The 114,453-nt window shown below is 47.8% G+C and carries 121 protein-coding genes, 1 other RNA gene and 3 other annotated features (1 of these 125 running past the window's edge); of the genes, 105 read left to right on the forward strand and 17 right to left on the reverse strand.

The window, feature by feature from the left end:
* Positions 1-202: 202 nt before the first annotated feature.
* From hemA to H615_RS0111300, 7 genes are all read left to right on the forward strand, one after another.
* Positions 203-1,576, forward strand: a complete 1,374-nt coding sequence (gene hemA / locus H615_RS0111270) for a glutamyl-tRNA reductase (protein WP_027955243.1) — start codon at positions 203-205, stop codon at positions 1,574-1,576.
* 13 nt (positions 1,577-1,589) lie between these two features.
* Complete coding sequence (locus H615_RS0111275) at positions 1,590-2,408, forward strand: cytochrome c biogenesis protein (protein ID WP_027955244.1); 819 nt, start codon at positions 1,590-1,592, stop codon at positions 2,406-2,408.
* Positions 2,409-2,423: 15 nt separating this feature from the next.
* A complete protein-coding gene (hemC, locus tag H615_RS0111280) occupies positions 2,424-3,353 on the forward strand; it encodes a hydroxymethylbilane synthase (RefSeq protein WP_027955245.1) in 930 nt (309 codons plus the stop codon).
* Positions 3,353-4,129 (forward strand): uroporphyrinogen-III synthase, encoded by a 777-nt coding sequence (locus H615_RS0111285; RefSeq protein ID WP_027955246.1) that lies wholly within the window; start codon positions 3,353-3,355, stop codon positions 4,127-4,129. The genes hemC and H615_RS0111285 overlap by 1 nt, the downstream gene beginning before the upstream one ends.
* A gap of 2 nt (positions 4,130-4,131) precedes the next feature.
* Entirely contained in the window at positions 4,132-5,118 is a 987-nt protein-coding gene (gene hemB, locus H615_RS0111290; protein ID WP_027955247.1) for a porphobilinogen synthase, read from the forward strand.
* Positions 5,119-5,135: 17 nt separating this feature from the next.
* The gene (gene hemL, locus H615_RS0111295; protein ID WP_027955248.1) at positions 5,136-6,422 is read left to right on the forward strand and encodes a glutamate-1-semialdehyde 2,1-aminomutase; all 1,287 of its coding nucleotides are present in this window, start codon (positions 5,136-5,138) and stop codon (positions 6,420-6,422) included.
* 173 nt (positions 6,423-6,595) lie between these two features.
* Positions 6,596-7,555, forward strand: a complete 960-nt coding sequence (locus H615_RS0111300) for a LysM peptidoglycan-binding domain-containing protein (RefSeq protein WP_027955249.1) — start codon at positions 6,596-6,598, stop codon at positions 7,553-7,555.
* Here the strand turns inward: H615_RS0111300 and H615_RS0111305 are convergent.
* Positions 7,552-7,740 (reverse strand): hypothetical protein, encoded by a 189-nt coding sequence (locus H615_RS0111305; RefSeq protein WP_027955250.1) that lies wholly within the window; start codon positions 7,738-7,740, stop codon positions 7,552-7,554. The genes H615_RS0111300 and H615_RS0111305 overlap by 4 nt on opposite strands.
* Before the next feature lie 126 nt (positions 7,741-7,866).
* Positions 7,867-8,088: a binding site (T-box leader), on the forward strand.
* 87 nt (positions 8,089-8,175) lie between these two features.
* Between H615_RS0111305 and H615_RS0111310 the strand changes: the two genes are divergently transcribed.
* From H615_RS0111310 to yajC, 34 genes are all read left to right on the forward strand, one after another.
* The gene (locus tag H615_RS0111310) at positions 8,176-10,818 is read left to right on the forward strand and encodes a valine--tRNA ligase (RefSeq protein ID WP_027955251.1); all 2,643 of its coding nucleotides are present in this window, start codon (positions 8,176-8,178) and stop codon (positions 10,816-10,818) included.
* 58 nt (positions 10,819-10,876) lie between these two features.
* Positions 10,877-12,157, forward strand: coding sequence for a bifunctional folylpolyglutamate synthase/dihydrofolate synthase (locus H615_RS0111315; protein WP_027955252.1), 1,281 nt, complete (start codon positions 10,877-10,879; stop codon positions 12,155-12,157).
* A 92-nt stretch (positions 12,158-12,249) separates the two neighbouring features.
* Complete coding sequence (locus H615_RS0111320; protein WP_027955253.1) at positions 12,250-13,980, forward strand: sensor domain-containing diguanylate cyclase; 1,731 nt, start codon at positions 12,250-12,252, stop codon at positions 13,978-13,980.
* A 154-nt stretch (positions 13,981-14,134) separates the two neighbouring features.
* The gene (locus tag H615_RS0111325; protein WP_027955254.1) at positions 14,135-14,890 is read left to right on the forward strand and encodes a prepilin peptidase; all 756 of its coding nucleotides are present in this window, start codon (positions 14,135-14,137) and stop codon (positions 14,888-14,890) included.
* Between the two features lie 137 nt (positions 14,891-15,027).
* Positions 15,028-15,828, forward strand: a complete 801-nt coding sequence (locus H615_RS0111330; protein WP_027955255.1) for an SPOR domain-containing protein — start codon at positions 15,028-15,030, stop codon at positions 15,826-15,828.
* Positions 15,829-15,991: 163 nt separating this feature from the next.
* Entirely contained in the window at positions 15,992-16,558 is a 567-nt protein-coding gene (locus H615_RS0111335) for a Maf family protein (RefSeq protein ID WP_027955256.1), read from the forward strand.
* Between the two features lie 59 nt (positions 16,559-16,617).
* A complete protein-coding gene (gene radC, locus H615_RS0111340) occupies positions 16,618-17,289 on the forward strand; it encodes a RadC family protein (protein WP_035532005.1) in 672 nt (223 codons plus the stop codon).
* A 239-nt stretch (positions 17,290-17,528) separates the two neighbouring features.
* Positions 17,529-18,569, forward strand: a complete 1,041-nt coding sequence (locus H615_RS0111345) for a rod shape-determining protein (RefSeq protein ID WP_027955258.1) — start codon at positions 17,529-17,531, stop codon at positions 18,567-18,569.
* An 11-nt stretch (positions 18,570-18,580) separates the two neighbouring features.
* Positions 18,581-19,462, forward strand: coding sequence for a rod shape-determining protein MreC (mreC, locus tag H615_RS0111350; RefSeq protein ID WP_027955259.1), 882 nt, complete (start codon positions 18,581-18,583; stop codon positions 19,460-19,462).
* Entirely contained in the window at positions 19,459-19,986 is a 528-nt protein-coding gene (mreD, locus tag H615_RS0111355; protein ID WP_027955260.1) for a rod shape-determining protein MreD, read from the forward strand. Before mreC ends, mreD begins: the two co-directional genes overlap by 4 nt.
* Positions 19,987-20,021: 35 nt before the next feature.
* Positions 20,022-20,708: a septum site-determining protein MinC gene (gene minC / locus H615_RS0111360; protein ID WP_027955261.1), complete on the forward strand. Its 687-nt coding sequence runs from the start codon at positions 20,022-20,024 to the stop codon at positions 20,706-20,708.
* The gene (gene minD / locus H615_RS0111365; protein ID WP_027955262.1) at positions 20,701-21,498 is read left to right on the forward strand and encodes a septum site-determining protein MinD; all 798 of its coding nucleotides are present in this window, start codon (positions 20,701-20,703) and stop codon (positions 21,496-21,498) included. The genes minC and minD overlap by 8 nt, the downstream gene beginning before the upstream one ends.
* A 194-nt stretch (positions 21,499-21,692) precedes the next feature.
* Positions 21,693-22,463 (forward strand): M23 family metallopeptidase, encoded by a 771-nt coding sequence (locus H615_RS0111370; RefSeq protein ID WP_027955263.1) that lies wholly within the window; start codon positions 21,693-21,695, stop codon positions 22,461-22,463.
* Positions 22,450-23,304, forward strand: coding sequence for a site-2 protease family protein (locus H615_RS0111375; RefSeq protein ID WP_027955264.1), 855 nt, complete (start codon positions 22,450-22,452; stop codon positions 23,302-23,304). The genes H615_RS0111370 and H615_RS0111375 overlap by 14 nt, the downstream gene beginning before the upstream one ends.
* A gap of 14 nt (positions 23,305-23,318) precedes the next feature.
* Positions 23,319-24,743, forward strand: a complete 1,425-nt coding sequence (locus H615_RS0111380; RefSeq protein ID WP_027955265.1) for a ribonuclease E/G — start codon at positions 23,319-23,321, stop codon at positions 24,741-24,743.
* Positions 24,744-24,778: 35 nt separating this feature from the next.
* Positions 24,779-24,849: a sequence feature (ribosomal protein L21 leader region), on the forward strand.
* A gap of 13 nt (positions 24,850-24,862) precedes the next feature.
* Positions 24,863-25,171, forward strand: coding sequence for a 50S ribosomal protein L21 (gene rplU, locus H615_RS0111385; RefSeq protein WP_027955266.1), 309 nt, complete (start codon positions 24,863-24,865; stop codon positions 25,169-25,171).
* Between the two features lie 12 nt (positions 25,172-25,183).
* Positions 25,184-25,513, forward strand: coding sequence for a ribosomal-processing cysteine protease Prp (locus H615_RS0111390; RefSeq protein ID WP_027955267.1), 330 nt, complete (start codon positions 25,184-25,186; stop codon positions 25,511-25,513).
* 14 nt (positions 25,514-25,527) lie between these two features.
* On the forward strand, positions 25,528-25,818 hold the full coding sequence (gene rpmA / locus H615_RS0111395) for a 50S ribosomal protein L27 (protein ID WP_027955268.1): 291 nt from the start codon (positions 25,528-25,530) through the stop codon (positions 25,816-25,818).
* Positions 25,819-26,005: 187 nt separating this feature from the next.
* Positions 26,006-26,521, forward strand: coding sequence for a Spo0B domain-containing protein (locus tag H615_RS0111400; protein ID WP_027955269.1), 516 nt, complete (start codon positions 26,006-26,008; stop codon positions 26,519-26,521).
* 14 nt (positions 26,522-26,535) lie between these two features.
* Entirely contained in the window at positions 26,536-27,819 is a 1,284-nt protein-coding gene (obgE, locus tag H615_RS0111405) for a GTPase ObgE (protein WP_027955270.1), read from the forward strand.
* Between the two features lie 17 nt (positions 27,820-27,836).
* Positions 27,837-28,286 carry an ACT domain-containing protein gene (locus tag H615_RS0111410; protein ID WP_027955271.1) on the forward strand — a complete coding sequence of 150 codons (450 nt, stop codon included), beginning with the start codon at positions 27,837-27,839 and terminating at the stop codon, positions 28,284-28,286.
* A gap of 14 nt (positions 28,287-28,300) precedes the next feature.
* Positions 28,301-29,176: a prephenate dehydratase gene (pheA, locus tag H615_RS0111415; RefSeq protein WP_027955272.1), complete on the forward strand. Its 876-nt coding sequence runs from the start codon at positions 28,301-28,303 to the stop codon at positions 29,174-29,176.
* A gap of 171 nt (positions 29,177-29,347) precedes the next feature.
* Complete coding sequence (gene safA, locus H615_RS22815) at positions 29,348-30,340, forward strand: SafA/ExsA family spore coat assembly protein (protein ID WP_084163109.1); 993 nt, start codon at positions 29,348-29,350, stop codon at positions 30,338-30,340.
* Positions 30,330-31,289 (forward strand): aminoglycoside phosphotransferase family protein, encoded by a 960-nt coding sequence (locus H615_RS0111425; protein WP_027955274.1) that lies wholly within the window; start codon positions 30,330-30,332, stop codon positions 31,287-31,289. Before safA ends, H615_RS0111425 begins: the two co-directional genes overlap by 11 nt.
* A 35-nt stretch (positions 31,290-31,324) precedes the next feature.
* Positions 31,325-32,062 (forward strand): NAD(+) synthase, encoded by a 738-nt coding sequence (nadE, locus tag H615_RS0111430; protein WP_027955275.1) that lies wholly within the window; start codon positions 31,325-31,327, stop codon positions 32,060-32,062.
* A 69-nt stretch (positions 32,063-32,131) separates the two neighbouring features.
* Entirely contained in the window at positions 32,132-32,683 is a 552-nt protein-coding gene (locus H615_RS0111435; protein ID WP_027955276.1) for a YhcN/YlaJ family sporulation lipoprotein, read from the forward strand.
* A gap of 76 nt (positions 32,684-32,759) precedes the next feature.
* Positions 32,760-33,512 (forward strand): YebC/PmpR family DNA-binding transcriptional regulator, encoded by a 753-nt coding sequence (locus tag H615_RS0111440; protein WP_027955277.1) that lies wholly within the window; start codon positions 32,760-32,762, stop codon positions 33,510-33,512.
* 71 nt (positions 33,513-33,583) lie between these two features.
* A complete protein-coding gene (locus tag H615_RS0111445; protein ID WP_244877749.1) occupies positions 33,584-34,162 on the forward strand; it encodes a BofC C-terminal domain-containing protein in 579 nt (192 codons plus the stop codon).
* A 162-nt stretch (positions 34,163-34,324) separates the two neighbouring features.
* Positions 34,325-34,942, forward strand: coding sequence for a Holliday junction branch migration protein RuvA (gene ruvA, locus H615_RS0111450; protein ID WP_027955279.1), 618 nt, complete (start codon positions 34,325-34,327; stop codon positions 34,940-34,942).
* Between the two features lie 18 nt (positions 34,943-34,960).
* Entirely contained in the window at positions 34,961-35,962 is a 1,002-nt protein-coding gene (gene ruvB, locus H615_RS0111455) for a Holliday junction branch migration DNA helicase RuvB (protein ID WP_027955280.1), read from the forward strand.
* On the forward strand, positions 35,959-36,156 hold the full coding sequence (locus H615_RS0111460; protein ID WP_027955281.1) for a DUF2905 domain-containing protein: 198 nt from the start codon (positions 35,959-35,961) through the stop codon (positions 36,154-36,156). The genes ruvB and H615_RS0111460 overlap by 4 nt, the downstream gene beginning before the upstream one ends.
* A gap of 63 nt (positions 36,157-36,219) precedes the next feature.
* Entirely contained in the window at positions 36,220-37,245 is a 1,026-nt protein-coding gene (queA, locus tag H615_RS0111465) for a tRNA preQ1(34) S-adenosylmethionine ribosyltransferase-isomerase QueA (RefSeq protein ID WP_027955282.1), read from the forward strand.
* A gap of 33 nt (positions 37,246-37,278) precedes the next feature.
* Positions 37,279-38,415 (forward strand): tRNA guanosine(34) transglycosylase Tgt, encoded by a 1,137-nt coding sequence (tgt, locus tag H615_RS0111470; RefSeq protein ID WP_035532109.1) that lies wholly within the window; start codon positions 37,279-37,281, stop codon positions 38,413-38,415.
* A 16-nt stretch (positions 38,416-38,431) separates the two neighbouring features.
* The gene (gene yajC, locus H615_RS0111475) at positions 38,432-38,692 is read left to right on the forward strand and encodes a preprotein translocase subunit YajC (protein WP_027955284.1); all 261 of its coding nucleotides are present in this window, start codon (positions 38,432-38,434) and stop codon (positions 38,690-38,692) included.
* Between the two features lie 37 nt (positions 38,693-38,729).
* On the opposite strand, the gene H615_RS0111480 is transcribed toward yajC, so the two are convergent.
* Positions 38,730-39,113 carry a TIGR04086 family membrane protein gene (locus H615_RS0111480; protein WP_027955285.1) on the reverse strand — a complete coding sequence of 128 codons (384 nt, stop codon included), beginning with the start codon at positions 39,111-39,113 and terminating at the stop codon, positions 38,730-38,732.
* A gap of 124 nt (positions 39,114-39,237) precedes the next feature.
* On the opposite strand from H615_RS0111480, the gene H615_RS0111485 reads away from it, so the two are divergent.
* Complete coding sequence (locus H615_RS0111485; RefSeq protein WP_027955286.1) at positions 39,238-40,527, forward strand: ArsB/NhaD family transporter; 1,290 nt, start codon at positions 39,238-39,240, stop codon at positions 40,525-40,527.
* A 55-nt stretch (positions 40,528-40,582) separates the two neighbouring features.
* Positions 40,583-41,239, forward strand: coding sequence for a DUF421 domain-containing protein (locus tag H615_RS0111490; RefSeq protein WP_027955287.1), 657 nt, complete (start codon positions 40,583-40,585; stop codon positions 41,237-41,239).
* Between the two features lie 234 nt (positions 41,240-41,473).
* Here the strand turns inward: H615_RS0111490 and spoVB are convergent, their stop codons facing one another.
* On the reverse strand, positions 41,474-43,030 hold the full coding sequence (gene spoVB / locus H615_RS0111495) for a stage V sporulation protein B (protein WP_027955288.1): 1,557 nt from the start codon (positions 43,028-43,030) through the stop codon (positions 41,474-41,476).
* A gap of 113 nt (positions 43,031-43,143) precedes the next feature.
* Between spoVB and H615_RS0111500 the strand changes: the two genes are divergently transcribed.
* The 7 genes from H615_RS0111500 to dtd all read left to right on the forward strand — a co-directional run bounded on the left by H615_RS0111500 (position 43,144) and on the right by dtd (position 52,000).
* Positions 43,144-43,437, forward strand: coding sequence for a post-transcriptional regulator (locus tag H615_RS0111500; RefSeq protein ID WP_035532011.1), 294 nt, complete (start codon positions 43,144-43,146; stop codon positions 43,435-43,437).
* Between the two features lie 138 nt (positions 43,438-43,575).
* Positions 43,576-45,858, forward strand: coding sequence for a protein translocase subunit SecDF (secDF, locus tag H615_RS0111505; protein WP_027955290.1), 2,283 nt, complete (start codon positions 43,576-43,578; stop codon positions 45,856-45,858).
* A gap of 126 nt (positions 45,859-45,984) precedes the next feature.
* Positions 45,985-46,305, forward strand: coding sequence for a LapA family protein (locus tag H615_RS0111510; RefSeq protein ID WP_027955291.1), 321 nt, complete (start codon positions 45,985-45,987; stop codon positions 46,303-46,305).
* 56 nt (positions 46,306-46,361) lie between these two features.
* Positions 46,362-48,695: a single-stranded-DNA-specific exonuclease RecJ gene (gene recJ, locus H615_RS0111515; protein WP_027955292.1), complete on the forward strand. Its 2,334-nt coding sequence runs from the start codon at positions 46,362-46,364 to the stop codon at positions 48,693-48,695.
* A complete protein-coding gene (locus tag H615_RS0111520) occupies positions 48,685-49,197 on the forward strand; it encodes an adenine phosphoribosyltransferase (protein WP_027955293.1) in 513 nt (170 codons plus the stop codon). Before recJ ends, H615_RS0111520 begins: the two co-directional genes overlap by 11 nt.
* A gap of 136 nt (positions 49,198-49,333) precedes the next feature.
* Positions 49,334-51,538, forward strand: coding sequence for a RelA/SpoT family protein (locus tag H615_RS0111525; protein ID WP_027955294.1), 2,205 nt, complete (start codon positions 49,334-49,336; stop codon positions 51,536-51,538).
* A 15-nt stretch (positions 51,539-51,553) separates the two neighbouring features.
* A complete protein-coding gene (dtd, locus tag H615_RS0111530; protein WP_027955295.1) occupies positions 51,554-52,000 on the forward strand; it encodes a D-aminoacyl-tRNA deacylase in 447 nt (148 codons plus the stop codon).
* Positions 52,001-52,055: 55 nt separating this feature from the next.
* Here dtd and H615_RS0111535 read toward each other — a convergent pair whose 3' ends face one another.
* Complete coding sequence (locus H615_RS0111535; protein WP_027955296.1) at positions 52,056-53,570, reverse strand: N-acetylmuramoyl-L-alanine amidase family protein; 1,515 nt, start codon at positions 53,568-53,570, stop codon at positions 52,056-52,058.
* 161 nt (positions 53,571-53,731) lie between these two features.
* Positions 53,732-53,952, forward strand: a binding site (T-box leader).
* A gap of 66 nt (positions 53,953-54,018) precedes the next feature.
* On the opposite strand from H615_RS0111535, the gene hisS reads away from it, so the two are divergent.
* The 3 genes from hisS to ssrS all read left to right on the forward strand — a co-directional run bounded on the left by hisS (position 54,019) and on the right by ssrS (position 57,341).
* Entirely contained in the window at positions 54,019-55,299 is a 1,281-nt protein-coding gene (gene hisS / locus H615_RS0111540; protein ID WP_027955297.1) for a histidine--tRNA ligase, read from the forward strand.
* A 1-nt stretch (position 55,300) separates the two neighbouring features.
* Positions 55,301-57,082 (forward strand): aspartate--tRNA ligase, encoded by a 1,782-nt coding sequence (gene aspS / locus H615_RS0111545; RefSeq protein ID WP_027955298.1) that lies wholly within the window; start codon positions 55,301-55,303, stop codon positions 57,080-57,082.
* A 66-nt stretch (positions 57,083-57,148) separates the two neighbouring features.
* Positions 57,149-57,341, forward strand: a non-coding RNA gene (ssrS, locus tag H615_RS22080) — 6S RNA.
* A gap of 51 nt (positions 57,342-57,392) precedes the next feature.
* Here the strand turns inward: ssrS and H615_RS0111550 are convergent.
* Together H615_RS0111550 and H615_RS0111555 are read right to left on the reverse strand one after the other, a co-directional pair.
* Positions 57,393-58,052: an RsfA family transcriptional regulator gene (locus H615_RS0111550; protein ID WP_027955299.1), complete on the reverse strand. Its 660-nt coding sequence runs from the start codon at positions 58,050-58,052 to the stop codon at positions 57,393-57,395.
* Positions 58,053-58,135: 83 nt separating this feature from the next.
* Positions 58,136-59,410 carry a replication-associated recombination protein A gene (locus H615_RS0111555; protein WP_027955300.1) on the reverse strand — a complete coding sequence of 425 codons (1,275 nt, stop codon included), beginning with the start codon at positions 59,408-59,410 and terminating at the stop codon, positions 58,136-58,138.
* 112 nt (positions 59,411-59,522) lie between these two features.
* On the opposite strand from H615_RS0111555, the gene H615_RS0111560 reads away from it, so the two are divergent.
* The 20 genes from H615_RS0111560 (at position 59,523) to H615_RS0111655 (ending at position 77,487) form a co-directional block, all read left to right on the forward strand.
* Positions 59,523-60,212 carry a YczE/YyaS/YitT family protein gene (locus H615_RS0111560; protein WP_035532016.1) on the forward strand — a complete coding sequence of 230 codons (690 nt, stop codon included), beginning with the start codon at positions 59,523-59,525 and terminating at the stop codon, positions 60,210-60,212.
* A complete protein-coding gene (cymR, locus tag H615_RS0111565; protein WP_027955302.1) occupies positions 60,166-60,585 on the forward strand; it encodes a cysteine metabolism transcriptional regulator CymR in 420 nt (139 codons plus the stop codon). Before H615_RS0111560 ends, cymR begins: the two co-directional genes overlap by 47 nt.
* Positions 60,586-60,603: 18 nt before the next feature.
* Entirely contained in the window at positions 60,604-61,743 is a 1,140-nt protein-coding gene (locus H615_RS0111570; RefSeq protein ID WP_027955303.1) for a cysteine desulfurase family protein, read from the forward strand.
* A gap of 20 nt (positions 61,744-61,763) precedes the next feature.
* A complete protein-coding gene (gene mnmA, locus H615_RS0111575; protein WP_027955304.1) occupies positions 61,764-62,876 on the forward strand; it encodes a tRNA 2-thiouridine(34) synthase MnmA in 1,113 nt (370 codons plus the stop codon).
* Between the two features lie 85 nt (positions 62,877-62,961).
* Positions 62,962-63,621, forward strand: a complete 660-nt coding sequence (locus H615_RS0111580) for a tetratricopeptide repeat protein (protein ID WP_027955305.1) — start codon at positions 62,962-62,964, stop codon at positions 63,619-63,621.
* A 21-nt stretch (positions 63,622-63,642) separates the two neighbouring features.
* The gene (recD2, locus tag H615_RS0111585; protein ID WP_035532020.1) at positions 63,643-65,973 is read left to right on the forward strand and encodes an SF1B family DNA helicase RecD2; all 2,331 of its coding nucleotides are present in this window, start codon (positions 63,643-63,645) and stop codon (positions 65,971-65,973) included.
* A 13-nt stretch (positions 65,974-65,986) separates the two neighbouring features.
* Positions 65,987-66,808 (forward strand): TIM barrel protein, encoded by an 822-nt coding sequence (locus H615_RS0111590; protein WP_027955307.1) that lies wholly within the window; start codon positions 65,987-65,989, stop codon positions 66,806-66,808.
* 48 nt (positions 66,809-66,856) lie between these two features.
* The gene (locus H615_RS22565; protein ID WP_169516199.1) at positions 66,857-67,033 is read left to right on the forward strand and encodes a hypothetical protein; all 177 of its coding nucleotides are present in this window, start codon (positions 66,857-66,859) and stop codon (positions 67,031-67,033) included.
* Between the two features lie 6 nt (positions 67,034-67,039).
* Positions 67,040-68,107 (forward strand): AI-2E family transporter, encoded by a 1,068-nt coding sequence (locus H615_RS0111600; RefSeq protein ID WP_027955308.1) that lies wholly within the window; start codon positions 67,040-67,042, stop codon positions 68,105-68,107.
* 333 nt (positions 68,108-68,440) lie between these two features.
* Positions 68,441-71,077 carry an alanine--tRNA ligase gene (gene alaS / locus H615_RS0111605; RefSeq protein WP_027955309.1) on the forward strand — a complete coding sequence of 879 codons (2,637 nt, stop codon included), beginning with the start codon at positions 68,441-68,443 and terminating at the stop codon, positions 71,075-71,077.
* A gap of 63 nt (positions 71,078-71,140) precedes the next feature.
* Positions 71,141-71,413 (forward strand): IreB family regulatory phosphoprotein, encoded by a 273-nt coding sequence (locus H615_RS0111610; protein ID WP_027955310.1) that lies wholly within the window; start codon positions 71,141-71,143, stop codon positions 71,411-71,413.
* Entirely contained in the window at positions 71,410-71,826 is a 417-nt protein-coding gene (gene ruvX / locus H615_RS0111615) for a Holliday junction resolvase RuvX (protein WP_027955311.1), read from the forward strand. The genes H615_RS0111610 and ruvX overlap by 4 nt, the downstream gene beginning before the upstream one ends.
* A gap of 13 nt (positions 71,827-71,839) precedes the next feature.
* Complete coding sequence (locus H615_RS0111620; RefSeq protein WP_027955312.1) at positions 71,840-72,124, forward strand: DUF1292 domain-containing protein; 285 nt, start codon at positions 71,840-71,842, stop codon at positions 72,122-72,124.
* Positions 72,125-72,312: 188 nt separating this feature from the next.
* Positions 72,313-73,437 carry an endolytic transglycosylase MltG gene (gene mltG, locus H615_RS0111625; protein ID WP_027955313.1) on the forward strand — a complete coding sequence of 375 codons (1,125 nt, stop codon included), beginning with the start codon at positions 72,313-72,315 and terminating at the stop codon, positions 73,435-73,437.
* A gap of 252 nt (positions 73,438-73,689) precedes the next feature.
* Complete coding sequence (locus H615_RS0111630; protein WP_027955314.1) at positions 73,690-74,331, forward strand: O-methyltransferase; 642 nt, start codon at positions 73,690-73,692, stop codon at positions 74,329-74,331.
* 34 nt (positions 74,332-74,365) lie between these two features.
* Positions 74,366-75,019, forward strand: a complete 654-nt coding sequence (gene udk, locus H615_RS0111635) for a uridine kinase (protein ID WP_027955315.1) — start codon at positions 74,366-74,368, stop codon at positions 75,017-75,019.
* A 162-nt stretch (positions 75,020-75,181) separates the two neighbouring features.
* Positions 75,182-75,658, forward strand: coding sequence for a transcription elongation factor GreA (gene greA, locus H615_RS0111640; RefSeq protein ID WP_027955316.1), 477 nt, complete (start codon positions 75,182-75,184; stop codon positions 75,656-75,658).
* A gap of 157 nt (positions 75,659-75,815) precedes the next feature.
* Positions 75,816-76,487: a YrrS family protein gene (locus H615_RS21835; RefSeq protein WP_051254689.1), complete on the forward strand. Its 672-nt coding sequence runs from the start codon at positions 75,816-75,818 to the stop codon at positions 76,485-76,487.
* Positions 76,488-76,503: 16 nt separating this feature from the next.
* Positions 76,504-77,193, forward strand: a complete 690-nt coding sequence (mtnN, locus tag H615_RS0111650; protein WP_027955317.1) for a 5'-methylthioadenosine/S-adenosylhomocysteine nucleosidase — start codon at positions 76,504-76,506, stop codon at positions 77,191-77,193.
* A 66-nt stretch (positions 77,194-77,259) separates the two neighbouring features.
* A complete protein-coding gene (locus H615_RS0111655) occupies positions 77,260-77,487 on the forward strand; it encodes a YrhC family protein (protein ID WP_027955318.1) in 228 nt (75 codons plus the stop codon).
* Between the two features lie 42 nt (positions 77,488-77,529).
* Here the strand turns inward: H615_RS0111655 and sigK are convergent, their stop codons facing one another.
* From sigK to sda, 8 genes are all read right to left on the reverse strand, one after another.
* Complete coding sequence (sigK, locus tag H615_RS0111660) at positions 77,530-78,243, reverse strand: RNA polymerase sporulation sigma factor SigK (protein ID WP_027955319.1); 714 nt, start codon at positions 78,241-78,243, stop codon at positions 77,530-77,532.
* Positions 78,244-78,457: 214 nt separating this feature from the next.
* Positions 78,458-78,844 (reverse strand): monovalent cation/H(+) antiporter subunit G, encoded by a 387-nt coding sequence (mnhG, locus tag H615_RS0111665; protein ID WP_027955320.1) that lies wholly within the window; start codon positions 78,842-78,844, stop codon positions 78,458-78,460.
* A complete protein-coding gene (locus H615_RS0111670; protein ID WP_027955321.1) occupies positions 78,825-79,136 on the reverse strand; it encodes a Na(+)/H(+) antiporter subunit F1 in 312 nt (103 codons plus the stop codon). Before H615_RS0111670 ends, mnhG begins: the two co-directional genes overlap by 20 nt.
* Positions 79,137-79,613, reverse strand: a complete 477-nt coding sequence (locus H615_RS0111675; protein WP_027955322.1) for a Na+/H+ antiporter subunit E — start codon at positions 79,611-79,613, stop codon at positions 79,137-79,139.
* 6 nt (positions 79,614-79,619) lie between these two features.
* Complete coding sequence (locus H615_RS0111680) at positions 79,620-81,104, reverse strand: Na+/H+ antiporter subunit D (RefSeq protein WP_027955323.1); 1,485 nt, start codon at positions 81,102-81,104, stop codon at positions 79,620-79,622.
* Entirely contained in the window at positions 81,097-81,435 is a 339-nt protein-coding gene (locus H615_RS0111685) for a Na(+)/H(+) antiporter subunit C (protein ID WP_027955324.1), read from the reverse strand. The genes H615_RS0111680 and H615_RS0111685 overlap by 8 nt, the downstream gene beginning before the upstream one ends.
* 2 nt (positions 81,436-81,437) lie before the next feature.
* Entirely contained in the window at positions 81,438-83,774 is a 2,337-nt protein-coding gene (locus H615_RS0111690; RefSeq protein ID WP_027955325.1) for a Na+/H+ antiporter subunit A, read from the reverse strand.
* 258 nt (positions 83,775-84,032) lie between these two features.
* Positions 84,033-84,185, reverse strand: a complete 153-nt coding sequence (gene sda, locus H615_RS22085; RefSeq protein WP_084163136.1) for a sporulation histidine kinase inhibitor Sda — start codon at positions 84,183-84,185, stop codon at positions 84,033-84,035.
* A gap of 250 nt (positions 84,186-84,435) precedes the next feature.
* On the opposite strand from sda, the gene H615_RS0111700 reads away from it, so the two are divergent.
* The 8 genes from H615_RS0111700 to H615_RS0111735 are packed head-to-tail and all read left to right on the forward strand — an operon-like array spanning position 84,436 to position 89,546.
* Positions 84,436-85,044 (forward strand): YqeG family HAD IIIA-type phosphatase, encoded by a 609-nt coding sequence (locus tag H615_RS0111700; RefSeq protein WP_280513304.1) that lies wholly within the window; start codon positions 84,436-84,438, stop codon positions 85,042-85,044.
* On the forward strand, positions 85,044-86,144 hold the full coding sequence (gene yqeH, locus H615_RS0111705; protein ID WP_027955327.1) for a ribosome biogenesis GTPase YqeH: 1,101 nt from the start codon (positions 85,044-85,046) through the stop codon (positions 86,142-86,144). The genes H615_RS0111700 and yqeH overlap by 1 nt, the downstream gene beginning before the upstream one ends.
* Positions 86,145-86,155: 11 nt before the next feature.
* Positions 86,156-86,992: a shikimate dehydrogenase gene (aroE, locus tag H615_RS0111710; RefSeq protein ID WP_027955328.1), complete on the forward strand. Its 837-nt coding sequence runs from the start codon at positions 86,156-86,158 to the stop codon at positions 86,990-86,992.
* 1 nt (position 86,993) lies between these two features.
* A complete protein-coding gene (yhbY, locus tag H615_RS0111715; protein WP_027955329.1) occupies positions 86,994-87,284 on the forward strand; it encodes a ribosome assembly RNA-binding protein YhbY in 291 nt (96 codons plus the stop codon).
* A gap of 14 nt (positions 87,285-87,298) precedes the next feature.
* Positions 87,299-87,871, forward strand: a complete 573-nt coding sequence (locus tag H615_RS0111720) for a nicotinate-nucleotide adenylyltransferase (protein ID WP_027955330.1) — start codon at positions 87,299-87,301, stop codon at positions 87,869-87,871.
* Entirely contained in the window at positions 87,855-88,415 is a 561-nt protein-coding gene (gene yqeK, locus H615_RS0111725; RefSeq protein WP_242520473.1) for a bis(5'-nucleosyl)-tetraphosphatase (symmetrical) YqeK, read from the forward strand. Before H615_RS0111720 ends, yqeK begins: the two co-directional genes overlap by 17 nt.
* Positions 88,416-88,462: 47 nt before the next feature.
* Positions 88,463-88,816 (forward strand): ribosome silencing factor, encoded by a 354-nt coding sequence (rsfS, locus tag H615_RS0111730; RefSeq protein ID WP_027955332.1) that lies wholly within the window; start codon positions 88,463-88,465, stop codon positions 88,814-88,816.
* A gap of 1 nt (position 88,817) precedes the next feature.
* Positions 88,818-89,546 carry a class I SAM-dependent DNA methyltransferase gene (locus H615_RS0111735; protein ID WP_027955333.1) on the forward strand — a complete coding sequence of 243 codons (729 nt, stop codon included), beginning with the start codon at positions 88,818-88,820 and terminating at the stop codon, positions 89,544-89,546.
* Between the two features lie 79 nt (positions 89,547-89,625).
* On the opposite strand, the gene comER is transcribed toward H615_RS0111735, so the two are convergent.
* On the reverse strand, positions 89,626-90,435 hold the full coding sequence (comER, locus tag H615_RS0111740; RefSeq protein WP_027955334.1) for a late competence protein ComER: 810 nt from the start codon (positions 90,433-90,435) through the stop codon (positions 89,626-89,628).
* Between the two features lie 77 nt (positions 90,436-90,512).
* Between comER and H615_RS0111745 the strand changes: the two genes are divergently transcribed.
* The 3 genes from H615_RS0111745 to H615_RS0111755 are packed head-to-tail and all read left to right on the forward strand — an operon-like array spanning position 90,513 to position 93,955.
* A complete protein-coding gene (locus H615_RS0111745) occupies positions 90,513-91,082 on the forward strand; it encodes a helix-hairpin-helix domain-containing protein (RefSeq protein ID WP_027955335.1) in 570 nt (189 codons plus the stop codon).
* 57 nt (positions 91,083-91,139) lie between these two features.
* Positions 91,140-91,697: a ComE operon protein 2 gene (locus H615_RS0111750; RefSeq protein WP_027955336.1), complete on the forward strand. Its 558-nt coding sequence runs from the start codon at positions 91,140-91,142 to the stop codon at positions 91,695-91,697.
* On the forward strand, positions 91,694-93,955 hold the full coding sequence (locus tag H615_RS0111755; protein WP_027955337.1) for a DNA internalization-related competence protein ComEC/Rec2: 2,262 nt from the start codon (positions 91,694-91,696) through the stop codon (positions 93,953-93,955). The genes H615_RS0111750 and H615_RS0111755 overlap by 4 nt, the downstream gene beginning before the upstream one ends.
* A gap of 41 nt (positions 93,956-93,996) precedes the next feature.
* Here H615_RS0111755 and H615_RS22090 read toward each other — a convergent pair whose 3' ends face one another.
* Complete coding sequence (locus H615_RS22090; protein ID WP_027955338.1) at positions 93,997-94,131, reverse strand: YqzM family protein; 135 nt, start codon at positions 94,129-94,131, stop codon at positions 93,997-93,999.
* 346 nt (positions 94,132-94,477) lie between these two features.
* Between H615_RS22090 and holA the strand changes: the two genes are divergently transcribed.
* Positions 94,478-95,506, forward strand: a complete 1,029-nt coding sequence (gene holA / locus H615_RS21285; RefSeq protein WP_035532025.1) for a DNA polymerase III subunit delta — start codon at positions 94,478-94,480, stop codon at positions 95,504-95,506.
* 99 nt (positions 95,507-95,605) lie between these two features.
* Here the strand turns inward: holA and rpsT are convergent, their stop codons facing one another.
* The gene (gene rpsT / locus H615_RS0111770; protein WP_027955339.1) at positions 95,606-95,866 is read right to left on the reverse strand and encodes a 30S ribosomal protein S20; all 261 of its coding nucleotides are present in this window, start codon (positions 95,864-95,866) and stop codon (positions 95,606-95,608) included.
* A 160-nt stretch (positions 95,867-96,026) separates the two neighbouring features.
* On the opposite strand from rpsT, the gene gpr reads away from it, so the two are divergent.
* The 20 genes from gpr to yqfD form a co-directional block, all read left to right on the forward strand.
* The gene (gene gpr, locus H615_RS0111775) at positions 96,027-97,112 is read left to right on the forward strand and encodes a GPR endopeptidase (RefSeq protein WP_027955340.1); all 1,086 of its coding nucleotides are present in this window, start codon (positions 96,027-96,029) and stop codon (positions 97,110-97,112) included.
* Between the two features lie 84 nt (positions 97,113-97,196).
* Positions 97,197-98,351 (forward strand): stage II sporulation protein P, encoded by a 1,155-nt coding sequence (gene spoIIP, locus H615_RS0111780; protein WP_027955341.1) that lies wholly within the window; start codon positions 97,197-97,199, stop codon positions 98,349-98,351.
* 12 nt (positions 98,352-98,363) lie between these two features.
* Positions 98,364-98,690, forward strand: coding sequence for a hypothetical protein (locus H615_RS0111785; RefSeq protein WP_027955342.1), 327 nt, complete (start codon positions 98,364-98,366; stop codon positions 98,688-98,690).
* 93 nt (positions 98,691-98,783) lie between these two features.
* Complete coding sequence (lepA, locus tag H615_RS0111790) at positions 98,784-100,598, forward strand: translation elongation factor 4 (RefSeq protein ID WP_027955343.1); 1,815 nt, start codon at positions 98,784-98,786, stop codon at positions 100,596-100,598.
* Between the two features lie 73 nt (positions 100,599-100,671).
* Positions 100,672-101,811 carry a radical SAM family heme chaperone HemW gene (gene hemW, locus H615_RS0111795; RefSeq protein ID WP_027955344.1) on the forward strand — a complete coding sequence of 380 codons (1,140 nt, stop codon included), beginning with the start codon at positions 100,672-100,674 and terminating at the stop codon, positions 101,809-101,811.
* Positions 101,812-101,910: 99 nt separating this feature from the next.
* Positions 101,911-102,933, forward strand: coding sequence for a heat-inducible transcriptional repressor HrcA (gene hrcA, locus H615_RS0111800; RefSeq protein ID WP_027955345.1), 1,023 nt, complete (start codon positions 101,911-101,913; stop codon positions 102,931-102,933).
* 125 nt (positions 102,934-103,058) lie between these two features.
* A complete protein-coding gene (grpE, locus tag H615_RS0111805) occupies positions 103,059-103,604 on the forward strand; it encodes a nucleotide exchange factor GrpE (protein ID WP_027955346.1) in 546 nt (181 codons plus the stop codon).
* A 40-nt stretch (positions 103,605-103,644) separates the two neighbouring features.
* Positions 103,645-105,474 (forward strand): molecular chaperone DnaK, encoded by a 1,830-nt coding sequence (gene dnaK / locus H615_RS0111810; RefSeq protein WP_027955347.1) that lies wholly within the window; start codon positions 103,645-103,647, stop codon positions 105,472-105,474.
* A 146-nt stretch (positions 105,475-105,620) separates the two neighbouring features.
* Positions 105,621-106,748 (forward strand): molecular chaperone DnaJ, encoded by a 1,128-nt coding sequence (gene dnaJ / locus H615_RS0111815; protein WP_027955348.1) that lies wholly within the window; start codon positions 105,621-105,623, stop codon positions 106,746-106,748.
* 138 nt (positions 106,749-106,886) lie between these two features.
* Positions 106,887-107,825, forward strand: coding sequence for a 50S ribosomal protein L11 methyltransferase (gene prmA, locus H615_RS0111820; RefSeq protein WP_027955349.1), 939 nt, complete (start codon positions 106,887-106,889; stop codon positions 107,823-107,825).
* 6 nt (positions 107,826-107,831) lie between these two features.
* Positions 107,832-108,578 carry a 16S rRNA (uracil(1498)-N(3))-methyltransferase gene (locus tag H615_RS0111825; RefSeq protein WP_027955350.1) on the forward strand — a complete coding sequence of 249 codons (747 nt, stop codon included), beginning with the start codon at positions 107,832-107,834 and terminating at the stop codon, positions 108,576-108,578.
* An 88-nt stretch (positions 108,579-108,666) separates the two neighbouring features.
* Positions 108,667-109,338, forward strand: coding sequence for a deoxyribose-phosphate aldolase (gene deoC / locus H615_RS0111830; protein ID WP_027955351.1), 672 nt, complete (start codon positions 108,667-108,669; stop codon positions 109,336-109,338).
* A 78-nt stretch (positions 109,339-109,416) separates the two neighbouring features.
* Positions 109,417-109,983 carry a flavin reductase family protein gene (locus H615_RS0111835; RefSeq protein ID WP_027955352.1) on the forward strand — a complete coding sequence of 189 codons (567 nt, stop codon included), beginning with the start codon at positions 109,417-109,419 and terminating at the stop codon, positions 109,981-109,983.
* A gap of 93 nt (positions 109,984-110,076) precedes the next feature.
* Positions 110,077-110,250, forward strand: coding sequence for a 30S ribosomal protein S21 (gene rpsU / locus H615_RS0111840; protein WP_027955353.1), 174 nt, complete (start codon positions 110,077-110,079; stop codon positions 110,248-110,250).
* 20 nt (positions 110,251-110,270) lie between these two features.
* Positions 110,271-110,717, forward strand: a complete 447-nt coding sequence (locus H615_RS0111845; RefSeq protein WP_027955354.1) for a GatB/YqeY domain-containing protein — start codon at positions 110,271-110,273, stop codon at positions 110,715-110,717.
* Between the two features lie 158 nt (positions 110,718-110,875).
* Positions 110,876-112,183: an NfeD family protein gene (locus H615_RS0111850; protein ID WP_244877751.1), complete on the forward strand. Its 1,308-nt coding sequence runs from the start codon at positions 110,876-110,878 to the stop codon at positions 112,181-112,183.
* Between the two features lie 14 nt (positions 112,184-112,197).
* A complete protein-coding gene (floA, locus tag H615_RS0111855; RefSeq protein WP_035532116.1) occupies positions 112,198-113,169 on the forward strand; it encodes a flotillin-like protein FloA in 972 nt (323 codons plus the stop codon).
* Positions 113,170-113,197: 28 nt separating this feature from the next.
* On the forward strand, positions 113,198-113,731 hold the full coding sequence (locus H615_RS0111860; RefSeq protein ID WP_027955357.1) for a hypothetical protein: 534 nt from the start codon (positions 113,198-113,200) through the stop codon (positions 113,729-113,731).
* Positions 113,732-113,801: 70 nt separating this feature from the next.
* Positions 113,802-114,095, forward strand: coding sequence for a sporulation protein YqfC (gene yqfC / locus H615_RS0111865; RefSeq protein ID WP_027955358.1), 294 nt, complete (start codon positions 113,802-113,804; stop codon positions 114,093-114,095).
* 5 nt (positions 114,096-114,100) lie between these two features.
* Positions 114,101-114,453: the start of a sporulation protein YqfD gene (gene yqfD / locus H615_RS0111870; RefSeq protein ID WP_027955359.1), read on the forward strand. Its footprint extends 829 nt past the window's final position; the window shows 353 of its 1,182 coding nt (coding positions 1-353); it begins with the start codon at positions 114,101-114,103; its stop codon lies off the right edge, out of view.

Here is a 114,453-nt window from a genome sequence, read left to right on the forward strand (position 1 = left end):
TGTAGATTTGGTATATTACAAACGAATTATAAATTAGATTCGTTCTAATCTAATAATTATAAGTATTTGATTGAATAACTCTATTTCATCCTATCATAACAGATTCAAGATCTGTTCATAATTGGGACAAAAAATCTTCCGTTATTTATGTTATAATCTACACTACAGGAGAAAATCTGCACGTGTAATGGGGGTATACGAAATGCACATTATAGCCGTCGGTCTTAATTACAAAACAGCCCCTGTGGAAATTCGAGAGAGGCTCACATTTTCTGAAGAGAAGCTTGAGGAAGCTATGGCTCAGTTGAACGGGCGTAAAAGTGTCCTGGAGAATGTGATTATTTCTACATGCAACCGTACGGAAATCTTCGCCGTTGTGGACCAGATCCATACAGGGCGGTATTATATTAAACAGTTTTTAGCTGACTGGTTTCAAGTGGATAAAGAGGCGTTCACCTCTTACCTTGCGATATATGAAACAGATGGAGCTGTCGAGCATCTGCTGCGCGTCACTTCCGGCCTTGATTCCATGGTCCTCGGAGAGACGCAGATCCTTGGACAGATGAAGCAGGCCTTCCTGCGTGCACAGAATGCAGGCACGACCGGAACCATTTTCAATCAGCTGTTCCGACAGGCCGTCACCATGGCGAAAAAAGCACATAGTGACACGGAAATCGGTGAAAACGCTGTCTCGGTCAGTTATGCAGCTGTTGAACTGGCTCGGAAAATATTCGGTGACCTCGTTCATAAGCACATTGTGATTCTGGGCGCCGGAAAAATGGGCGAACTGGCCGCCAAAAACCTTCACGGCTCCGGTGTCCGTAAAGTGACCGTCATCAACCGCACGCTGGAAAAAGCACGGACTGTTGCCGGTCAATTTAACGGGTATGCCAGGACGATGGATGAACTGGAAACGGTACTCGCTGATGCCGATATCGTCATCAGTTCTACAGGTGCGTCCGAATATGTGATTACGAAGGAAATGATGGAGCCTGTCCATAAGAAACGGAAGGGCAGGCCGCTGTTCTTCGTCGATATTGCTGTGCCTAGAGACCTGGATCCAGCGATGGAATCCTTGGAAAGTGTCTTCCTCTATGATATTGATGACCTTCAGGGAATCGTAGATGCCAACCTGGAAATGCGCAGGCAGGCCGCAGAGGAAATCGAGATTATGATGGAAGCGGAAATCGTGGAGTTCAAGCAGTGGCTCCAGACAATCGGTGTAGTTCCGGTGATTTCTGCGCTTCGTTCCAAAGCCCTCGACATCCAGTCGGAAACGATGAAAAGCATTGAACGGAAAATGCCTGACTTATCCGATCGTGAACGGAAAGTGTTGAACAAGCATACGAAGAGTATCGTCAACCAAATGTTAAAAGAACCGATTTCACAGGCCAAGGAACTGGCGGCCCAGCCGGATTCTGAAGAAACCCTGAAGCTGTTCACCCAGATCTTCGGTATTGAAGAGCAGGTGGAAAAAGAGGTCCAGCAGCAGGAAAAAAAGAACAGCTCAGCGAATGAGCGTCATATAGAGGCCGATCACTCTGTTTCCATCATCAGCCCTATGATTCATTCCTGAGGGGGGCGGCTCCATGTTTGAGTTGAAATGGGTGTACGAGCTGATCCTATTCCTATATGGACTCAGCCTGATCGGGTATTTTATTGATTTTGTCCAGACAAACCGGAAGGCCAACCGTGCGGCCTTCTGGTTGCTTAGTATGGTCTGGGTTCTGCAAAGCGTTTTTCTGTTGTCCCAGTTTTTTATGAACGACAACTTTCCAATCATGACGGTGTATGACGGCTTATATTTTTATACGTGGATTCTGGTCACGTTTTCCCTATTAATCAACCGGCTGTTCAAGATGGATTTTCTCGTATTCTTTACGAATGTTGTCGGTTTTTTGATTATGATTATTCATATTTTCACAAGGGCTCAAAATGTAATGGAGAAGGAAGGGGTGGCGCTGGTCAATGAGCTTCTCGTCATCCACATCAGCCTGGCGATTATCTCCTATGGCTTTTTCACGCTTTCCTTTATTTTCTCCATCATGTATTTACTGCAGTACCGGCTGTTAAAAAAGAAAAAATGGAATGCCAAATTGTTCCGGCTCGGGGATTTAACTAAGCTGGACCATTTTTCTTATGTTGCGGTCATTTTAGGCGTGCCCCTCCTCCTCATCGCTATCATTCTCGGGGTTGTCTGGGGCTATGTTTCAACAGATGTGTTCTACTGGTATGATTTTAAGACGCTCGGCTCTTTCCTCGTGTTAATCGGTTATATGATTTATCTCATTCTGCGGGTGGTTAAAGGGTATCAGGGACGGACCATTTCCATATTTAACGCCGCCGCCTTTTTATTTCTGCTTATCAATTTCTTTTTATTCAGCTCTCTATCCAACTTTCACTTTTAAAGAGGAGGAACAAGCATGAGGAAAATCATTATCGGCTCTAGAAAGAGTAATCTGGCCATCACTCAGACGGAATGGGTGATCGATCAGCTGAAACAGATTGATCCATCCTACGATTTCGAAATCAAGCGCATCACGACAAAAGGTGATCAGATTCTTGATGTGACGTTATCTAAAGTCGGAGGCAAAGGCTTGTTCATCAAAGAGATCGAACAGGCGATGTACGACGGTACCATTGATATGGCTGTCCATAGTATGAAGGATATGCCGGCTGTAGTGGCCGAAGGGTTGACAGTCGCTTCCGTGCCGATCCGTGAAGATCACCGCGATGCGTTCGTTTCCAATAATCACGTTGCCTTGAAGGATCTTCCGGAAGGCGCCATTGTAGGGACAAGCAGTCTCCGCCGTGGGTCTCAGATCAAAGCGGTCCGTCCGGATCTTGAAATTAAATGGATCCGCGGGAATATTGACACACGCCTTAGGAAATTGAAAGAGGAAGATTATGACGCTATCGTTCTGGCCGCTGCCGGTTTGAAGCGGATGGGCTGGGATGACAACCTCGTCACAGAGTATTTGGAGCCGGAGGTTTGTGTACCTGCTGTCGGTCAAGGAGCGCTCGCCATCCAGTGCCGTGAAGAGGATAAAGAACTGCGTGATTTTCTTATGAAACTGAATCATGAATACACGCAGACGACAGTGGCGGCCGAACGGAAATTCCTCCACGATTTGAATGGCGGCTGCCAGGTTCCTATTGGTGGATACGCGTACCGGAAAGGCGATGACATCGTCCTTACCGCTTTAGTGGGAACGCCGGATGGCAACACAATCCTTCATGAAACCGTAACCGGACAGGATCCAATTGAAGTCGGCAGACAAGCGGCTGATCTTTTAAGAGACCAGGGGGCACAGGAAATCGTTGATCGTGCCAAAGAGGAGTATGGTCAGTAATGGACGCGCCACTGCAGGGGAAGAACATCCTCATTACTAGAGGCAGATCCCAGGCGGCGCCGTTGAAAGAGCGGATCGAGGAAGCGGGCGGTGTTCCAAGACACACCCCGCTTCTCGCTTTTCAATTGAACGATCAACAGAAAAACGAACACATAGAAGATGAACTTCACGAATTTTCCTGGATTTTTTTAACCAGTTCCAATGCCGTGAAGTTTTTTTTCAAATGGCTGCATAGATATGGCTTGGTTCTTCCTGATCAGGTCCGTATGGCTGTCATCGGCACAAAAACAGATCGGGCGCTGCAGAGGTATGGAAGAAAAGCGGATTTTTTGCCTGCATCCTTTCAAGCGGCTAAAATGGAAGAGGAATTTTTTCAAATGTACCCGGATCCGGGAAAGCTTTTATACATACGGGGAAACCGTTCCCGGGACGTTCTTCCGGAAGCTTTTCGTAAACGTGGCGTGTTTTTCAAATCGCTGACCGTTTATGATACGCTGTTATTGACGAGTAATCAGAAAAATATTACCAGCTGGCTGGAGAACGGGGACCTGGATGCCTTAACGTTTACAAGCCCGTCCACCATACAGGCTTTTAGAGCGGTGACGAAGGGCAGCCGGGAAAGTGGGTTGTCCCTGCCCTGCTTCTGTATAGGACCGACGACGGCCCGGAAAGCGGAGGCGGAAGGGTTTACCTGCGTGTTTACTCCGCCGCAGTATACCATAGAACACATGGTGGAACAGATGGTTTTCTATTTTAAGAACGAAAGGAATCGATAGGAATGAAAGATCTGCAATTTAAACGGCACCGTCGACTGCGCCGTACGGAATCCATGAGGGCCCTCGTAAGAGAAACACATCTGCGCACAGATGATTTGATCTATCCGATTTTTGTCGTTGAAGGCCGGGATATTAAAAATCCAGTAGCTTCTATGCCGGGAGTCCATCAAGTGTCTCTTGACCACTTGACGTCCGAAATGGAGGAGCTTGTGACGCGAGGCATCCGTTCAGTGATCGTCTTCGGAGTTCCTGGACATAAGGATGACGTCGGGAGTGAAGCTTATAATGAAGAAGGCATCGTCCAGCGTGCGATCCGCCAGATTAAAGAAGAGGTGCCTTCCTTGACCGTCATTGCTGATACGTGCCTGTGCCAGTATACCGATCACGGCCACTGCGGCATCGTTCGTGACGGGGACATCGATAACGATGAATCCTTAACCTACATTACCCAGACAGCTGTCACCCAGGCACAGGCCGGTGCGGATATTATTGCTCCGTCCAATATGATGGACGGCTTTGTTGCAGCCATCCGCCGGGGACTTGATGAAGCCGGCTTCAGCCATATTCCAGTGATGTCCTATGCCGTGAAGTTTGCGTCCGCCTTTTACGGACCATTCCGCGATGCTGCTCACAGCTCTCCTCAGTTTGGAGACCGCCGTGCCTATCAAATGGATCCATCCAACCGACTGGAAGCTCTTAGAGAAGCAGAGTCTGACGTCGAGGAAGGCGCTGACTTCCTTATCGTCAAACCGGCACTGGCTTATCTCGATATTATGCGCGAAGTGAAAGACCGTTACAACCTGCCTGTCGTCGCCTACAACGTCAGCGGCGAATATTCCATGATCAAGGCTGCTGCCCAGAACGGCTGGGTCAATGAAAAAGAAATCGTCCTTGAAAAGCTGACCGCTATGAAGCGGGCCGGTGCGGATTTGATCATTACGTATTTTGCTAAAGATGCGGCAGACTGGCTGAAGGAAGACCAATCATAAGAAGGAAGGTGCTGACGATGAAAAACTTTGATCGTTCCAAACAAGCGTATCAGGAAGCTGTAGAATTGATGCCCGGGGGAGTCAACTCTCCAGTTCGTGCATTCAAATCCGTAGGCATGGATCCCATTTTTATGGAAAAAGGAGAAGGCTCCAGGCTCTTTGATGTCGACGGCAACGAGTATATCGATTATGTCCTGAGTTATGGCCCGTTGATCCTCGGCCATGCCGATGAAAGGGTGACCGATGCTTTAACAAAAGTGACGGCCCATGGAACAAGTTTCGGAGCGCCGACAGAGATTGAGAATCAACTGGCTGATCTCGTTCGCGAGCGCGTTCCTTCTATTGAAATGCTGCGTATGGTCAACTCCGGGACAGAAGCTACGATGAGTGCCTTGAGAGTGGCACGCGGCTATACCGGCCGGGATAAAATCCTTAAATTTGAAGGGAACTATCATGGTCATGGAGACTCTCTGCTGATTAAGGCTGGATCCGGGGTGGCGACACTCGGACTTCCTGATTCGCCTGGTGTTCCAGCTTCCATAGCCCAAAACACGATTACGGTCCCATACAACGATCTGAAAAGTGTCCAATATGTCTTTGAAGAGTACGGGGATGACCTGGCGGCGGTCATTATTGAGCCGGTTTCCGGAAACATGGGTGTAGTCCCTCCGAAGGAAAGCTTTCTCCAGGAGCTTCGCCAGCTGACAGAAGACAATGGCACGGTTCTGATCTTTGATGAAGTTATGACGGGCTTCCGTGTCGGCTATCACAGTGCTCAGGGCCATTACGGTGTCACACCGGATATGACCTGCCTCGGTAAGGTAATCGGCGGCGGACTTCCTGTCGGTGCCTATGGTGGGAAGCGTGAAATCATGGAACGTGTCGCGCCGGTTGGTGATATCTACCAGGCAGGGACGTTATCAGGAAATCCGCTTGCCATGACGGCCGGGTACCAGACGATATCGGCGATGACAGAGGAAGCCTATGCTTCCATCAGTGAACGTGTGGATCAGCTGATTGAAGGTTATAAAAAGGCGGCCGAAACCTACGACATTCCACTTACTGTTAACCGCGCAGGTTCCATGGTCGGTTTCTTCTTTACCAACGAACCTGTCTATAACTTTGAAACGGCCAATCAATCTGACCTGGACATGTTCAAGAGATACTATCAGGGCATGATTCAGGAAGGTGTCTATCTTCCACCTTCCCAATTTGAAGGGATGTTCCTTTCCGTGAAGCACACGGAAGCAGACATTGAACAAACGATTGAGGCGGTCAACAAAGTATTTTCAACACTTAAATAAACACCCCTTTTAGAAAACAGGCAGCCGTTATCATCGGCTGCCTGTTTTCTTTTGAAAGAAGACCGGTGGGCAGCAGGATGTTTTACGGCGATTCCTCCCATTCATGTATATAACGATATCTTCCGCATAAGGTGTTAGTAGAGAACAGGAATACCTTAGGGAGGGACTCTGGATTGCCGAATAAACAAAATGTATTTTCCTTTTATCTGGATGAATCGATATGGTTTCAGGAAGGACAGGGTGTAAGAGAGCTGATTGGTATTTCTTTGGAGCCGGATATTACGATTGAAGACCGCGGAGATGAAGTCTGCCTGAAGGGGACCGTTGATCTCGGCGGTGAATATATTCCGACGGGTCCTCAATCCGAAGCGGAGCCATCGGGAGCTTCGGGAGCAAGGGTGATGGACTGTGTCGAGGCGCAGGAGGATGGTGTCTACGTCTTTTCCCACGCTTTTCCAGTAGAAATACGGGTCCCGTTGGAGCGTGTTTCCAATTTGGATGATGTGCTGATTGATATTGAGACGTTTGATTATGAACTGCCGGCTGACCGTCAGCTCCGCCTTCACGCACAAATCACGATTAACGGAGTCGAGGAAGCCCGGAATGAAGCGGCCAATGATGATGCGTTCGATGAGCCTGTCCAGGCGGGACCTGTCAACTTCAAGGAGGAAACGCCGGAAGCAGAGCGGGCGGTCCCCGAAAAAGAAGCCCCTGTATTCCGGATGAACGGACAGGAACAGGAAGAACAGGAGCAAGAGGATGACGGACGCTGGTTTTACAAGAAATCACAAAGCTTTCCTGAATTTTTCGGAACAGAGCAGGAAGCTGTCCATGACATCCAGCCTTCCTCCGATAGTACGTCAGACTGGGGAGAGGTCAGTGTGGAGGAATCCTCAGAGTCCAGTGAATCTGAGGCGGCCCCTGGTGGGATGGATGGCATCAAACAAATTTTCAAGCACTTGTTCCCGAACCGTGAGGATACGTATACTCGGATGAAAATGTATATTGCCCAGGGGGAGGAGACCTTGACATCCATTGCTGAGAAGTATGATGTTCCGGTCAGACAGCTGGAGCGTGTGAACAGCTGTGATGAGGATGTAGCCCCTGGACAGATTGTGTATATTCCTGATTAAATCCATTTGTATTTAAAAGCCAGCCACAGACCGATGACGAGTCCGAGAAGGAAAATATCGAAGGTCGTCGGCCAGAAAATGGTACGTAAAGCCTGGAAAATCACAATCGGAAGCAGAGAGGTTTCAATGACAATCAACCACGTCTTACACCATGGAGGCAGCCGGTAGCGGTACATTCGGCTCATCTGTTCACCTCGTTTCTTAAATCCAGAAGCCCGCAGGCCCTGTCTGCGGGCTTCTGCATATTTTTTGTCAGACAGTTGACTAAAGACGTATGTTCTATATACAATATGTAATATAGTCTTTATACGTGAAATGCTTAGATAGGGAGTAGTACGTAATCATTTCTTTCAGAGAGGAAAACAAATGGTGGAAGTTTTCCATGAACCCTGATTATGAAAGTCGCCCTTGATGCAGCTTCTTTGAACATCAGTAGGAGAAGCCGGTTCGAAGCCGTTATGATTGTGAGTGTGCAGGAGTCTCTCCTGTGAAATAAGGTGGTACCACGGAAATCAAACCCTTTCGTCCTTTTACTGGATGAAAGGGTTTTTTTATTTTCTCGTCTGGTAAACCCCTTGCAGAGTGTAATGACTGATATCAATTAAAGGAGGAAGATCAGAATGAGTGAACAGGATCTTTCAATGCCAACCAAATATGATCCGGCCGCTGTCGAAAAGGACCGGTACCAGTACTGGGTGGATGGGAAATTTTTTGAAGCGGAAGGTGATACGGACAAAGAACCGTATACCATCGTTATTCCCCCGCCGAACGTTACAGGAAAGCTTCACCTCGGCCACGCATGGGATACGACCCTGCAGGATATTTTATCCCGTGTGAAGCGGATGCAGGGCTATGATGTCCTGTGGCTGCCCGGGATGGACCATGCCGGTATCGCTACACAGGCGAAGGTGGATGCCAAACTTCGTGAACAGGGGGTTTCCCGTCACGACCTCGGCCGTGAGAAATTCCTTGATAAAGCATGGGAATGGAAGCATGAATATGCGAAGTTCATCCGCGCGCAGTGGGAAAAGCTCGGCCTCGGCCTTGATTATTCCCGCGAACGGTTTACGCTTGATGAAGGTCTTTCAGATGCTGTTAAGGAAGTATTCGTTACTTTATATGAAAAAGGCTTGATTTACCGAGGGGAATACATCATCAACTGGGATCCGGCTACACAGACGGCTTTATCGGACATTGAAGTGGAGTACAAGGATGTCCAGGGAGCGTTTTATCATATGCGCTACCCGCTGAAGGATGAAGAAGGATCCATAGAAATTGCTACGACCCGTCCAGAGACGATGCTTGGGGATACCGCCATTGCGGTTCACCCGGAAGATGAGCGCTACAAGCATCTGATCGGTAAAAAAGCGGTTCTTCCTATTGTGGGAAGAGAAATTGAAATTGTTGCTGATGACTACGTCGACATGGAATTTGGTTCAGGTGCTGTGAAGATTACGCCGGCTCACGATCCGAATGACTTTGAAATCGGGAACCGCCACAGCCTTGAGCGTGTGCTCGTCATGAATGAAGACGGTACGATGAATGAAAATGCCGGGACGTACAAAGGTATGGATCGTTTTGAATGCCGCAAGCAGATTGTCAAAGATCTTCAGGAGCAGGGCGTCCTGTTTGAAATAGAAGATCATATGCATTCCGTCGGTCACTCCGAAAGAAGCGGCGCTGTAGTCGAGCCCTATCTTTCCACACAGTGGTTTGTTGATATGAAGCCGCTGGCGGATGCCTCCGTTGACCTTCAAAAAGGAGAGGAAGCCGTTCAGTTTGTTCCGGACCGTTTTGAAAAACCATATCTGCATTGGATGGAGAACACCCGTGACTGGTGTATTTCCAGACAGTTGTGGTGGGGCCATCGCATTCCGGCCTGGTACCATAAAGAGACCGGTGAAATCCATGTAGGCAAGGAAGCGCCGAAGGACCCGGAGAACTGGAAGCAGGATGATGATGTCCTGGATACGTGGTTCTCTTCCGCCCTCTGGCCGTTTTCAACGATGGGCTGGCCGGATGAAGACAGCAGTGACTACCAGCGCTACTTCCCGACCAACGTTCTCGTAACCGGCTATGACATCATCGGTTTCTGGGTGAGCCGAATGATTTTCCAATCGCTTGAATTCACTGGTGAACGTCCGTTTAACGACGTTCTCATCCACGGGCTTGTCCGTGATGCTGACGGCCGTAAAATGAGTAAATCCTTAGGAAACGGTGTCGATCCTATGGATGTCATAGAGAAATACGGCGCGGACTCACTCCGTTACTTCCTGTCCACCGGCTCATCACCAGGCCAGGACCTGCGATTCCACTGGGAAAAGGTGGAATCGACATGGAACTTCGCAAACAAGATCTGGAATGCCTCCCGTTTTGCTCTGATGAACATGGGCGGGTTGAAATTTGAGGATATCGATCTATCCGGAGAAAAATCCGTTGCGGATCAATGGATTCTCACACGACTCAACCAGACGATCGAGCAGGTGACGACCAACATTGATAAATACGAATTCGGGGAAGCCGGACGTCACTTGTATAACTTCATCTGGGATGATTTCTGTGACTGGTATATTGAAATGGCCAAACTTCCATTGTACGGAGAAGATGAGCAGCGCATTCATACTACGCGTTCGATTCTGGCTTATACACTGGATCAGACCATGAGAATGCTTCATCCATTCATGCCGTTCATTACAGAGGAAATCTGGCAGCACCTTCCTCATGAAGGGGAATCCATTACCCAGGCATCATGGCCTGTCGTAAGAGAAGATTTCCATAATGAACAGGCGGTTGCGGAAATGGATCGTCTTGTTTCCATCATCCGTTCCGTTCGTAACATCCGTGCGGAAGTGGATACACCAATGTCCAAGCAGATCCAGCTGCTCATTCAGGCGAAGGATGAGGATGTTGTTCAGGAGCTTGAGAAGAACCGCTCCTATGTAGAGAGGTTCTGCAACCCGAGTGAACTGACGATCGCCACCGATTTGCAGGCCCCTGAAAAAGCGATGTCCGCCGTTGTTACAGGCGCTGAACTTTATCTGCCGCTGGCAGGCCTGATCAATATCGAAGACGAAATCAAGCGTCTGGAGAACGAATGGAAGAAATGGGATCAGGAAGTGACTCGTGTGCAGAAGAAGCTTTCCAATGAAGGCTTTGTAAGTAAAGCCCCTGAGCACGTGGTTGAGGAAGAGCGGAAGAAAGAAACCGATTATCTCGATAAACGTACGAAAGTGGAAGCACGTATTAAAGAACTGAAAGCATAAGAGGAGAAGGAGGGTATTCTACGGAATACTCTCCTCTTTTTAAAGAGAGGGAAGACCTATGAATTACGAAGAAGCGGTTCAATGGATACACGCAAGGGAAAAATTCAAAATCAAACCGGGCTTGAAACGGATGGAATGGATGATGAAGCGTCTGGATCATCCAGAACAGAAGATAACCGCCGTTCATATAGCAGGCACGAACGGCAAGGGATCCACGGTTTCGTTTTTAAGGCATATCTTGCAGGGGCAGGGTCAATCGGTAGGTACTTTTACTTCTCCGTATATTGAAACGTTCAATGAGCGGATCAGTGTGAATGGCCGTCCGATTTCGGACCTCGAGCTTGCAGAGACTGTCGGGCAGATTCGTCCATTGTCGGAGGAACTGAAACAGACCTCGCTCGGAGAACCGACGGAATTTGAAGTGATTACGGCTGCGGCTCTTTTGCACTTTTCACAGTTGGACCTGGATTTTGTCCTGATGGAAACAGGGCTTGGCGGTACGTATGACTCTACAAATATCATTCATCCTGTGTTGAGTGTTATCACGAACGTCGGTCATGATCATATGAACATCCTCGGCTCTACAATCAGTGAGATCGCCGGCGAAAAAGCCGGGATCATCAAGCAGGGAGTCCCCCTTGTCACCGGTGCCTCCCAGCAGGCAGCGGTTGATGTCATTGCTGCAAAAGCGGAAGAGTGTGGAGCCCGTATGTACGGATACGGGAAGGAATTTCACGCGGATCATTTGGCAAGTGGAGAAGGCAGGGAAACCTTCCGTTTCATCAGTCCAACCTTCACCTCTCCTGTTTGGAAAAGCTCGCTGCTCGGGCCCCATCAGGTGACCAATGCTTCGCTTGCGATCCAGGCAGCGGAGGTGCTAAGAGAGCAGGGCGTGCCTTTGGAAACAGAACAGTATGGAAAAGCCATTGAGAAAACGTTCTGGCCGGCAAGATTTGAAACGCTCCGTCGCCGGCCGTTGACGATCGTGGACGGGGCGCATAATGAAGAAGGCACCGATGCTCTTGTGGAAACAGTGAAGCGCCACTACTCAGACCGTCGCATTCTGTTGGTTTATGCAGCTTTGGAAGATAAACCGGTGGAAAAAATGTTGGGGAAGCTGAAGGAAGTGTCAGATCACCTCTATGTCACCACCTTTGATTTTCCAAGAGCATTATCTTCAGAGGCTTTGAAGGAACTTTCCCCTGTGCCCCATACCGAAGCTTTTGCTGATTATAAGCAGGCGGTCCGTGAAGCAATGACAGAAGCGGGTGGGGAGGACGTTATTGTCGTCTCCGGTTCACTTTATTTTATCTCTATAGTCCGGTCATTTCTTAAGTAATGCTTGTAAAAGTGGGAATTTATAGAAAATTTTTCAATGTTTTATGGTAAAATATACTATAATGAACGGCGTTTACAGGCAGAGGTGATACGATGTCCAAAGAAAAAATTATTGGTGTCTGGCTGGTCTGGGCGGTCATCTGGCCCCTGGGTCTTGTACTGATTTACAACTTGGAAACGCCGGCGATTTCCGGAAGCTTGATCAACCTGGTGATATTTGCGCTGCTTACGGTCATTGTAGCCCTGTTTCCACTGCGGATCGGAGACCACCCGGTGTTTTTTTCACAGGGAGTGGCTTTCGCCGTATTTCTCCATTACGGGCTGTTTGCAGAAATAGTCATTTCTCAAATTGCCTTAGGTGCCCTGCTCATCAAAGTAAGGTTGAGCAGGCATACGATGTACAGAATCCCCATCAACCAGCTTATGTTTCTGATGATCTCTGTTTTTTCCGCGCTCCTTTATGAAGGACTCGGGGGCGGACATGGTCCTGAGGCTGTGGATGAATTTCGTGATCTTTTTCCTATCGTTTCCTATGCTGTCTCCCAGATTGTGTTGAACCAGCTTTTTCTATCGGCCATCTCCAAATGGCTGTATAAACGGCCGTTCAAATGGCTGGATCAAGGTTTGTTATGGGATGTGATGACAGCGGGGCTGGTGCTGCCGATCGGTTTTGTCCTGTTCGTCGTCTTTCTCCCATTTGGAATCAGTGGGATTTTCTTTGTTGGTATTCCTTTTGTGTTCATATCAGGCATGATGATGATGTACCATAACAGCAGTCAGGTGAATGAGTATTTGAAGCGGGCGAGCCGGATCGGCCATGAATTGACAGGCGAGCTAAGCGTGACAGAGGTGCTGAACATATTCGTCGATCACATGTCGGACCTTCTTCCGCTGGATCATTTGTATGTGTTTGATGTGAAGGAAAGCGGCCGTTTGAAACTGATCCGTTTTTTCGACCGGTCGGGAACGTTGGAGTTTCCGCCGATTACCTTGCAAAAAGGGGAGAGTGTGAGTGGTCATACGCTCCAGGCTGGAAAAGGGGCCTACTACAAAAAACGGACAGAATGGAGAACGTTGGAAAGTCCTTATATACCGGACGCTTCGGAAAGTGTCTTATCCGTCCCGGTCGTCCGGAATAACGAGACGGTTGGTGTGATTACGGTATACTCGAACCAAAAACGGGCGTTTTTGCAGTTTCAGCTCCTCATATTGTCCATTTTGGCCAACTATCTCGGTGTAGCCATTGAAAATGCGCGTCACTATGAGAAAACGAAAGAGGAAAGTGAGCGCTGTGCGCTGACAGGCGTTTACAATTACCGGTATTTCGATGATTTTATAAAGCAGTCGTTCCTAAAGCATGAGGAAGATGAACGGGAACCGGTTTCGCTGATCCTCCTGGATATTGATCACTTCAAAAAGGTGAACGACACGTATGGGCACGAAAGCGGAAACGAAATTTTGATTGAACTCGCCGGTCGTTTAAAGGAAGCAGCCGGGGAGGACATGACACTGGCCCGTTACGGAGGAGAAGAATTTGTTTTTCTTCTGCCGGGATTCGACGAACAAGCGGCTCTTGCTTTCGCCCTTCATATCCAGGGCGTCATTACGGAGGATCCGTTTACCGTAGTTGAACATATTCTGAAACAAGAGGGGCCTGTTTCCGTGCAAGTCACTGCAAGCATCGGTGCGGCCTCCTATCCTGACCCGTGTGAGGAACCCCTCGACTTGATTCGTCAGGCGGACAGGGCGATGTACGTCGGAGCGAAACAAAGAGGGAGAAACAGAGTTGCGGGATATAAAGATTTGATGCAGCCAGTCCAATAAATTTTTATTGGACTGGCTTTTTATTTTTTTTGAGACAAAACCGGAGATGTGGGCTATAATTTTTATGATCCTCTGCTTTTGAACCCACCGCCTGATCAAACTCCCTTCTCTCCTTTTACACCGGCTATTCATTTCTGAAAAAGGAGATCCGCGTATGTATATCCTTTTCTCTTTCTACTTTTTCCTCACTGGAACCATATTAGGTTCTTTCTTTCATGTGGTTGGGGTGAGACTGCCTCAAAACGCTCCATTTATCACATCAAGATCTGCCTGCCCGGTTTGTTCGACGACGCTGCAGGCCAGAGATTTGATTCCTCTCGCTTCCTACACGCTCGCCAAAGGGAAGTGCCGCCATTGTCAAACGCACATTTCTCTGGTTTACCCTGCTGTAGAGCTGATCACAGGAGGCATGTTTCTGTTTTCCTATTGTCAATTCGGGTGGTCGGTGGACGTATTGGAGGCTGTCCTCCTCCTTTCATTGGCGGTCATCGTGACCGTCAGCGACGTGAAGTATATGATCATTCCCAACCGGCTTCTGATGTTTTTTGCCTTTGCGTTTGTCGTTCTGCGTTTGTTTTTTCCTCTTAGTCCATGGTATGCCTCGCTGCTTGGTGCCTGTACCGGCTTTGCAATCGTGCTTTTAATCATTGTTCTGAGCCGTGGAGGGATGGGGGGAGGTGATATGAAACTGCTGGCCGTGCTCGGTTTGTTTTTCGGGGGCCCGTTGACTCTCTTGACGTTCTTTCTGGCTGTGACAGCAGGAACTCTGATCAGCACATTTCTGCTGGCTGCCAAGGTGATCAGCCGCCGTCAGCCTTTCCCTTTCGGCCCGTTTATCATGGCCGGGGCCGTTATCAGTTTTTATTATGGTGACGCTATACTGGCGTTCTACGTCCAAAGCTTTCAATAACAAGGAACTGCAGGGGAAAAGGAGAGAAGAGGAGCTTATGAATAAGCCGAAATTGTCGAAGCGGCCCCGACAAAATTAAGCATGGTTTTTATTTCTTCTGTGATAGGGTTGGGACAAACGTTGCAGGAGTGATAACCATGGATTCAAAAAAGAAAATTTCGATTTCATTCCGGCCTGAGAACGGCTCAAAAAACGAAGTGGTCCGTACTCAAAATGAACAGGCGGCGGCTGTGGATCAAGATAAGAAAAAAGATAAGCGGGCCACTCCTGTTTATCCACTTCCTGTGAAAAAGAAGTGGCGGATCCCTGGATCCTACCGGCCGGTCCTTGCTACGGCAGTGATTGCCCTCCTGCTCAGCCTGGGAATTGGTTTCGTTCTGTTACGGATGTTTGTTTCCTTGACGGATGTCACAACGGCAGGGACGGAAACTCTTCCTTCTCCCGAAGCACCGGCCGGACAGGTACAGGGGGCAGAAGAAGGAGCTGAAAACCAACTGCCGGCCAGTGCGTCAGACACGCTGGATACATACATCGTCCAGGCCGGTGCTTTTTCTACAGAGGGAAAAGCCGGCGAGTGGCAGAGCCGTTTGAACGCCCAGTCCATATCGTCAGTCATATGGAAGCGGGACGGGCAGTATTTTCTGTTTGTCGGAAGTGCTTCTTCCAAGCAGGAGGCAGCCTACATGGCAGAAGAGATGAAGTCTAAAAGTATCGAAACCTATGTGAAACCGTGGGTCGTGACCATTGAGAAAGAGCTGCCTCCGGCGCTGCAGGAAGGGATGAAAACCCACACCCTCGGTTCAATCAATGAGTCACAGCGGAAGGAAATCGCCAAAGCAGCCGGCGAAGATTCCGCCCTTGGCCAGGCCCTTGTGAACTGGGAGTCACAGGATGAGAACAACCTGAACTGGCTGAAAGTCGCAAAATCCCTGGAATAAGCTGTTCGTTGTAAAAGAAGAGTGAGAAAAGGAAATTTGCTCAGGCAGCCCTTCCTTTTTTATATCAGGGACTTCTAATAGACGGATGTTTCAGTCATCTGCATTTCCGGTTATTTTTAGTATGATACATGTAACCCCATGGATAGAAAGGATGTTTGTTGTGATGAAGACGCTTGTGCTCGGCTCTCAATCCCCCCGGCGGAAAGCCTTGTTGGAAATGGCGGGGGCTTCCCCGCTTATCCGCCCCTCCTATGCTGATGAAATGCTGGATCATGCCATGCCTGCCGAGGAAGCAGCCGCTTTTCTGGCGGAACAAAAAAGTGTCGCTGTGCAATTGAACGAGAAAGAAGTGCTGCTGACTTCAGATACTGTTGTATCGATTGACGGAGACCTTTTAGGTAAACCTGCTGATACCGGTGAAGCCCGTCGTATGCTGGAAACAATGAGCGGGCGGACGCATCAAGTGTACACAGCTGTATGCCTGCGGACCCTGGAGGAGAAACGAACCTTTACGACAGGGACGGATGTAAGCTTTTATACGTTGACGGACGAGGAGATCGATCACTACCTGAACACTAAAGAGCCCTGGGATAAAGCGGGCGGGTATGGGATTCAGGGGAAGGGCGGCCTGTTCGTCAAGGAAATCAAAGGTGATTATTACAACGTTGTCGGCCTCCCCATCGCCCGGGTCATCCGGGAGTTGAGAGCGTTTGGTATCTTCATCCACTAACAGCTTATTCCCTGGGGAGGATTGAGGAAGGATGTGAATCTTTGACTACGCCAAACGTAATGATTAAAGATGTTCCAAAGCAGGACCGCCCGCGTGAAAGGTTGATTGAACTGGGACCGGCCCACTTGTCCAACCAGGAGCTTCTCGCCATCCTTCTGGGAAGCGGAACGAAACAAGAGTCCGTGATGGAGCTTTCCAATCGTCTGCTCGTTCATTTTGAAGGGATGACCCTGTTAAAGGATGCGGCCATTGAGGAGCTTACTGCTATCAAGGGCATCGGAGCCGCCAAAGCGGTGCAGCTTCTGGCGGCGGTTGAACTTGGGAAACGGATGCACAAAATGAAGCCGGTGGAACGCTATATGATCCGGAGTCCTGAAGACGGAGCGGATTTTATTATGGAGGAAATGCGTGATTTAAAGCAGGAGCATTTCATCTGCTTGTTCTTAAATACGAAAAACCAGGTGCTTCACAGGCAGACCATCTTCATTGGAAGTTTAAATGCATCCATCGTCCACCCTAGAGAAGTATACAAAGAAGCGGTGAAACGTTCCGCAGCCTCGATTATCTGTGCCCACAACCATCCCTCCGGAGACCCTACACCTTCCCAGGAAGATATTCAGGTCACCCAGCGACTGAAAGAATGCGGGAAAATGATCGGTATTGAACTGCTTGACCACATTGTTATTGGTGATCGTACATTCATCAGCCTGAAAGAAAAAGGCTATCTATGAATGGTCGCGCTTTCTTTTCATGGTCTTACCATAAGCTTTCGTATGTTTCTGGAAAAAGTTTAATAGGGATTGTTGTACCACTATCTATTTTTGTAGTTTTTTCGTATAATTGAATAGATGAAAAAGATGAGCGCCATTTATAGGATCTTCTTATAAATCGGCGCTTCTTCTAATCAGACAATTTTGGGGATGTCTCACCCCCGCCTGAGGAAAGCGGGCTCTTAGAAAGGAAGATAGAATTGGGGATTTTTGGATTCTCTCAAGACCTCGGGATTGACCTGGGTACAGCGAATACACTTGTATTTTTGAAAAATAAAGGGGTTATCGTCAGGGAGCCTTCTGTCGTAGCCAAAAACTCTCAAACTGGAGAGATTGAAGCCGTAGGAAATGATGCGCGGAATATGATTGGAAGGACACCCGGATACATAAACGTGATCCGCCCGATGAAGGACGGGGTCATTGCTGATTATGATACGACGGCGCAGATGATGAAGTATTACATTAAAAAAGCCTTGAAAAACCGTTCTTCGTTCGCAAGCAAACCGAACGTTATGGTCTGTGTACCGTCCGGGATCACCATGGTGGAGGAAAGAGCTGTTGTAGATGCAACGAAACAGGCCGGTGCCAAGGAAGCCTATCCGATTGCAGAGCCGTTTGCTGCGGCTATCGGGGCAGGCCTCCCGGTATGGGAGCCGACAGGAAGCATGGTCGTCGATATCGGCGGCGGTACGACGGAAGTAGCCATCATTTCCCTCGGCGGGATCGTGACGAGCCAGTCCATCCGTGTAGCCGGGGACGAAATGGATGACAACATCATCCAGCATGTGCGTAAAAAATATAATTTGATGATCGGTGAGCGTACAGCCGAAGACGTAAAAATGGAGCTTGGCGGCGCCGGTGAAGTCAAGGATATCGAGGAAATGGATATCCGCGGCCGCGATCTTTTGAGCGGTCTTCCAAAGACGATTACGGTTAAGAACGATGAAATTTATGAAGCCATGAAAGATACGGTCGATTCGATTATAGAAACGGTGAAAAACACATTGGAGAAAACCCCGCCTGAACTTGCTGCGGACATTATGGAACGAGGCATTGTCCTGACAGGGGGCGGCGCTCTGCTTAAAAACATCGATACAGTCATCAGTGACGAAACCAATATGCCGGTCTTTATTGCGGACGAACCGCTTGACTGCGTAGCCATCGGAACAGGGAAATCCCTGGAATACATCCATCACTTCCGCTCACAGCCCAATGTGGCCAGCCGGGCGAACATGGAGTAAACGAATAGGTTATGCCTTCTTTATTCCGCAGAAAAAGACTGATGATTGTATTGCTTGGTTTCATAGTACTTGTCACGTTAATTGGATTTTCCATCCGTGATCGGGATTCTCTCAGCACTCCTGAAAAATTCCTTCAGGATTCGGTCGGATGGATGCAGACGATTTTTCATAAGCCGGTCAGCTTCGTAGATACGACGGTTGAGAACGTACAGGATATGTTCAACGTATACGAGCAGAACCAGGTGTTGAAAACCCGCCTGTCTGAATATAAAGGTGTGATTCAGGAGAATCAGCGTCTTAACAAAGAAGTGGACGAACTTCAGGATACCCTCGGGAAGTCGGAGGGGCTCAGCGATTATTCCTCGATTCAGGCGACAGTCATCGCCCGAAGCTCGGATCGGTGGTTTGAGCAGATGACCATCAACAAAGGCGAGGAAGATGGTGTGGAAAAGGACATGGCGGTCATGACGAGTGACGGTCTGGTCGGAAAAGTTAAATCCGCAGGAGCCTTCCATTCCACTGTACTGCTGCTGAGCGGATTTGACCGCTCCAATAAGATTTCCTCCTGGGTAGTCCGGGAAGATAAGGAAGAAGCCTTCGGTTTGATCGAAGGTTATGATGATGAATCGGGGCGTCTTCTCCTTGAAGGCATCAAGCTTGATGAGGAGCTGGAGCCTGGGGACACGGTTATTTCCTCAGGGCTTGGAGGTGTCTTTCCAAGTAACCTGAGAATTGGAACGGTCGAGGAAGTGGTGAATGATCAGTATGGTCTGACAAAAACCGCGTATGTGGAACCGTTTGCTGATTTATTCGACATCAACCACGTGATGGTGGTGGATCGTTCAGTGGAAACGATTGATACAAGCAGTGAAGCGGAGGGGGATGAATCATGAGCCGGTATGTCATCCCGCTTTTCTGTCTTTTCCTCCTTGTGATGCAGGGAATGGCAATGAGCCTGCTTCCTGCAAAGCTTGTCTATTCGGATCTCCTGATCACTCCTCACTGGATATTGATCTTTCTATTTATCATTGCGATCTTTTACGATAAGGATCATACGTACCACGCTGTCTGGTACGGTCTTGTCTTTGGCCTGTTGATTGATGTCGTATACACAGGGGTGCTCGGGGTGTACATGATTACCTACACCCTGATTATTTATGTGGTTCACGGGTTGAAAAAATTGGTTCACGCCAATTTCCCTGCCGCATTTTTACTTGCAGTCATCGGCCTCATACTGGCGGATGCCCTTCTTTATATCGTGTATTCGTTCGTTCAGATTACGTCAATCAGCTGGGTGGACTATGGTCTGCTTCGTCTGCTGCCTACACTGGCGGCGAATATGATCTTTTTCACCCTGCTTTATCCGCTCGTGAAAGAGAGGGCATACGATTGGTCGGAAGAAATCAGTAACGTTTAGTGTAGTGAATGTCTAAGGTCTTGAGGTGATTGCCAATGTCGGCGAATGGTCAGAGAATCATGATTAAAGGAACGAGAGATGGATTGATCTTGAAATTGGATGACCAGTGTTCATTCGATAGGCTCCTCCGGGATCTGCAGGATAAGCTGTCCATGAACGGAGTCACGGAAGATGAGCCGATGATCCGGGTCATTATTCAAGTCGGAAAGCGCTACTTGACAGAAGAGCAGAAAGAAGAACTTTCTGCCGTTGTCCGTGAAAAACAGAAACTCGTCGTAGATAAAATCGAATCGGACGTTTTGACAAAAAAAGAAGCGTTGGATTGGAAAGAAAACACAGAAATTACTCCCGTAGCCAGAACTGTCCGTTCAGGACAGGTCGTTGAAGTGAAGGGTGATCTGCTTCTTGTCGGAGATGTCAATCCCGGTGGCCAGGTGAATGCCACTGGAAACATCTTTGTCATGGGGCGTCTGAAAGGGATTGCCCACGCCGGGTGTGAAGGGGATACGGCTGCTGTGATTGCGGCCGCTTATATGCAGCCCAGTCAGCTGAGAATTGCTGATCAGCTCAGCCGATCCCCGGACTATGAGTCTGAGGGCGTGTATATGGAATGCGGGTTTATTGATAAGGACTTTCAGAAGATTCGTATTGATCGGTTACAGGAAGTTGTAAAGAAGAGACCGAATCTCGTAAGTTTTGAAAGGAGAATGATCAATGGGTGAAGCGATTGTCATTACCTCTGGAAAGGGAGGCGTCGGAAAAACGACTACAACTGCCAATCTGGGGACCGCTTTGGCCTTGCAGGACAAAAAAGTCTGCTTAGTTGATACTGATATCGGTCTCAGGAATTTAGATGTTGTGATGGGGCTTGAAAACCGGATTATCTATGACATCGTGGATGTCGTAAAAGGGCGCTGTAAAACAAAACAGGCACTGATTACCGATAAACGTTTCGAATGCCTTCACGTGCTGCCGGCTGCACAGACATCTGATAAATCAGAGGTCACGCCGGAAGGCATTAAAGCCATTGTCGAGGAACTGAAGCAGGACTATGATTATGTAGTGATTGACTGCCCCGCTGGTATTGAACAAGGGTATAAAAATGCCGTAGCCGGTGCAGATAAAGCGATCGTCGTTACAACGCCGGAAAAATCAAGTGTTCGTGACGCCGACCGGATTATCGGACTGCTTGAGCAGGAAGAGCTGGAAGCGCCGAAACTGGTCATCAACCGGATAAGGAACCACATGATGAAAAATGGAGATATGATGGATGTGGATGAAATCGTCAACGTGTTGTCCATTGATCTTCTCGGCATCGTCATTGATGATGAAGCCGTCATCAAGGCATCCAACAGTGGAGAGCCTGTTGCGATGAAGCCGAACTCCAAAGCGTCGTTAGCCTATAGAAATATTGCCCGCCGGATCCTGGGTGAAACCGTACCTCTGTTAAGTCTGGAAGAGGATAAAGGCGTGCTTGCAAAAGTGAAGCGGTTCTTCGGAATGCGCACCTAAAATACGAACCAGCGTCATCCTGCTGGGCCTGAAAGCTGTCGAGAATACTCTCGACAGCTTTTTTATATCCAAGCATGTCCCGTCGAGAAGGAAGCTGGAACGACACCGGTTCTTCAGAAGCGAGAAAGGATTAATAAACCCACCCCTTGTCCCATAGAATAATAGAAAAAAGGGCCATAGAGAGGGGTTTGAGTGTGAATAAGAACATAAGGGATGTACGGAGGAATATAGCAGGCCGGAAGAAAAAGAGGCTGGACCGGCAGGCGCCGCGGAAGGGGCCGGTTTATCAGCCTCCCCAGGATGAAGAGGTTCACGGTTTCCCGCCGTTGATAACCAATGATCATGATGGAGGGCCTCCAAGGGAACCAGTTGAAAACCGCCGTAGCAGCCGAATCGGCCTGCAGGTATTCTTCTCTGTGTTGTTATTTGCCGTCATGGCCGCCGGTACACATTCCAGTACAGCCCTCTTGAAAGCACCAGCGGACTGGGCAGCTGGACAGATGACGGATGAGTTTCCGTTTGCTAAAGTCACGGCCTGGTATAATGACCGGTTTGGTGATCCTCTGCAAGTTATGAAACCGAAAGAAGAGCAGGTGGAAGAGCCTCTTGCCATGCCTGTGAATGGGACAGTGACAACCCCTTTTCAAAACGATGGTAAGGGGATCATTTTGACGACAGCCAGTGATTCCAAAGTGCGCGCTGTCAGAGAAGGAACGGTCGTGTTTGCCGGAAATGACCCCGACTCAGGTAAGACGGTTGTCCTGCAGCATCAGGACGGCACGGAAACGACCTACGGCTATTTGTCCGAGATCGATGTGTATTTGTATGAAAATGTTCAGTCCCAGGGTGGACTCGGTTCTGTGAAAGCAGAAGAGGGAGAAACGGCTGAATTTTTCTTTGCTATAGAAAAAGACAACACGTACCTGGACCCGGTTCAGGTGATCAAAGTAAATGAAGGATCTTAGGGTGGCCGGCTGGCTTCATATCCACCCTCTTTTCTTTCTGCTGGCTTTCTCTGCTATTCTTACAGGAGCCATTCTTGATTTTATTCTTTTATTCTCCATCGTCTTCATTCATGAAATGGGTCATTTTTGGACGGCTCGTCATTTCAACTGGCGGGTGGAAAAACTTGAAATCTGGCTGTTCGGCGGAGCGGTTGTCAGTGAAGAACACCACACCCGCCCGTTTAAAGAGCAGGCAGCCGTCGTCCTCGCTGGCCCCCTTCAGCACCTTTGGATCTATCTTCTTCTGTACGGCATTGCAATGGGTGCGGGACCACACCCTTTCATCACGACGGCCTTGTTTTACAACACCCTGATCCTGTGTTTTAACCTGATGCCCGTATGGCCGCTGGATGGCGGCAAACTCATCTTCTATTTCTTCTGCCAGGCGTATTCCTTCCAAAAGAGCTTGAAAAGGACGCTTCTTTTTTCTGCGCTCATTTTGACAGCGGCGGCCGGGTGGTTGTTCCTTGAACAGCGGTGGACGCTTGCAGCCGTCCTGCTCACAGCCTTTCTCATTACAGAACACGTTCTGGAATGGAGAAAGCGTGCGTTCAGCCATATGCGCTACCTGCTCTTCTGCGCCTATCAAGACAGGGAAGGGATGAAGACGGAATACCAGCACGTGTCTCCGGATATGCGGATCATGGATGCTGTGAAACACGTGCGTCCCAACCGGAGGGTGAAGTATATATTGAAACAGGCGCCCCACTTTTATATAGTAGATGAACAGGAATGTCTGCGCGCTTATTTCGAAAATAAGCAGCCGTATTTAAAGTTTAAGGACATCCGCCAATTTGCTTGAAAAAGAGGGATGGCATGCGAACGTTGATCATACAGACGAAAACGACAGAACGAACCGGGCTGCTTATAGAGAGTGGAAAGGTTCAGGAATATAAAATGGACAGGCCCGGGGCGCGTACGCTCACGGGCTCTATTTACTGCGGCGTGATCGCTCAAATCGATCAAGGACTGCAGGCGGCCTTTGTGGATATCGGTTTAGAGAAAAAAGCATTTCTACGGGGGAATTCGATTCCATGGGGAGAAGGGAAAATCGAAAGCAGAGTGAAGGTCGGAGAGCGTCTGTACGTCCAGGTCGAGAAGGATCCTGCTGGTGAAAAAGGAGCGAAAGTAACGGCAGATGTGACCCTTGCAGGAACCCATATGGTCTACAGACCTTATGGCGGAACAACGGCTCTCTCCAAAAAGCTGTCCCCATCCGAACAGTCGGAACTCCAGGCTTTGTTTCGCCCTCTTCTTGAAGAACCGGAAGGCATGATTGTTCGAACCGGAGCCAAAGATGCATCCAGAGAATCCTTAATGGAAGAATGGCAGCGTTTAAAAGAAGAATGGAAGCGTACAGTGAATGGTGCGGCGGGGAAACCAGGGTGCATCTGGCAGGAGGATTTTCTGCCGGACCAGTGGTTGAGGAAGTTCCCGGTTTCCTCCATTGATCAGGTCCTCATCGACGACATCGAGACAGCGAACCGTGTGAAGAAGCGTCTGCCGGCCCTGGCCGGAAGGGTTCAATGGGCCAAAAACCTGGAGCAGCACCTGCCTGTACCGATCCACACGCTCCAAAAGGCTCTCCTCCAGCCGGAAGCTCAAACGAAAGAGGGAATTACGCTCGTTATCGAACAAACCGAGGCTATGGTGGTGATCGACGTCAACAGCAGCCAGTTCAAAGGCCGTTCTTTTTCCAATGCCCAGGCTCTGGATGTGAATCTGAAAGCCGTTGAGGAAATTCAAAGACAGATCCGTTTGAGGAACCTTTCCGGGATCATTATGATTGATTTTATCTCGATGAATCATCCGGATCATAACAAAAAGCTGGAGCGGACATGGAGACAGCAGATGAGGAAGGATCCTGTCCCCACAGTCGTCCATGGACTTACGAAACTCGGGCTTATGGAGATGACGAGGAAAAAGGAAGAGGCGCCGCCGTTCTCCCTTCTTGCCGTCCGGAAAGAAAATACGTTCACCTATGAGACGATGGTTTACCAGCTGGAGCGCGCATTGATGGAGCTTGGCGATACAGAAGCTGTCCTATTGGCCGTGCATCCTGCATGCCTGAAAATAAAAAAACGCTTGTTTTCTGAGGCTGTATCTAGTAAAATTCCACAGGAGCTGTTTGTCAGGGTGGATGACCAAATCCACGGCTGGCAGATAGAGCTTGAAGGGTCTTCCGACATGATTAAAGAAGTGGCGGAAAGCCGTGATGCACGTGTTGACAACTTGTTTTGATCTGTGGTAACATTATTTTGTTATTCTAGTAGCACCCGCTGCTACAACCGCGCAGAACAGGTTTTAAACCGGAAACGGTACCTGAATGGCGAGTCTGAGTATATTGAGGAGGTGCAGGTATGTACGCAATTATTGAAACTGGTGGTAAACAAGTAAAAGTTGAACAGGGTCAGGAAATCTACGTTGAGAAAATGGACGTGGAAGCTGGCGAAACGGTCACTTTTGACAAAGTTCTATTCGTAGGTGGAGACGATACAAAAGTTGGTGCTCCATACGTAGACGGTGCTTCTGTAACAGCTAAAGTTGAAAAACAAGGCCTACAGAAGAAATTGACTGTCTTCAAATACAAGCCTAAGAAGAACTACAAGCGCAAGCAGGGTCACCGTCAGCCGTACACGAAACTTATCGTTGATGAAATCAACGCGTAAGGATCGTTCCGGATGATTAAAGTATCCATGTTTCGCTCACAAGGGGATATTACAGGTTTTGAAATATCCGGTCATGCAGAAAGCGGACCCTACGGCCATGACTTAGTCTGTGCTGCTGTGTCAGCTGTCTCGTTCGGAGCCGTCAATGCTATTGTAAGCCTTTGTGAATTCGAACCTCATGTTGTACAGGGGGGCGAGGGTGGTTATTTGAAAATCACACTCCCCGACGATCTGCAGGAGCCGGTAAAAACGAAAGCCCAGACGCTTTTGGAAGGCATGCAGGTTTCCTTACAAACGATTGAACAAGATTACGATCAATATATTCATATATCCCAACGATAAGGAGGTGAAGACTCATGCTACGTCTTGATTTGCAGTTTTTCGCCCAGAAGAAGGGTGTAGGTAGTACAAAGAACGGTCGTGACTCTGAGTCCAAGCGTCTTGGAGCTAAACGCGCAGACGGACAGCACGCATCCGCTGGTTCTATCCTTTACCGCCAGCGCGGTACGAAAATCTATCCAGGAGCCAACGTTGGCCGTGGTGGAGATGACACATTGTTTGCGAAAGTAGACGGTGTTGTTAAGTTCGAACGTTACGGACGCAACCGTAAAAAAGTCAGCGTTTATCCTGTAGCACAGGAAGCGTAAACGAATAATTTCGTGCAGCAAAAGCCGCGCTTATTGCAGAAAGCAAAGCGCGGCTTTTTTTATATCTGCTTTTCCAGGCTCCGCAACCGTCAGGAAGCTCCCGGCAGAATTTTACCGGAACTGTTTTTGCCGGCTGTAATCTCTGCTATACTTTTTATTATTATGGGTGTTCGAGGGAGTTGAAACGATGGAGGAGAAAGAGATCATCGGACTGCTTAGACATAAGCGTCATGACTGGATGAATCAAATCCAATTGATTCAAGGGTATGCTTCGCTTGGGAAGCACGATCGTCTGATGGATCTGCTGGAAACTGTGAAGGCAGAGTCAGAGGAAGAACGCAGACTGTTGAATACAGAAGCGGATGAATTTTCGTTATGGCTTCTCACGTTCAACTGGTCATACCAGTCGTTCCGCCTCACCTATTCGCTGGAGCAGGGGCTTGATTTATCCAGTCATGATCAGACACTGGCTGCTTATGGCAGGCGTATGATGGAAATAATGGAAAAGTATAAGGATAAAGATGAACTCTATGAAGGGACTGTGACCCTTTATCGTGGAGGACAAGGGGCTCTCGGTTTAAGCTGGGAATGGGATGGACGCTTCCCCGACCCCGATTCCGTGCTGGAATCCCTCCAGGATGAAGGGTTTGTCGCTTCCATTTATGACAGGAAAGAACTTTCTATTGAAATGACAATAGAATGAAGAGGTGAATACAAATGTTTGTCGATCAGGTTAAAGTATTTGTAAAAGGTGGAGACGGCGGAAATGGTCTTGTCGCCTACCGCCGTGAAAAATATGTACCAAAAGGTGGTCCTGCCGGTGGAGACGGCGGTAATGGAGGAGATGTCGTCTTTGAAGTGGACGAGGGCTTGAACACTCTCATGGATTTCCGGTACCAGCACCATTTTAAAGCGGTGCGTGGACAAAATGGAATGAATCAGAAGCAGCACGGAAAAAACGCCGAGCCGCTTGTTATCAGCGTACCGCCGGGGACAACAGTGAAAAGCGCGGACTCTGATAAAGTCATCGCCGATTTGACGGAACATAAGCAGAGAGCGGTCATCGCCAAAGGTGGGCGCGGGGGACGTGGAAACGCTCGTTTCGCAAGTCCGAGAAACCCGGCTCCTGAAATTGCTGAAAATGGCGAACCAGGGGAAGAACTGGATGTCGTGGTTGAATTGAAACTGCTTGCTGATGTCGGCCTTGTCGGTTTTCCAAGTGTCGGGAAGTCTACATTCCTTTCAGTCGTCACCGCAGCACGTCCGAAAATCGCAGATTACCATTTCACGACACTGGCACCGAATTTAGGCGTCGTAGAAAGTCAGGATCACAGGAGTTTTGTGATGGCGGACCTTCCCGGCCTGATTGAAGGAGCCCACGAAGGGGTCGGACTCGGCCACCAATTCCTGCGCCACGTAGAACGTACCCGGCTTCTTCTTCACGTCATTGATATGTCGGCTATGGAAGGCCGTGATCCCTACGAGGATTATGTAACGATCAATCAGGAACTATCCTCCTACGATGAGCGGTTGAAGAACCGTCCGCAGCTTATTGTCGCTAACAAAATGGATATGCCTGGAGCAGAGGATAACCTTGAACTCTTCAAAGAGCAGCTCGGAGATCAGGAAATCGACATCTATCCGATTTCCACGGTGACACGGGAAGGCCTGGATGAGCTTCTTTATGCGGTGGCAGATAAGCTTGATCAAATGCCGAAGCAGGAAGAAGAACTGGAAGAAGTCGATGAACGTGTTCTTTATAAGTTTGAAAAAGAAGAAGCTCCATTCAAAGTGACACGGGCCGATGATGGGGCCTACGTGTTATATGGAGAGAAAATTGAATCCTTGTTTAGACGGACAGACTTTTCCAGGGACCAGTCGATCAATCGTTTTGCCCGTCAGATGCGCAGCATGGGCGTGGACGAAGCCCTCAGAAAACGGGGAGCTAAAGATGGCGATACGGTAAGACTCATGGATTATGAATTCGAATTTGTGGATTAAGAAGGGAGGAAGAGGTCATGGCGGATTATAACGAAACGTTTTATTTAGTCCGTAGTGATATTCTCCCGGAAGCGATGATGAAGACGATTGAGGCAAAGGAGCTGCTGGAAAGAGGCAAAGTCGGCTCGATTTATGAAGCGGTCAAGCATGTGGGATTATCCCGGAGTGCGTTTTATAAATACCGGGATGCGGTTTTTCCTTTCCAGGCCATGGTGAAAGAACAGATGATCACCCTTTTCTTCCATTTAGAAGATCGGAGCGGGACATTGTCGAATTTATTGATGACGGTGGCGGAATCAGGCTGTAACGTACTGACCATCCACCAGACAATCCCTCTTCAGGGCAAGGCCAATGTGACTCTCTCCTTAAATACGTCAGGAATGAAGGAAAGCATCGAGAAATTGTTACAACAGCTCCATAAACTCGATTTCGTCGATCGTGTTGAAATTTTAAGTTCAGGAGCTTAATTGGAGGGGAAATCATGTCGGAACAGCAGATTGGGTACTTGGGACCCCAGGGGACGTTTACAAAAATGGCGGTGGATGCTTTATTTGATGGCGGGTCATTCATTGCTTATGAGAGCATTCCATCCTGCCTGGATGCGGTGGAGCGTGGTGAGATAGGAACAGCCGTTGTTCCGCTTGAAAATGCGATTGAGGGCTCCGTCCATTTGACGATCGATTATTTAGCACATCAGGTGGATCAGTCTATTATTGCAGAACTGACCGTACCTATTAAGCAGCATCTACTAGTACATCCGGCAAGGAACGGGGAAGAGATCCGAAAGGTGTATTCCCACAGCCACGCCATTGCCCAGTGTCACGAATACCTTCATAAGCACTATCCTAACGCTGAGATTGAGTATACCGCTTCGACGGCTAAAGCCGCTGAACTTGTGGCAGCCGAGCGTGACGGAGTGGCGGCTATTGCGAACCACCTGGCTGCAGAAGGGAATGGACTGACCTTCCTGGATACGAATATTCATGACTATGATAACAACCACACACGTTTTGCTGTCGTCCAGAAGAACCCGCAGACATTGAAGGTGAAGGATCATCCTGTCAGCAAACATAAGACGACAGTCATGGTGACACTGCCTAAAGATTATGTCGGTGCCCTGCATCAAGTACTCGCAGCTTTTGCGTGGAGAAAGATGAACTTATCAAAAATTGAGTCGAGACCAATGAAGACAGGTCTAGGCAACTACTTTTTCCTGATAGATGTGGATCAGCCCTATGATCAGGTGCTGTTCCCAGGTGTACAGGCGGAGCTGCAAGCCCTTGGCTGCCGGTTGAAGGTGATTGGGACGTATCCAAGCTATCAGATTGACATCCCTGCGCCTGTCCATAAAGCTTGAACCTAAAAACCCCGGAATCCCTGCTGTGGCAGGGACATCCGGGGTTTGTTTATATTTTATACAAATTATTATAGGCTTTTTCATCAAACTTTCGGCTTGTGCTGCATAGAGTGTTATGAAGTTATTTTTGTTTTATTGTTCCTCAGCAATGACAGGAAGGGAGTTGCAATTGTGAGAATTCACATTGTACAAAAAGGAGATACACTCTGGAACATAGCCAAGAAATATGGGGTTGACTTTGAGGAGTTAAAATCCGTAAATACCCAGCTTTCCAATCCTGATATGATTATGCCGGGTATGAAAATCAAAGTTCCTCAAGGTACAAAGCCTGTAAAGAAAGAAGCACCGAAGGCTCAGGCACCTGCAAAGGAAATGCCTTCAGCCCCTTATAAGGAAAAGGCAAAGCCTATTCCTTCCATTAAAGAAGATGAGAAAAAGCCTGCGCCTAAAGGGGTAAAGGAAAAACCGATGCAGCCCATGCAGCCTATGCAGCCGATCCATATGAATATGCCGATCACCATGCCGAGTATCGATCAGCAGATGCAGAATTATTATACAACCTTCCATCTTCCTCAAATGCCGGGACCGAAGCCTGAAGAGTCCCCGGAATCACCGGAGTCGCCAAAAGAGGAAGTGAAAGGAGAGCAGTATCAGCCGATGCAGCAGCCCTACTGTCCTCCGATGCAGCCTCAACTGGTTCATACGGATTACTACTGCTGTCCTCCTTATCCGGTTATGATGCCGATGCCATACGGCGGTATGCCACATCCGATGCAGCAGCCAATGGGGCAGCCGATGTATGGAGACGACTTCGAGTCGGATGATGATATGGTGCAGGGCGCCCAGTCGGATGAGGACTGCGGCTGTGATGGGGGTTCTGTGAAAGGCTATGGTCCTGCGTACGGCGGCCATCATCCTGGCCATCACCCCCATCACCCTCAACATCCATGGCAGCAGATGCCTTATGGCGGAATGCAGCAGCCGGGTGGCTGGGGTCAGCCGTACCCGCAGCATCCCCAGCACCACCAATATCCTCAGCAAGGCTGGGGGCAGCAGCCATACCAAGGGTGGGGTCCTTACCCTCAGATGGGACCATGGAACCCACAACAGGCCGGTCAGGGGATGCCGCAGCCCTGGAGAGACGATGATGTAGATGAAAGCTGAATATAAAAAGGGCGATTCATACACGGATCGCCTTTTTCATTGGATACAAAAAGAAGAAAATCTTCCTGTCGTGTTTGAACGTACCATCAAGCCAAAAGTTTACAAAGTATCGTTTGCAGGAAGACCGATGATTTTAAAGGGCTACCGGAGGCTTCATGTCATACAGCAGCAGATCGACTTCTTTGAACACTGGAATTATGCTTCCCGGACAGCCGCCCGTCCGGTTCCGTTCCGTCCGGAAACATTTACGCTGGGAAAATTAGGCTGTGACTGGGCTTTGTTCGAAAGGATGGAAGGAAGGCACGCCGACTTTGACCGGCATCAAGATCGAAAGAAAGCGGTCCGTATTCTGCATCAGTTCCATCGTACAACGAAGGGCATCGCGGTCCTGTCGATCCCGAAAGATCCATTGTATGTGAAATGGGAGCGGAGGCTGGAGCAGTTTTTGGAAACGAAAGATGTTTTTACGGACTTTGGCAGACGCCAGATGTTTCAGGATATTTCTTCCCTTGTGGAGCGGAGGCTGGAGGCCTTCTCAGATTGTCCGTGGGGGGAGATAGAAGAACGAGCATGGGATAATCATGAATGGCTCCACGGGGATGTCGCGCATCATAATTTCATCGTCACCCGTGACCAATCCATCCGTATGATTGATTTTGATCTCCTGCATACTGGTCCGCGCGTGTATGATCATATCCAGCTTGCCCAACGTTTCCTCCCCCATGTGGAATCTGAACGCTCCACACTGGTCCAATATTTTCCTCACGTGAAAGAACGGGAAATCTGGTGGAAAGGTGTCCTTGTGCCTTCTGATCTCCTGCGTGAATGGCTGTATGGCTACAGAAGCTGCTTAAGGGAGGAAAGCTCCTTCGTCCGCCAGATAAAGAAACTGGAAAACGCCTGGGAGAGCCGGAAGAAGTTTGTCCGATATGCAGAACATATGCTATGATTAGTTATCATATGTGTGAAAGGATGAACAATCCGGTGGAAGAAAAAGTACAGCAAATAACAGCCTGGCTTCAGGATAAAGTGAAAGAAGCCCATGTAGACGGTCTCCTTGTCGGAGTGAGCGGCGGCATTGATTCCGCAGTCGTAGCCAACTTGATTAAAAAAGCATTTCCTGAGCGCTCTCTCGGTGTAATTATGCCCTGTAAGAGCCAGTCAGAAGATCAGGAGCATGCCCGCCTTGTAGTGGAAGCCTGTGACCTTCCAGCTTTGACGGTGGATTTGACGGAAACGCATAACGTGATGTTCAAAAACATTCAAACCCAGCTGGAAGCTGCGGGACAGTTGAATGAGGATCAGTTGAAACTTGCGGATGCCAACCTGAGAGCAAGGCTTCGGATGAGCACCCTTTATACGATTGCCACCAACCATAAGTATCTTGTCGTGGGAACAGATAATGCTGCTGAATGGTATACAGGCTACTTCACGAAATTTGGAGACGGCGGTGTTGACCTTGTGCCGCTTGCGAACCTGACCAAAGGTGAAGTGAGAGAGATGGCCGAATACTTAGGAGTACCGAATGAAGTCATTCATAAACAGCCGAGTGCGGGGCTTTGGGAAGGTCAGACGGACGAAAATGAAATGGGTACCAGCTATGCCATGATCGACCGTCATCTTAAAGGAGAGGAAATTCCTGAAGAAGACCGTAAAATCATCGAAGCGATGCATAAGCGGTCCGCCCATAAGCGTCAGCTTCCTCCTGCACCACCGCAGTAACTTTGGTGGAATTTGTCAGACTAAAACATTCTTCTTTACCCATAGTAAGGGGAAAAGGAGAATGTTTTTATGTGGAAAATTATTGGAGTGCTGCTTGCTGTCTGTCTCTTTAGCGCGTGTCAATCAGAGGAAGCCCGGGAGCCGGAGGGAACCTCTGATGAAATCTACGAGCCGATCAGCTACGGGGGAGTGGAGGACACGGAAAGAAGCGGCCGGATTCCGACGGGTAAGGACAGCTATTTTAAGCGGACCGCTGAAAAGGATTTTCGTAACGCCCGGTACGGGGAGACGAACCGATCTCATGATAATGATTTCAACAATGAAGATGCTATGGCCGTCGTAGAGAAAATTCATGAAATCAAGGAAGTAACGATGGCTCAAGCCTATTCTACAGACGATGCTATGTATATTGCCGTCATGATCAATCCGACAGATCGGAGAGACACCGACGTAACAGAAAAAATCAAACAAAAAGCCGGGGAACTGACAGATAAGAAGCTCACCATCTATACCAATAATAACAACTGGGATCATATGAAGGATCTGAATGCCCGCTTGAACGCCGCGGAAGCACCGGACTCCGTGAAAAAACGGATTCGTGAGTTCTTCAACCGGGAGTAAGCCTCCTGCTTTTATGCCATAAAATGATTATGGTATAGTGAAAGATAGAAATGTTTTGGGGAGAGGAGAATGTCCTATGGCAGGCCATTCAAAATGGAGCAACATCAAGCATCGTAAAGGGGCCCAGGATGCAAAAAGGGGAAAACTCTTTATGAAGCTGGCCCGTGAAATTTTCATGGCTGCTAAACAGGGCGGAGGGGACGAGGAAACCAATCCTGCCCTCCGGATAGCAGTGGATAAAGCAAGGTCTAACAATATGCCGAAGGATAACATCGAAAGGGCCGTTAAAAAGGCCACCGGGGATCTGGAAGGCGTCAACTATGAAGAATTCACGTATGAAGGATATGGCCCCGGGGGCGTAGCTGTGATGGTCAAAGTGCTGACGGATAACAAAAACCGTACCGCCGGAGAAGTACGCCATGCCTTCAGCAAAAATGACGGCAACCTTGGTGAAAACGGCTGTGTCGCCTTTATGTTCAACCGCTCCGGTTATCTTGTCATTGACCGGTCCACGACGGATGCAGATGAAGAAGACGTCATGCTGCAAGTGATTGAAGCAGGCGCTGAGGAAATGGAGACAACAGAAGAAAGCTTTGAAATCTATACGGAACCAGAAGCTTTTTCTGATGTGAAAGCGGCGTTGGAAGAAGAGGGTTATTCGTTCTCGACAAGTGAAGTGACGATGATTCCTGAAACCTATACAGAACTCGATGAAGAGGGCGTAGAAAAAATGCTGAAGCTCATTGATATGCTGGAGGACAACGATGATGTCCAGGAAGTGTATCACAATCTCGATGCGGATGAAGCGGTTCTCGAAAAATTGTCCTGATTCTGCCTTTCTATGATAATAACTTCTATTTCTGGACACACTGGAAATAGAAGTTATTTTTATTTGGGAGTGTGAGTGCTGTGAAAGCTGTCCCCTATGGAATCATCAGCTGGCTTCTCGTATGTCTGATTCTTGCTTCCTGTTCTCCCGCTGTTCTGGAAGGGAAGGACCACAGCCTGATGAGAAGTGTGGACCAGATGGAAAAAGGAGCATCAGAACCGAGCGTCGAAACGCTGGTCCAGGCTGAACCTTTGGAATTGACGATTGTCATGAAAGAGCACTACCTCGATGGAGTGGTGGAAACAACAACCAAAAAGGAAACGATCTGGTCGATGGTGGATTTCTGGGCTTCATATGAAGGCTGGAGAGTGGAAAATCAGGAGCTGGATCGTATTGTTTTTCAACGGCAGGTGGAAGATATATCACCACTGACTAAACAACACGGATATTTTGGATTGAATGAGGACGGCGAACTGGCAGTTTTTCAAGGGATTCCCAACGAAGGTAAGGTCATCGAATCGTTCAAGCCGATTCCTGTAAAACCGTTGGAGTCGAAGCGTATCGATGTATTGAAGAATGGCATTAAGATTAAGGACTCCGTCCACTTTGAGCAGGTGGTCCACCAATATTCAGAAGAAAAGCAGATGTAAGGACAAACAGCCGCAGCCTGTCTGCGGCTGTTTTCGGTATGGAAGCTCTCCCACTTTCACTGGTTTTACCCCCTTCATTTTCCGTGCGTGTACATAGGCGAACATATGGTTCTATGTTACAATAAGAGGGTTAAGACTAGAGAGCAGGAGAGGTTGCAGCAGATGATAAGTTATATCAAAGGTCAGCTGACGACGCTTGAAGAAGGGTCGATCACGATAGAAGTAGGCGGGATCGGTTACGAGATTTTATGTGCCAATCCTTTTCATTTTGAAACACAGATGAATAAAGAAGTGAAAGTACATACGTACCACTATATCCGGGAAGACAACCAATCGTTGTATGGATTTAGGAAAAAGGAAGATAAACAGTTGTTCGGCCAATTGCTCAACGTATCCGGGATCGGACCGAAAGGAGCACTGGCTATTCTCGGAACGGTCAGTGTACCGGAGTTTGTTTCTGCAATTGAGCAGGAAGACGAAAAATACCTGACTAAATTCCCTGGTGTCGGTAAGAAGACAGCCCGTCAGATGATCCTTGATTTGAAAGGCAAGCTGATTGTATGGCTGCCGGATGAGCAGAACGAAGAGACCTTGTTCTATCAGGAGGATTTGACGTCGCGTGAGAAGCGAGAGCTGATCGATGATGCTATTGAAGCCTTGAAGGCGCTTGGATATACAGAGAAGGAAGTGAAGATGGTCCGCACCCAGCTTGAGAAATCCAAGCAGGGTACCGTGGATGATTACGTAAGACAAGGACTTCAGATGTTGATGAAATCATAAAGAAAAGGAGGGATATCCATGGATGAACGGATGATATCCGGTGAGCAGCAGCAGGTCGATCAGGATCTTGAGCTGAGCCTGAGGCCGGAAAGGTTAAGCCAGTACATCGGACAGGATCAGGTGAAGAACAACTTGAGCATCTTTATTGAAGCCGCTAAAATGCGGGAAGAACCGCTTGATCACGCCCTTTTGTACGGGCCTCCGGGACTTGGTAAAACGACGCTCGCTTCGATCATCGCCAACGAGATGGGTGTGCAGTTCAGGACCACAGCGGGTCCTGCCATCGAACGGGCCGGGGATTTGGCTGCTATTTTATCCTCTCTTGAGCCGGGGGACGTCCTTTTCATTGATGAAATCCATCGGCTTCCCCGTTCCGTTGAGGAAGTGCTTTATCCAGCGATGGAGGATTTCTGCCTTGATATTGTCGTCGGGACCGGGCCGAGTGCAAGGTCTGTACGCCTCGATCTCCCTCCCTTTACGCTTGTAGGGGCAACGACAAGGGCGGGGCTCTTGTCCGCACCGCTCCGGGACCGTTTCGGTGTACACAGCCGCCTGGAATATTACGATACGAAAGCGCTCTGTTCCATTGTAGAACGGACGGCGGAAATTTTTTCTGTATCGATTGAGAAGGATGCTGCTGTTGAAGTGGCCCGCCGTTCACGCGGAACCCCCCGGATTGCCAACCGGCTCCTGAAACGGGTCCGGGATATTGCCCAGGTCAAAGGTGAAACCGTCATCTCCAAAGCGACAACGCAGGAAGCGCTGAGGATGCTTCAGGTCGACGCAGAAGGCCTGGATTTTATTGATCATAAACTACTGATGGGTATCATGGACAGCTTTCAGGGGGGCCCTGTCGGCCTGGATACGATTGCAGCGACGATCGGCGAGGAATCGCAGACGATCGAAGATGTATACGAGCCGTATCTGCTGCAGATCGGTTATATCCAGCGCACACCGCGCGGCCGGGTTGTGACCCCGAAAGCCTATGCCCACTTTAACAGGGAGGTGCCCGGCTCTTGACGGGGTTTGGCAGAATCTTTATTGTTATAGGGATTGTGTTTATTGTCATAGGAATCGTGTGGAGTCTGTTCGGCAGGCTCCCTGGTGACCTTTCTTTTAAAAAAGGAAATGTCACATTTTATTTTCCGATTATGACCTCGATTATTGCGAGTATTGTTTTATCTTTGATTTTTTATTTGATTCGAAGATTTTAGCAGCACCTGCAGGAAACGGGCACGAGGAAAGAAGAATTATCTCAGGAAGAATAGGGGATTTGTATGGATATTAAGCAGTATGATTTCGATCTGCCGGAAGAGCTGATTGCGCAGGTTCCGCTTGAGGACCGCTCCTCTTCCCGATTGATGGTCTGCGACCGCAGCACAGAGAACATTGAGCATAAGCATTTTGCTGATATTACGGAAGACTTGAATTCCGGGGACTGTCTTGTATTGAACGACACACGTGTCCTTCCAGCCCGGTTGTTCGGAGCGAAGGAAGACAGCGGAGGGAAAGTAGAAGTGCTGCTTCTGCATCAGACAGAGGAAGATGAATGGGAAGTTCTTGTGAAACCAGCGAAGAAGGTGAAGGAAGGAACGAAAATCGTCTTCGGGGGCGGAAAGCTGACGGCTGAATGTACGGAAATCCAGGAGCATGGCGGCCGGAAGGTGAAGTTCAGTTATGAAGGCATCTTTTTGGAAGTCCTGGAATCTCTTGGAGAAATGCCGCTGCCTCCTTACATTAAAGAGCAGCTCTCGGACAGAGAACGGTACCAGACGGTCTATGCAAAAGAAGAGGGCTCGGCAGCTGCTCCAACAGCGGGGCTTCATTTTACGAACGCTCTTTTAGAGGAGCTGCAGAAAAAAGGGGTGGAGCTTGCCTACCTGACACTGCATGTTGGTCTTGGAACGTTCCGCCCGGTGAGCGTCGATCATATCGAAGAGCATGATATGCATGCGGAATTTTATCAGCTCAGCCGCAAAACCGCTGATCAGCTGAACAGGGTCCGCAAAAACGGCGGAAGAATTATTTCGGTGGGTACAACGTCTACCAGAACACTGGAGACGATCATGAGGGACCACGGAACGTTTACAGAAGCGAGCGGATGGACGGATATCTTTATTTATCCCCCGCAGAAGCTTCAGGCCATCGACGGGCTGATTACGAACTTCCACCTTCCAAAATCCACGCTCATCATGCTGGTGAGTGCATTTGCCGGGCGTGACTTCGTAATGGAAGCCTATCACCGTGCTGTAGAGGAGCGCTATCGTTTCTTCAGCTTCGGGGATGCTATGTTTATTAAATGATCAGGATGATCTATGGAAGAAAGGATAGGAAAAATGGCAATCACATATGAATTAATAAAAACTTGTAAGCAGACAGGCGCGCGCCTCGGAAAAGTCCATACACCACATGGCTCTTTTGAAACGCCGATGTTTATGCCTGTCGGTACTCTTGCTACAGTGAAGACGATGAGTCCCGAGGAACTCGAACGGATGGGGGCTCAGATTATCCTTTCCAACACGTACCACCTGTGGCTCCGTCCTGGGGAGGATATCGTGGAGGAAGCCGGCGGCCTTCATAAATTTATGAATTGGAACGGCTCCATTTTAACGGATTCCGGCGGTTTCCAAGTGTTCAGCTTGAGCGACCTGCGGCAGATCGAAGAAGAGGGTGTGCACTTCCGTAACCACATCAGCGGAGAGAAGCTGTTCCTTTCTCCTGAAAAAGCGATGCACATTCAAAACTCTCTTGGCGCGGATATTATGATGGCCTTTGATGAATGCCCGCCGTATCCAGCTGAACACAAATATATGAAAGACTCTGTAGAACGGACGAGCCGCTGGGCAGAAAGATGTCTGGAAGCTCATAAGCGTCCTCATGATCAAGGCTTGTTCGGAATCATCCAGGGCGGCGAATACGAAGACCTTCGTCAGCAGAGCGCCCGTGATCTGACGTCCATGGACTTCCCCGGCTATGCTATTGGAGGATTGTCTGTAGGGGAGCCGAAAGACGTCATGAACCGTGTGCTCGATTTTACGACACCGCTTCTTCCGGACCAAAAGCCCCGTTACCTGATGGGCGTCGGTTCACCGGATTCCCTGATCGACGGAAGCATCCGCGGCATTGACATGTTTGACTGTGTCCTGCCGACACGTATTGCCAGGAATGGTACCTTGATGACCTCCCAGGGCCGTCTCGTTGTCCGCAATGCGAAATATGCCCGCGATTTCCGCCCGATTGATGAAAATTGTGATTGCCATACGTGCCGGAATTACAGCCGGGCGTACATCCGTCATTTAGTCAAAGCCAACGAAACTTTTGGTTTTAGACTTACGACTTATCATAATCTTTATTTTCTGTTAAACTTAATGAGGCAAGTGCGTGAAGCCATTAGAGAAGATCGACTCGGTGATTTTAGAGAAGAATTCTTTGAACAATATGGTTTCAATAAACCAAATGCAAAGAACTTTTAGAAAGGGGGAATAATAGATGGACACATTAGTAGGCCTGTTACCGATTATTCTAATGTTTGTCATTTTCTATTTCCTATTGATCCGTCCGCAGCAGAAGAAACAGAAACAAGTGCAGCAGATGCAGTCGGATTTACAGAAAGGTGACAAGATCATTACTATCGGAGGAATGCACGGTACGATACATGCGATTGACGAAGGTACCCTTGTTATCAGTGTACAGGATGGAACGCAGATGAAATTCGACCGTTCATCCATTCGTGAAAAAGCCAGCGAATAATACAGACCCCCGCTCATGGAGCGGGGTTTTATATTTTTTACCGCTTTGCTGTTTTTTTAGGCAGGTTCACCCCGATCATTCCCCCGAGCCATGCAGCAAGTATCAGACCTCCGAAATAGCTGAGCTGCGGCAGTGTTACCATAGTATTTTCAAAAATGATTTGGAATAAGGCCATCGCCCCTACAAATACAGCACCGGTCAAGACGCCGGCCAGCCATCCTTTCTGTTCTCCTTTATAGGCGGCCGCCCCACCTCCGAATGCCAGAATACTGATTCCTACGATTAATGCGAGCTGATTCAATGTGCCGTATTCCATTTCTGTCAGCTTCAGTAAGCCGGCCAGTACCCCGGAAAAAACAATCATCAGGATAAAGATGGAACCAATCCCGTAGCCCAGCACACCCTGCATCATTTTCTTCATATCGACCCTCCTGGATTCAGCTTGTCACTTTCACTATATGCGCAAAATCCATAGAGATAGAAGCAGATATTTCTGCCTTCCCGTGAATACGTATATAAAAAGTCCGTATAAAAGGGGAAGATCTATGTCAACCGTACTGGCAATTCTCATATTTACTGCAAGTTACATCCTCATCATGACAGAGAAACTGAACCGGGCACTCGTGGCTGTTGCCGGCGGCGTCCTTTTATTAATGACGAAGGTTTACGCGTGGGAGGATGCTTTCGGGTTTATTGATTGGGAAACGGTCGCCCTCTTGTTCTCGATGATGGTCCTTGTCTCCATTACAAAGAAAACCGGTATTTTTTCGTTTATGGCTGTCCGACTCGTCCAGCTCGTCCAGGGACGGCCTGTTCCACTGTTGATCGTCACCGGCATTTTTACCGCAGTAGGCTCTGCCTTTTTAGACAACGTGACAACGGTACTTTTATTTGTTCCTGTTCTCCTGTCCCTCATCGATGAGTTGAAGCTCCCTGCCTTTCCTTATTTAATTACGACCATTTTCAGCTCCAATATCGGCGGGACAGCGACGCTGATCGGTGATCCGCCCAACATTATGATCGGACAAGCCGTGGAGCATTTCAGCTTTGTCTCCTTTATGTACCATCTTGGTCCCATCGTTATTGTCATTTTTGTAGTCATGATGGCCGGAATAATCCTTTTATACCGCAAACGACTCGTTTATGATGAAGCACTGGCCCGGCGGTTGATGGAAAGAAACGCCAAAGCCGATTTGAAGGTCACCCCGCTTCTTTTCCAATCGATCGGTGTCCTGCTTCTGACCATTACAGGATTTATGATGCACCCGTTCATCCATATGGATATTACGACCATCGCTGTCAGCGGTGCGCTCCTGCTGTTGTTCCTCTCTGAAAAAGAGCTTGACGTGGAGCATGTGTTTCAAGAGGTGGAGTGGGTCACGTTATTCTTCTTCATGGGACTGTTCATGCTGGTTGGAGGACTGGAGACGGTCGGCGTCATTGATGAAATGGCCCGTGGAATGGTCTGGCTTTCCGGCGGGGACCTGCCTGTGACCGCCATGGTCATGCTGTGGAGTGCAGGAATCTTGTCAGGGGTCGTGGATAACATCCCATTCGTGGCGGCTATGATCCCTGTCGTTCAGGAGCTTCAAGGCTATGGAATGATGAACGTGGATCCCATTTGGTGGGCGCTGGCGCTTGGGGCGTGCCTTGGAGGAAATGGGACGTTGGTGGGAGCTTCTGCCAACGTCGTTGTAGCCGGACTCGCGGCAAGCCACAACAAGCCGATTCCTTTTCTGAAGTTTTCTCTGTACGGAATTCCTGTTCTGCTCGTATCCCTGCTCATCTGCACTGTGTATATCTGGTTCCGGTATCTGCTTCCGTTCCTGTCATAAATTTTGAAAAATAGGTGATGTTAACAACAAAGGCACGGAAGAGGAAAGGTCGTGGATGGACGTGCTTGTCATCTCTGTAATTTTTCGAACCCTCATTACCTATCTGATTATTCTGCTCGTCTTCCGGTTTATGGGCAAAAGGGAAATCGGAGAGCTGAGTGTCATGGATCTTGTCGTATTTATCATGCTGGCTGAGATTGCTGTTTTTCTTATCGAAGAGCCTGATGAAGAAATCTGGAAGGCGATTGTCCCTATGGCGGTCCTTCTGGCGATTCAAATCGGCAGCGCCTGGATTTCTCTTAAAAATCAGTCGTTCAGAAACTGGTTTGACGGAAAGCCCTCTGTGATCATCAAGCATGGAAGAGTGGACGAATATGAAATGAGGCGGCAGCGTTATAACTTCAATGATCTGCTTCTACAGCTCCGCGAGCATGGCGTTCACGAAGTGCAGGATGTGGCATATGCCGTTTTAGAGCCTTCAGGGAAACTGTCTGTTTTTGAGAAAAAGGAAGATGGAACCTCTGATTACGCAGTCGTTTTAATAGCAGACGGAGAGATTCAAAAGAGCGGTCTGAAGATCATCGGGAAAAGCAGACGCTGGCTGCTGGAACGGCTCCACCATCAAGGGTACAACGATGTGAAGGAAGTCTCTCTCTGCACGATAAATGATCAGGGAGAGCTTCAGTTTGATCAAAAGAATGAATTCCATTAAAACAGCTGCCTGCAGGGCGGTTGGTGCAGGACCGTTTGTCATTGAAAGGATGCCATGGACACGCGAAACAAACATAAGCTGAAAAGAGGAAGATCTTCTGTTGAATAGAAGATCCTCCTCTTTTCTTTTCAAAATGGTTCAATGCTTGTCTATAGCAGGCAGGGAGACCTGATTTCTATTAAGTGAACATGGAACGGGTACAAAAATCCATGCCGCTCCAGAAGGCCCTGATCCTTATTTTTTTGGCAGGATTCTCTTCCAGGGGATCATTTTCCATTCTTCATTTCGAATCAGCTGGAACACATACGTCAGAAGCAGGTAGAGGATAGCAAGCCCGCCGCCCATAATGAGCAGCTGGGAAAGCGGCCGGGTTTCATCGAGCCAGTTGTTTTTCCAAATAAAACCGACGATACCGGTCGTTCCGATGACGATGAAAAATTTAAAGAACAGTAGAAATGGAAAACGGAGGACGTTGTATTTCACAAGAACTTGAAGATGGAGCAGGGTGACAATGACAACACCGACACAGATGGCCGCTGCCGCTCCGTGAATACCGAATTCAGGACGGGAGGTAAGAGCGACAAGGACGACGAATTTCACAACCGCTCCAATGAGGGTGTTCCACATAGCCGGACGTGCAAGATCAAGAGCCTGCAGGGCGGCCTGGAGAGGCGTCTGGATATAATGTAGCAGGAAGAAAGGGGCCATGAACTGGAGCATGAAAGAAGCATGGCTTGTCCCGTATACAGCGGTTAAAATCACGCCAGGGAAAATCATGAACACAATCGTGATTAAACCGCCGGAAGCGATCGATAGACGGATGGACTGCATAATCCTGTAGCGGATGGTTTCCTTGTTACCTTTGGCTGCGGCTTCGCTGATGGAGGGGACGAGTGCTGTAGAAAGGGCATGCGTAAGAAACGTCGGCAGAAAGAGAAGCGGGAGCACATAACCGGTTAATTCTCCGTAAAGTTTTGTGGATTCTACAGCTGCAAAACCGGCAAGGGCCAGACTCTGGGCGACAAGGATTGGTTCGAAAAAGTAAGTCAGCGAACCGATAAAACGACTGCCGGTCGTAGGCAGGGCAATGGTCATCAGCTCATTTAACGTCTTCCGCCCTTCGCCAAGATTCTTTTTCCATGATTTTCTCAGCCGGAAGCTTTTATGAACATTGAACTGCCTGAGCATATACAAAAGCGAGATCAATTCTCCAAGGACAGCACTTCCCATGGCACCGGCAGCTGCATACTGGACACCATATGGATAAAGCATCTTCGTAAAAAGAATGACCGATCCGATGCGGACGATCTGCTCAATGACTTGGGAAACAGCCTGCGGTTTCATGTTCTGCCTTCCCTGGAAATACCCGCGGATGACAGAGCTGACGGCAATGATCGGTATGATTGGTGTAACCGCAAGCAGCGGGGAAAGTGCCCGTGCATCCGTTAAAAAGTGTTTAGCAATGACAGGGGCCAGCATGAAAATACCGATTGTAAATACAATGCTTAATGTTGTGGTGACAGCGAGGGATACAATCAAAATCCGCTTGATTTTCCCTTCGTTCCCTGTAGCCTCTGCTTCTGATACACGTTTGGAAATCGCTACGGGAAGTCCGAACTGGGTGATGGTAATCGCCATGATTAAGGTCGGGAGGGCCATCATATAGAGGCCGACGCCTTCCGGACCCATGACCCGCGCCACGACGATGCGGTTCACAAAGCCGAGGAACCGGGTAATTAATCCGGCGGCAACGAGGATCAGAGCCCCATGCAGAAAAGTTTGTTTAGACATATTTCGATCCGCCTTCTCAAAGAAATGAAATTCCGATACAATGAAGTATATGCTCAATCGTGGACAAGGCATGACTACGGATTCTACGAAATGATGAAGTGAGGAGTATCGATATGGAACCTTATAAGCGTGTCGGATTGTGGAAAAAGGAAGTAGCTCCTGTGACAAAGAGTAAAGCGGAGGAATTCAGACTGCTTGGTTATCCGCGTGCGACAGAAGCGGAAATCTGGAATTGTCTGATGTCCAAAGTATGGAAAGGGGAGCCGGAAATGAGGCTTCACCAGGTGGTTCAGGATATTTTTCATTTATCCAGTCATACATACACAAGTTACCTGACGGTTGAAGCCTATCAAAATGATGATCTGCTCGCGTCTATTGAAGCACTCAACCAGACAGAATCGGAATAAAAACACAGCTTTACACGGATGCTGTTGCGAAAAAAGTAAAAAGTAGTAGAATAGGGACGGGAAAGACCGGACCCTGTTTTGTACAACCATACGGGGCCATTCCCCGTGCTGGGATACATAAAGGAGGAGCAGAAGCGAATGGTGAAACGAGGGCGGATTGTCGCCTTTTTCATCGTGGTGCTGTTGTTGGCAGCTACGATTGGGACGACGATTACTGGAGTTACAAAAGATATCAAATTAGGACTGGATCTGCAGGGCGGCTTTGAAATTCTTTATGACGTAGAGCCTCTCAACGAAGACCAGGAAGTGAATGAGCAGGTATTGGAAGCCACGGCGGAATCATTGAGTCAGCGTGTCAACACGTTGGGAATCAGTGAAACCAACATATCCATTGAAGATAACGGGCGGATCCGTGTGCAGCTGGCCGGTGTGGAGGACCAGCAGACGGCAAGGGAACTGCTTTCCACAACAGCGGAATTAACATTCAGAAGTACAGATGGAAAGCTGTTTCTTGACGGATCCGATTTAGTGGAAGGGAGTGCCCAGCAGTCCTTCGATCCAAATACAAATGAACCGGTCGTAACTTTGAAGGTGAAAAGCGCCTCCGAGTTTTACGATGTTTCAGAGGAAGTTTATAATACACCGGATGATCCATCGACCCCTTACCCGGACGATCTGCTTGTCATCTGGCTGGATTACGATGAGGATACATCCTTTGCAGAACAGTATGGTTCAGCGGATCCTGAATACATTTCAGCACCGTCCTTCCGGGAGAATGGACCGATCCGCAGCAATTCCATTCAGATCAGCGGCGACTTCACCGTTGAGTCAGCCCAGCAGCTGGCCGACGTTTTGAATGCAGGTTCTCTGCCTGTGAATCTGGAAGAAACGTATTCCAATTCCGTCGGGGCGCAATTCGGGGAACAGGCGATGAACAAAACGATCATCGCGGGAGTGATCGGCGTAGCCGCTATTTTCCTGTTTATGATAGCCTACTACCGGTTCCCGGGTGTCATAGCATCTCTGACGCTGTCCGTCTATATTTATTTGATTTTAGTTGTGTTTGAATTGATGAACGGGGTTCTGACCCTCCCGGGAATCGCTGCCTTGATTCTGGGTGTGGGGATGGCCGTCGATGCCAACATCATTACTTATGAACGGATCAAAGAGGAACTGAAATCAGGCAAGTCGCTGATGTCTGCCTATAAAGCAGGGAATAAGCGCTCGCTGTCCACCATCATGGATGCAAACATAACCACGTTGATTGCGGCCGGTGTGCTGTTCATTTTCGGTACAAGTTCGGTAAAAGGCTTCGCTACGATGCTGATCGTCAGTATTTTGGTGAGTTTCGTAACAGCGGTATATGGCACGCGCCTGTTTATGAGTTTGTGGGTGAAGAGCCGCTTCCTCAATAAACGTCCGCGCTGGTTCGGAGTTAAACCGGAGCAGATTCAAAATATAGAAGATGGTGGAGAAGTGGATGCCACCTTCATGAAGCGTTCCTTTAACTTTGTAGGCAAGCGGAAGTTGTTCTTCACGATTTCCATTGTCCTGATCGCAGCCGGTGTTCTTGCGCTGTCTGTTTTCCGACTCAATCTCGGCATAGATTTCTCCAATGGTTCCCGTGTCTCCATTTTATCGGACGGGGATATAACCGCTTCTCAAGTGGAGGAGACAATGGAAAGTGAATTTGATGTTTCTCCTGAGCAGGTCGTCATTTCAGGGGATAACAATGAAATTGCCGTTGCGAGGTTTGATTCTGAACTGAGCAAGGACAAAGTAGCTGACATCCAGTCGTACTATGAAGAGGAGTTCGGTAATACACCGAATATCAGTACAGTTTCTCCAATTGTGGCCAAGGAACTGGCGAAAAACGCAGCGCTTGCTGTTCTCTATGCTTCGATTGGTATCATCATCTATGTAACGATCCGGTTTGAAATATTCTTTGCGATTACCGCCATTATCGCTCTGCTGCATGATGCGTTCTTCATTCTCGCCTTCTTCAGCATTACAAGGCTGGAATTCGATATCACGATTATTGCAGCCATTCTCACCATCGTCGGTTATTCTGTCAACGATACCATCGTTACGTTTGACCGGATCCGGGAGAACTTGAAACTGAAGAAGAAAGTCAAGTCCTTTACGGAGCTGGCTAAGATTGTGAATGACAGCTTAATGCAGACCTTGGCTAGAAGTTTCAATACGGTGATTACGGTCATCTTTGCAGCGGTTATGCTGCTCGTCTTCGGTGCCTCATCGATTACGAATTTCTCTTTCGCCCTTGTCATCGGACTACTGGCAGGAACATATTCGTCCCTGTTTATTGCGTCCCAGCTATGGCTCGTCTGGCGCGGAAGAAATATCAAAGATAAGCCGATCAACTATGTGAAGAAAAAGCGTAATGACGGACCTCAGGTGTAACCGTTCCTTCGGGGAATGGAGTATGGTCCTGATCAAGCGGTCTTTCCTGGTGGAAAGACCGCTTTTTGTTTGTTTAGAGATCGGGTATATCTTTAGTGATAGGATATGAAAAGGGAGAGATGCTCTATGAAAGGTCAAACGTACATCATTTCAGCTCTTATTTTTGCTGTTGTCATTGCTGTGTTTGCGGTCATCAACGTCGAGTCTGTGCAGGTCAATTATCTATTCGGAACCGGGGAGGCTCCATTAATTCTTGTTATTCTCGTTTCCGTGCTGCTTGGAGGTCTTGCTACAGCCTCTGTAGGGGCCGTCCGCTACTTCAGATTAAGAAGAGAGAAACGGTCCTTGCTGGAAAAACTGCAGGCATTCGAGAAGGAAAACGGAGAGAAAACAGAGCCCGCCTCTGAAGCCGGTGAAGAGAATGACTCCAGGGAAAACATCACATAATTGCATTTGCTACCCCTGATCCGCTCTTGTATAATAGATGGGTCAGGGGTGAACTTATGATAGAAAGTAAGATGAAGTGGAAAATTACATATAACGATCCGGTCCAGGGAGATAGAAGCAGCCGCCCGGGCGGACTGACGCCGCTTACGAAGCAGCTGTTGGAAAAGCGGGGGATTTTTGAGCCGGAGGCGGAACAGCGTTTCCTGCACCCGTCTTTTGAGCAACTGCATGATCCATTTCTGATGGAAGGGATGGAAAAGGCTGTTGCACGCGTGAAAGAGGCTGCCGCAGCCGGGGAGCCTGTGCTTGTGTTCGGCGATTATGATGCAGACGGGGTCAGCTCCACTACCCTTATGATTGAGGCGCTGAGAGAGGCTGGGGTGGAATGCGACTTTTATATTCCCAACCGTTTCACAGAAGGATACGGCCCGAATAAGGAAGCCTTCCAATTTGCCTTCGATTCCGGGTATGGCGTCATTATAACCGTCGATACAGGAATTGCTGCAGTCGAAGAGGCGGCGTTTGCCAAAGAGCTGGGTCTGGATTTAATTATTACCGATCACCACGAAGTCCAGGAAACCCTTCCTGATGCGTTTGCCATCATCCATCCGAAAACATCAGCGGATTACCCGTTTCAGGAATTGGCAGGCGTCGGCGTTGCTTTTAAATTCGCTCACGCCCTTTTAGGAGAATGTCCGAAGCATTTTCTTGATCTTGTTGTCATCGGCACCATTGCGGACCTTGTCCCTCTTGTTGATGAGAACCGCGTCCTTTCCTACTTTGGTCTAAAGGCGATCTCCCAGTCCAAAAGGCCGGGGATTCAGGCCCTCCGGAATGTCTGTTCGATTGAAGGGGAGATGGATGAGGAAACGATCGGTTTCACCATCGGCCCGAGAATCAACGCTGTCGGCCGTCTTCAGGACGCCGCTCCGGCGGTTGACCTTTTGTTGTCCGAAAGTTTGGAAGAGGCTCAGGAAATGGCCGCTTTTATCAACCAGTTGAATCAGGAGCGTCAAAAGATCGTGGCTGCCATTGCCAAAGAGGCAGAGGAGATGGTTGTGAATGAACAGGGCGTGGCTGATGAAGTCATCGTTGTAGCCAAGGAAGGATGGAATCCTGGTGTGCTCGGTATTGTAGCTTCCAAGCTTGTCCGTCAGTTTGACAGGCCCGCCATCGTTCTTGGCGTTGATTCCGAAAAAGGGGTAGCCAAAGGTTCGGCCCGTAGTATCGATGCCTTTGATATGTTTACCAATTGTATGGAAGTCCGTCACCGGTTCCTTCATTTTGGGGGACATGCCCAGGCAGCAGGAATGACCGTAGAGCTGGATCAGCTGGATGCCTTGAGAGAAGACTTGATCGGCATTGCACGGAAAAAGCTGTCTGCTGATGATTACCAACAGGTGCTTGACATAGAAACCACTGTAGCTGTGGACGATGTCTCTCTGAAGCAGATTGAAGAAATTGATCAGCTCCGGCCGTTCGGTATGGGTAACCCTAAGCCTTTGTTTCATCTCAAGCATACCCCTAAAGAAGTACGGTTGATAGGAAGTAAAAAAAACCATCTGAAATTCCAATTCCAAGGTGAGCAGGTAAAAGTGGACGGCATTGCTTTTGGCCTTGGAGAGTTGTATACACAGCTGTCTCCGCATGCTGTTATGGACTTTGTCGGGGAGCTGGGTGTCAATGAGTGGAATGGAAGGAAAAACCTTCAGGTCATGATCAGGGACATCAGCGTAACAGAGTGGCAGCTTTTTGATCACCGCGGGTCCAGGCATCTTGAAAAAAATATAGCTGTGCCGCCACAGGAAAAGTATGGGGCTGTAAGTTTCCAAGATAAAGAGGCAGCCCCGTTCGACCTCCCCGTTCTGAAACCGGAACAGGTCATGGATGAATCTTCGTGGGACGGCCTTCTGATTCTGGATCTGCCGCGGGAAATGAAGGAGCTGACATCCATGCTGGAGGCCGTTCAAGTGAAGAAGGTGTATGCCTGCTATCACCTGGAAGAGAGTACCTTCCTAAAAACATGGCCGTCACGGGACCACTTCAAGTGGTTTTATGGTATGCTGTTGAAGCGCGGCCGTTTTGACATGAATAAAGAAGCGGATCTTCTGGCCGGGAGAAAAGGCTGGGACCGATCCATGGTGGAATTTATTTCAGAGGTGTTTTTTGAACTTCAGTTTGTTAAAATAAAAGATGGGATTTTAACGGTTGAATCCGAACCATCTCAAAAAGATTTACGTGAATCTTCGCTTTACATCGAACGCGAAGAACAGTTGAAAATGGAACAAACGCTATATTATTCCACATATAAAGAATTGAAGGAATGGTTCGACCGCTATCTGAACCAACGTTCGAAGCAAGTCAAGGAGGAAGTAGTTAATGGATTATAAAGAACATATTGCAATCGTACAGGACTGGCCGAAAGAAGGCGTCCAGTTTAAGGACATCACCCCATTGATGGATAACGGCCCTGCCTTTAAGTCCGCTGTTGACGAGATTGTAGAGTACGCGAAACAGCTGGAAATTGATATTGTCGTAGGTCCGGAAGCGCGTGGCTTTATCGTAGGATGCCCGGTTTCCTATGCTCTTGAAATCGGCTTTGCGCCGGTACGTAAGGAAGGGAAACTCCCTCGTGAAACCATCAAAGTGGATTACGGTCTGGAATACGGCAAAGATGTCCTGACTATTCACAAGGATGCCATCAAGCCTGGTCAGCGTGTTTTGATTGTGGATGACCTGCTGGCTACTGGTGGAACGATTGAAGCGACCATTGACCTTGTTGAGCAGCTGGGTGGAGAAGTAGCCGGATGCGCGTTCTTAATTGAACTTACGTATTTGAATGGCCGTGAAAAATTGAAAAACAACGACGTATTGACATTGATGCAATATTAATAGAAAAGAGTGCCCTTTCTTTAGGGCGCTCTTTGTTTTACAAGCGCTTGAAGTGTATGACTTTACAAAGAAGGTGCTTTTTTTGATAATGATGACAAATAACTTTAGAAAGTCTTAAAGGAATCAGGGTGATTGAATGGCGAAAGATACAGTTCTAACTGCGGAAGAGGTCATAGAACAGGCGAGTCAGTATTTAAATGAGTCGGACCTGGCTTTTATTCGCCGTGCCTATGCGTTCGCAGAAGAAGCGCACAGCAGTCAATTCCGCAAATCCGGTGAACCTTATATTATCCATCCCATTCAGGTTGCAGGGATACTGGTCAATCTGGAAATGGATCCTGAGACGGTTGCAGGGGGATTCCTGCACGATGTTGTGGAGGATACGGATATTACACTGGAGCAGATTGAGGAAGCTTTCAATGAAGAGGTTTCCATGCTTGTCGATGGCGTTACCAAATTAGGTAAAATCAAATACAAGTCCAAGGAAGCTCAGCAGGCGGAAAACCATCGGAAAATGTTTGTAGCTATGGCGAAGGATATGCGTGTCATCCTTATTAAGCTGGCTGACCGTCTGCATAATATGAGAACACTGAAGCACCTTCCGGCTGAAAAACAGCGGAGAATTTCCAATGAAACGCTGGAGATTTTCGCTCCGCTTGCCCACCGTCTTGGGATTTCAACGATTAAGTGGGAGCTGGAAGATACAGCGCTCCGGTATTTAAATCCGCAGCAGTATTACCGGATTGTTCACTTGATGAAGCAGAAGCGGAACGAACGTGAGCATTACATCGAAGAAGTGATCGATGAAATCCGTGAACAGCTGGACGATGTGAACATTGGTGCCGATTTAAACGGAAGGCCGAAGCACCTGTACAGCATCTACCGGAAGATGGTGCTGCAGAACAAGCAGTTCAATGAAATCTATGACTTGTTAGCCGTTAGAATTACCGTGAACAGCATTAAGGACTGTTACGCAGTTCTTGGAATCATCCATACCTGTTGGAAACCGATGCCCGGCCGTTTCAAGGATTACATTGCTATGCCGAAGCCGAACCTTTATCAGTCCCTTCATACAACAGTGATCGGCCCGAAAGGCGACCCGCTGGAGGTTCAGATCCGTACCCATGAAATGCATGAAATTGCCGAGTACGGAATTGCCGCCCACTGGGCTTATAAGGAAGGCAGGCAGACCGTATCCGGACAATCGTTTGAAGAGAAATTGACATGGTTCCGTGAGATTCTGGAGTGGCAGAGTGAAACTCATGATGCCGAAGAGTTTATGGAATCGCTGAAAGTCGATCTCTTTTCCGACATGGTCTATGTCTTCACGCCGAAGGGGGACGTCATAGAACTTCCTTCCGGCTCTGTCCCTGTAGACTTTGCTTTCCGTATTCACACAGAAGTGGGGAATCAGACAATCGGCGCCAAGGTCAACGGAAAAATGGAGCCGCTGGACTATGAGTTGAAAACCGGTGACATTGTGGAAATCATGACGTCCAAGCATGCATACGGCCCTTCAAAAGACTGGATTAAACTGGCCCAGACATCTCAGGCTAAAAACAAAATCAAGCAGTTCTTCAAAAAGCAGCAGAAGGACGAAAATACGTCCAAAGGGAAAGAGCTGGTGGAACGGGAAATCCGGAATTTCGGTCTTCAGCCGAAAGATGTATATACGCAGGACAACCTGAACCGAGTGTCTGAGAAGTTCAATTTTGCCAATGAAGAAGATATGTTTGCTGCTGTCGGATACCAAGGCATAACTGCGGCTCAGATTGCTACCAGACTTACGGAGAAGATAAGGAAGCAGAAGCAGAAGGAGCAGGATCTTGAGCAGACCCTGGCTGATGTAAGCACAACGGAAATCAAGAAGCCTTCCAGAAAAGGTAAAAAGGATTCCGGTGTCCGCGTCGAAGGTGTCGACAATCTGTTAGTGCGGCTTTCCAAGTGCTGCAACCCGGTACCCGGTGACGATATCATCGGCTATATTACCAAAGGGCGTGGAGTGTCGGTCCACCGTACCGATTGTCCGAACGTCCACACAGAGGAAGCGCAGACACGTCTTCTTCCTGTAAAATGGGAGACATCGGTCACCGATTCCAAACAGTATCATGTCGATTTGGAAATCTGGGGCTACGACCGGAGAGGCCTGTTGAACGAAGTGCTGCAGGCGGTCAATGAAACGAAAACCAATATTACTGCTGTTTCGGGTAAATCAGACCGGAATAAAATGGCGACCATCCACATTACGATTCTGATTCAGAATACAAATCATTTGAGAAAAATTGTGGAACGGATCAAACAAATACAGGAAGTATACACGGTACGCCGTGTTATGCAGTAAAAAGGGGAATAGAAGATGAAAGCCGTTGTCCAGCGTGCGGTTGATGCTTCTGTTACTGTTGAAAATGAAACGGTCGGAAGTATCGAGCGCGGTCTCGTAATCCTGCTTGGGGTTACACATGAAGATACAGAGGAAGACGCCCGTTATTTAGCTGATAAGATTCCTCATTTGAGGATTTTTGAAGATGAGCACGGGAAAATGAATCATTCTCTTAAGGACGTCGAGGGGCAGATGCTGTCCATCTCCCAGTTCACGTTGTATGGGGATACGCGTAAAGGCCGCCGGCCGAACTTTATGGGGGCTGCCCGGCCCGATACAGCCGCTCAGCTCTATGAGTCCTTTAATAAGATGGTGATGGATCAGGGAGTCCAGGTGGAAACCGGTTCTTTCGGAGCGATGATGAATGTGCAGTTAACGAACGAAGGACCTGTCACTCTTATTCTGGATAGTAAAGACCGATAAAAAACAGCTGCGGGAATCGTTCCCGCAGCTGTTTTTGTTTTGTTATAAGTCCAGCTTATTTAAAATATTGAATAAGTCCCTGGACAACCCCCTGGCTGACTTTCTGCTGATAGGAGGATGTACGTACGGTCTGCTCTTCACGGGCATCCGAAATGAAGCCGAGCTCCAATAGTGCAGATGGTTTCTGGTTCTCGCGGATAACATGGAAGTTGCCGTATTTAATTCCGCGGTCCCGCAGGCCCGTTTTTTGGACCATGCCTGCCTGAAGCGCTGAGGCAAGGTTTTTGTCTCTGGAATGATAATAGTACGTATTCAATCCGGTTGCTGAAATATACAAAGGAGCACTATTGTAGTGAAGACTGATGAATGCGTCGGCACTGGAAGCGTTGGAGTAGTAAGTTCTCGCTGATAGACCGACATACTCATTGCTGCTTCTTGTCATCAGGACGTCCGCACCAGCCTGCTCCAGTTGTTTCTTCAAAATAAGAGCTGTACTCAACGTCAGATCACTCTCGTAACTTCCGGCTCTTCCAACGGCGCCTGAATCACGCCCGCCGTGACCGGGGTCAAGCATAATCGTTTTTCCTTTCAAAGATCCTGAAGAATAATTGGTATGCTGGGCGCCTTTTGTCGTTTCCGTGACAATCCATCCGGCGACATAGGCTGTACTGCCGTTGAATTTGATCTTATACCAGCGTCCCTCTTCAGCGATGACATCAAATTGATCGCCCTTATGAGCCTGCCCTACAACTTTATATCCTGTCGATGGACCACTGCGGATATTGGTGTAGTTGTAGTCCAGTGTGACGGCTGCATTCGCCGTTGTCGTCCCTGAGGAGCTGTTTCCGCTCACAGGATCGACGAGCCAGCCGGCCACCCAGCCTGTCCGGCCGTTTCCCCACTTGATCTGGTACCAGCGATCCTTTTCGTTTATGTATTCATAAACCTCGTCTTTTTTAATCTGCGTCAGGATGGTCCCTTTTGTTGAATTTTGACTACGAACATTCAGGACCGGTGTGTCTACTTCAATCTTTCCAATAACAGATTGACTGCCGGAGCTTTCATTGGATGACGAGCTTCCGGATGAAGAAGTGGATGATTTCTTCTGGGCCAGATAATCCCCATGCACCCAGCCTTTGATGCTGCCGTGCTGGATATACACCCATTTCCCGCTGGATTTCTGCGGAGTTACGACATCATTCTTCATCAAGTACCCTTTGATTTTTCCGTCCAGTCCCGCCGAAGAGCGGATCCTTAAGTAATCATACTTGGAATAATACGTACCGGAAGCCTGTGAGGTTTCCTTCTTTACAGTGGTAAGCCATTTAGCTACCCATCCGGTTTTGCCATTCCATTTGATTTTCAGCCAGTTGTTCTGCTCTTTGACGATGGTGTACGTTTCGTTGGCGTGCACCTGGCCGATCCGGTTGTAGCTTGTATCAGGACCTGTTCTTACGTTCAGGTAATCCACCTGAATGACGGCTTGATCCGCATGCACCGTCCTGCTTTCAGCTTCCAGCATGCTGAAAGCAGCTAATAAAAAGACAATAAGAAAAAGTCCTTTTTTCAATATTTTTCCACCTCCTATTTCAATAAGCTCCTTTCACTATTCGACAAAAGACTTTGGTATCCTTCAAAGTTTGTGAATTATTTTCATACTTTTATCGAAGCATCAACTTGACATAAGTGGAAAGGAGAATATATGATAGAAATCAATTCTAACATGAAACGAAAAAACCGTTGAGGGAAAAAGTAATCAGCATCCATGCGGACAGAGAGGGAATACCATAGGCTGAAAGTATCCCCCCGTCACGTGCAGACGAAAGACATTCCTTAGGTTCTATGTCGAAATCCTTAGAGTAGGCATAGACGTACACAGGCGTTAACTGTTTTGAGCGGGAGCTGCAGGAAGCTCCAATCAGGGTGGCAACGCGGTTAAATCCGTCCCTTTTCCGTAACAGGAAAAGGGACGGATTTTTTTGTGGGAAAAAATGGTTGAAATGACAGGAGGAATAATTATGACGATCAATGCACCGAGAGGTACGCAGGATATTCTGCCGGGTACATCAGAAAAATGGCAGTACGTGGAGCAGAAGCTGGTGGATTTGTGCCGCCGCTTTAATTATAAAGAAATCAGAACCCCGATTTTTGAACACACAGAATTGTTTCAGCGGGGAGTAGGCGACAGCACAGATATCGTACAAAAGGAAATGTACACATTTGAAGACCGTGGGGGGCGCAGTATTACCCTTCGTCCGGAAGGCACCGCCTCTGTAGTCCGGGCTTATGTCCAGAACAAAATTTACGGCCTGCCGAACCAGCCGTCCAAATACTTCTACATGGGGCCGATGTTCCGGTATGAGCGTCCGCAGCAGGGAAGAATGCGCCAGTTCGTTCAGTTCGGCATTGAAGCACTCGGAAGCGACGATCCGGCGATTGATGCAGAAGTACTGTCCCTTGCTTTGAATTCCTACAGGGAACTCGGCCTCTCCTCCTTGAAACTGGTATTGAACAGCCTTGGGGATGCAGAAAGCCGTGAAGCTCACCGGGCGGCGCTTGTCCGTCACTTCGATCCACATCGTGAAGAGCTGTGTTCCGATTGTCAGGTACGCCTTGATCAAAATCCGCTGCGTGTGCTGGATTGTAAAAAGGACAAGGATCACCCGGCCATGAAAACGGCTCCTTCCATCCTGGAATACTTAAATGACTATTCTAAAGATTATTTTGAGAAAGTGAAAAGTTACCTGGATGCGATGGGTATTGAATATGTCATTGACCCGAATCTTGTACGAGGTCTTGATTATTACAATCACACCGCTTTTGAAATCATGAGTGAAGCAGAAGGGTTCGGTGCGATTACGACATTAAGCGGAGGCGGCCGTTACACAGGGCTTGTTCAGGAAGTCGGAGGCCCGGAAACGTCCGGCATCGGTTTTGCAATGAGCATTGAACGCCTTCTGATGGCTCTGGAGGCTGAAGGTGTTGAGCTGCCTGTCGATGAAGATCTGGACTGTTATGTCGTGGCTCTTGGCAACGAAGCGCAGGTCGAAGCGGTCCGTCTTGCAGATGCCATGCGTCTGGCCGGTCTTCAAGTTGACAAGGATTATCTGGGTAAGAAAATGAAAGCCCAGTTCAAGTCAGCGGATCGCTTGAATGCGAAATACGTACTTGTCCTGGGAGAACAGGAACTTGAAAACGGGGTCATCAATGTGAAGGAAATGGCCACAGGCGAACAGAAGGAAATCGAACTTGGTTCGGTGATTGAATATATGAAAGAACAGATGGCAGGAGGAAAGTAAGATGACACGAACTCAAAGCGGAACGATCCGCAAAGAACATCTAGAACAGGAAGTTACTTTAAAAGGCTGGGTGCAGAAGCGTCGGGATCTGGGCGGTTTAATTTTCATTGATCTGCGCGATCGTTCCGGACTGGTACAGGTGGTATTCAACCCTGAAACATCCGCAGAAGCTCTCAAGACAGCGGAAGACGTAAGAAGTGAGTATGTACTGGAAGTCAAGGGGCATGTGGTTGCACGTGATCCTAAAACGGTCAATGTGAATCTTGGAACTGGGGAAATTGAAGTCGCTGCCCAGGAAGTGACGATCCTTAACAAGGCTAAAACTCCTCCATTCATGATCGAAGAGCAGTCCGAGGTATCTGAGGACCTCCGCTTGAAATACCGTTATCTTGACCTTAGAAGAAAAGAAATGCAGGAAACGTTCAAAATGCGTCACCAGACGACCCAGTCCATCCGCAGCTTCCTTAACGAAGAGGAGTTTCTGGATATGGAAACGCCGATGCTTACGAAGAGCACGCCGGAAGGGGCCCGTGACTACCTTGTTCCGAGCCGTGTACATGAGGGTGAGTTTTATGCGCTGCCGCAGTCCCCTCAGTTATTTAAACAGCTGTTGATGATTTCAGGTTTTGAAAAATATTATCAAATTGCGCGCTGTTTCCGTGATGAAGACCTTCGTGCCGACCGTCAGCCCGAATTCACTCAGGTGGATATTGAAACATCCTTTATGACTAAAGAGGATATCATGGCCATGACAGAGCGGATGATGAAGCGCGTCATGAAAGAAGTCAAAGGACTTGATATTGAGACGCCGTTTGTACGTATGCCCTACACAGAAGCGATGGAACGATTCGGTTCAGACAAACCGGACACCCGGTTCGGACTTGAACTGGTCAATCTTTCAGACGTTGTGAAGGATTCCGGATTCAAAGTCTTCCATAGTGCGGTAGCATCCGGAGGACAGGTCAGCGCCATCAATGTGAAGGGACAGGCGGATGCCTTTTCCAGAAAAGATATTGATAAGCTGACCGAAGACGTCAAAGTGTACGGAGCGAAAGGACTGGCCTGGTTGAAAGTGAAGGACGGGGAATTCAACGGTCCAATTGCCAAATTCTTCGCTGAAGAAGAGGCTGGAGCCATAAAAGATAAGCTTCAAGCGGAAGACGGAGACCTCCTTCTGTTTGTTGCGGATAAAACGGAGATCGTCTGGGACAGCCTCGGTTCACTGCGCCAGAAACTTGCGCGCCGCCTCGACCTTATCGATGAAACGAAATTCAACTTCTTATGGGTAACCGACTGGCCGTTATTCGAATACGACGAAGAAGCCGGCCGCTATTTCGCAGCTCACCACCCGTTTACGATGCCTGCCGGCGGGGATCTGGAGGAATTGAAGAAAAACCCTCGTGATGTGATGGCGGAAGCGTATGATATCGTCCTGAACGGATATGAGCTTGGCGGTGGCTCCCTTCGTATTTATGAAAAAGAAATGCAGAATGAAATGTTTGATGTGCTTGGTTTCAGCAGGGAAGAAGCGGAAGAGCAATTCGGCTTCCTGCTTGAAGCTTTGGAATATGGGACGCCTCCACATGGAGGAATTGCCTTTGGTCTTGACCGTCTTGTGATGCTTCTTGCCGGACGGACAAACTTGAGGGATACCATTCTGTTCCCTAAAACGGCCTCTGCGTCCGATCTATTGACGGAAGCCCCCGGCACGGTCAGTGAAGCTCAGCTGGATGAACTTCATCTTCAATTGAAGCCGTCGGAAACATTGAAATCTGACCAGTAAATTTTCATCTTCATTCTTGATAAGCTTATGTAAATATGCTAAGATGAATTTACAAAATTAAAGAAACCAATCCTGATGTGTACGTTGTTCGAATGTACGTTTTGACCGAACATTTTTGATACGGGAGCCTGGTGTTTCCACATGGAATGCACGCCTCATAACCATCACTGATGGGAGGACGCAAGAAATGTGGAACAGGGCACCCACCTGCCTAGAGCGGGTTCAAAACTCATGATGCAACGGCACGATTGGGATTGGTTTTTTTATGTACAAAGAGGAGCTCTCTGAATAGAGAGCTCCTCTTTTGCATTTATCTGGCGATATTTTCGAGATTCCCGTTCTTTTCCATACGGAACTGCGGCTTGTAATCCTGTTCAGGTTCATCGAACATAACCATTTTTCTGGCTCTGTCCATAATTTGAATCAAGGCTTGATAATCTTCTGTCACGGATTCCAGTTTTCTATGAAGCTGGGTGTTCTGCTCGGATAGGGATTGATTTTCCTTCTCCAATTCATTGAGGCGGGCCTGGACACCAGTCTGACCGGAAGATTCCTGTTGAAGCTCCTTAAGGAACTGAATGACTTCGTTCAAGCCGATCTCTTCCTGGAGAGCCATCGAAGGGGATTCGGCTTCTGTCGTTTCCTGATCTGGGAGCTTGAAATCTTCCGGATCAGGGGATGGTGGATAATAAGCAGCCGGCTGAGGTTTCTGATACGCCTGCTGTTCTTTGGCCTCTTTCCTTTTCTTTTCCTTGCGCTGTTTTTTAGCCAGTTCAACGGCCTGTTCATATTTCTGGCGGACTTCAGCATTCCAGCGGAACCCGCAGGCTGCAGATGTCCGGTTCAACAGATCACCGACCTCATCGAAAGCTTTCAGTTGTGTACTGCCTTCTCTGATGTGCCTCAGCACCGTTTCCGCTAATAGTAAATCATCTTCATGAGACCAGGCATCCTGCCTTACTTTAGGCATCTTCATCACTCCTAAATCTAATTGAAAAGGTAATAGTTTGTCAGATTTAGTAGTAGTGTAGCCAACATAAGACAGGAATATACTCAGGTGGTCCGCTGTTTATTAATCCTGCTGTATACCTGTTCCAGAGCCTGTTCAAATTTTCCAGTCTTCTTCGGTTCATAATACCGCTTATTTTTCAGTGTATCCGGCAGGTACTGCTGATCGACCCAGGCATTATCATAGTTATGTGGGTATTGATAACCGATTCCACGTCCGAGTGCTTCTGCTCCTTTATAATGAGCATCCTTTAAATGGGCGGGAACATCACCGCTTTTTCCTTTACGGATATCGGATAACGCGGCATCCAGTGCTTTATAAGCGCTGTTGGACTTTGGTGACAGGGCGAGTTCTGTGACGGTTACCGATAAAGGGATCCGCGCCTCCGGAAAACCAATCCGTTCCGCTGCTTCGACGGCTGCGAGTGCCCTTGGACCTGCCTGCGGGTTGGCCAGACCGATGTCCTCATAAGCAATAACAACGAGCCTTCTGGCGATGCTGTCCAGGTCACCTGCTTCGATTAAACGGCCGAGATAATGCAGGGAGGCGTTGACATCACTGCCCCGGATCGATTTTTGAAAGGCTGACAAAACATCGTAATGAGCATCTCCGTTCTTATCGTGGGAAAAGCTTTTTTTCTGCATACATTCCTCGGCGGCTTCAAGATCAATGGAGATTGTTCCGTTGTTCTCCGGTGTGGAGAAGGCGGCGAGTTCCAAGCCGTTCATGGCTGAGCGGAGGTCTCCGTTTGAAGCCCCTGCCAGATGGTCAAGCGCGTCGTCACTGATTTCAATGGATAAATGCCCGAGCCCTTTCCCGTCGTCTTCTACCGCACGGGTAAGGGCCTGTTTAATTTCATCCATCGTCAGTTTCTGCAGTTCGAACAGGTGACAGCGGCTGCGTATGGCCGGGTTGATGGAATGATAAGGGTTGCTTGTTGTACATCCGATCAAGGTGATCCGGTTATTTTCAAGGTGGGGAAGCAGAAAATCCTGCTTCGCCTTATCCAGGCGGTGCACTTCATCAAGGATAAGGACGAGCCGGCCGTGCATTTTTGCCTCTTCGACAGCAGCCTCCATATCTTTTTTCTTATCTGTAACAGCGTTCAACATTTTAAAAGGAATACGTAGACTTTTAGCTAGCGCCGTTGCCATCGATGTTTTACCTGTCCCGGGCGGTCCGAACAGGATCATCGAAGCCAGGCGGCCGGCCTTGACCATTCGGTTGATTGTTTTTCCCTCGTCAACGAGGTGGGACTGCCCGATGATTTCATGAATATCCTCCGGGCGCATCCGGTAGGCAAGAGGTTGCTGACTCATGGTTCATTCTCCTTTAAGGGGTGATAAATGTAAGCGTAGAATGATTGCACATAAAATGCAAGGGACTTGCCATCCATGCTATAATAGCGTTTGGTATAATAGAGAGAGGAGGATGGCCGTGCAATCGACCACGAATAAAAAGCGTGCCCTGTGGCTTCGCTGGACCTTTTTTTGTATGGGATTGATCATCCTCGGAATGGGCATTTCAATGACTATGCAGGTCAAGGACTTCGGTATCGGTCCATGGGACGTATTTCACTACGGCCTTTTCCTGCAGCTGGGACTGACAGTTGGAACATGGTCCATTATCGCCGGTCTTTTCATTGTCGTTGTAAGTTCCGTACTTCAGAAAAGATGGCCGCAGATCGGGACCATTTTAAATATGGTTTTTATAGGTGTATTTATTGATTTCTTTAATTGGCTGCTGCCCGAACCTCACATGTTATGGATGCAGCTTCTTGTATTTGTGTCAGGAATCTTTGTCACTGCTCTTGGTATCGGGATCTATGTGGCCCCTGAAATTGGAGCAGGTCCGAGAGACAGTCTGATGCTGTTGATTACTGAGAAAACCGGATGGAAGGTTTCGAGTGTCCGGAATGGAATAGAAATCATCATTGCTGTATTTGGTTTTCTTCTGGGTGGACCTGTTGGAGCAGGGACTGTATTCATTGCTTTATTCTTGGGTACATTTGTAGGATACACACTGCCTCATGCAAAAAGATGGCTGCAGTTTTTAATAATGAAGGGTGAACTATATGAAGATATCTACGAAAGGCCGTTACGGGCTGACCATTATGATTGAACTGGCAAGAAAGTTCGGGGACGGTCCGATTTCCCTGAAGCAGATCGCCAGGGATAATGATTTGTCCGAGCACTACTTGGAGCAGCTGATTGCTCCACTAAGGAATGCCAGCTTGGTGAAAAGTGTCCGCGGAGCTTACGGTGGCTATATGCTGACCAAAGCCCCGCACGAAATTACTGCCGGTGATGTCATCCGCGTCCTTGAGGGACCGATCACTCCGGTGGAAGGCATAGAAAATGAGGAGCCTGCCAAACAGGCCTTATGGAAAAGAGTCCGGGATGCCGTGAAAGATGTGCTCGATACGACAACTCTGGAAGACTTAAAAGATCATGTAGACGACCAGACCCAGGACGCCTATATGTTTTACATTTGATTCATGGGAGGGAATTCTATGAAATCCATTTATTTGGATCATGCAGCGACGACACCTGTCCACCCGGATGTGGTGGAGGCGATGGTGCCTGTCTATCAGGAGACATTCGGCAACCCTTCCAGTGTTCATCAGTTCGGAAGGAAAGCAAGAAGCATCCTGGACAAGGCGCGTCGTCAAGCGGCATCCAGTCTGAATGCGGATGAAAAGGAAATTGTGTTTACAAGCGGGGGTACGGAGGCGGATAATCTCGCTGTCATCGGAACGGCCCGCGCAAATAAAGCTAAGGGAAGTCATATCATTACCACTTCGATTGAACATCATGCTACATTACATGCAGTCGAATTTTTAGAAACAGAAGGTTTTGATGTGACCTACCTCCCTGTTGATGAAAACGGCCTCGTTCAACTTGAGGACATCAAACAGGCGTTAAGGGAGGATACCATCCTCGTTTCGATCATGATGGTCAACAATGAAACAGGGGCTGTCCAGCCGATTGCAGAGACAGCAGAATTGTTAAAGGACCATCAGGCTTACTTTCACTCCGATATCGTACAGGCCTACGGGTTGATGGAGATGGATGTGAAGGAACTCGGTGTAGATCTTCTTGCTGTGTCCGGTCATAAAATCAACGGCCCTAAAGGCGTCGGCTTCCTTTATGTGAAGGAGGGCACCGTCCTTTCTTCTCAGCAATACGGAGGAGAGCAGGAGCGGAAACGCCGGGCGGGTACAGAAAATGTGCCGGCGGTTCGGGGACTTCAGGCTGCGATTGAAGTGATGGAAGCTGAGCGTTCGACGTATCAGGAAAAGTATCTTCATTATAAAAGAAGTTTTATCCAGACATTGAAGGATCAAGAAGTTGCGTTTGAAGTGAACGGAAAGGAAGAGACAACGGCCGCTTCCATTGTAAACATCAGTTTTACAGGAATGAACGTGGAAACGCTCCTTACGAATTTCGACCTGTCCGGGATTGCTGCATCGAGTGGAAGTGCCTGCACAGCAGGTTCTGTGGAGCCTTCCCATGTGCTGACAGCTATGTTCGGAACCGGTCATCCGAAAACGACAAATTCGATTCGATTCAGTTTTGGTTTGGCTAATAATGAGGACGACGTGATAGAAGCGGCTGAGAAGATCAGCCAGATCATCAAGCGTCTCGCTTGATTTAAGGAAGGTGAAAGATAATGAAAGAACCGAAAGACACACGCGTCGTAGTCGGTATGAGTGGAGGAGTGGACTCTTCCGTAGCGGCCCTGATGCTCAAAGAGCAGGGGTATGACGTTGTGGGTATTTTTATGAAAAACTGGGATGATACAGATGAGAACGGCGTCTGTACAGCAACAGAGGATTATGAGGATGTGATCCGTGTCTGTAACCAGCTGGACATCCCGTATTATGCCGTGAATTTTGAGAAACAGTACTGGGATAAAGTATTTACTTACTTCCTTGATGAATATAAAAAAGGCCGGACACCGAACCCGGATGTCATGTGTAATAAAGAAATCAAGTTCAAAGCGTTTATGGATCACGCCATGTCGCTTGGGGCTGATTACCTGGCTACCGGCCATTACGCGCAGATCCGCGAAAATGATGGACAGTATGAAATGCTGCGCGGGAAAGATAACAATAAAGACCAAACCTACTTCCTGAACCAGCTATCCCAGGATGTATTGTCTAAAGTCATGTTCCCGCTCGGGCATCTGGATAAGAAAGAAGTACGTGCCATCGCCGAGGAAAATGATCTGGCAACAGCCAAGAAAAAAGATTCCACCGGCATCTGCTTCATCGGTGAGCGGAACTTCAAAGAGTTCTTAAGTGAATTCCTGCCTGCACAGCCGGGCCGGATGGAAACCCTGGATGGAGAAGTGAAAGGCCAGCATGACGGTCTGATGTACTATACGCTTGGACAGCGCCAAGGGCTCGGAATCGGCGGCGCCGGTGATCCATGGTTCGTCGTTGGAAAGAATGTAGAAGCTAACATTCTTTACGTCGGACAAGGCTTCCACCATGATGCTCTCTACTCTGATGGTCTGATGGCTTCAGAAGCGAACTGGACGAGTGGAAAAGCACCAGAAGCTCCGTTTGAGTGTACGGCAAAATTCCGTTACCGTCAGGATGACAGCCGTGTAACCGTGCATCCGGCAGAAAATGGAAACTGGAAAGTGGAATTCCACGAACTAGAGCGTGCAATCACTCCTGGTCAGGCCGTCGTTTTCTATGATGGGGATGTCTGCCTTGGTGGTGCCACCATTGACACAGTATTGAAAGAGGATACAGCCCTCAACTATGTAGGATAATAAAAAAGTCATGTCCATCTTTGGAGGGGCATGACTTTTTTATGTGATTCGTATTAAAATGAACGTTGGAAAAGGAGTGGATAATATGGATAAATTGAAACAGGGGATCCAGGAAATGCAGAACCACAATTATGAAGAGGCGGCGAGGCTTTTCACAGAAGCCATCGATGAAAATCCGAAAGAGCCGGTCGGGTATATCAACTTCGGAAACCTCTTGATGCATATGAACGAAAATGAAAGGGCCGTGCGGTTCTTCAACCGAGCCATTGAAATCGATGAGACGGCAGCCACCGCTTATTATGGTCTTGGCAATGCTTACTATGAGCAGGAGAAATATACGAAAGCGCAGGAGCAGTTCCTTCTTGCTGTGAAGAATGGTCTGGAGGAAGCGGATGTTCACTTTATGCTCGGCATGACCTTCATTCATCAGGAGTATGTCAAACTGGCTCTGCCTTACCTTTTACGGGCAGCCGAACTGGCTCCGGATGACGTGGATGTTCAGTTCCAGTATGGGCTGTGTCTCGCACAGAACGGGCAGATCGATGCGTCTGAAAAGGTGATGAATCATGTGCTACAATTGGAGGAACAGCATAGTGATGCCCACTATAATCTGGGCGTAGTGGCGCTTCATAAGGAAGATGCTCATAAAGCCCTGGATCATTTCCGACAGGCACTGGAGATCAATCCCGAGCACATGCTCGCCGCTCATGCGAAAAGCCAGGTGGAGCAGGCGTTAAACGAGTAAGAACGAAGGAGAACGATGGATATGACTCAACAATCCTTTTTTAGCGAAATGAATGAAGAAGAACGTCCCTATGTCAAAGGGGAGCTCAATCGGATGATTTTTCACAACGAGTCGGAGCATTTTTCCATCGCCTCTATCAACGTGAAGGAGACGAATGAGGCCTTTGAAGAAAAAACGCTTGTCATCAAAGGGCATTTCTCGCCGTTGGAAGAAGGAGAGACCTATATCTTCCACGGATCATTCACAGATCATAAGAAATTCGGGAAGCAGTATGAAGTGGAAATGTATAACCGGGTGCTTCCTGAAACAAAGGACGGCCTCATCTTATACCTTTCCAGTGACCTGTTTCACGGGATTGGAAAAAAAACCGCCGAGCGGGTGGTAGAGACCCTTGGTGAAACAGCGGTCAGCCGTATTCTCGAGGACAGGGGTGTGCTGGATCAAGTTCCGAAACTGCCGAAGGAACGGGCGGATCAGCTTTATGAGGCCTTGAAAGAGCATCAGGGATTTGAGCACGTCATGATTCATTTGTCCCAGTACGGTTTCGGTTTGAAGCTTTCTCAGAAAATCTATGAAGCGTTTAAGGATCGGACGCTTTCCATTATTGAAGAGGATCCCTATCAGCTCGTCTTTCACGTAGAAGGATTCGGTTTCCACCGGGCGGACGAGATGGCACGGATGCAGAACCTTTCCTACGACCATCCAACGAGAATACGGGCCGGCTGTCTGTATGTGATGCAGAAAAGCATGAGTGCCGGCCACGTCTATCTTCCAACGGAAGAATGCCTTGTCCAGGTGGAGAGCCTGTTGAACCATGGAACGGACACAGCCATCACCTTCGACCAGCTGTCTGAGCAGATCATCCACCTTGGCGAGGATAAGTTCATCTATATCGAAGATGACCGTCTCTATCTTCCTTCTCTTTATTTTGCAGAGAACGGCTTCCGCGGTCATATCGAACGGATCATGGAGGAAGAGGTTGAAGTCACACACACGCAGGCGGACTTAATGAAGATCATCGGTGATCTGGAAGAGGAAGAGGCGATGAGCTATGGTGAAGATCAGTTCAATGCCATCGAAAAAGCTCTTACCTCCAAGTTGATGATTCTTACCGGCGGTCCGGGAACTGGAAAAACTACTGTAATTAAGGGAATTATCCATACGTATGCTTCCTTGAACGAGGAAACGGTGGACCCGGAGGATTACAGTGGGGATAAGACCTTTCCGTTCATTCTTGCTGCTCCGACAGGACGGGCGGCTAAACGGATGACCGAATCGACGGGACTGCCGGCGAGTACGATTCACCGGCTCCTTGGCTGGGATGGTCACGACTCCTTTGAACGGAACAGAAACAATCCACTGGAAGGGAAGCTGTTGATTGTAGATGAATTTTCGATGGTGGATATCTGGCTGGCCAATCAGCTGTTCCGAGCCATTCCCAACGACATGCAGGTGCTTCTTGTAGGAGATGAAGATCAGCTGCCTTCTGTCGGCCCCGGACAGGTGCTCGCTGATTTACTGGCTTCTGATCAGCTGCCTTCTTCCAAACTGACCGAAGTGTACAGACAGAAGGAAGGATCGAAAATCATCCAGCTGGCCCATGAAATCAAAAATGATGCCTGCACACAGGCGTCGCTTCAAAAAGAACATGATTTCAACTTTATCCCGGCCAAAGAACACCAGCTGGCCGACCTTGTCACTAACATTGTAAAAAAAGCCATGGATAAAGGCATTGATGCGAAGGAGCTCCAGGTGCTTGCCCCGATGTACCGGACCGATGTCGGGATCCATAAGCTCAATGAAACGATTCAGCAGACAGTGAACCCGCAAAAGAAGCAGAAGCGTGATTTAAAGCATTTTGAAGTGACTTACCGTAAAGGGGATAAGGTGATTCAACTTGTCAACCAGCCGGATGATGGTGTCTACAACGGCGATATCGGGGAAGTAGCGGCTATTTTCCGCGCGGAGGAAAACGTCGATGGTGTAGAACAGGTTGTCGTAGATTTTGACGGCAAGGAAGTTGTGTATCCGAAGAAGGAATTGAACAGCATTATGCATGCCTACTGTACGTCGATTCATAAGTCACAGGGCAGTGAATTTTCCATTGTTATTCTTCCTGTGGTGAGGAGCTACCGGCGGATGCTGCGTAAAAATCTGCTGTACACGGCGATTACAAGATCCAAACAGTCCCTTATTATCTGCGGGGACAAAGACGCCTTTTTAGAAGGAATCCGGACGACCGATACGAACACGCGGTATACGAGACTTAAAGACAAGCTGCAGGAACAAAGCACACCTGAGATCCAGCCTGAAGAGGAAGAAGAGCAGCTGTCTCCTTATGACTTTATGTAGGAAGGGGATTGCATTGAATCATAGACTAGGACTGTCAGGAAGTACGATATTATCTGATCCGGACCAGCTTTCTTTTTTATTTGAACGAGGTCTGGACCATGTCGAAATTGGAGAATTCCCGGATGAAGCCTCTTATCAGACGTTCAGGCAGATGACCAATGATCATCACCTCGAAAGCTTCGGCATCCACTCTCCTTTAATCAGGGGAAGGAGCAAGTACGACTTGATTGAACATGTCGCTATGGACCCGGAGCAGGCCAGGGAGGCCTTTGAGCAGGAAGTGGCCCGTCTCGCTGAACAGGGGGCGGCCTATGTGCTTGTTCATTTTCCCTATTTTGCGGGAACCTCAACCAACCCTTCACAACGAATCGAAGAAGGGTTGAAATTTTTACATAGATTGAAAGAAACCTATGCTCTGCCAATTGTCTGTGAGCCAAAACTCGGTCGGAACCGTTCAGGTAAAGGAGTGGAATACTTACGGCAGTTCCCTGTTGAACTGTGGAAGCGTTATGGTCTGGATATCTGTGTCGACCTTGGAGACTACCGGATGGCGGCAGGGGAGAAGTGGCGCGCGTATGTGGAGCCTCTCCTGCCTTTTGCGTCTGTCGTACATCTTCACAATGTCTGTTATATCGAAGACAAGTATTTCTGGATTCCGCTTCATCCGGACAAAGGGAAATGGAATGGGGCGTATGACATGGAGCCAATGCTGCAGATGCTTGGTGAAGGCAGAGGGAAATACTTCATATTCGAACATACCCCGCACGTGAATCCAACACCCGAAGAAGTGGACGAAGGAATCCGCTGGGTGAAGGACGTGCTCGGCGGGGTATGAATTTCCGTTATGAGGACATACTGATGGGTAAAAAAAGGAGTATGTCCTATGCGGTGCCCGAATTGTAACAATAAAAATCTGGGGAAAATCGGTAGTGAGCAGTATTACTGTTGGAACTGCTGTCTGGAGCTTTCAGTCGAGGATGGGAAAATCAATATCAACCAGATCGAAGAGGATGGCAGTCTCAGTTCCCTGAATGATATCTTTTACCAACAGGGATCCTGATGTTTCATGGGTGAGCGTTCTTCCAAGTGGCTCAAACGATTAACCATCTTCTTTGTTACCTTGTTGTCCCTGCTGCTTCTGGCCTGGCTTTTTCCTTATTATGACCAGGGGCTGGCAGTGATCGGGAAGGTTCTTCTCCCTTTTGCTGCGGCCCTCGTGCTTTCACTCCTGCTCCATCCATTGGTGCATGGGCTTGAGGAAACCGGTGTACCCCGACCCATAGCCATTCTGGTCATCTTTCTGGCTTTTTTTACGTTGGCGAGCTATGGGCTTTATAAAGGGATTCCGAGGCTGCTGGATCAATTGAAGCTTCTGAATGAGCATCTTCCGGCTCTTGTGGAATCGTATCAAGGCTGGACGAAGGAGTGGTATGCCCAGACCGAGCGTCTGCCGGACGGGATTCATAAAAAACTGGATCAGCGTTTTGAAGCTTTTGAAGGATGGATCAGTCAAAAAGTGATGACGGTTTTCACCGGAATCAGCGGTCTTTTCAATATGATTCTGCTTCTTGCTGTTATTCCTGTAATGACCTTCTACTTTTTGAAGGATTATAAAATGATCGGACGGTACTTACTCACCCTGCTTCCGCGAACGTGGCACAGCGAAGCTGGGCGTCTTGCTGTTCAGCTGAATCACTCACTTGGCGGCTACATCCGGGGGCAGCTGCTTATCAGTCTTGTTGTCGGGGTGCTGGCAGCTATTGGTTTTTGGCTGATCGATCTCCCCTATCCGCTCGTTCTCGGATTGATTGCAGGGCTCACTAATATCATTCCGTATTTCGGTCCAATCCTTGGGGCCGTTCCTGCTGTTGTGGTCGCTGTAACCGTTTCGGTGAACAGCCTGCTCCTTACCCTTCTCGTTGTCATCCTGATTCAGGTGATTGAAGGGAACCTTTTATCTCCCTATATTATGGGCCGAAGTATCCATACCCACCCCTTGTTCATCATCTTCGCCCTTCTACTGGGAGGGGAAATTGCGGGGATTCCCGGCTTGATTCTGGCTGTGCCGGTTTTGACGTGTCTGAAGGTGATTGTCGATGAAGTGCGGGCTGGAAGGCTCCATATTGACAGATGAAGAACACTTCCCTATAATTACGCTTAGCGTAGACTTTTTGAACGAAGAAAACGATGAAGGAAACGAGTAGGTGCCTTATTCATGGACAGAGAGGCGTGTTCCCGGCTGTAAAACACGCTGCATGATCGTGCTGAACGCTATTCCCGAGTGCGGTTAATCCCCGCCGTAGTCATGCCGCGTTACAGGCATTCCAAGCTGACAGGTGCAGAACCTGTAACCAGGGTGGTACCGCGGAAAAGCTCCCGTCCCTGCCGATGAAGGCAGAGGCGGGAGTTTTTATTTTTCTTCGTTCGTTACGGTCTCTCTATATATACTTAAGGAGGCAGCTTTATTATGAGAAATTTGACATCTGCTGACGTGCGTCAAATGTTTCTGGACTTTTTCAAGGAAAAGGGCCACAGCGTAGAACCCAGTGCATCACTCGTTCCCCACGAAGATCCGACGCTTTTATGGATCAACAGTGGTGTAGCGACATTGAAAAAATACTTTGACGGCCGCGTGATTCCGGATAACCCGAGAATTGTCAATGCCCAGAAATCCATCCGTACCAACGATATTGAAAATGTCGGCTTTACCGCCCGTCACCATACGTTTTTCGAAATGCTTGGCAATTTTTCCATCGGCGATTATTTCAAGAAAGAAGCGATGGAATGGGCATGGGAATTCCTGACGAGTGACCAATGGATCGGCTTTGATCCTGAGAAGCTCTCAGTAACTGTTCACCCTGAAGATGACGAGGCGTTCCAAATCTGGCGGGACAGCATCGGACTTCCAGAAGAGCGCATCATCCGCATTGAAGAAAACTTCTGGGATATCGGAGAAGGCCCGAGCGGCCCCAACACGGAGATTTTCTATGACCGCGGGGAAGCGTTCGGCAGTGACGCCGGTGATCCTGAATTGTATCCAGGCGGTGAAAACGAGCGTTATCTGGAGATCTGGAACCTTGTATTCTCCCAGTTTAACCACAATCCGGATGATACCTACACGCCGCTTCCGAAGAAAAACATTGATACAGGGATGGGGCTTGAGCGGATCGTCTGTGTGATCCAGGAAACAGAGACGAACTTTGAAACAGACTTGTTCAAACCGATTATCGAAGCGACAGAGACTATGACGTCACACAAATACGGCGACAGCGTCGAAGGAGATTCTTCCTTCAAGGTCATCGCGGACCATATGAGAACCGTCACGTTCGCTGTCAGCGATGGAGCTCTGCCTTCAAACGAGGGGCGCGGCTATGTCCTCCGCCGACTGCTGCGTCGTGCGGTACGATTTGCTAAACAGATTGGTATTGATAAGCCGTTCATGTATAAGCTTGTCCCTGAAGTTTCCAATATTATGGTGGATTTCTATCCAGAAGTGAAGAAGAAAGAAGCCTTCATTCAGAACGTGATCCAGACAGAAGAAGAACGTTTCCACGAAACGCTGAACGATGGTCTTCAGATTCTTTCTACCATCATGAAAGAGGAAACGGAAAAAGGAAGCACCGTATTCCCTGGAACGGAAGTGTTCCGTCTGTATGATACGTACGGATTCCCTAAAGAACTGACAGAAGAGTATGTAGCAGAAGCCGGCTTTACCATTGATGAAGCAGGTTTTAAGCAGGAGATGGAGAAACAGCGGGAACGTGCCCGCAGTGCCCGTCAGAAAACCGATTCCATGCAGGTCCAGGACGGTGTGCTTGGTGAGGTCCATGTAGACAGTACTTTTGTTGGGTATGATCAGCTTACGGTTTCTTCCACGTTGGTGGAATTAATTAAAGACAAAGGTTTCGCCGAGAAGGCAGAGGAAGGCGACACCGTTTATCTTTTCTTGTCAGAAACACCATTCTACGCTGAAAGCGGCGGACAGATGGCGGATAAAGGCTGGATAAAGACAAATCACGGTGTGCTTGAAGTGACGAATGTCCAAAAAGCTCCGAACGGACAGCACATGCATGAAGCGTTCGTGAAGGAAGGAACGATTGAAAAAGGGGCGGAGGTCACAGCAGAGGTCGACCAGGGCAGCCGTTCGTTCATTGTGAAGAATCATACGGCCACCCATCTGCTGCATCAGGCACTGAAAGATGTCCTTGGTGAGCATGTGAACCAGGCCGGCTCTCTTGTCGCTCCAGATCGTCTGCGTTTTGATTTCTCTCACTTTGGAGCAGTAACCAATGAAGAAATGGAAAAAATCGAAGCGATCGTCAACGAAAAAGTATGGCAGTCCATCCCGGTTTCCATTGAAATTAACTCCATTGAGGAAGCTAAAGCCAAAGGAGCGATGGCGCTCTTTGGTGAAAAGTATGGCGACACGGTCCGCGTCGTTCAAGTAGGCGACTACAGCCTGGAGCTCTGCGGAGGCTGTCACGTCCTGAATACAGCGGAAATCGGCCTGTTCAAGATTGTATCTGAATCGGGCATCGGGGCAGGAACACGCAGAATTGAAGCGGTCACGGCTAAAGATGCATATCTTTACATGAATCAGAAAGCTTCTGTCCTGAAGCAGGCCGGAGCTCTATTGAAAACGTCTCCGGAGCAGGTGCCGGAACGCATTGAAACCCTTCATAAAGAAATGAAGGATCTTCAGAAGGAGAATGACTCCTTGAGCGCGAAGCTGTCCAATATGGAGGCATCCAGCATTCTTGATGAAGTGGAGCAGGTGAATGGTGTAAACGTGCTTGCGAAACAGGTGGATGTAAAAGATATGAACGCATTGAGAACCATGGTGGATGATTTGAAACAGAAAATCGATTCAGGCATTATTCTTCTGGTTGCTCCAAATGGAGAAAAAGTTCAGTTGATTGCCGGGGTTTCCAAGGATTTGGTCGAAGAGGGCTATCATGCCGGCAAATTGATCAAAGAAGCCGCCACTCTGTGCGGCGGCGGAGGTGGCGGTCGTCCGGATATGGCTCAGGCCGGCGGGAAAGACGCTTCCAAGATTCCGGATGCCCTGCAGTACGCCAAAGAGTACGCCGGTCAAAACTCCTAGTTTTTCCTGGACGAGATTTAGGTATATAATGGAGTAAATACATTTATGTGTGAGGTGACCGAAATGAGTTCAATGGATAAAACGATGCGGTTTAATTTTTCAGAAGAACCCTTCGATCAGGATGTTCAGTCTGTACTGCTTTCTGTTTACGGGGCGCTGCAGGAGAAGGGGTACAATCCGATCAACCAGATTGTCGGCTATCTGCTTTCCGGTGATCCTGCCTACATTCCCCGTCATCAGGATGCGAGGAATTTAATCCGTAAGATTGAACGTGATGAACTGATCGAGGAACTGGTCAAATTTTACATTAATGAGAATAAAGAGGGCAGTAAATGAAAAAAATAGGTTTGGATGTAGGCGAAAAAACGATAGGCATTGCTATATCGGATGCCTTAGGCTGGACAGCCCAGGGGCTTACAACACTTCACTGGGATGAACAGGACTATTCTACAGCGCGGGCAGAGCTGAAACAGATCATTGACGATCATCAGATTACGGAAGCTGTTGTCGGCTTTCCGAAAAATATGAACGGCACGGTCGGCCCGCGCGGAGAAGCCAGCCAGGTTTTCGCCTCCTGGTTGGAACAGGAATTTCAGCTCACTTCCCATCTCTGGGATGAGCGGTTAACGACGATGGCAGCAGAACGTGTGCTGCTTGATGCTGATATGAGCCGGAAAAAAAGAAAGAAAGTCATTGATAAAATGGCAGCGGTCATGATTTTACAAAGCTATTTAGATTCGAAACAATGAGGAGGATGTCTGTATGGCATTAGAAAAAGAAGAACGCATTATTATCCCTGATGAGAATGGGGAAGAGCATTTATTTGAAGTCTTGTTCACCTTTGATGTGGAAAAGACGGGACATTCCTATATTGCTGTTATTCCAGCTGAACAAAAGGATGGCGAGGAAGTAGAAGTCTTTGCTTTCCGTTTTGAAGAAAAAGGCAACGAGGAAGACGATCTTGCTCTTTTCCAGATCGAATCAGATGATGAGTGGGAAATGGTTGAGGAAATGCTCAACACACTGACAGATGAAAATCTGACGTAATGCATGAAACGATAAAGCTGCCGGGATCTCCCGGCAGCTTTTTTGTATGGGCATGATTGTTTTTGTATACCCTTGAGAAGAAGAAACTTATCACTGTCGGTCTTCGGATATTGTTGAAAATTCCGGGAATATGTAGAAAGATTCTCTCTACTTATAGTATAATGTACCGGATGAAAGGAGGAAGTCCGTTGTCTAATTCTGACTTTAAATCCCAATACCAAAAGAAATTGAAAAATAGAATAGAAGAAGCCGGCAAAGTGAGAAAAATTGTCGCCATTATTCTTACGGTTTTCACACTTGTGATTCTTATCGTAGGAATATCCGGATACCTTTATGTGAAATCCGCACTCGAACCTGTGGATCCAGGAAATGATAAGCAGGTGGATGTGGAAATCCCGCTCGGTTCCTCTACTTCCAATATCGCTTCCATCCTTGAAGAGAACGATATCATCAAAAATGATATGATTTTCCGCTTCTATACAAAATTCAAAAATGAATCCGGTTTTCAAGCTGGAGACTATCAGTTCACATCCTCCATGACATTGGATGAGGTGATTGAATCTCTGAAATCAGGAAAACTGGTGAAGGATCCCGCTCTTACTGTCACTGTTCCGGAAGGACAGAATGTAGAGCAGATTGCGGCCATTTACGCAGAGGAATTCTCCTTTACTTCCGAAGAATTCATGGACAAAATCAATGATGTCTCTTATGTGGAAACGCTGATGGAAGATTACCCTCAGCTGCTGACCGAGGATATCCTTGATGAGGATATCCGTTATCCGCTGGAAGGATACTTATTTGCAGCCACCTATCCGATGTATGTCGAGGATCCAAGCATAGATCAAATCGTGAGGAAAATGCTGGATCAGACGAATAAAGTAGTCGCCCCCTACTACAGCCAAATCGAAGAACTGAATGATATAGAAAATGTCCACGATTTAGTGACCATGGCCTCCCTGTTGGAAAATGAAGCACGGACAGCAGAGAGCCGCCAGAAGATATCCGGTGTTTTTTATAACAGGCTGGAAGAAGATATGATGCTGCAGACCGATCCTACGGTCCTTTATGCGAAAGGTGAGCACCAGGAAAAGGTCTACTATAAGGATCTGGAGATTGAATCACCTTACAACACATATCATGTGAAGGGCCTGCCTGTCGGCCCGATTTCCAACTTCAATCAAAACTCCCTTCAGGCAGCTGTGGAACCTGTAGAGCATAATCATTTGTATTTCCTCGCAGACAGTGAAGGGGAAATTCATTATGCTGATACGCTGAAAGAGCATAATGAGCTGAAAGAAAAATACATCAATTAAATGGCTGCGCATCAAGTGAACAAGGGCAGCTTAGAACGGGACACTCCTTCATGAGTGTCCCGTTCTTTTCTCTACTTCATGAAAACAAAGAAGAATGACCTTACTACCCTTCTTCAGCCTTTCACAGGCAACGTTCTGAAGTTTCTGTAAACGAATGCAGCTCCAAAGAACAATGGCGTTACCTAAGAGATTTGTGTTAAAATAGTGGGGTTGTAAAAACGATGTAAATTTGATGTGAAGGGATGAAGCAGGATGGAGCAGGAGAATTACCTACAGTCGTTGCTCTCTAAGCCTTCCAAATCATTTCAAGATATGGAGTCGTTCGCTGAAGAACATAATATACCGATTATGGAGCCGTTGGGAATGAACTTCCTTATGCAGCTGATCCGAATGCAGAAGCCGGAGCGGATTCTGGAAATCGGGACAGCCATCGGCTATTCAGCCCTGTGTATGCTGGAGGCCTATCCTGCAGCCCGTATTACGACCGTTGAAAGAGATGAATGGCGCTATAAGCAAGCCTTGAAAAATATAGAAAACATAGAGGCCGGGGACCGTGTTTCTGTCATCTTTGGGGATGCGCTGGAAACAGGGGACCAAGCACGTGAAGAAGGGCCGTATGATGTGCTGTTCATTGATGCAGCCAAAGGGAAGTATGAGGAATTTTTCCACTTGTATGCCCCGATGCTGAAGGATGACGGAGTCATTATTACGGATAACGTTCTATTTAAAGGCTATGTTGCTGATGACCGGGAAGCCAGTCCACGGATGGCAAAAATAGCAGGTAAAATCCGTAAGTTCAACGAATGGCTTGTCAAGCACCCGGACTATGATACAACGATTGTGCCCATCGGGGACGGCGTTGCCATTACAAAGAAGAAAAGCAGTCACAGCTGACTCGCGGATGGGATGAAAGGAGAACCACGTAACTATGAACGATAAACCGGTAGTCATTGGTGTAGCGGGGGGAACAGGTTCTGGGAAAACGAGTGTAACCAGATCCATTATCCAGCGCTTCACGGATAAAACTTTATTGATGATCGAACAGGATTATTATTATAAGGATCAAAGCGATGTACCTTTTGAGGAGAGACTTGAAACGAACTATGATCATCCTCTTGCTTTTGATAATGACCTGTTGATGGAACATCTCCAGGAGCTGATCGACCAGAAATCCGTTGAAAAGCCGGTGTATGATTATAAAATGCATACCCGTTCGGATGAGACGATTCACGTGGAGCCGAAGGAAGTCATCATTGTCGAAGGGATCCTTGTTTTGGAGGATGAGCGCCTCCGTGATATGATGGATATTAAAGTGTTTGTCGACACAGATGCTGACGTCCGGATTATCCGCCGCATGATGAGAGACATTAATGAGCGGGGACGCACCCTGGATTCGGTTATTGAGCAGTATATTAATGTCGTCCGCCCGATGCATCTTCAATTTGTAGAACCTACGAAGAGGTATGCGGATATCATCATTCCAGAAGGTGGACAGAACCACGTGGCTATTGATTTGATGGCTTCGAAAATCCAGACGGTCCTCTATGAAAAGGGTTTACTGATAGACGAAGAAAATAGTTGAAATACTGGCAAAAATCTGGCATAGTTTTCAATAGTAGTTCTAAAATTTTATGTCCTCGGGTAAAGTATAGTAAATCTCTACAATGAGCGTACAGATGTACTGCTCATTTCCTATATTAAGGACATCTCATTTTTTCTTGTACTAAAGGAGTGTAGACGGACCATGGCAGAAGAAAAAAGTTATTATATGACAGAAGAAGGAAAACAGAAGCTCGAAGATGAGCTTCATCACCTGAAAACAGAGCGCCGTAAAGAAGTGGTGGAACGGATTAAGATTGCCCGCGGCTTCGGCGACCTTTCCGAGAACTCGGAGTACGATGCAGCCAAGGACGAGCAGGCCTTTGTTGAAGCACGGATTACACAGGTGGAAAATATGATCCGCAATGCTGTTATTATTGAGAATGACAATCAGAACCCTGATACGGTAACAATGGGTAAATCCGTAACCTTCAAGGAACTTCCTGATGGAGATGAGGAAACGTATACCATTGTCGGCAGTGCAGAAGCCGATCCTTTCGAAGGGAAAATCTCCAACGATTCCCCGATGGCCCAGAGCCTGATCGGCCACGTTGTCGGTGATAAAGTGAAAGTAGCCACACCAGGTGGAGAGATTGACGTTCAAATCATTACGGTGGAATAGAACGAAAGACAGGGGATGCCCCTGTCTTTTTCTTCATCTGCATTTATAGACCAAAGGGGAGCTGTTATTCCCCGGGAAATAGAGAGGACCTTGGATGGATTGGTCATAACAGCCGGATATTGTATAATGTACGGCGTATTCGAAGGAGGAAATGAACATGGCAGATAAGCATACATCCGAGTCCCGTACCGGGCGTTTTGAAAAAAAACGTCAATGGACCAAACGACTTCCGTGGCTTGCAGGAGCGGCCGGGGTATTTGCAGTGCTGTTGATTTCTTTGATGTTATTTAACGGAAATGATCAGACCGGACAAGCTCAGAATCCGGAGGAAGAACAGCAGGAGGACACTGCAAAGGATGAAACCCAGGAGGAACAAGAGAAAGAAGCTGAAAAAGAACCTGAGGAAGAAGCCGATCCTGACAAAACAAGTGTGTCCCTGGAAGGTTTTGAAGAATTGGAGCCGATTAAGGAAGAGGAAGGCCTGCAGATAGAAGAAAGTGACGATCCTAACGTTGAGAGTGTCGTAACTAAGGACTGGCCGGTTATTCCGACAGAAATGGATACAAACGGCAGTCACAGCATTTCGTACAATGAGGGTACCCAGGACTATAAAGAGCTCCAAGAAGCTGCCAGGAGCGCTGTGAACCTTTCTGAGGACAATATTATTTACTGGTGGATTGGAAACGATGGCGGCCCGCAAAAAGCTGTAGTCACCGTTTCTGATAAGAATAAAACCGGATATCTTCGTGTACATGTCCAATGGGTGGACAACGAAGGGTACAAACCGGTGAAGCTGGAAGTACTAAAAGAAAAAGTCGTGGAAAGATAGAAAGGACGTATGGATGATGGCGATTGGAATTATTGGAGCGATGGATGAGGAAGTCGAACGCCTGCAGACAGAAATGACAGATAAAGTTGAAAAAGAAACGGCTGGAAGCTTGTTTATCGAAGGAATGCTGCGTGGAAAAAAAGTCGTTCTCCTTAAATCAGGAATCGGCAAAGTCAACGCAGCTGTTTCGACAACCATTCTGCATGAGCAGTATGAGATTGAAAGTGTCATCAATACCGGATCCGCCGGTGGTTTCGCTGAAGACCTGGAAGTCGGAGATATTGTCGTATCCGACTTCGTCACGCATCACGATGTTGACGTAACAGCTTTCAAATACGCCTACGGCCAGGTGCCGGGTATGCCGGCGATGTATGAGGCGGACACTGTCCTGGTGGAAAAAGCGATGAAGGCGGTCGGGAGCACAAATGCCCGTGCGGCCAAAGGGATTATTGCGACCGGTGATTCCTTCATGCAGGATCCGGAGAGAGTGGCCTTGGTCAGGAGCCGCTTCCCGGAAATGATCGCTGCGGAGATGGAAGCGGCAGCAATCGCCCAGGTTTGCTACAAATACGGCACACCTTTTGTTGTGCTTCGTGCGTTATCCGACATAGCCGGGAAAGAGTCTTCGATTTCCTTTGATCAGTTTCTACCGGTTGCTGCCGAAAATGCAGCACAGATGATCATGACGATGATCGAAGCGGATTGACAGTCATTTCCACCTTTTTTGACAACTTCTTTATGATACGATGATGGAAATCGGGAGGTGGAGGAGTTGTCATCCAGGGAAGCTCCAGCCGTGAAATTAAAAGACTATCGAAGATTTGTTTTAACACTTATCATTTTAAACGCTTATCTTTATGCAGGAGCGTTGATCAGTCTGTATGTGTATGAATCCCGGGCTCATTTATATATGTACCCCGTGATATCCGCTTCATCTGCGGCTGCCTTTTTCATGATTCTTAAAATGAAAAAGTGGAAACAGCAGACGCTCGAGGAATAAATACCGAAAAAGCTTCATTGACTATTGTCAATGAAGCTTTTTTTATGAAAGGCCTCCCTGCTTACTCTGCTTATAAAATTCATGAAAGATCTTCATTAATGCCCTTTTTTCAATGCGGGAGACATAGCTTCTTGATATTCCAAGTTCTTTGGCAATCTCCCTCTGCGTTTTCTCCTCTGTTTGATTAAGTCCGTATCTGAAGATGATCACCTCTTTTTCCCGATCATCCAGCACATTAATAAAATCTTTGATTTTCTCAAGCTCCATGTGAAGCTGAATTTCTTCTACGATGTCCGTGACATCCGCCTGCAGAATATCTAGGAGATTGAGTTCATTTCCTTCCTTATCGTGGCCGATCGGATCCTGAAGGGAAACATCCTTGCTCATTTTCTTCGTGGATCTGAGGTGCATTAAAATTTCATTTTCGATACACCGGGCGGCATAGGTGGCCAGTTTTGTTCCTTTTCCTGTCGAGTAGCTTTCGATGCCCTTGATCAGTCCTATCGTGCCAATAGAGATCAAGTCCTCGAAATCTTCTTTCGTATTCTCGAACTTCTTGACGATGTGTGCCACAAGACGGAGGTTATGCTCGATCAGTTTGTTCCGTGCCTCATGACTGCCCTCGGCCATCAACTGGAGCTGCTTGGCTTCTTCTTCGGGTGAGAGGGGGTTGGGGAAGGCCTGGTTTTTAACATAGGACATGAAAAAGAGGGACTCTTTGAAAAAATAAAGGATCGAAGCAATCAGACTGCTCATGGATGCACCTCCTCATGAATTAGGCAACTGCCTATCTCATGTGTATGTAGAGAAAGGAGGCTCCGTGCTTGTCTGCTCCCAAAAATAAAAAGCATAACCGGGAGAAGAGGACAAATTCTTACCATAATGAAAACCCCATGCGGTGATGGAAATCTCTTCATCACCGCATGGGGTTTATTGTATCAATAAATGTTTGTCGAACATTCTTCGTTACTTATGAATCCTGGGCCTGGTGTTTCTTTTCCTTTTCCAGAGCTTCTGCATAATCATCCTGCACACTCTTTTCCCAAAGAGGCACGCCGGCACGGTAGGCGGCTCTTGAAATCATATGACCTGAAACAGGAGCTGTCAGAAGGACAAAGAAGATTCCAAGCAGCAGTTTCCCGCTGACAATCCCATTCTCTACATAAAGAAAGAGGAAAGCTCCGATCATAATGCCGGCCACCCCGAGTGTAGAACTCTTTGTAGCCGCGTGAAGGCGGGTATAGACATCGGGGAACCGAAGAATCCCAATGGACCCTGAAACGAGGAAAAAGGCACCGCTCAGCAGGAATAGACAAATGACAATATCAAAGATGAAGTTAATCCACGTCCCGCTCAATAATAACACCCTTTTCTAAGAATTTCGCCAGAGCTACTGTCCCGATGAACAGGAGAATTCCAATCAGCAGCACGACGTCATTAAATTTGGTTGTCACAAGCAGGATGGCAATCAGACCTGCGAGGGCCATTAAATTAATTCCGATGGTATCAAGAGCAACGGCCCGGTCCGGGTTGGTTGGACCGAGAATCGCCCTGTAAAGAAGAAGGATGACGGATGCAGCAACCGCTACAATGGCGATGATGGCTGAAACTTCAATCAGCGTCTGTGTCGTATCTAAAACAGTCTCCATTTAACGCGTCACCTCCATAATTTGTTTTTCAAATGAGTTCTTAATATCATTAATGGTTTCCTGTACGTCGGGAATATCCATGGCGTGAATATAAATCTTCGTATGATTTTCACTGACTACAACAGAGAGTGTACCAGGCGTAAGTGTAATCAGATTGGCAAGCAGTGTAATCTCAAAATTCGTTTTCACATCAATGGGAAGAGCGAAAATCCCCGGCTGCATATCCTGCTTCGGTTTGTATACATATTTCAGTATATCCAGGTTAGACAGGACCAGCTCCCTTACAAACAGGAGGATCAGCTGGACAAACTTCCACGTCCGTTTCATGTAAAAGGAATCAGGGACGAAACGACGTAAAAGAAACAGAAGAATAATCCCGAGAATATAGCCGACAAGGAAAGAGGTGAACGTGTAACTTTCACTCAGGAACATCCACATGATGGCGATAATGATGTTCAGTACAATTTGTAATGGCATCGGCTTCTACTCCTTTAATACAGAATCAATGTAGATTTCCGGATCCATTAAGTATTGGGCGATGGACTCCACTACGGGGAAGAACCATTCAGCGCCAACGCCTAACAACACGGAAAGCGTTAATAGAAATACAGCCGGGTAAACCATACGGCTGCCTTTTTCTTTCCGATCCGGCCGAGGGATATCGGTCTTGTCTCCCCAGAATCCCCTGATGAAAATACGAATCATCGAGAATAGAATCAACAGACTCGAGATCAACGCCACAATGACTATCATAACTTCTCCCTGACCAACAGCTCCCCGGATCAACTGCAGCTTGCCGATAAATCCGCTGAACGGAGGTATTCCGGCAAGAACAAGAGAAGCAAGGAACATCATCCAGCCGAGTACAGGATAGTGGTGGATCAAGCCTCCCATTTTTCTTAAATCCGATGTGCCAGCCACATATACCGTGGCACCGGCAAGGATGAAGAGGGCGGCTTTAATAATCATGTCATGAATAAGGTAATAAACCGTACCACTTAGAGAAACTTCAGAGAAGATTCCGATCCCCATCAGCATGAACCCGACAGCTGGAATGATGTTATACGCAACGATCAGCTTCACGTTGTGCGTTGATAAAGCGCCGATCACACCGAAGATCATTGTCAGTGCGGCAAGATAGATGAACAAGGTATGTGTCATATCCACCTCCTGATTGAACATCAGTGTGAAGGTCCGCAGGATAGAGTAGATTCCGACCTTCGTCAGCAGCGCTCCAAAGAGTGCTGAAACGACGGCATTCGGTGCTGAATAAGGCCTTGGCAGCCAGTAGTACAGCGGGAATACGGCTGCTTTTGTAGCAAAAACGAAAAACAGCAGAATGCCAATGGTTGTTAAGATCCCCTGCTGTTCGACTTCCTGCACACGCTGGGCAATCTGCGCCATGTTGACGGTTCCCACAACAGAGTAGAGAAAGCTGATCGTTGTGACAAACAGCATAGAAGAAAACAGGTTGATTAAGACGTATTTAATCGATTCCCGAAGCTGTGCTTTTCCATTACCGAGAACGATCAATCCGTAAGAAGCCATCAATAGAACTTCAAAGAAAACGAAGAGGTTGAATAAGTCTCCGGTAAGGAAAGCTCCACTGACCCCTGCAATCAGCAGGAAGAAAAAGCTGTAGAAATAGAAGGACTCCTCTTTTTCTGTTAAAGACTTCGGAGCAAAAAATACGGCCGCCACACCAATGATATTGGTGGTCAGAACGAGGACGGCAGCTAATAAATCACCGACAAGAACAATTCCGAACGGTGCTTCCCAGCTACCGACCTCAAGCACGATGGTCCCCTGAGAGCGGATGGTCATAAAGACGTACCCAACCACAATCAGGTTGATGACCGCTGTAATCTGGGAAAAGGAGCGGACCAGTTTTGTTTTTTTGTGTATAAAGGCAGTTATGATTCCTGCCAAAAGCGGCAGCAGAATCGGCAGTATAGCTAAATTACTCATAGTCGTTACCCCTCAGTTGCTCCATATTATCCGTACCATTGATTTTAGCGGCACGATAGGCAAGGACCAGCAGAAGGCTGGTGACCCCAAAGCTGATAACAATGGACGTCAAAATCAAAGCCTGTGGGAGCGGATCTGTGTACTTCTCGATTCCTTCTGTTAGAACCGGGGGTGCCCCCCGTTTCAGCTCTCCCATTGTAAGAATGAACAGGTGGGCTCCATGGGAAATGAGCCCTGTTCCAATAATGATTCTCAGCAATTGTTTTTGAAGGAGGTTATACACGCCGGTGGTGAATAAAATACCGGCTAATACAGCCATAATGAATTCCATTTTTATTCATCCTCCTTCGGTTTCTTTAATCGGATTAACCCGTAAATGGCCATGGCGGCGATTCCGAGAACGACGATTTCAAATAACGTATCCAGACCACGGAAGTCAACAAGAATGACGTTGACAATGTTATCTCCGCCTCCAAGCTTATAGGAGTTCTTAACAAAGTATTCGGAAATGGAATCAAACCATTTACTGCTGTGGGCAGAGATGGCAACCATTGTCATGAGTGCCCCGAAGCCGACAGAGATAATCACGTTAAGAACCTGGGTGCTCATTGGCTGGTCCTTCTTCTTCAGCTTAGGAAGGTGATAGAACACAAGCAGGAATAGAGCTACCGTTACGGTTTCCACGATGAGCTGAGTCAAGGCCAGGTCAGGAGCCCTGTAAAGGACGAACAGCATGGAAAGTCCGTATCCAACGACACCTAGAATCAAAATGGCCGCTATCCGGTTGTTGGTCAGGGCTGTACCGATGGCGGCCAAGACCATTGTGACAGCCACAGCGATTTCAGGTGCGGTAATTCTGGATAAGTTGGACGTATCCACGGTAAATCCGCCGGTCAGGGCCATAAAAGCAAAGCTGACGATTAAGATGGCTGCAAGAATCAAGCGGACATAGCGGCCGAGCGATCCGTTCATATAGCCTTTGGTAATGACTCCGGAATACCTCTCTGTCCGATCGACAAGTCCATCATAAAACTTGTTCAGACTTAGACGTCCAGGCAGGAAGTTGTACACCGGCGTCCATCCTTTCCTTGATATGGCCAGGATTGCACCGAAGACCACAACGGTTAAGGACATGACAAACGGCGGGATAATGCCGTGCCAGAATGTAATATGTTTTTCTTCAAGGGCTGTGCCTTTAACGGCCTCCGCCGCATGGGCGATGAACGATCCGTTCACAAGGAATGGGAATAGACCGATAATGATCACACCAGCGACCAGAATCATCGGAGATACAAGCATTCCGATTGGAGCCTCGTGTGGTTTTTTCGGAAGTTGATCAATCTTTGCCCGTCCTCGGAAGGTCCCGAAGAAGAAATACATGGAATAGACGAATGTGAAAATGCTCCCCAGAACAGCCAGGTAAGGAATGACACTCATCATAAAACCAGAGAAACCAGCGGCTGATGCTTCCAGGTGAAGGGAAGATTCAAAGAACATTTCTTTACTATAGAACCCGTTTAAGAACGGGAGCGGTACACCGGCCATGGAGAATGAGGCAAAAACAGCCAGCGTCGCTGTGATCGGCAGATAAGTCATCAAGCCGCCAAGACGGCGGATATCCCTTGTCCCTGTTTCATGGTCAATGATTCCGGCAACCATGAAGAGGCTCCCTTTAAAGGTAGCGTGGTTCAGAATATGGAATACTGCGCCAAACACGGCGGCTTTCGTTCCGAACCCGAGCATCGCCATAATCATTCCCAATTGACTGATGGTGGAAAAGGCGAGAATTCCTTTCAAGTCTGTCTGTCGGACAGCCATATAAGATCCCCAGCATAATGTAACAATCCCAGCTGTGGACACAATAATGAAGAACCATTCACTGGAAGATAACATCGGAGAGTATCTGGCTACTAAATAGATTCCAGCTTTAACCATGGTTGCTGAGTGAAGATATGCACTGACAGGCGTCGGTGCTTCCATGGCATCAGGAAGCCAGATGTGGAAAGGAAACTGTGCGGATTTCGTGAAAGCCCCTAAGAGAAGCAGACTTAAAATCAGCGGGAAGTATTCACTGTTTAAAACCAGCTGCTGCTGGTCAATCATCGCGCGGATACTTGTTGTATTCGTTAACTCACTCATGAAAATCAACGCACCGAGCAGGCTCAAGCCCCCGAATACGGTAATCAGCATGGATTTAAGTGCACCATAACGAGATTCCTGTTTATAATTCCAAAAACCGATTAACAGGAAAGAAGACAACGACGTAAATTCCCAAAAGCTGTACAGGGCAAATACGTTGTCGGAGAGAACGACACCGAGCATCGATCCCATGAAAATAAGAAAATACACGTAGAAATGGCCCAGCTGCTCAGATTTATGTAGATAGTAAATCGAGTAGAAAGCCACTAAGGCACCGATTCCACTGATAAGAAGAACAAACAGCAGACTCAGTCCATCCAGGTGGAAAACCATGTTGATCCCAAGCGAGGGAATCCATGAGTACTCCTGGACGACAGGTTCAAAACCTGATCCGATATGACGGACAAAGTAAATAAAAATGACCACAGGCACAAGTGTTACAAAAAAGCCCGGGTGCAGCTTTTCTTTCCATCTGCTTAAGAATGGAATGAAAACAGCAAGAATAAAAGGCAGTAATACGGCCACCAGCATGCGGATAATTCCTCCTTTGGCTATGTTTCATCTATTTAGTTCGTATAGGGATGATGACAGCCTTGTATCCATTCAATTGTAATCAAAAAAACGGTCATTGTTCAACTGTAGCATACCAGCAGCAGCATGTTGTAGACTTATTTTAGTCTTTCCTTATAAATATGAAGAGACACATCAAAAATAAAAATAAAAAAACACAAAAAAACATTCATTCTCTTGAGAGAAACGAATGTTTACGATGACGCCCTTTTATTTTGTCTACCCGACCCGGGGAATCGTTTTTTTCAATTGGTTCTGGATGGCTCTCTTTTTGATTTCATTACTGATCTGTTCGACAAATTCTTTGGAAAGATTGAGTTCAATAGCTTTGTGGTAAGATTGTATAAGCAGGGAATCCGATAATTGCTTCATACCGCTGTCACTCATGTGACAGTCACCTCCCGTTTTCTTAATCTCTCAAAGTCCATCTTTGAATGTATGTTTACCTTACCATGACCCGAAATTTGCCACAATATAGAAGTTATCTACAAGAAAATGTAGATAACTAATTGGAAAAACCATCTAGGTTTAGTGATAACAAAGAAGTAACTGTGTGGAAAGTGTGTATAAACTTATCCACAGCCCGGATTTGTCGGTAAATGTCGAACGAATTTTGTTCTTAATGGAAGACCTTTTGAAACATAACGAAATTTTGTATATGATGGTGAAGGAGATTTTGCCGTTGTATAAGAGATGGAGTGAGTTGATGTTAAATAATTTTCTGCCTGATGAACACGTTCCAAGTGTATTTGATATAGATCCACAGGAACTCAAGGACAAAGGAATCAAAGGTGTTATCACAGATCTGGATAATACGCTGGTAGCCTGGGATGTTCCTGATGCTACCGAAGAAATCAAGGCATGGTTTAAAAAGATGAACAGTCATGGAATTCAGGTGACCATCGCTTCAAATAATAATGAAGCGCGTGTGAAATTGTTTTCGGAGCCTTTGGATGCCACGTTTATTCACAGCGCCCGGAAGCCCCTGTCCAAAGCGTTCAAAAAAGCACGCAAGCAGATGAAATTAAATAAGAACGAGGTGGCTGTTATTGGTGACCAGCTTCTCACGGATGTTCTTGGAGGCAACTCTGCGGGTTACCATACCATTCTCGTCGTACCGATCGTCGAAACAGACGGATTCGTTACCCGTTTTAACCGGAAGATTGAGCGGCGCATTTTAGATTGGATGAGAAGAAAAGGGAAAATTACGTGGCAGAGGAGAGATGGATAATGGCAGAGATTCAATGCCAGGGATGCGGAGCGGAAATACAAACAACAAACCCTGAACAACCGGGTTACGCCCCCGCTTCCGCTTTAAATCGGGAAGACATCATTTGCAAACGGTGCTTCCGCTTGAAACACTATAATGAGGTGCAGGATGTACCGTATCAGGATGATGATTTCCTGGAGATGCTCAATCAGATCAATGGGACGAAAAGCCTCGTCATCCAGCTGATTGATATTTTTGATTTCAATGGAAGTTTTATTCCAGGGTTGAAACGACTGACCGGGAATAATCCCGTTCTTCTAGTAGGGAATAAAATGGACGTGCTGCCAAAATCGGTGAACCATAACAAGGTGAAGCACTGGCTGAAGCGCTCCGCCAGGGAAAATGGCTTGGAGGTCGAGGATGTGTTCTTGATTTCCGCTGAAAAAAACCAGGGTGTCGAAGAATTATCAAGAGCCGTGGAGGATTACCGTAATGGAAAAGATGTTTATGTTGTAGGGACGACGAACGTAGGAAAATCAACGTTCATCAACACCCTTATTTCCAACACATCAGGAGTGAAAGATGCGATTACGACTTCTTACTTCCCGGGAACGACCCTCGGATTCATCGATATCCCGCTGGATGAGCAGAGTTCTATGTTCGATACACCTGGAGTGATTCATCGTCATCAGATGGCCCACTATGTGTCGGATAAAGACTTGAAACTGATTACACCCCGCAAAGAAGTAAAGCCGAAGGTCTATCAGCTGAATGAACAGCAGACTCTGTTTATCGGTGGACTGGCAAGGCTTGATTTTGAAAAAGGGGAGCGTTCGTCCTTTATCGGTTATTTCTCCAATGAACTCCACATTCACCGGACGAAAATGGAGAAAGCTGATGACTTGTATAAGAATCATTTAGGGGAGCTTCTAACACCACCGGATCAGGATACAAAAGAGAAACTGCCTCCTTTGAAAGCCCAGACATTGAAAATTACGGAGCCTAAGACAGATATCGTATTTTCGGGGCTGGGATGGATCACTGTTCCAGAAGGAGATGTCACAGTTACGGCTCACGTTCCGGAAGGTGTGAAAGTATCCCTTCGCGCATCACTCATTTAGGGGGAGATTTTTTGTATACATTCGGCTTGGCAGGATTTCCGGTCGGCCACTCGCTGTCTCCATGGATTCATGAACAATTGATGGAACAGACGGGGGTTGAAGGAGAATATCAACTGTTCGAAATCACACCGGAAGATTTCGATGAGCAGATCGATCAGATCAAAAAACAGCAGCTGGATGGTTTCAACGTGACGGTTCCCTATAAGGAAAAAATCATTCCATATCTTGATGGAATCGACGCGAGCGCCAAACAGCTGGGGGCCGTGAATACAGTCAAGCGGACATCTGCTGGCTGGATCGGCTATAATACAGATGGAACAGGGTTTCTGCATTCGCTTCAGGCACGTTTTCCAGATCTTTTTCATCAGAAGATCAACGTTCTGCTTCTTGGAAGCGGAGGAGCGGCCAGAGGTATCTTTGCCGCGCTGATGGACCAGGCAGAGGTTAAGGTTGATGTAGCGAACCGGACGGTCAGCAGAGCAGAGGCCATGATTGCTGAAACCGGTGGTGACCATGCTGCCAGAGCGGTTACGATTGAGGAAGCTGAACAAGCAGCCGGGGGTTATGATTTAATTATCCAAACCACCACGGTTGGCATGAGCCCGAATGATGACACATCCATTATGCCGCTTCAAAATATCAAGGAAGGTACGGTAGTCAGTGATATTGTCTACCGGCCGGTGATGACGAACTTCTTAAAAGAGGCGGAACAAAAAGGGGCCCGTCTGCATTTTGGCCATGAAATGTTGCTGCAGCAGGCGGTTTATGCCTTCCAAATCTGGACGGACCTTCATCCTGAAGCGCATCCGCTCCTTGAAAAGTTCGAACGAAAGTTGAAAGGGGAATAACATGTTAACAAGTAAACAGAAAAAGCATTTGCGTGCGGCTTCCCACCAGGTGCAGCCGATCTTCCAGGTTGGTAAAGCAGGGGTCAATGAAAATATGACGACACAGATCAATGAGGCGCTTGAAAAGCGTGAACTGATTAAAGTCAGCATTCTGCAGAACTGCCTGGAAGAACCCGCGGCTGTAGCAGAAGAAATTGTAGATGCTACAGATGCCCACATCGTACAAGTGATCGGAAGCACGATCATCCTGTATAAAGAGTCTAAAGAAAATAAGCAGATTGAGCTGCCGTAAAGCAGGATGCCCTTATGAAAAAAATCGGCATCCTCGGCGGAACGTTTGATCCACCCCATTATGGACATTTGTTAATGGCTGAATACTGCCGGGAGGATATGGGGCTGGATGAAGTCTGGTTTATGCCGTCCTATATCCCCCCTCATAAAAAAGAATCACAGACAGACGCTGAGCTTCGTCTGGAGATGGTAGAACGGGCGATTGCCGGTCATCCGGATTTTCGGTTGTGTGATATCGAACTTGTTCGAAAGGGAACGTCTTATACCTATGACACGCTGACACTTTTGAATAACGAATACCCGGATCACCATTTTTTCTTTATCATAGGTGGAGATATGGTACAAAATCTGCCGCAATGGTATAAAATAAATGAACTGAAAACCATTGTGGATTTTGTCGGAGTGAAGCGGCCGGGGTATGAGTGGAATTCGGAAGCCGGTGTTCATTACGTAGAGATCCCCGGTGTTGATGTTTCCTCCACCATGATCAGGGAAAAGCTTAAAGATGGAAAAGGTGTCCGTTACCTCGTACCGGAAGCGGTGAATTCTTATATAAAGGAGCATCACCTCTATGGAAATGACTCGTGAACAAGCGTTGGAGTACGTCAAACCTTTTCTTAAACAAGAGCGTTTCGACCACACTGTCAGAGTCGCTGATGAGGCGGTCATACTCGCTGAGCGTTTTGGCGCTGATGTAAAAAAGGCAGCCCTTGCCGGTGCACTCCATGATTATGCCAAGTACAAGGACAGGGACCTGATGAGGCGCTGGATTGAAAGCGACAGACGTCTGCCTAAAGATCTTCTTGATTATCATCATGAGCTTTGGCACGGCCCTGTTGGAGCCCTGATGCTGGAACAGGAAATTCATTTGACAGATCCTGAGGTGTCCAGTGCAGTATCCTGTCATACGACAGGAAAGAAACATATGAGTCTTTTGGATAAAGTTGTTTTTTTAGCGGATTACATTGAACCCGGGCGGAACTTCCCCGGAGTTGATGAAGTCCGTAAAACGGCGGAAACGGATTTGGATCAAGCCTGTCTCCTTGCATTAAAAAACACCATTGTATTTTTGGTCGGCAAGGGAAGGACTGTTTATCCGGACACGTTTCATGCATATAATGATTTATTATAAACAGAAAGAAACCCAAAGAGATATAGGATGAATAAGGGAGGAAACTCATGGAAAGCAGAGAATTGGTAACACTGGCCGCACAGGCCTGTGATGAAAAAAGAGCTCAGGATATCGTCGTATTGGATATGGCGGATGTATCTTTAATCGCGGATTACTTCGTGATATGTGAAGGATCCAATGAAAGACAGGTACAGGCTATTGCCAGAGAAGTAAAGGCTCAGGCTGAAGAGAATGGTATGGAAGTGAAACGTATGGAAGGTTTCGAGCAGGCCCGCTGGGTGTTGATTGACCTGAACGGTGTCGTGTGTCACATCTTCCATAAAGATGAACGTCATTATTACAACCTGGAAAGACTTTGGGGAGACGCCGACACGGTGTTCGTTGAGGGCTTGGAAAACTAATATGAGTTACAGGGACATGGCGCGGGTGTACGACCGTCTGATGGAAGACGCTCCATACAGCAGCTGGGTGACATTCACCAGGAATCAGATGAAGCACCACAATGTGACTGGGAGCAGAATTCTTGATATCGGCTGTGGTACAGGTGAGATCACCCATAGACTGGATCAGGAAGGATTTCAAATGACAGGTGTGGACTTGTCGGAGGAGATGCTTGCTGTCGCCCAGCAGAAAAATCCCCGTTCCTCCATCCAATGGTTGAAACAGGATATGACCGAGCTTGAACTTCCAAAGGCTTTTGATGCGGTCATCAGTTATTGTGACGTTTTTAACTACCTGCAGGAACCGGGGCAGGTAAAAGCGGCATTCAACAGTATTTATGCTTCTCTTGAAAAGGGCGGGCTGTTTTTATTTGACGTTCACTCTATAGATCATATTCAGAGTGACCTGAGTGGTTCCACCTTCGCAGAGGTGTATGATGATTTGTCCTATGTATGGTTTTGTGATCCCGGTGAAAAGGACAACAGCATCGTTCACGATTTGACCTTCTTTATCCAGGAAGGGTCCAGTTATCACCGATTTGATGAGGTTCATTACCAACAGGGGTTTGAGCTTGATGATCTTAAAGCATGGCTGGAGGACGCGGGCTTCAGCTTCCGGGGAGTCTATGCAGACTTTAGTACAGAACCCGGTGGCGAAGGAGACCGCTGGTTGATTGCTTGTACAAAATAGGGAAGAGTCCGATTGGAAAATCGGACTCTTTTTTTATCTTATCCAGCAGGAATTCGTCAAGTAATGTCGAATAATAAAATTACAAGTGAATGTGTTTCTTATCCTCCTGATGTTTCCTCTGTGTTGCTTCGAACATCTTCTGGAATAAAGGGCCGATATGATCCTCCAGAGCCTGAAGGCCCTCGCCGGTCACCCCTCCTTTGACAGTCACTTTCTCCATGAGTTCTTCCAATGTCATAATCCGCCTTGAAAGCAGTTCTCCAAGTCCTGTCATCATATTTTCTGTTAAGACAGCAGCTTTTTCCTTTGGCATGCCGGCGACCTCTCCGGCGGCTTTGATCCATTCACTCAGAAGAAAACTGATAAATGCCGGGCCGCAGGATACGATGTCAGAGGCTGCCCGGATATATTCTTCTTCAATTTCCACCGGAGTCGACACATGAGAGAAGGCCTTGTTAAGGGCCGTTCGATAGGCTTCACTCGTTTTTTCTCCGAAAGTCATTAAGCTGACACCGGCAAGAGCGTGGTTCGTTATGGACGGCACAACCCGGGCGACTTCACAGGGCACAGCTTTCTCCAGCTGGTCCACAGCGATCGGGGAGGTGATGGAAACAAGGCATTGATCTTTTTTCCACTTTCCTTTCAGCTGGTCCAGGATCTCTTTATAATGATGTGGTTTCACACAAATGAAAAGGATATCGCTGTTCTGCTGCGTTTCCAGAATCGTATCCGCCACAGTAATTAAACCCAATTCTTCTTTTAACGCTTCCGCCTTTGTTTTTGTTCTATTGTAAATCGTTAATTGATCGCTGCGCACGGCTCCGCTTTTGATCAGCGATGTTGTAAGCATGCTTCCCATATTTCCGGTTCCGATGATTCCCCATCTCATTGGAATCCCTCCCTTAATGGTTACCTATACAATAGTATTCCAAGAGTAAAGTTTTATGAAAGAAGGGCGGACGATTCATGATCAAACGATACGGATGGATAGGAATGGCTGTTCTCCTGTTTGTACTCGTTTACAGGCAGGCGCAGCCGGCTGCAGATGTCGAAAACACGGTTGTAACTGAAGAAGAGCAGGTAGAGGTCATGGCTGAAGGAGAGGTTTCCAGTGAGGAAATTGTGGTCGACGTTAAAGGAGAAGTCTTACGTCCGGGCGTGTACTCCATGAAGGGTGGTGCAAGGGTGGATGATGTCATTGCGAAGGCAGGGGGAATGACGAAGGAAGCAGACCCTCACAGCGTCAACCTCGCCCAGGTCCTGCAGGATGAAATGGTTGTTCTCGTGACAGAGGCGGCTGCAGAGGGGGAAGACACATCCCAGTCATCAAGTATGGATACGGGCAGAATAAGGGTGAATCAGGCTTCTATGGAGGAAATCCAGACATTGAACGGTATCGGGCCGTCAAAAGCCGAAAGCATCATCAAATACAGGGAAGAGCATGGTCCGTTTGGATCTGTCGAGGAACTGCTCGATGTACCCGGAATCGGAGAGAAAACATTAGACCAGCTTAAGGAATATATCGCTGTTCCATAACGTTGACGGCAGGACATACAGCAAGTAAACTTAATGAAAAAACAGGGGGATACATAGATGGAACGAATCACGTGGAACCAATATTTTATGGCACAGAGTTACCTGTTGAAATCCAGAAGCACCTGTCAGAGGCTTGCCGTAGGAGCTGTCATTGTCCGGGATAAACGTATGATAGCCGGCGGTTATAATGGCAGCGTGAGCGGGGGAGTGCATTGTATTGATGAAGGATGCTATGTCGTAGGCGGCCACTGTGTCCGGACGATTCATGCTGAAATGAATGCTCTGCTTCAGTGTTCGAAGTTTGGCGTAGCTGCAGATGGAGCGGAGGTCTATGTTACTCACTTTCCCTGCGTCCACTGTACGAAGGCATTAATACAGGCAGGAATTAAAGCGGTTTATTATGGAGAGGATTATAAAAATGATCCATATGCTGTCGAGCTTTTCCAACAGGCCGGTGTCCGTATGAAAAAGGTACCCCTGGAAATTCCTCCTATGCAGACGGAGCAGCGGGATCTTGTCGGCCGCCTTATTGAGAAACTGGAAGAGTCCCGTGATCCTGAAGTAGAGCAGTTAAGGGAATTAGCCGGCCATTACTTCTCCCTTCCCGAAAAATGAACGCCTGTACCGGCCGGTGGCACCTTCCCGTCCTTGCTTTTGCATCGGGCGGGGTTCTGGCCTCCCTGGAAGGGGATGCCGTTTATGTTTTTGCGGTATTGATAACCGTTGTTCTCTATGGTTACCGTAACCATCTCCCTCAATTTTTTCTCCTTTGTATTCTCCTCGCTGCTGGTTTTTTCTACCTTGCCCCTCAGACTCCCCAAACACAAATGGAAAACAGTGAAACATGGACCGGTGTCATTGATTCAGAAGTGAAGGAAACCTCCTACGCTGTGCAGTTCCTTATGGAAAATGCAGACGGCATCAAAAGGCAGGTGCGTATTTTAAAAAGTGATCCTGATGAGCGGGTACCTGTGTTCCACCACGGATCTGTCTGCACGGCTTCCGGTGTGACGGGCCCGTTTGCTTCTGCCCGGAACCCGGGTGCATTTGATTATGCGGAGTATATGTACACGCAGGGTGTCTTTGCGGAGATGGTGGTGCAGGACCATTCAGATACAGCGTGCGAGGGAAGGTCACGGTTAAGTTATCTGTATGAATGGCGGACACATCTTCTGAAAAAGGTTCAGCGTCAGTTGGATCCTGAATCGTACAGCTGGGTCAAAGCGCTGGTCTTTGGAGAGAAAGATGCTCTCCCCGAGGATATCGTGAATTGGTTTCAAGCGTATAACCTTTCTCATATCCTTGCTATTTCAGGACTGCACGCCGGACTGCTGGCCGGAGGAGTCTATGTCTCTCTTTACCGGTCCGGCCTGGCAACAAAAAGACAGGCCCGCATCTTTCTGTTTCTCTTTCTCCCATCCTATACAATCCTCGCCGGCGCCGCGCCATCAGTCATCCGTGCTTGTGTTATGGCCCTTATCGTGCTTGTATTTTCTATGAGTAACCGCCGGATCCCTTTGTCGGATGTTATTGCCTGGACAGCTGGTTTCCTGCTCGTTTGGAATCCTGATTACCTGCATCAGATCGGCTTTCAATTCTCCTTCCTTGTCACCTTCAGCCTCATCCTTTCTGCGCCTGTGTTGAAGAAAGCATCTGGTCTTTGGCAGCAGACGGTGATCATCAGCCTTATTTGTCTGCTGGCCATCCTCCCTCTTCAAATCCACTATTTTTATGAATTTCAACCGCTGTCCCTATTCGTAAATGTGGCGGTGGTCCCTTATTTTTCCTTCTTTGTCATTCCGGTGTCCTTCCTTTTGTTTCTTGCTGCGCTCCTTTTTCCCGGTCCTGTCACTTATGGGTTTTCCTTGATATTTTCTGATTTTCACCAGCGTGTCCTTTCAGCAGTTATGAAAGTGGGAGGTTTGCTGGACTTACCCTGGGTCATTGGTGAACTCGCTGCTTCAGCTATCCTAGTGTTTATGGTCTTGTTTGTCAGGATGATGTTCCATTGGTGTAGAGAAAAACGTGGGAAGGCTCTTTTCTTCGGCGCTGCGTGTGTGGGTGTGCTTATGGTTTACACTTCCCTTCCTTACTTGTCACCGAAAGGGACTGTGACAATGCTCGATGTTGGTCAGGGGGACAGCTTTATCATTGAACTGCCTTACAGGAAAGGGGTATGGATGATTGATGCTGCGGGGCCTCCTGTTTATATGGAGGATAAGGCGGCGACGGCGGAAACCATTATTGTCCCTTTTTTGAAATCCAGAGGCATCCATACAGTTGATACCCTTCTCATTACTCATGAGGATAGTGATCATGATGGAAGTGTTCCTTATCTGCTGCAACATCATAATGTGAATCGTCTGGTGACATCACCTTATAATCCTGTCCAGTATAAAGGGGTGGAGCAGAAAAGGGTGGAGGCAGGAGACTTGTTGAAGGGCGGCGGCCTTGAAATGCGCGTACGGCATCCGGCAGAAGACAGGGGAGATGCCAATGACAATTCCCTTGTGGTGGATTTTGATCTTGGTGGGAAGAAGTGGATGTTCACCGGAGACATCTCGGCCCCTGTAGAGAAAGAGCTGCTTCAAGGGGCTGTGGCTGTTCGCGCAGATGTCTTGAAGGCAGCTCACCATGGCAGTAACACATCTTCAAGTGAGCAATGGCTGGAGCGGGTGGGTGCTGAGGTGGTATGGGTATCTGCAGGCGTTGATAATCGTTACGGTCACCCGCATGAAGAAGTTCTGGAAAGGCTGATGGATCAGGAGGCGGTCATCCTTCGGACAGACCAATCCGGGGCTGTCAGCTATAATTTTTATGGAGATGATGGAACGTTTTCTACTTTCCTTCCGTATAATGCAAGCAGAAAATAAAAAAAGACTGCTTCATAAAGCAGCCTTCCGGAATTGCACCATTATTGACCGACCACAGAAAATACAACCCCGATTGCGAAAATAATGAAGAAGAAGACAAATGAGAAGACAAATCCCAATCCGGAATCAATAACATCATTCGTTTTGGATTGAATATCATTCTTGAACTCGTTCATATTACCCCTCCTATATCAATTACTAAGTATAGTCCATTTACAGCCAAAAATCTACATGGTGTGAAAAGGATTTCTAAAATTATCCTGGATTCATACGTTTGCCACAGCTAGCAAGACTTGTCACAGATAATTCTTCCCGAGGCGGTCAAACTAAACGCAAGAGACGAACAACATCGTCCTCTTCAAAAGCACCCGGGGCTTTTGAAATGGCGTTTATATAGATGGTTCATACGGCATGCTCAGGTCACTTTTTGACAGATCTTGAAAAGGACAATAAAATAGTGACACTGAGCTCCCTCTCAGGAGGGTGCCGTATTCTTTTTTTATAAGAAAGGACAACCACTGTATGGCCAAGCTGAATCAATCACAGGTGTACTTACTATATGGAGTAGAGCCGTATCTGATACAAGAGAATAAAGATAAAATCATTAAGCAGGCGTTAAAGAAAGAAGATCGCGAATTTAATGTATCCCAGTACGACCTGGAGGAAATCCCTGTCGAGGATGTTGTTACGGATGCGGAAACCTTTCCGTTTCTAGGGGACGGGAAAGTGGTGATCGCCGCCAGTCCTGTCTTCTTAAAAGCAAAACCGGACAAGCTGTCCTTTGAGCATGATGTGGATACGCTGCTGAAGTATATACAAAATCCAGCAGAATACACGACACTGATCCTCATCGCTCCCTATGAAAAACTGGACGAACGGAAAAAGCTTTTCAAGGAATTGAAAAAACATGGCGAGATCATCCACTGCGAGCCTGTGAAAGAATGGAATATGGATAAGTGGATTTCAAGTCTCGCACGGGATTTACATATTACCGTGCCGGAGGATATTTATGAATTGTTCACACAGGAAATTGGCGCGAACCTGATGGCTTTGCGAAATGAAATGGAAAAGCTTGCCCTTTATGTAGGGGAAGGCGGCGTAGTTACGAAAGAAGTGGCGGAGCAGCTCCTTTCACACAGTGCGGAGGCATCCGGGCTTAAACTCGTCGATGCTGTGATGGAAAGGGATCTTGGAAGAGCAATCCGGATTTATAAGGATCTTGAGAAAGTCAATGAAGAGCCGATTGCGCTGACGGCCCTCCTTTCCTCCCAGTTCCGCATCATCAATCAAGCGAAAGTGCTTAAACAGAAGGGGTATGCCCAGAACCAGATGAAGACGTATATTAAAGCTCATCCCTACGTCATAAAAATGGCGCTGAAAAGAGAGCGTTTTTTCACAAACCAGGAACTGAACCAAATCATGAATGAACTTGCAGAGACGGATTATAATCTGAAGCAGGGGAAAATGGAAAAAGCGCTCGCTTTTGAAATGCTCCTGTACCGGTTGATCCACATTAAACAGCAGGCGGCTGATACGAAAGCGACGATATAAAACAAAGAAGCCCTCCGGCAGCAGGCCGGAGGGCTTCCTTCATGTAAAAACGACCCATTCATAAGAAGGATCGTCTGTTGGTCATAAATTACGATTTAATTATAGTGCGTTAACTAATTTAGTTAGGCGGGATTTTTTACGGTTTCCTGTGTTTTGAGGCAGGGCGCCGCGCTGAACAGCTTTGTCAATTTTCTTAACAGCTGTAGGAAGCACTTCTTTCGCGTTTTCTACATCTTTAGCTTCAACAAGCTTTTCTACACGTTTAACCGCCGTACGCATGTCAGATTTGAATGCTGCGTTAAGAGCGCGGGCATCATCGTTTACACGTACACGTTTTTTCGCTGATTTAATGTTAGGCATGGTTTCACCTCCTAGGTAAAAACAAAAGACTCATTCATATCGAACAAGAGACATTTTACCAGAGCAGCGAGGTGTTTTCAATACTTATCTCATTCCTTATCTTATCATCTGCATAGTTTTCTTCTGCTTGGGAGAACATTTGAGTAAGGAGGCTGACGATATGGAAGAACAATTACACTACTCCATCCGCACGGATCTGGCGCTTGAAGCGCAGGAAATGAATGTTAAGGATGATCCGTCATCCTCAGACAGCGACGGGGTGGAAGTTCATGAAAATAAGAAAAATGATATTACCATTACGTATGTGACCGTAGATGAAGCGGGGGCAGAAAGAATTGGTAAAAAACCAGGACACTATGTGACGTTGGAATCCCTGGCCATCCGCAAACAGGATAAGGAACTTCAGGAAAACCTGGCAGAAACGATGTCGGTTCAATTGAGAAAATTAATGGAAGCTTGCGGCATTAAAGATATGGACAGAGGCTTGATTGTCGGGCTCGGAAATCATAATGTAACCCCGGATGCTCTTGGACCGCTTGTTACCGAAGATGTCTACGTGACCAGTCATCTGTTTGAACTGCACCCGGAAACGGTTGCGGAGGGGTGGCGCCCGGTTTCTGCAGTTACACCGGGAGTGATGGGGGTCACAGGGATAGAAACGAGTGATATGGTCCATGGGATCATCGAGGAGATCAAGCCAGATTTTGTCCTCGTTATTGACGCTTTGGCCTCGAGATCCATCAACCGGATTAATGCGACCATTCAATTGTCGGATACAGGCATTCATCCAGGATCCGGTGTCGGAAACAAACGAAAGGAAATCAGCCGGGAAACGTACGGCATTCCTGTCATCTCTATAGGTGTCCCCACAGTTGTGGATGCCGTTACCATTACGAGCGATACGATTGACTATGTTCTCAAGCACTTCGGCCGTGAATGGAGGGAGAAAGACCGTCCCTCCAACGCATTGTCCCCTGCCCTCAATCCATTTGAAAGAAAAACACTGACAGAAGAAGACCACCCTGATGACGAACAAAGCCAGGCGGTGATGGGCATGTTCGGTCAGCTTGCGGCGCACGAGAAAAAGCAGTTGATCAAGGAAGTCCTGACCCCTCTTGGTCACAATTTGATGGTGACCCCGAAGGAAGTCGACAGTTTTATCAAGGATATGGCCTGTGTCATTGCTGCCGGGATCAACGGCGCGCTTCACTCCGGAGTAGAAGACGGCCGGCTGGAGTCATACTGAAATAGAAAAAATGATAGAGACCGGTTCTATGAAAATCCTCTTTCTCATACCATTTACTAGATGTGTATGAGAGGAGGATTTTTTATGTCCCGTTACCCGGACAAGTGGAAAAAGGCGGACAAAAACGTAGTGAAGCGCGGGACCCGGTGGGTGGTTCTGAGTGTCACGATCCTGATTCTATTATTCATTGGTATCGGTGTGCTTACTGGTGCGAAAACGACCTACAGGCTGTATTCCGATACGATACAGGAGTGGACGGCGAAGTTAAAAGGGGGATCCTTCATCTACCTGTTTGAAATGGAAAACCGTGTGTTTAAGGACGCGCATCCAGAGGGGAACCGGATCCCGGGTCTCACCTCCCTCTCTTTTCAATTGCTGACAAGTCTGACTCCCAATGATCCACGAAGCCTGCTCGGCAGAGAGATTCCCGGGCTGTCCTCCTACAACAGTCAGATTATTATTGCCGGGCAGGGGACGGACTTTTCTACACTGCCGATTGAATCAGAGCCACCGCTTGAAGTAGAGGATCGTGGAGAAGAAGGGGACATAGAGGAGCAGGAGGCTCCTGGTACAGATCAGGAAGCTGAACCGGCGGGCGAAGACTCTGTCTATATTTACCATACGCACAATACCGAATCCTTTTATCCTCATCTCCCAGACGAAACGACCGTGTACGATGGGAAAGTGAACATCACCCTTGTGGGAGACCGCTTAGGACAGAGTCTGGAAAGAAGAGGGGTTGGAGCGGTGGTGGATAAAACAGATGTAGCCGCCCTCCGGAGCGAAAATGGTATGGAGTACTACCAGTCCTACGATGCCGTCCGTCCGGTTGTGGAAGAGGCGGTAAGCTCCAACGGTTCGTTGACCTACTTCTTCGATCTTCACAGGGACAGTCTTGCAAGGGAGCACACAACGACAACGATCGATGGAAAGGATTACGCTCGTTTCGCTTTTGTCATTGGAGCAGAGCATCCAGGTTATGAGAAAAACCTGGCCTTTGCCACTGCCCTTCATAACAAGCTGGAGGAAACATATCCAGGCATCAGCCGGGGAGTTATTACGAAAAAAGGGTCAGGCGTCGATGGCGTCTACAATCAGGATATCAACCCGAATGCCATTCTTATCGAGTTCGGCGGGGTTTATAATAATCTGGATGAATTGTACCGTTCTGCGGATATCATGGCTGAAGTATTCAGCGATTACTACTTTGATGAACAAAAAGTAACGACAGAACCATAAGGAGGGACGATCATGAAGGGACTGGCCGGTCTGATCATCCTGTTCGGCGTCTTTATTGCTGGAGCTTTGTATGGCGTTGAGAAGAACAATGAAAAGTTTGATGAGGCCGCGCCTGTCCATCAGGAACGTGTGGAGGAGGAAAAAGTGGAAACAGAAAGCGGGCAGACCTCCTCCCAAACAACAGAACAAATCCCCACGGATGAAAAAGACTGCCGCCCATCTTTTCAAGAAGAAGACGTCCCCTGGATTACCCGTCTCGCTGCAGGGATCGGGGAAGGAGTGGCGGTCACGTTCAACGGTTTGATCGTCGTGGCTTCGGAAATCATGCAGGCAGGCTGACACGTCCTGCTTTTCTATGCCATTGAATAATCCGGGGGATACTGCTATAATCAACCTAGATATTTGTGTCGAATTCAGTAGGAGTGATTTAAGTTGACAGCACAAAACAAACAGGAGAGGGTCCGTAACTTTTCGATTATTGCCCATATCGACCACGGGAAATCGACATTGGCGGACCGTATCCTAGAAAAAACAAAAGCCTTAACCCAGCGTGAAATGAAAGAGCAGTTCCTTGATGCTATGGATCTGGAACGTGAGCGCGGGATTACGATTAAACTGAACGCCGTTCAATTGAATTATGAAGCGAATGACGGTATGGATTATACGTTTCACCTGATTGATACACCGGGCCACGTCGATTTTACATATGAGGTTTCCCGAAGTCTTGCTGCCTGCGAAGGGGCGATCCTCGTCGTCGACGCTGCACAGGGAATCGAAGCCCAGACGCTTGCGAACGTGTATCTGGCGTTGGAAAACGATTTGGAAATCATCCCGGTAATTAACAAAATCGACCTTCCTGGTGCGGATCCTGAGCGGATTAAGCAGGAAATCGAAGACGTGATCGGCATTGATGCGTCCGATGCGATCCTTGCGTCAGCTAAAGAGGGAGTCGGCATCGACGAAATTCTGGAGCGGATCGTGACTGATATTCCTGCACCGGAGGGCGGTGTCAAAGACCCGACGAAAGCGTTGATCTTTGATTCCCTCTATGATTCCTACCGCGGTGTCGTTGCCTATGTCTGTGTCCGTGAGGGCTCTATTAAAATGGGCGACAAAATAAAAATGATGGCAACAGGCAAAGAGTTCGAAGTGAATGAACTCGGCGTCTTCCGTCCGACTCCGACTCAGAAAAAAGAACTGACGGTCGGTGATGTCGGTTACTTGACAGCCTCCATAAAAAACATCGGAGACAGCCGTGTGGGTGACACGATTACGCTGGCCTCCAACCCTGCAGCTGAACCGCTTCCGGGTTACAAGCGTATGAATCCGATGGTATTCTGTGGGATGTATCCGGTGGATGCCAGTAAATATAACGATCTTCGTGATGCGTTGGAGCGTCTGGAATTGAACGATTCCTCCCTGCAGTTCGAAGCAGAGACCTCCCAGGCGCTTGGGTTTGGTTTCCGCTGTGGTTTCCTCGGAATGCTGCACATGGAAATCATCCAGGAACGGATCGAACGCGAATATAAAATCGACCTCATTACCACAGCTCCGAGCGTTATTTATAAGGTTTCGACGACAGATGGTTCTGAAATGAATGTCGACAACCCGTCCATGATGCCTGATAACCAGACACTGGATGAGGTGCAGGAGCCTTTTGTCAGAGCTACGATAATGGTTCCGAATGATTATGTCGGTCCGGTTATGGAGATCTGTCAGCGCAAGCGCGGAAACTTCATGGATATGCAGTATCTTGATGACAACCGTGTCAACATCGTATATGAAATTCCATTGTCTGAAATTGTCTATGACTTCTTCGATTCCTTGAAGTCCCAGACGAAAGGATATGCGTCCTTTGATTATGAACTCATCGGCTACCGTGTATCCAACCTTGTGAAAATGGATATCCTTCTGAACGGAGACACCATTGACGCGCTTTCCTTCATCGTGCACAGAGATTTCGCCTACGAGCGCGGGAAGCTGATTGCGGATAAGTTAAAAGAACTCATTCCGAGACAGCAGTTCGAGGTTCCGGTCCAGGCTGCAATCGGAAACAAAATCATCGCCCGTACGACGATCAAGGCGATGCGTAAGAACGTCCTTTCCAAATGTTACGGAGGAGATATCTCCCGTAAGCGTAAACTGCTTGAGAAGCAGAAGGAAGGGAAGAAGCGCATGAAGATGGTAGGCTCTGTGGAAGTTCCGCAGGAAGCCTTCATGTCTGTGCTTGACTTGAACGAAGACTAAACGAACAGACTTACTATAAAGACCGCAGGAGACTATTCTCTTGCGGTTTTCCTTATGAAAGGTGGAAACATCCATGAATATCCCATCCGCTTATATACACATTCCTTTCTGTCAGCAGATCTGCCATTACTGCGACTTTACGAAGTTCTTTTACAATGAACGGCTGGCAGATGAATATTTAGAAGCATTGGAGAAAGAAATTCACACGTACATTCCAGGGGAGAAGGCCCGCGTGCGCACGATCTTCGTAGGTGGAGGTACCCCTACAGCCGTCAATCATAAGCAGTTGGAAAAACTGCTGAAGATGATTGATGATCACTTTGATACCGCCTCCTGTGAGGAATATACATTCGAAGCGAACCCGGGAGACCTTGACGTGGAGAAAGTACGTCTGCTGAAAGCCTACGGGGTGGATCGGATTTCTCTCGGTGTCCAGGTTTTTGATGATGAGATGCTGGAAAAAATCGGACGTGTACACAAAGTGAAGGACGTCTATACGAATATTGACCGTCTCGTACAGGCGGGCCTTACCAATATAAGCATTGACTTAATGTATGCTCTTCCCGGCCAGACGGTGGAAGACTTCGAAAAAACGGTGGATGAAGCGGTCCAGTTCGGTCTGCCTCACTATTCGTCCTATTCACTGCAGATTGAACCGAAAACGATTTTTTATCAACGCTATAAAAAAGGGAAACTGACAAAAGCGCCGGAAGAGGATGAGGCCGAGATGTATGAGCTGCTACAGCGTAAACTCGGTGCCGCCGGAGCCCATCAGTATGAGATCAGCAACTTCGCCCTTCCCGGGTTTGAAAGCAAACACAACCTGACATACTGGAATAACGAGTATTACTACGGAATCGGGGCAGGTGCCCATGGCTATATGCCTGGAAAACGAACGATCAATATCCGTCCGCTTCCAGCCTATGTGAAAAAGGCAGGAGAAGACGGAAAGCCGATTCTTCACGAAGAACCCATCACAACCAAGGAAGAAATGGAAGAAGAGATGTTCCTCGGATTGAGGAAAACGCAGGGCGTATCCATCGAGCAGTTTTACGAAAAATACCAGAAGCCCATGGATTACGTTTTCGGTGACGCACTGGGTATATTGAAAAACAGGCAGCTGATTCAGGAAAACAACGGGTTTATCCAGCTCACACCACGGGGAAGAATCCTTGGGAACGAAGTGTTTCAGGAATTCCTTCTGGACGAATGAAAAATTGATGGTTTTCCGTTGACATCACCGAACCCTTTTGATAATTTATTATTAGATTTAGCACTCACTTTAAACGAGTGCTAACAGAGGTGATCATCGATGTTAACAGATAGACAATTGCTGATTTTGCAAGTGATTATTGATGATTTCATTCTGACCGCTCAGCCGGTAGGATCGCGTACCATAGCGAAGAAAGAAGCTGTAACGTTCAGCTCCGCTACGATACGTAACGAAATGGCCGACCTTGAGGATCAGGGGTTTATTGAAAAGACCCATTCCTCATCCGGAAGGGTGCCTTCTGAAAAAGGCTACCGCTTTTATGTCGACCATCTGCTTTCTCCATTGCGGTTGTCCCAGCAGGAAATCGTTACGATCAGAGATGCCTTTAATGATAAAATGATGGAATTTGAAAGAGTGGTTCAAAAATCGGCGGGGATCCTGTCTGAAATGACCAACTATACGTCCATCATACTTGGGCCGGAAGTTTTTGAAACGAAGCTGAAGCAGCTCCAAATCGTTCCGCTCTCTGATCACTCTGCGATTGCCATCCTTGTTACAGACACCGGGCATGTGGAGCACAGGGCTTTTAATGTACCTGTGGAAATGAAAGGCACCGACCTTGAGAAGATGGTCAACATCCTGAACCAGCGTCTGCAGGGGGTTCCCCTTGTGAAGCTGCACGAGAAGCTCTATACGGAAATTAACGAGATGTTAAGGCACCATATGGATCACCATGAAGAGGCCTTCTCTTATTTAAGGTCCGCGCTTGTGGAAGACCACCCGACGAAGCTTTACATCGGTGGTAAGACAAACATTCTCATGCAGCCGGAATTCAGGGATCTGGAAAAGGTCCGGTCGCTTTATGCTACGATTGAACAGGAAAATGAAATGGCTGATCTGCTGCGTTCCGGTCAGGAAGGCATCCAAGTCAGAATAGGTCAGGAGAATCCATTCGATTCCATGCAGAACTGCAGCCTGATAACGGCCACCTATCATCTTGGCAACAACCAGATGGGGACCATCGCTTTATTAGGTCCGACGCGCATGGAGTATAACCGGATGTTTTCATTGATGAATGTACTATCCAAGCATATGACCAATACGTTCCGGGGCTGGTATTAACCCTGCGGACGGCAGAAAGAGGATGGGCGGGATTTCCCATCGCTTCTTTTTGTGTGATGCTTTTTTAGGATATAGATTCATGTTATATTCATTAACGGTGTAATGGATAGTAGGAGGTGGAAGTCATGGAAGAGAACAAACAGGAAATCATTGATGAAAAAGATGAACAGCATGAACCGGAAGAGGTTCAAGGTGAAGTAGTAGAGGAAACTGAAGAGTCTCAAGGTGAAACAGAGCAGCTCCGTCAGGAAAAAGAAGAGCTGAACAACCGTCTGGTTCGTCTTCAGGCAGACTATGATAATTTCCGCCGCCGTACTCAGAAAGAAAAAGAGGCGGATCGGAAATATCGATCCCAAAGTCTTATTGAAGAGCTGATTCCAGCTTTAGATAACTTCGACAGAGCCCTTCAGGTGGAAGTCGACAGTGACGCCGCCAAAAATCTTGCCAACGGTATGAAGATGGTCTACGACCAATTCAAATCCGCTCTTGAGAAAGAAGGCGTTGAAGTCATCCCTGCACAGGGAGAGGAGTTTGATCCACACCTTCACCAGGCAGTGATGCAGGTAGAGGATGAAAACTACGAATCCAATATCGTAGTGGAAGAGCTCCAAAAGGGCTATCGATTGAAAGACCGGGTTATCCGCCCGTCAATGGTAAAAGTAAACCAATAAAAAAACAGGTAGATGAGTACGTAAAGGAGGACATTCAACCATGGGTAAAATCATTGGTATTGACTTAGGTACAACGAACTCTTGTGTGGCAGTGATGGAAGGTGGGGAAGCGAAAGTTATCCCTAACCCTGAAGGTAACCGCACAACGCCATCCGCAGTGGCATTCAAAAATGGAGAACGTCAGGTAGGGGAGGTTGCGAAGCGTCAGGCAATCACCAACCCGAACACTCTTCTTTCCATCAAGCGTCACATGGGTACAGACTATAAGGTGGAAGTTGAAGGAAAAGAGTACACACCTCAAGAGGTTTCTGCAATCATCCTTCAATACATCAAGAACTATGCTGAAGATTATCTTGGAGAAACCGTTGATAAAGCGGTTATCACAGTTCCAGCCTACTTTAACGATGCTGAGCGTCAGGCAACCAAAGATGCCGGTAAGATTGCTGGTCTTCAGGTAGAGCGTATCATTAACGAGCCAACAGCTGCAGCATTGGCCTACGGCATTGACAAGGAAGACCAGGATCAGACGATTCTTGTTTATGACCTTGGCGGCGGTACGTTCGACGTATCCATCCTTGACATCGGTGACGGTACTTTTGAAGTAGTTTCCACAGCTGGTGACAATCGTCTGGGCGGAGACGACTTCGACCAAGTCATTATCGACCACATGGTAGCTGAATTCAAAAAAGAAAACGGCATTGATTTGTCCCAGGACAAAATGGCAAAACAACGCTTGAAAGACGCAGCTGAAAAAGCGAAGAAAGATCTTTCCGGCGTTGCACAGACACAAATTTCCCTTCCGTTCATCACAGCAGGGGAAGCTGGACCGCTTCACCTTGAAATGAACTTGACTCGTGCGAAATTTGAAGAGCTTGCTTCTGATCTTGTTGAGCGTTCCATGAAGCCGACACGTCAGGCGCTTAAAGATGCCGGCATGAGTGCTGGAGACATCCACAAAGTCATCCTTGTTGGTGGTTCTACACGTATTCCAGCTGTACAGGAAGCCATCAAGCGTGAAATCGGCCAGGACCCTTCCAAAGGCGTAAACCCTGATGAAGTGGTAGCTCTTGGTGCCTCTATTCAGGGTGGTGTCCTTCAAGGGGACGTAAAAGATGTTGTGCTACTTGACGTCACTCCACTTTCCCTGGGTATCGAAACGATGGGCGGCGTAACGACGAAGCTGATTGAACGAAACACAACGATCCCTACAAGCCACTCCCAGACGTTCTCTACAGCGGCGGACAATCAGACAGCAGTAGACATTCACGTCCTTCAAGGGGAGCGCGAAATGGCTCAGGATAATAAAACTCTTGGACGCTTCCAGTTGACGGATATCCCACCGGCACCACGCGGGGTACCACAAATCGAAGTATCCTTCGACATTGATGCCAACGGTATTGTAAATGTCCGTGCGAAAGATCTTGGTACGAACAAAGAGCAGTCCATCACAATCAAATCTTCTTCCGGTCTTTCTGATGACGAAGTAGAAGAGATGGTTCGTCAGGCAGAAGAAAATGCCGAAGAAGACAAGAAAAAGCGTGAGACTGTTGAACTTCGCAACGAAGCTGATCAGCTGATCTTCACAACAGACAAGACCATCAAGGATCTTGGTGAGCAGGTTAGTGAAGAGGAAAAACAAAAAGCAGAAACAGCTAAAGAAGAACTTCAAACAGCCCTTGAAGGCGAAGACCTTGATGCAATCAAGGAGAAGAAAGACGCTCTTCAGGAGCAGGTCCAGGCTCTTTCCGTTAAGCTTTACGAGCAGGCACAGGCGCAGGCTGAAGCCCAGCAGGGTGAACAGTCAGGCGGAGCCGATGAAGATGTCGTAGATGCTGACTATGAAGAAGTCAACGAAGACGACAAGAAGTAAGATAGCGTAGAAAAAAGTCAAAGTCAGGATCTTCTTGACTTTGACTTTTTTAATGAATAAGAAGGGGAAGCGGCGACAGTTGCCCGCCCTACCCTTCAATGTTAATATTAACGTTATGCAATAGCGTCCGGGAGAGTGATCTACAAGTGAGTAAACGTGACTATTATGAGGTGCTTGGTGTATCCAAGGATGCCTCGAAGGATGAAATTAAGAAAGCCTACCGTAAGCTGGCTCGTCAATACCACCCAGACGTCAGCAAAGAGGAAAATGCTTCTGAGAAATTCAAGGAAGCAAAAGAAGCTTATGAAACCTTGAGTGATCAGCAGAAGAGAGCGCAGTATGACCAATTCGGCCACGCCGGTCCGAACCAGGGAGGCTTCGGCGGATTTGGCGGTGGAGCGGAAGACTTCGGTGGCTTCGGCGATATCTTTGATATGTTCTTCGGCGGTGGAGGCCGCCGCCGTGATCCGAGCGCACCGCGTAAAGGTGCCGATCTTCAATACACGATGACCCTTCAGTTTGAGGAAGCCATCTTCGGAAAATCCACAGATATTGAAATTCCTGTTGAGGAAGAATGTGATACGTGTGATGGATCCGGGGCGAAGCCGGGGACCACTCCGGAAACATGTTCCCATTGTCAAGGCTCCGGTCAGATTAATCAGGAACAGAACACACCATTCGGCCGTGTTGTGAACCGTCGTGTCTGTCACCACTGTCAAGGAAGCGGGAAAATTGTCAAGGATAAATGTAATACCTGCGGTGGAGACGGCCGTGTGAAAAAACGCAACAAGATCCATCTTGATATTCCGGCAGGTATTGATGATGGACAACAGATCCGTGTGCAGGGCAAAGGGGAAGAAGGAGCCAACGGCGGACCAGCGGGAGACTTGTTTGTCGTCATCCGTGTCCAGCCTCATGAATTCTTCCAGCGCGAAGGCGACCATATCTTCTGTGAAGTACCCCTGACTTTCGCTCAGGCAGCTCTTGGGGACGAAATCCAAGTACCGACGGTTCATGGGAATGTGAAGCTTAAAATTCCTGCCGGTACGCAGACTGGCAAAACGTTCCGCCTGAAGGAAAAAGGAGCACCGAATGTTCATGGCCGTGGTCAGGGCGATCAGCACGTGAAGACGAAAGTCATCACACCGAAAAACCTGACCGAACGTCAAAAGGAGCTGCTTCGTGAATTCAATGACATTAGTGGCAACGAAGCGGCTGAAGAACAGCACGGCAATTTCTTTGAACGAATGAAGCGCGCATTTAAAGGCGATTAAGGACGTATCAGAGTCTGTACGATGGAAGCTGCAGGTGATTTTTATCCAATGTCCTGTTTTTCATCGTACAGATTTTTTTTGAGAGGGAAGAAAGGGCCTGCGGGCTTTTTTAGAAATAAGAGAAGAGGGTGGAGTGTAATGAAATGGTCTGAAGTCTGTGTTCATACGACGACAGAAGCGGTTGAACCTGTATCTAACATCCTGCATGAATCCGGTGCCAGCGGAGTGGTCATTGAGGATCCTGCGGATATGCAGCGTAAAAAAACGAAGCTTGGAGAAATATACGAGTTGAACCCTGCCGACTATCCGGCTGAAGGTGTTTATGTTAAAGCTTATATGCCTATGAACAGTTTTCTTATGGAGACCGTCGATGGAGTGAAGAAAACCATCAGCAATCTGACTGAATTCGGCATTGATATCGGCCGCAATGAAGTGACGATCCAGGAAATCCATGAGGAGGACTGGGCAACAGCTTGGAAAAAGTATTACAAGCCCGTTAAAATATCCGAAAAAATCACCATTATCCCTGAGTGGGAGGATTATACCCCTGTATCCAGTGATGAAATTATCATAGAAATGGATCCCGGGATGGCCTTTGGTACAGGGACTCACCCGACAACGGTGCTGAGCATCCAGGCGCTTGAGCAGTACCTGGAAAAGGGAGATGTCGTCGCTGATGTCGGTGCTGGGTCCGGGATTCTGAGTGTCGCTTCCGTCCTCCTTGGAGCCGAGCATGCGTACGCCTACGACCTGGACGATGTGGCTGTTTCGAGCACGAAGAATAATGCCATATTGAACGGGGTCGAAAACCAGGTGAGTTCCGAAGTGAATGATCTGCTTGAAGGTGTGGATTGGGAAGCGGATTTGATCGTTTCCAACATTCTCGCTGAGATTATTGTGAAATTCACAGATGATGCGTTCCGCGTCGTGAAACCAGGCGGCTATTTCATTACATGTGGAATTATCTCTGCCCGCAAGGAAATGGTGCGCGACCGTTTAATTGAATCAGGCTTCGACATTGTGGAAACAAATAAAATGGAAGACTGGATCAGCATTATCGCTAAAAAGCCGGAGTGAACCCCTATGCAGCGTTATTTTATAGACGCTCCGTATTGGAGTGACACGTCGGTAACCATTGCCGGGGATGATGTCCATCATATCAGCAGAGTGATGAGGATGGGAGAGGGCGACCAGCTCATTGCGGTCCATCCTGTCCATGGACCTGCTGCATGTAAGATTGACAGCCTCTCTGAGGAGATTGTCTGCTCCATCACCCGCTGGATTGAAGAAGATCGTGAGCTCCCGGTCAAAGTGACTGTCGCCGCAGGCTTAGGTAAAGGGGACAAGCTGGAGCAGGTTGTTCAAAAGGGGACAGAGCTTGGCGCATTCTCCTTTATCCCCTATCAGGCTGACCGCTCTGTGGCCAAATGGGATGGGAAAAAAGCGCCCAAGAAAATTCAGCGGCTGGAGAAGATTGCGAAAGAAGCAAGCGAACAGTCAGAACGGACAGTCATCCCTTCTATCTCCGGACTTTATTTCATGAAGGACATTACAGACTTGAAAGCATCCCATGACTGGTGCTTGTTCGCCCATGCAGAGGAAGCGAGGAGTGAGTCAGAGCAGGAGTTTTCCGAAGTTCTGCGCGGCATTCGACCGGGCGATTCCATCGCTGTCGTTTTTGGTCCGGAGGGCGGCTTTTCTGAAAAAGAAGTGGAAGCCTTCAAGAATGCCGGGTTTTTATCCATCCGGCTGGGACCTCGCATTCTGCGGATGGAAACAGCCCCGCTTTACTTTTTATCCGCTTTGTCCTACATGTTGGAGGAAGCATAAACCACTTCGTTAACTCTCGCAATCAAACCGCTTTCATGCTAAGATAGTGGAGAGGTACGTACAACCTATGATAAAGGAGCGTTTAGAAATGGAACAAAATTTTGCAAAAATGATTGATCATACACAGCTGAAACCAGATACACCGAAAGAAAAAATTACACAGATTTGTGAGGAAGCCAAAGAGAGCGGCTTCATGTCTGTCTGTGTCAACCCATACTGGGTGGAATACTGCGCAGAACTGCTGGCAGATACAGATGTAAAAGTCTGCACAGTCATCGGCTTCCCGCTTGGAGCAGTTACGAAAGAAACAAAAGCTTTCGAAACGAAGCAGGCCATTGAAAAAGGAGCCACAGAAGTGGACATGGTGATCAACGTTGGAGAGCTGAAATCAGGAAATCACGACAACGTACAGCAGGATATCGAAGCTGTCGTTCGTGAAGCTGAAGGAAAAGCTCTTGTGAAAGTCATCATTGAAACATCCCTGCTGACGGAAGAAGAGAAAGTGAAAGCTTCTGAATTGGCGAAAGCAGCTGGAGCTGATTACGTGAAAACATCCACTGGATTCTCTGGTGGTGGAGCAACCGTGGAGGATATCAGCCTGATGCGCAAAACCGTAGGACCGGACATGGGGGTTAAAGCCTCTGGAGGCGTCCGTGATTATGAAGGAGCTAAAGCGATGATCGAAGCCGGCGCTACACGTATTGGTGCAAGCTCTGGTAAAGCAATTATCAGTGGTGGACAAGGGACATCTGATTATTAAAATGTCGAAAGCGGCCTCTTACGGCCGCTTTTTTTAATTTCCTTTTTTTGATACACTATTTAAAAAAGGAAGAATGGAATGGAAAAACAACCATTGAAAATGCACAGCTATCCAGGGATGGTGGCCGTTGTAGGCAGTGAGTATGATGGAGAAGTGAATTTCATGTCAGCTGGGTGGCATTCCTTTTTATCTATGGACCCGCCGATGTATGGAGTGGCGGTGGGAAGAGAACGTTATTCCTATCAGCTGATCCAGCAGGCCGGTGCATTCACGATTAATTTTCTGCCCTATGAGGAGGCGGCTTTTATTCAATATGCCGGAAGTACTTCCGGGGTGGATACAGATAAAGCTTCCAGTTTCGGCCAGGCATGGAAAAGAGGGAAGGACGGAGGGCCGGTCCTGGAGAGGGCCTACCTTACTTATGAATGCAGCCTTGATCAGGTGCTTCCAACTGGAGATCATGACTGGGTGACCGGGTCCATTACCGCCTGTTCCTATATTTCTGAAATTTTTAATGAAAATGGTCTTCCCAATTTTAAAAACCTGCACATTCCTTTGTATTTAGGTCGTTCCGAGTACATAAAGCTTGATGAAAAGATAAAAAAACAATCCTTTATCGACCCTTTTTCTTATAAAAAAAGTTGACCATCCTTAAACCATATACTATAATTGTCAAAGGTATGGGAGGTCCCATACAAGAGAAACAGTTTTGTTTGCTTCGGAGGGAGGGAAATTAGCATGTCAAATACAACTCGCGTTCGTAAAAACGAGTCTCTTGAAGATGCTCTTCGTCGCTTTAAGCGTTCTGTATCAAAGAGTGGTACATTAGCGGAATATCGTAAGCGTGAATATTACGATAAGCCTAGCGTACGCCGTAAGAAAAAGTCTGAGGCGGCTAGAAAGCGTAAGTAATCAAAGAGGGTGTTGAATAGATGACGATCACTGACCGTCTGACCCAGGACATGAAAACAGCCATGAAGGCGCGGGATAAGGAAAAATTATCTACGATCCGCATGGTTCGTGCTTCTATGCAAAATGAAGCAATTAAATTGGGTAAAGATTCATTATCTGAAGAAGAAGCATTGACTGTTTTATCTCGTGAGGTAAAGCAGAGAAATGATTCCCTCCATGAATTCAAAGAAGCTGGACGTGACGATCTTGTAGAAGGACTCGAGCGTGAAATTGAGATTTTACAAGTATATATGCCGAAACAGCTCACTGATGAAGAACTTGAACAGATTGTCAATGAAACAATCGAGGAAGTAGGAGCTGCTTCCAAGAGCGACATGGGCAAGGTGATGAGTGCCATCATGCCTAAAGTAAAAGGCAGAGCCGATGGTTCACAGGTCAATAAGTTCGTTCTTCAGCAATTATCGTAAATATAAAAGGCCTCTCTGTAGAAAGAGAGGCCTTTTTATTTTTAACGAAACTTTTTGTTTTGTCATTCGTATAGGAAGTATACGGAGGGGAAGATAAAAGAGGGGGTGATTGTTCGATGACACGTACTTGGCGTTTACGACTCTGGCTGACATTGTTTATGCTTGGAACCGCAGCTTCTTTGGTGCTCAGTTTCGATTTTGCTGCAGCAGAAGGAGAAGGAGAAACCGTTTACGTCATTCCAGTTGAAGATACCGTCGAACGTGGAATGGCTGCTTTTCTGAAGAGGACCACAGGGGAAGCTGAGGAAAATGGTGTCGATCACATTATTTTTGAAGTGGATACACCCGGAGGCCGTGTTGATGCGGCAGGAGAGATTGGAGAAATTTTTCAGGATCTTGATATACCTAACACAGCGTTTGTAACGAGCCGTGCCTACTCGGCGGGTTCCTACATCGCCTTGAATGCCGATAGCATATACATGAAGCCGCAGGCGACTATGGGGGCTTCCGGAGTGATCAACTCAGATGGGACAGCAGCCGATAAAAAGGCCCAGTCCGCCTGGATTTCCTCCATGGCTGCTGCAGCAGAAACGAATGGAAGAGATCCACTCTATGCCCGTGCCATGGCCGATGCAGCCGTTGATCTTCCCGATTACGGGGCTCCTGAGGGCGAGTTCCTTACCCTGGGACCGGGAGAAGCAGAAGAAGTCGGCTATGCAGAAGGAATTGTCGAAGACCGGAACGAATTATTAAATGAGCTTTCTTTATCCGGGGCGGAAGTGGTGGAACAGAATCCGACACTGTCAGAAAACGCAGCCCGTTTTCTAACAGATCCCGTTGTCATACCGATATTATTATCAGTCGCAAGTCTCGGGCTTGTGGTGGAACTTTACTCACCAGGGTTCGGGATACCGGGAACAATGGGGGCAACAGCCCTTGTCCTGTTTTTCTACGGCCATATTGTTGCCGGTCTGGCCGGCTATGAGGCCATTATCTTACTCGTACTGGGGATAGGTCTTATTGTTGCCGAATTCTTTCTGCCTGGTGGGATAGCCGGAATTGCCGGGGTGGCGGCCGTCGTCTTTTCTCTGATGCTTTCTTCAGCGGATATGGGACATATGGCGATGAGCATTGGTATTGCGCTTCTGGTAACTGTAATTGTATCCGTAATCCTGTTTAAGACGATGGGGCTTGAACGTGGCTTTTTCCGGCACATCATTCTGAATGATTCCACCTCATCCGAGCAGGGGTATGTTTCATCGGTCAACCGTCTGGATCTGATCGGTCTGGAAGGAACGGCCGTGACGCCGCTGCGGCCGTCGGGAACCGCTGAATTTGACGGGGAACGGCTGGACGTCGTTACCGAAGGTGTCTTTATCGGAGTGAATCAGAAAGTGAAAATTATGAAAACCGAAGGATCACGAATCGTGGTCCGTGAACTGAAAAAAGAGGAGGAAACAACGTGACATTGCAGGAACTCATGCCGATTATCATTATCGGTATCATTATTATCGTACTGGCTGTGCTCTTCACATTTATCCCGGTCATGCTCTGGATCAGTGCCCTGGCTGCCGGAGTTAAGATCAATATCTTTACGCTTGTTGGAATGAGATTGAGAAGGGTTATTCCTTCCCGCGTCATCAACCCGTTGATTAAAGCCCATAAAGCCGGCGTCAACGTCAACACCAACCAGCTGGAAAGCCACTACCTTGCCGGTGGTAACGTCGACCGTGTGGTCAATGCGCTGATTGCCGCTCAGCGTGCGAATATCGAACTGAGCTTTGAACGCTGTGCTGCGATCGATCTGGCCGGCCGTGACGTTCTGGAAGCCGTACAGATGAGTGTCAACCCTAAGGTTATTGAAACACCATTTATCGCTGGTGTAGCGATGGACGGAATTGAAGTGAAAGCCAAAGCGCGTATCACCGTTCGTGCCAATATCGACCGTCTTGTCGGTGGTGCTGGTGAAGATACCGTGATCGCCCGTGTTGGTGAAGGAATTGTATCGACCATCGGTTCCAGTGAAAACCACAACAAAGTATTGGAAAATCCGGATCGTATTTCTCAAAACGTATTGAGTAAAGGGCTGGATGCAGGTACGGCTTTTGAAATCCTCTCCATCGATATTGCTGATATTGATATCGGTAAAAACATCGGTGCGATTCTTCAGACCGACCAGGCAGAAGCAGATAAAAACATCGCTCAGGCGAAAGCAGAAGAACGACGTGCGATGGCCATTGCCCAGGAGCAGGAAATGCGCGCCCGCGTACAGGAAATGCAGGCGAAGGTTGTGGAAGCAGAAGCCCAGGTTCCTCAAGCCCTTGCAGAAGCTCTTCGTTCCGGAAAAATGGGCGTTATGGATTACATGAACTATCAGAACATCAATGCTGATACGGATATGAGAAATACTCTCGGCCGCACATCAGACGAAGAAGCCGAAGAAGATAAGTAAATCCTCGCTGACTTAAAGGAGCATGCATATGGCAGATCTTATTGAATTGATATTCAGTAATTTTGTCATCGTCGCTGCGATTATCGGTGGAATTATCAGCTGGTTCAGCGGGATGTCAAAAGAAAAGGATCAAAAGCCGGGAGCTCCGAAGAAACAAACGGCGCCCCGTCCTTATCCGAATAAGTCCCAGGGGGAACCGCAGCAGGAAAAAGAGGGTCAGCAAGATAAAGGAGGCCGTCTCCGCGAGTATTATGAAGAAAAACAGAAGCGTCTGGAAGAAATAGCTGAAAAATCAAGGTCTGACGCTTCTGGATACAACAATAACCGGACCATAACGGATTCTCCGGTCTATAACGCAGAGAAATCCAGCCCGATGGAGGAAAACCCTCCGGCGGGGCGGAAAGCCTCGACAAAGGCTCCTCCGTTAACGACGGAGGGCCCTCTGGTAGAGCAGGCGCGGAAGTGGGATAAGAAAAAACTGGCCGAAGGAATTGTAATGGCTGAAATTCTTGGACCCCCGCGTGCGCACAAGCCGCATCGCTCGCATCCCCGAAAAAGATAGACGAACGCCCGAATTGTAGTGATACAATTCGGGCGTTTTTCGTATAAATGAAAAGAAGGGGGGGCGTTGTATGCCAAAATGGCAGCAGCAGATTAGAACATGGATCGGCCGTTACTTTGACCTTCCGGCTGATGTGATGCTGGATTTACCACGAATTACTACGATCGGATCCATACATGTCTACATAGAAAATCATACAGGCCTCCTGCATTTTTCAGAGGAAGAAGTAAGGATTCAATACAAAAAGGGCCAGGTCCGGATTGTTGGCAGAGACCTCGGGGTGAAAATGATGCTGAAAGAAGAACTTCTCCTGGAAGGAGAGTTGAAATCTGTTGAGTTTTTTCCTGATTCCAAAGGAGGGTGAGTCTTATGGGAAACCAGCGGGGATATTTTGAGGGTGTGTTAACCATCGAGGCTTCCGGTCCACTGCTGGAACCTTTTTTACAGGCGTGCACACGGCGCGGGTGCAGGGTGACCAGCCTGAGGCGACTGGACGAAACGACTGTCCGCTTCACCATCCGGCTCAAGGATTGGAAAATTCTCCGGTCGCTCCGGAGAAAATACAAGTGCCGCCTGACCATTAAGGAAGGGAAGGGCGTTCCTTTTTTATACAAGCTTATGCGGAGGCGGCTTTCCGTGGCGGCGGCATTTCTGGCTGCGCTCGTTCTCGTCTTTCTGGCGGCGAATACATTGTGGTCGATCAAGGTCGAGGGATTGACGCC

It is taken from the genome of Halobacillus kuroshimensis DSM 18393, from assembly GCF_000425705.1.
Taxonomy (GTDB): domain Bacteria; phylum Bacillota; class Bacilli; order Bacillales; family Halobacillaceae; genus Halobacillus; species Halobacillus kuroshimensis.

Excerpts from the sequence above, each read along its gene's own strand:
- hemA (WP_027955243.1), top strand. The coding sequence starts at position 203 with ATGCACATTATAGCCGTCGGTCTTAATTACAAAACAGCCCCTGTGGAA.
- H615_RS0111275 (WP_027955244.1), top strand. The coding sequence starts at position 1,590 with ATGTTTGAGTTGAAATGGGTGTACGAGCTGATCCTATTCCTATATGGA.
- hemC (WP_027955245.1), top strand. The coding sequence starts at position 2,424 with ATGAGGAAAATCATTATCGGCTCTAGAAAGAGTAATCTGGCCATCACT.
- H615_RS0111285 (WP_027955246.1), top strand. The coding sequence starts at position 3,353 with ATGGACGCGCCACTGCAGGGGAAGAACATCCTCATTACTAGAGGCAGA.
- hemB (WP_027955247.1), top strand. The coding sequence starts at position 4,132 with ATGAAAGATCTGCAATTTAAACGGCACCGTCGACTGCGCCGTACGGAA.
- hemL (WP_027955248.1), top strand. The coding sequence starts at position 5,136 with ATGAAAAACTTTGATCGTTCCAAACAAGCGTATCAGGAAGCTGTAGAA.
- H615_RS0111305 (WP_027955250.1), bottom strand. The coding sequence starts at position 7,740 with ATGAGCCGAATGTACCGCTACCGGCTGCCTCCATGGTGTAAGACGTGG.
- H615_RS0111310 (WP_027955251.1), top strand. The coding sequence starts at position 8,176 with ATGAGTGAACAGGATCTTTCAATGCCAACCAAATATGATCCGGCCGCT.
- H615_RS0111315 (WP_027955252.1), top strand. The coding sequence starts at position 10,877 with ATGAATTACGAAGAAGCGGTTCAATGGATACACGCAAGGGAAAAATTC.
- H615_RS0111320 (WP_027955253.1), top strand. The coding sequence starts at position 12,250 with ATGTCCAAAGAAAAAATTATTGGTGTCTGGCTGGTCTGGGCGGTCATC.
- H615_RS0111325 (WP_027955254.1), top strand. The coding sequence starts at position 14,135 with ATGTATATCCTTTTCTCTTTCTACTTTTTCCTCACTGGAACCATATTA.
- H615_RS0111330 (WP_027955255.1), top strand. The coding sequence starts at position 15,028 with ATGGATTCAAAAAAGAAAATTTCGATTTCATTCCGGCCTGAGAACGGC.
- H615_RS0111335 (WP_027955256.1), top strand. The coding sequence starts at position 15,992 with ATGAAGACGCTTGTGCTCGGCTCTCAATCCCCCCGGCGGAAAGCCTTG.
- radC (WP_035532005.1), top strand. The coding sequence starts at position 16,618 with ATGATTAAAGATGTTCCAAAGCAGGACCGCCCGCGTGAAAGGTTGATT.
- mreC (WP_027955259.1), top strand. The coding sequence starts at position 18,581 with ATGCCTTCTTTATTCCGCAGAAAAAGACTGATGATTGTATTGCTTGGT.
- mreD (WP_027955260.1), top strand. The coding sequence starts at position 19,459 with ATGAGCCGGTATGTCATCCCGCTTTTCTGTCTTTTCCTCCTTGTGATG.
- minC (WP_027955261.1), top strand. The coding sequence starts at position 20,022 with ATGTCGGCGAATGGTCAGAGAATCATGATTAAAGGAACGAGAGATGGA.
- minD (WP_027955262.1), top strand. The coding sequence starts at position 20,701 with ATGGGTGAAGCGATTGTCATTACCTCTGGAAAGGGAGGCGTCGGAAAA.
- H615_RS0111375 (WP_027955264.1), top strand. The coding sequence starts at position 22,450 with ATGAAGGATCTTAGGGTGGCCGGCTGGCTTCATATCCACCCTCTTTTC.
- H615_RS0111380 (WP_027955265.1), top strand. The coding sequence starts at position 23,319 with ATGCGAACGTTGATCATACAGACGAAAACGACAGAACGAACCGGGCTG.
- rplU (WP_027955266.1), top strand. The coding sequence starts at position 24,863 with ATGTACGCAATTATTGAAACTGGTGGTAAACAAGTAAAAGTTGAACAG.
- H615_RS0111390 (WP_027955267.1), top strand. The coding sequence starts at position 25,184 with ATGATTAAAGTATCCATGTTTCGCTCACAAGGGGATATTACAGGTTTT.
- rpmA (WP_027955268.1), top strand. The coding sequence starts at position 25,528 with ATGCTACGTCTTGATTTGCAGTTTTTCGCCCAGAAGAAGGGTGTAGGT.
- H615_RS0111400 (WP_027955269.1), top strand. The coding sequence starts at position 26,006 with ATGGAGGAGAAAGAGATCATCGGACTGCTTAGACATAAGCGTCATGAC.
- obgE (WP_027955270.1), top strand. The coding sequence starts at position 26,536 with ATGTTTGTCGATCAGGTTAAAGTATTTGTAAAAGGTGGAGACGGCGGA.
- H615_RS0111410 (WP_027955271.1), top strand. The coding sequence starts at position 27,837 with ATGGCGGATTATAACGAAACGTTTTATTTAGTCCGTAGTGATATTCTC.
- pheA (WP_027955272.1), top strand. The coding sequence starts at position 28,301 with ATGTCGGAACAGCAGATTGGGTACTTGGGACCCCAGGGGACGTTTACA.
- H615_RS0111425 (WP_027955274.1), top strand. The coding sequence starts at position 30,330 with ATGAAAGCTGAATATAAAAAGGGCGATTCATACACGGATCGCCTTTTT.
- H615_RS0111435 (WP_027955276.1), top strand. The coding sequence starts at position 32,132 with ATGTGGAAAATTATTGGAGTGCTGCTTGCTGTCTGTCTCTTTAGCGCG.
- H615_RS0111440 (WP_027955277.1), top strand. The coding sequence starts at position 32,760 with ATGGCAGGCCATTCAAAATGGAGCAACATCAAGCATCGTAAAGGGGCC.
- ruvA (WP_027955279.1), top strand. The coding sequence starts at position 34,325 with ATGATAAGTTATATCAAAGGTCAGCTGACGACGCTTGAAGAAGGGTCG.
- ruvB (WP_027955280.1), top strand. The coding sequence starts at position 34,961 with ATGGATGAACGGATGATATCCGGTGAGCAGCAGCAGGTCGATCAGGAT.
- queA (WP_027955282.1), top strand. The coding sequence starts at position 36,220 with ATGGATATTAAGCAGTATGATTTCGATCTGCCGGAAGAGCTGATTGCG.
- tgt (WP_035532109.1), top strand. The coding sequence starts at position 37,279 with ATGGCAATCACATATGAATTAATAAAAACTTGTAAGCAGACAGGCGCG.
- yajC (WP_027955284.1), top strand. The coding sequence starts at position 38,432 with ATGGACACATTAGTAGGCCTGTTACCGATTATTCTAATGTTTGTCATT.
- H615_RS0111480 (WP_027955285.1), bottom strand. The coding sequence starts at position 39,113 with ATGAAGAAAATGATGCAGGGTGTGCTGGGCTACGGGATTGGTTCCATC.
- H615_RS0111485 (WP_027955286.1), top strand. The coding sequence starts at position 39,238 with ATGTCAACCGTACTGGCAATTCTCATATTTACTGCAAGTTACATCCTC.
- H615_RS0111490 (WP_027955287.1), top strand. The coding sequence starts at position 40,583 with ATGGACGTGCTTGTCATCTCTGTAATTTTTCGAACCCTCATTACCTAT.
- spoVB (WP_027955288.1), bottom strand. The coding sequence starts at position 43,030 with ATGTCTAAACAAACTTTTCTGCATGGGGCTCTGATCCTCGTTGCCGCC.
- H615_RS0111500 (WP_035532011.1), top strand. The coding sequence starts at position 43,144 with ATGGAACCTTATAAGCGTGTCGGATTGTGGAAAAAGGAAGTAGCTCCT.
- secDF (WP_027955290.1), top strand. The coding sequence starts at position 43,576 with ATGGTGAAACGAGGGCGGATTGTCGCCTTTTTCATCGTGGTGCTGTTG.
- H615_RS0111510 (WP_027955291.1), top strand. The coding sequence starts at position 45,985 with ATGAAAGGTCAAACGTACATCATTTCAGCTCTTATTTTTGCTGTTGTC.
- recJ (WP_027955292.1), top strand. The coding sequence starts at position 46,362 with ATGATAGAAAGTAAGATGAAGTGGAAAATTACATATAACGATCCGGTC.
- H615_RS0111520 (WP_027955293.1), top strand. The coding sequence starts at position 48,685 with ATGGATTATAAAGAACATATTGCAATCGTACAGGACTGGCCGAAAGAA.
- H615_RS0111525 (WP_027955294.1), top strand. The coding sequence starts at position 49,334 with ATGGCGAAAGATACAGTTCTAACTGCGGAAGAGGTCATAGAACAGGCG.
- dtd (WP_027955295.1), top strand. The coding sequence starts at position 51,554 with ATGAAAGCCGTTGTCCAGCGTGCGGTTGATGCTTCTGTTACTGTTGAA.
- hisS (WP_027955297.1), top strand. The coding sequence starts at position 54,019 with ATGACGATCAATGCACCGAGAGGTACGCAGGATATTCTGCCGGGTACA.
- aspS (WP_027955298.1), top strand. The coding sequence starts at position 55,301 with ATGACACGAACTCAAAGCGGAACGATCCGCAAAGAACATCTAGAACAG.
- H615_RS0111550 (WP_027955299.1), bottom strand. The coding sequence starts at position 58,052 with ATGCCTAAAGTAAGGCAGGATGCCTGGTCTCATGAAGATGATTTACTA.
- H615_RS0111555 (WP_027955300.1), bottom strand. The coding sequence starts at position 59,410 with ATGAGTCAGCAACCTCTTGCCTACCGGATGCGCCCGGAGGATATTCAT.
- H615_RS0111560 (WP_035532016.1), top strand. The coding sequence starts at position 59,523 with ATGGCCGTGCAATCGACCACGAATAAAAAGCGTGCCCTGTGGCTTCGC.
- cymR (WP_027955302.1), top strand. The coding sequence starts at position 60,166 with ATGAAGATATCTACGAAAGGCCGTTACGGGCTGACCATTATGATTGAA.
- H615_RS0111570 (WP_027955303.1), top strand. The coding sequence starts at position 60,604 with ATGAAATCCATTTATTTGGATCATGCAGCGACGACACCTGTCCACCCG.
- mnmA (WP_027955304.1), top strand. The coding sequence starts at position 61,764 with ATGAAAGAACCGAAAGACACACGCGTCGTAGTCGGTATGAGTGGAGGA.
- H615_RS0111580 (WP_027955305.1), top strand. The coding sequence starts at position 62,962 with ATGGATAAATTGAAACAGGGGATCCAGGAAATGCAGAACCACAATTAT.
- recD2 (WP_035532020.1), top strand. The coding sequence starts at position 63,643 with ATGACTCAACAATCCTTTTTTAGCGAAATGAATGAAGAAGAACGTCCC.
- H615_RS22565 (WP_169516199.1), top strand. The coding sequence starts at position 66,857 with ATGCGGTGCCCGAATTGTAACAATAAAAATCTGGGGAAAATCGGTAGT.
- H615_RS0111600 (WP_027955308.1), top strand. The coding sequence starts at position 67,040 with ATGGGTGAGCGTTCTTCCAAGTGGCTCAAACGATTAACCATCTTCTTT.
- alaS (WP_027955309.1), top strand. The coding sequence starts at position 68,441 with ATGAGAAATTTGACATCTGCTGACGTGCGTCAAATGTTTCTGGACTTT.
- H615_RS0111610 (WP_027955310.1), top strand. The coding sequence starts at position 71,141 with ATGAGTTCAATGGATAAAACGATGCGGTTTAATTTTTCAGAAGAACCC.
- ruvX (WP_027955311.1), top strand. The coding sequence starts at position 71,410 with ATGAAAAAAATAGGTTTGGATGTAGGCGAAAAAACGATAGGCATTGCT.
- H615_RS0111620 (WP_027955312.1), top strand. The coding sequence starts at position 71,840 with ATGGCATTAGAAAAAGAAGAACGCATTATTATCCCTGATGAGAATGGG.
- H615_RS0111630 (WP_027955314.1), top strand. The coding sequence starts at position 73,690 with ATGGAGCAGGAGAATTACCTACAGTCGTTGCTCTCTAAGCCTTCCAAA.
- udk (WP_027955315.1), top strand. The coding sequence starts at position 74,366 with ATGAACGATAAACCGGTAGTCATTGGTGTAGCGGGGGGAACAGGTTCT.
- greA (WP_027955316.1), top strand. The coding sequence starts at position 75,182 with ATGGCAGAAGAAAAAAGTTATTATATGACAGAAGAAGGAAAACAGAAG.
- H615_RS21835 (WP_051254689.1), top strand. The coding sequence starts at position 75,816 with ATGGCAGATAAGCATACATCCGAGTCCCGTACCGGGCGTTTTGAAAAA.
- mtnN (WP_027955317.1), top strand. The coding sequence starts at position 76,504 with ATGGCGATTGGAATTATTGGAGCGATGGATGAGGAAGTCGAACGCCTG.
- sigK (WP_027955319.1), bottom strand. The coding sequence starts at position 78,243 with ATGAGCAGTCTGATTGCTTCGATCCTTTATTTTTTCAAAGAGTCCCTC.
- H615_RS0111670 (WP_027955321.1), bottom strand. The coding sequence starts at position 79,136 with ATGGAGACTGTTTTAGATACGACACAGACGCTGATTGAAGTTTCAGCC.
- H615_RS0111675 (WP_027955322.1), bottom strand. The coding sequence starts at position 79,613 with ATGCCATTACAAATTGTACTGAACATCATTATCGCCATCATGTGGATG.
- H615_RS0111680 (WP_027955323.1), bottom strand. The coding sequence starts at position 81,104 with ATGAGTAATTTAGCTATACTGCCGATTCTGCTGCCGCTTTTGGCAGGA.
- H615_RS0111685 (WP_027955324.1), bottom strand. The coding sequence starts at position 81,435 with ATGGAATTCATTATGGCTGTATTAGCCGGTATTTTATTCACCACCGGC.
- H615_RS0111690 (WP_027955325.1), bottom strand. The coding sequence starts at position 83,774 with ATGCTGGTGGCCGTATTACTGCCTTTTATTCTTGCTGTTTTCATTCCA.
- sda (WP_084163136.1), bottom strand. The coding sequence starts at position 84,185 with ATGAAGCAATTATCGGATTCCCTGCTTATACAATCTTACCACAAAGCT.
- H615_RS0111700 (WP_280513304.1), top strand. The coding sequence starts at position 84,436 with ATGGAAGACCTTTTGAAACATAACGAAATTTTGTATATGATGGTGAAG.
- yqeH (WP_027955327.1), top strand. The coding sequence starts at position 85,044 with ATGGCAGAGATTCAATGCCAGGGATGCGGAGCGGAAATACAAACAACA.
- yhbY (WP_027955329.1), top strand. The coding sequence starts at position 86,994 with ATGTTAACAAGTAAACAGAAAAAGCATTTGCGTGCGGCTTCCCACCAG.
- H615_RS0111720 (WP_027955330.1), top strand. The coding sequence starts at position 87,299 with ATGAAAAAAATCGGCATCCTCGGCGGAACGTTTGATCCACCCCATTAT.
- yqeK (WP_242520473.1), top strand. The coding sequence starts at position 87,855 with ATGGAAATGACTCGTGAACAAGCGTTGGAGTACGTCAAACCTTTTCTT.
- rsfS (WP_027955332.1), top strand. The coding sequence starts at position 88,463 with ATGGAAAGCAGAGAATTGGTAACACTGGCCGCACAGGCCTGTGATGAA.
- H615_RS0111735 (WP_027955333.1), top strand. The coding sequence starts at position 88,818 with ATGAGTTACAGGGACATGGCGCGGGTGTACGACCGTCTGATGGAAGAC.
- comER (WP_027955334.1), bottom strand. The coding sequence starts at position 90,435 with ATGAGATGGGGAATCATCGGAACCGGAAATATGGGAAGCATGCTTACA.
- H615_RS0111745 (WP_027955335.1), top strand. The coding sequence starts at position 90,513 with ATGATCAAACGATACGGATGGATAGGAATGGCTGTTCTCCTGTTTGTA.
- H615_RS0111750 (WP_027955336.1), top strand. The coding sequence starts at position 91,140 with ATGGAACGAATCACGTGGAACCAATATTTTATGGCACAGAGTTACCTG.
- H615_RS0111755 (WP_027955337.1), top strand. The coding sequence starts at position 91,694 with ATGAACGCCTGTACCGGCCGGTGGCACCTTCCCGTCCTTGCTTTTGCA.
- H615_RS22090 (WP_027955338.1), bottom strand. The coding sequence starts at position 94,131 with ATGAACGAGTTCAAGAATGATATTCAATCCAAAACGAATGATGTTATT.
- holA (WP_035532025.1), top strand. The coding sequence starts at position 94,478 with ATGGCCAAGCTGAATCAATCACAGGTGTACTTACTATATGGAGTAGAG.
- rpsT (WP_027955339.1), bottom strand. The coding sequence starts at position 95,866 with ATGCCTAACATTAAATCAGCGAAAAAACGTGTACGTGTAAACGATGAT.
- gpr (WP_027955340.1), top strand. The coding sequence starts at position 96,027 with ATGGAAGAACAATTACACTACTCCATCCGCACGGATCTGGCGCTTGAA.
- spoIIP (WP_027955341.1), top strand. The coding sequence starts at position 97,197 with ATGTCCCGTTACCCGGACAAGTGGAAAAAGGCGGACAAAAACGTAGTG.
- H615_RS0111785 (WP_027955342.1), top strand. The coding sequence starts at position 98,364 with ATGAAGGGACTGGCCGGTCTGATCATCCTGTTCGGCGTCTTTATTGCT.
- hemW (WP_027955344.1), top strand. The coding sequence starts at position 100,672 with ATGAATATCCCATCCGCTTATATACACATTCCTTTCTGTCAGCAGATC.
- hrcA (WP_027955345.1), top strand. The coding sequence starts at position 101,911 with ATGTTAACAGATAGACAATTGCTGATTTTGCAAGTGATTATTGATGAT.
- grpE (WP_027955346.1), top strand. The coding sequence starts at position 103,059 with ATGGAAGAGAACAAACAGGAAATCATTGATGAAAAAGATGAACAGCAT.
- dnaK (WP_027955347.1), top strand. The coding sequence starts at position 103,645 with ATGGGTAAAATCATTGGTATTGACTTAGGTACAACGAACTCTTGTGTG.
- prmA (WP_027955349.1), top strand. The coding sequence starts at position 106,887 with ATGAAATGGTCTGAAGTCTGTGTTCATACGACGACAGAAGCGGTTGAA.
- H615_RS0111825 (WP_027955350.1), top strand. The coding sequence starts at position 107,832 with ATGCAGCGTTATTTTATAGACGCTCCGTATTGGAGTGACACGTCGGTA.
- deoC (WP_027955351.1), top strand. The coding sequence starts at position 108,667 with ATGGAACAAAATTTTGCAAAAATGATTGATCATACACAGCTGAAACCA.
- H615_RS0111835 (WP_027955352.1), top strand. The coding sequence starts at position 109,417 with ATGGAAAAACAACCATTGAAAATGCACAGCTATCCAGGGATGGTGGCC.
- rpsU (WP_027955353.1), top strand. The coding sequence starts at position 110,077 with ATGTCAAATACAACTCGCGTTCGTAAAAACGAGTCTCTTGAAGATGCT.
- H615_RS0111845 (WP_027955354.1), top strand. The coding sequence starts at position 110,271 with ATGACGATCACTGACCGTCTGACCCAGGACATGAAAACAGCCATGAAG.
- H615_RS0111850 (WP_244877751.1), top strand. The coding sequence starts at position 110,876 with ATGCTTGGAACCGCAGCTTCTTTGGTGCTCAGTTTCGATTTTGCTGCA.
- floA (WP_035532116.1), top strand. The coding sequence starts at position 112,198 with ATGCCGATTATCATTATCGGTATCATTATTATCGTACTGGCTGTGCTC.
- H615_RS0111860 (WP_027955357.1), top strand. The coding sequence starts at position 113,198 with ATGGCAGATCTTATTGAATTGATATTCAGTAATTTTGTCATCGTCGCT.
- yqfC (WP_027955358.1), top strand. The coding sequence starts at position 113,802 with ATGCCAAAATGGCAGCAGCAGATTAGAACATGGATCGGCCGTTACTTT.